Below are 97,724 nucleotides of genomic sequence, written 5' to 3'. Positions count from 1 at the left end.
CTCCAGCATCGACAGCGCCTCGTTCACAATCGTCCGGATCGCTCGCAGCGGATGATCGCGCCGGACCCGCGCCTCCAAGTCAACGTAGCTGAACAGCTCGCCCGTTCGAATGTCCCCGCCGCGCACGTCCCATCTCCGAATCTTCTCTTCGGAGCCAATGAATCACGGTCACCGGTCGGCGGCGAGCGCCTTTTTTCAACAGCCTGCTAGAGCATGATCCGGAAAAGTGTGAAGCGGTTTTCCGAAAAGATCATGCTCAAACAGAGAGCTAAAGCGCGATGACGGTTCAACCCAATCTCATCGCGCTTTAGCGATTCGATGATCCGCCGCTGCCGGTGCGCACCACCGGGCTCGAGCCGGGCTGTACGCTCGGCCGCGACTGGCCGGCCGCGGCGCGTGCGCGCTGGCGCTCGCTGTCGTGCAGTGACGGCTGATATTTTGCGCGCGTGACGGCGAGCGTCGAGCCGCGCCAGGCGGCCAGCATCACCAGCGCCGAGCGGTCGCTGATGCGGTCATAGAGCCGCGCCAGCCGGTAGACCTCGTTCACGGAATTGCCGATCGCGGGCTTGAAAAACAACAGAATGCGCTGGAAATTCGGGCTCGGCATGTCGAGCGCGCGCGCGGCAACCGCGAGTGCCTCGCCGCCGGTATCGTCGACGATCTGCGCCGCGACGCGCGAGGGCAGGATCAGGGTGTCGCCGAGCTCGTAGGCGAAGCTGTCGACGTCGCCGGCGATCGCCGCCATCTCCAGAACCTGGATCGCGCGCTTGGCATGTGCGGTCGGAATCCGCGGCGCGGCCTTCAGCGGCGTCTGCGCCAGATTTTGCAGGATCAGCGCGCGCTGGCTTGCATCGGCGCCGAAGAACATGTCGTGGATCTCGGCCGCTTCCTTCGGCTGCATCGCCATGTTGGCGGCCATGCGCGCTTCCGCGTCCGTCGGCGTGCGAACAGGCGAGGGGGCGGGCGTGGGCTGCGGGATTGTGCGCGCGAGCGGCACGCGGCGGCCTTCCTGCGCCGCGACCAGCCCGAGCTTCTGCAGAACGGGCACGGGCGTGTGCGGATAGATCGCAAGCTTCGCCTTGACGGACGCGCGCGTCGCATCGTCGACCTGATCGATCAGCCGCGTCGCAAGCTCGATGAATTGGCGCTGCTCATCCTCGGTGTGGGTGCTGGCCTGGACGTAGAGATCGGTCAACACGCGCAGCAGGGTCGGGCGTACATCGACGCCCTCGCGGCGGGAGAGTGTCATCAGCCCGTCGAATCCGGGAAACAGCGACTTGGTCATGGAGGCGTACGCAACTCGGAAAAGAACTGTTGTCTCAGCCTATCAAGAGTTCCTTTAAAGGCTCGTTAAGGAAAACGAGATGTGAAGCAAACCCACTCAATTCAAGCCATCTCGTCTCGCTGCGGGACGGCGAGACAACGGTCCGTGCGGTTACGGTCCAATGGCCATGTTTACACCCCGTTAACCATAAACTGATCCTAATGACCCCCATGTTGCCGGGGCGCGTTCGGGCGCGCGGTAGTTGAGAGAGCTGACATGGGGACCATCATCGAATTTCCGGCCGGTCGCCGGGTGGGCTCGTCGGGGGACGTCACACCGCGCGCGGACATGGGAACGATTTTGATCCTTCCCGTCATCCGCATCGAGCGCGAGAGCGACGAAACCAGCGGCGATCGCGGACCGGAGCAGGGCACCGCGCCGGGGCGCCGTCGTCGTCGCCGCTGAATTGCGGCTCTTGCAATGCCGGAATCAATTCGCCAGATCCGCACCGTTCTATCGGCCCTTCTGCTCACGGCTGTAGGCGCCTCGCTCGCTGGCTGCAGCGGCGGTGATTTTGGCCGCACCCGCGCCGACATGCGCAGCGACGACATGCACAGCTGGCTCGGCGTTGAAGCCACCGGCAGCCTCGGCCTGAAGTCCTCCCAATTCCAGTTGACCGACGAGGAGCGCCAGCTCCGCGACCTTGCCTATCCCATGATCGAGCCGCCGCTGTCCCGGCCGGCCTGGAAGAGCGTGTTCGGCGATTACAAGGCCCTGCCGGCACCGTGGCGCCAGAAGGTCGTGTTCGATCGCACCATGTACGGGCGCACGCTGATCGACGAGCCGCATCGCTCGCACTCCTCGCGCTATGCGCAGCTGATCGAGGACGTGCGCAACGACGTCACCCGCTTCGAGCCGTTCTTTGGATGCGCGATCCGCGTCATCGATCTCGACAGGAAGCGTGACGCCAGCATGGCGCGCGTCTCCGCACTGTCGCCACAGGAAAAGGCGGACGCCGTCGCGCGCATGCAGGAGAACTCGCTGATCGTCCAGTGGGTGCAGCAAAGCCTCGAGCAGCGCGTCTCGTCCTATCGTTGGGCGCTGGAGCGGCTGGTGATCCAGGCACCCGACGGCATGGCCGCCGACGCCGATCGCCTGATCGGCGAGCTCGCCGCACAAACCGCCAATCCGCCTGTTATCTCGCAGCCGCCTTACGGTCGCGCGGTGGTGTCCAAGGGCTGAGCGTGGCCGCTAGGGTCGTCTGGGCATCACCCGGTCCAGGAACTCGAACAGCCTGCGCCGGGAATCGTCGGTCACGTCCTGGCGAAAATGATAGGCGACGTGATCGCCGCGGACGTCAATCTTGTTAAGCCCGTCCAGCTGCTGACAATCCCAGCAATGCGTCGCGCCGGCATAGAGGTGCCATTCGACGGGGGCGCCGGCTTGCTTCAGGACGTCGAGCCGGTCGAGGCATTCCTGCGCGGGCGTCTCGGTGTCGGCATCGCCCATCAAGACCAGAAGTGGTCGCGACACATCTGGATTGACAAGATCGTATGGCGGCCGTTGTTGCGGCGTGATGCGGAAGCATCCGGGATAAAAACTTGCGACGGCCGCAAATCCCGGGCCCGACTTCAAGGCATCGACGTAGTGCGGGCTGGCTGCCAGCAAGCCCACCATCGCACCCCATGAGAAACCCACAAGCGCAATTCGTTGCGCATCGACATCAGGCATTCGTCGCAACTGTTCGGCCGCTTGCAGCGCATCGCGTGCGCCCCGAAAGAAGTTCACGCCGTTCTTTGGACCGAAGCAGACGCTCTTGACGCCACGCGGCTCCAGGCTGTCGACAAGCAGGACGACGTAGCCGCGCGAGGCGGCGGCGCGCGCCGATGCAGCAACGGCAACGTTCAGCCCGCTGCACTGGTGCATGAGAACGATGGCTGGAAACGGGCCTGAGCCGGGCGGCTTGATCAATGCCATCCGTGGTGACGTCAGCCGGTCGACCGTCTCGACGATTTCAGGGAGAACGAGGTCCGGGGCGATTGTTGCTCCGCGATAGATCGCCTCGGCATCCCAGACCGCCGCCTTCCATTCCGGCCCGTCCACCGCGCTTGCGGGGCTATACCCAGCGATCAGCCCGACAACCAGCACGATCAGCCGGCGCCGCCCCCTGTGGCCCGGCCGCCCGAGGAATCGGTGCCGACCGCTGCCGCTAACCCTCCCAGGCATTCCGCCACCCTACCGATTGGTGATTGTCCTCCCGGGTAATAGGGGTAGGATTGGCCCGTTTCTTCAAGTGATTTTCATCCAAAGGTCCTTCGCGATGCGCTTCAACGCCGCAAGTCCGGTTAAGAGCCGTCTGGATGTTACCCTGCCGCGAAAACTGCTGGCCCTCGCCGTTCTTCTGGGATCATCAGGCTCGGCTGCCGCGCTGACCAAGGAGGCGGCACTCGAGAACTGCCGGATGACGGTGGGCAAGCCGATCGTGCAAGCCTGCATGCAGGCGCAGGGTGGCCGCAAGGCCGGTGCCGATATCGAGGGGTGCCGCGCCAAGGCCTCGCCGCAGGTCAGGGCCTGCGTGATGGCAGCTCTGAACGCAGCCAATGGCCGCGCCAATGTCGCTGTCGAGCTTCCCAAGGAAGCTGCGCCCAAGCTCGACCCCGGCACGGCACTGCCGAAGGATTTCATCGCTCCGCCCCGCACCATCGCCGACATCACCGCGATCCTCGACAGCGAAAAGCCCGACGCAAAGCTCATCGCGGAGCTGAAATCGGACGCGGAGGCGACGCCCACGGGGAAGGAATCGCGCGGCGATCTCGCGCAATTCTATTTCGACCGCGCCAACGCGCGTTCGCAGCTCGGTCGGCTCGCCGAATCCACCGCCGACGCCAGCAAGGCCGTCGAGATCGGCCGCGGTGTGGTGGAGCCCAACATGATGGGCCGCCTGATGCAGCTCCTCTCGCTGCAATATGCCGCGGCCGGCGATCCAAAACGGTCGCTCGAAGTCATGCAGCGGCTGTTGCGCGACACCGCGAGCCTGCCTGGCGCCAAGGGATATCAACTCAGCGCCAATAGGTCCGTTGTCGGCATTCTCATCCAGATGGGCGACATCGCCCAGGCCGAGGCCTATCTGCGCCGGACCATGAGTGCCATCCAAGAAGCGCGAACCAGCGGTCTTCCGGGCTGGCGCACGTCCTATGCGCGCATGGGGCAGAGCTGGGAGGCGGATCTCGAAGGCACCAGGGCGCTGATCTTCGAGGCGCGCGGGCAGTTCGTCGAGGCCGAGGCCGCCTATCGCGTGGCAGAGCAACGCAAACGCGCCGCCATCAAGGCCCTGTTGGACTCGGACAATCCGCCGGCTGAAACCGTCGTGCTGCAGGCGATCGACAATTTCGTGCTCAGTCAGGCCCGCATGAAGGCACGGCAAGGCCGACTTGCCGAAGCGGAGGTCGACGCGCGCCGGGCGTTGTTGTCGCGCCTGAAGGACACCGGCAAGTACAATCCGGTGATGCCGCGTTATGTGATGGGATTGGCAGGCATCCTGGTCGACGAGGGTCGCTACGAGGAAGCCGAACAGCTCGGCCGCGTCGCGCTCGAGATCAACAAGACGGTCGGCGTGCCTGATGACTCGCAATCGACCGTGCAATTGCTCTCTCATCTCGCCGGCATTCTCAACCTGCGGCGCAAGAATGCCGAGGCCAACGAGATGTTTGCGCAAATCGACAAGGCCGTCGCCAATTGGGATCCGCAGCGCCGACAGGTCATCGAGCTCAACCCGGCGCGCATTCTCGCGCTCTATAATTCCGGCCAGCTCGACGCCGGCATCGCCGCCGCCGAGCAACTGGTCAAGAAGCAGATCGGGCGGGTCGGCGAGAACCATTTCGACGCTGCGTCGGCGCGTGGCACCCTGGCGATCGGCCTGATGCGGGCGCGGCGGGATGCCGATGCCATCAGGGAATTCAAGGCCGCCATTCCGATCATGATGGCGAATGCGAATGAGAACGCCGACGACGAGAACACGACCGTGGTGGCCGCGCGCAGCCAGCGGCTCCAGACCATCGTCGAGAGCTACCTCCTGCTGCTGGCGCGGGCCGAGGGCACCGGCGGCGCCGTCGGTGAGGAGACTTTCAGCCTGGCCGATGCCATCCGCGGCCACTCCGTGCAGCAGGCGCTCGCAGCCTCCAGCGCGCGTGCCGCGGCAAAGGATCCCGCGCTCGCCGAGCTCGTCCGCAAGGAGCAGGACCTGACAAAACAGGTCAACGCCCAGCTCGGCACGCTCAACAACGTCCTCGCCATTCCCTCGGCGGAGCGCGACGAGAAGGGGGTGCAGCAGATCCAGGCGTCGATCACGGCCTTGCGCGGTGAACGCGACAAGGCGCGCCAAGAGATCAAGCAGAAATTCCCTGTCTACGCCGATCTCGTTTCGCCGAAGCCGCCGAGCGTTGCCGAGATCCGCGCGACGTTGTCGGACAATGAAGCGATGCTGTCATTCTATTTCGGCCAGAACGGCAGCTTCGTCTGGGCCGTGCCGAAATCGGGTCCGGTGGCCTTCGCCGCCGTCAATGCCAGGAGCGGCGATATCGAGACGAAGATCCGCAAGCTGCGCGAGGCGCTTGAGCCGCAGGCCGCGATGATCTCGGACATTCCGCCGTTTGACCTGAAGCTCGGCTACGAACTCTACGAGCTGCTGCTCAAACCGGTCGAGAGCGGATGGAAGCCGGCCAAGAACCTGATCGTGGTGACCAACGGCGCACTCGGCCTGCTGCCGCTGTCGCTGCTGCCGACCGCACCGACAGAAGTGGCGGCGGACGAGGATCCGCTGTTCGTCGGCTATCGCAACGTGCCGTGGCTGGCGCGGACCCATGCCGTCTCGACGGTGCCTTCGGCCGCGGCCTTGCGCACGTTGCGGCAGTTGCCGCCCGGCAAGCCCGGCCGCGGCGATCTCGTGGCGTTCGGCGATCCCTATTTCAACAAGGATCAGCAGGCCGAGGCAGAAAGCGCCGACGGCAAAGTGCAGGTCGCCGATGTCGGCGGCAACGTCACCCGCGGCATGCCCCTGAAGCGTCGCAGCAGCCCGAAGCTCGAAGGCGTCGATAGCGCAGAGCTCGGCCTCTTGCCCCGTCTCCCCGATACCGCCGACGAGCTCAAATCGATCGCGCTGGCCTTGCAGGCAGATCCCTCGAAGGTGCTGTTCCTCGGCAAGAATGCGACCGAAAGCGCAGTGAAGACGATGAATCTCTCCGGCTTCAGGATTCTGGCGTTCGCTACGCACGGTCTTGTGCCGGGCGAGCTCAACGGCCTGACGCAGCCGGCCCTCGCCCTGTCGTCGCCGGCGGTGACTGGCGAAGGCGGAGATGGCCTCCTCACCATGGAGGAAATTCTGGGCCTGAAGCTTGACGCCGACTGGGTCATCCTGTCCGCCTGCAACACCGGCGCTGGCGCCGGCGCCGGCGCCGAGGCGGCCTCCGGTCTTGGCCGCGCGTTCTTCTATGCCGGAACGCGCGCCTTGCTGGTGACCAACTGGTCGGTGCATTCGCAATCGGCTCGCCAGCTCGTGACCGATCTGTTCAAGCGCCAGGCCGACGATCCAAAACTGTCGCGGAGCGAAGCGCTGCGGCAGGCGATGATGGCCCTGGTCGATGGTCCCGGTTACCTGAACGGCGAGGGCAAGACCGAGTTCGCCTACGCGCATCCGCTGTTCTGGGCGCCGTACACGATCATCGGTGATGGCGGCGTACGATGATTGATTTGGGAAGGTTGGAAGGCCAATGATGCGGAATATCTTGCTCGGGCTGGTTGCGGCTGGTCTCCTGTTTTCGGGAGCGTCGCGGGCAACACAATTGATCACGGAAGAGGAGGCCAAGCTGCCGCCACCGAAGGGCGCGGTCGCGGCTGACCGGCGCGGCATCCTGCGCGGTCCCAAGGTGGAGTTCATCTCGCCGGGCGATGCCGTGTCCTCGCCTATGCGGCTGCAATTGAAGTTCGAGTCGTTCGGGGGCGCCAAGATCGATCCCGAATCCGTCAAGATGGTGTTCCTCCGCTCGCCCAACGTCGATCTGACGTCGAGGATCAAGCCGTTCGTCCAGGCTGACGGCATCAACATGCAGGACGCGGAACTGCCGCCCGGCGAATACACCGTGCGCGTCGACATCAAGGACAGCGACGGGCGGCCGGGCACGGCCATCTTCACCCTCAAGGTCGCACCCAAGTGATGTGTCCCTACTGCCAGGCCGAGAATGCGGATCGCGCGCTGGTCTGCGCATCCTGTTCGCGAGACATCGCCGTTCCCGCAACGCTGATTGCGGAGCGCGACGATCTCCTGCGCAAGCGCGACCAGTTGCGCGATGAGCTGGCGCGGGCCAGAGACGAGGTCGAGACCATCATGCGGCGCAGGACGTCGCGCTGACGATGGAGTGTCCATTCTGCGCCGAGACGATCAAGGACGAAGCCATCGCGTGCAAGCACTGCTCGCGCGATCTGCGCGTGGTGCGGCCGACGTTGCTCGAGATCGACGACATCGTCGCCGAGCTGGACAAGCTGAGGCGCGATCTCGACCGCGTCAATGTCCGGCTCGAGCGGTACAAGAATCCGCTGCGCTATTACGGGACGCATGCCGTTCTCTACGTCGTCATTCCGTCGATCCTGCTGACGTTCGCGCATGTTCTGGTCACCATCACCTTCAATCTCTCGCCAATTCCGCTCCGCATCGCCTCGATCGTCATCCCGCTGCTGTTCGGGTTTGCAGCCTATCCCCTGCATCGGGTCTCGACATTGGGAGCGTTCGTGCTGGCGTTGCTGCTCGCCAGCGTCAGCATCCAGGCGATGCTGACGGTGACCGGATTCCACGATGATGTTCCTATCCTGCCCACCGTGTGGGTCGAATGGCGCGAAGTGTTCGAATACGGTGCGAGCATCCTGCTCGCCTTCGTGTCCGGAAACATATTGGGAGTCGTGATCTTCCAGGTCTTGCCGCGCGTTCTGGGCCAGGGCGGCAAGCCCAATGCTTTCGCCTTCAGGATGGCGCGCCTGCTCGGGCAGCATGTCGGCGAGGAACAGCTCCGCCGCCGTGCGCGCTTGATTCAGGACTTGATGCAGACCGTCGGCCCGCTGGCCGGCGTCGCCGCGACCGCCGTGGGCTCGATCTATGCCGGCCTGAAGGGCTTGCTCGGATAGCTTATCGTCAGTCGTGCCGGCGGCTGGAGTTGTTGCGAGGCTTTGCGCGCACGCGTTGCAGCTTCCCGACAAAATCCTTCAACGCGTCCGCCAGCGGCGCGGATGCGCGATAGGCGAGCCCGACCTCGCGCTTGATCTTCACCTCGATTGGCCTGATGGCGACATCGGAAACGCCCTTCGCTACGCCTTCCGGGACGACGGCGATGCCGACGCCGGCCGCGACCAGCGCCATGGCCCAATCCTCCGATTGCGCGATCGCCGCGGATTGGCGGCGCCGCGCCGCGCGGCCGAAGAACGCGCTCTGCTCGCAATGGCAGCGGTCGATCATCGGCACGTCGGCGAGATCGGCGGTGCTGAGCTTGTCCTTCAGCGTCAGCGGATGCGACGGCGGCAGCGCCGAGACGTAACGCTCGCTCCAGAGCGGCACGAAATGCTCGTCGTCGCGCAACATGCTTTTCGAGATGATCCGAGCATCGGCGCGTTCGTCGCTGCCAACGAGCCGCAGCGCGACGTCGCTTCGTGCGGTCAACGGCTTCAGCAGCGCGATCGTCCTGGTTGCGTCGAGCGTCCGCATCAGGCCGAGCGTGACCGTCGTCCTGGCGCTGGGCTTGCGGAACAGCTTTCGCGCGGCGTCGGCCTCGTCGATGATGCGGCGGGCGACGGTATGAAACTGCTCGGCCGAGGCCGTCGGCGCGACGCCCTTCTTGTGCCGGATGAACAGCGTGGTGCCGAGCTCGGCCTCCAGATTGGTGATCGCGGTCGAGATCGACGGCTGCGACACGAAGCAGGTGCGAGCCGCAGCGGTGAGGTTGCGTTCACGGTAGACGGCGGTGAAGTAGCGGAGCTCGCGGATGTCCATAGGATGTGCCTAGAGATATCATCAATATTCAATATTTTACCTATGGATTCGAGGATGACAAGAAGGCGCTGTCCACAACAGGCGAGCGTCATCCATGAAAATTCATCACCTCAACACCGGCACGATGTGCCCGATGGGCCGCCGGCTCGTGAACGGCACCGGCGGCCTGTTCCAGCGCGCCCGCATGGTCTGCCATTGCCTGCTGATCGAGACCAATAACGGCCTCGCGCTGGTCGACACCGGCATCGGGCTCGGCGATATCGCCGCGCCCGAAAGGCTCGGGCGGCGATGGCTGCGCCAGACCGCACCGAGGCTCGATCCGGCAGAGACGGCCGTGCAGCAGGTGAGGGCGCTCGGTTATTCGCCCAATGATGTGCGTCACGTGCTGCTGACGCATCTCGACCGCGACCATGCCGGCGGCGTGCCCGACTTTCCCCATGCCGCGATCCACGTCCATCGCGCCGAATACGACATGGCCGTGCTGCACAAGCCGGCGCCGCCCAAAGGGCGTTACGTCACAGGCCAATGGGGCCACGGACCGAGCTGGAGTTTCTACGGTGAGACCGGCGAAGACTGGTTCGGCTTCAAGGGCGTGCGCGCGCTCGGCGATCGCGAGGCCGATATCCTGATGATCCCGCTCGCCGGCCACACGCTTGGCCATTGTGGCATCGCGGTCCGCACCAGTGACACATGGCTGCTGCACGCCGGCGACAGCTACTTCCATCACGGCCAGCTCGACGCATCGCCGCGCGCGCCGCTGATGCTCCGCTATTTCCAGCGCAAGGTCGACATGGACCGCAACGCCCGCATCGCCAACCAGGCGCGCTTGCGGGAGCTGAAGCTGAACCATGGGAAGCGTGTGGCGATTTTCAACAGCCACGATCCCGTGGACTACGAGAACTGCCGGTGCGGCGCGCATTAGCGCAGCTTGCGAACAGGCGCCCCCGCGCGACGTCATCCGTCACGTTGCAATCGCGAGAAACGGAAATTGCAATGGCTCGCGCCGCCGGCCAGCGTTTGCGTCCGTTCCAGGCGGATGCCGCGGGTTGCATAGGCGTCGAAATCAAGGCCGCAAATGTTGGGCAGGATCTCCTTGTCGCCGTGGCGGCCAGCGAATTTGCAGAAGCCGCAGGCTTTGTAGTTGATGCCGAATTCAAAGCTATCATTCGGACCGGGCTCGACGAAATCGTAGGCGAAATCCTCCGGAAATTCGGCCTGATGGCTCTCTGTGACGCTTCTCGCCGCCTGTTCGCGCAGCAAAATCTGGTTCTCCGCCGACATGAATTGATCCCCTGCGGCGAGACGATCCGCCTCGGGCTCGGTGAGCAGCTGTGCCTTGTAGATCTGCCGCTCGATCTCGCCGATCACGGGCACCGGCACGCCATGCCGCCGCAGCACGCGGCTGATGGCCATGAAGCCGGTGAGGCGCATGAAGAAATCGCTCATGCGGCTCGCTGTGCCGCCGACATAGGGCATTTGGGTGAGCACGATGGCGAATTCGTCCATCACTTCCTGCCTGATGGCGTCGACGTCGGACAAATGCGTGCGCTCGCGCAGCATTGGCTCGGCCAGGTCGAGGCGCTGGCGCATGGCGGATTCCATGGCGTCGCGATGGGCCTCGTAGAAGGGATGGATGGTTTGAGGCATGGGGCACCTGAGGATTTGGAAAAATTCTGAAGCTGTTTTCACTCGGCGGCGATCGCCTCGATCTCCAGCAGCCATTTGCTGTCGACAGTCTCGGCGATCATGACCGTCAGCGCGGGTTGATGCTCCCCGAGCATCCTGCGGCGAACGGTGCGGTTGGTTACGACCTGATTGCGGTCGGTCAGGAAGGTAGTGACCTTGACCAGGTGCTCGACGCCAAGACCGGCAGCAGTGAGCACCTGCATGACGTTGCGCCAGGCCTGCTCGCATTGCGCCTCGAACCCTTCGGGCACGGAGCCGTCGGACTTTTCGGGGACCTGGCCGCTGATGAACAGCAGGCGGCGGTGCTGCGTCACTTCAAGCCCAAGGCTGTAGCCGCCGGCGGGAGGGTGGACCGCTCTGGGATTGTGACTGACGATGTGAGCTTGGGGCATGAGAACTTGGGGCATGACCTGTCTCCGGATTGCGAACCGACCCTATCCGGCGACATCACTGCCGCGCAAAGCATCATTCCTGCGGTTCAGCGCAAGAAAATCTATTGCAAGGCGATGGCCCATCAGTGTCAAACTGATGCGCGATGACCTACGCCCTTCCGCCACTCAACGCGCTCCGCGCTTTTGAGGCTGCTGCGCGCCATCTCAGCTTCAAGCTGGCCGCGCACGAACTTCACGTGACCCCCGCTGCCGTCGGGCAGCAGGTGAAAGCGCTGGAGGCGCGCCTCGGCGTGCAGCTGTTCGAGCGGTTGCACAAGCAGCTCATCCTGACCGCGGCAGGTCAGGCCTATCTGCCGGGGGTGTCCGAGGGTTTTCGCCACATCGCGGAGGCGACCTCGCAGTTGAAGCCTGAAGGTGTCGTGCTGCTGCAATTGGGCGTCCATGCCAGCTTCGATCTGCGCCGCCTTGATCTCGCGGCGTTTCGGAGTGCGCATGCGGAGATCGGCTTGCGCGTGCTCCAGCCTGCCGGCCTGCATGAGCTTGTCGAGGGCAAGGTTGATCTCTTGATCGCCCGCAGCCTCGGCCATCATCCCGGCTATCGTTGCGACAGGGTCACCGAGGGGGCAGGTCTCGGCGATTGGCTGATCGCGCCCGAGGGCACCGTGGATTGTCCGGAGATCGTCAGCCTTCGCGAATGGCTGCGTACCGTGATGGATGAGAGGGCGCGCGCGAGCCGCCGGCCGCGGCTGGTCGGCGGCGTCGGGAGTTGATTGTTATCGGCGCTGTCCCAGAAATGCATTGAGCGGGATTTGCGCCTCGTACTGGCGAGCCTTTTCCAGGAGGACGTCTCACAACTGTCCATCCGGTAGAAGCTGCGCCTGCGCGCGGGCTTCGCGCGCAGCTTCAGCGAGCCTTTCGCTCAACGTCTTTTCCTGCCGTACTCTTCGTCGGACCTGACTCATTTGGTCCGTAACGCAGGGCAGTTCCTTGCGTTCCTATGCCAGACGGACGTCCAGCCGGAACGTCAGGCTCGCCAGCGCATTACCTCCCATATCGAAGGAGGACGTCATGAGTGTTGAAGGTAAGATCAAGGAAGGCGCCGGCTACATCAAGGAAGAGATGAACGAGCACGGCAAGGATCCGAACAGCCAGCGCAAGGCCCAGGAGGGCCGTGATCTTCGCAACGAAGGTCGTATGGAAGACGGCAAGCCGCCGAAAACCACCAAGCCGGGCACCGGTCACTGATCCGGCCCGATCCGGAAACCGCCCTTGACTCGTGTCAGGGGCGGTTTTGTATGAGCGGAAAGCCGCGCACCTCCATCTCCTGGACGACCACGAAGCCAGTTCCCGTCGTTGCAACCGCTCGGCCCGCGATGATGCGCAAGCTCCTGAACTGGTTTTTCCGCAATCGTGAAACAGGCGCTATCACGATTGTTCAGGCGCCCAATCTCGTTCTGTGGATCGTGATCGCAGCGGCCCTTCTCCGGTGGCTCTGGCCGCCCTCAGGTCAAGCCAGCGTTGTGCTGACCGTTATCATCAAAGGTGGACTTCTCCTCTGGGCCGCCGACGAGATCGTCCGCGGCGTCAATCCCTGGCGGCGCTGTCTCGGAACGGCGGTGGCGATCTACGAGATCACGACCGTTCTGCCTCACGCGTGATGGCGTCCTTTCACGCGTGCACAATCAATTGTGAACCGAAGCATCGCGCGCGTGCTGGCGTCGCTGCCGCAGGCCATCACGCGGCTGCGGTGTTGAGGGGTCTTCGAGATCGGCTTCGCCATGGAATCGATGCCGCCACTTGTCCACACCCACGACACGCAGTAGCGACGAATAGATCTGACCCACTAGCAATCGATAATTTGCAAGCGCGCTCTCACGTTGCTTTGATCGCGGCATGAGCACCAAATCACGCGAGGTCATCTGGAGCGGCCGCATCATGGGGGCGGAGATTTCCGCCAAGCATGCCCGCGAGGAGGCGAAGAAGGCGGTGCGCGAGGCCGATCGTGCCGAGGCCGAGGCCTGGTCGGTGCGCATGGAAGGTTACGGCGGTCCCTCGCAGCCATCACCGACGATCGGGCAATGTCTCAACGGCGGCATGGGCTGGCTCGAGGTCGAGTGCATTAGGTGCAAGGCACGCGCGAGCCTGCCGCTCGATGCGATCCGCCGCCCGCGCGACACACCGATCTGGAAGCTGGAGGCATCGCTGAAGTGCCGGTCATGCCGGAAGGGACGGACCGCACCGCCCGTCCACATGATCAAGCTGACGGAAACGCGGAGCATCACGCCGTACAAATGGGTGCATCCGACCGAGGAGCGGTAGGACGACACGGCCCAGGCGGCCGGTCGCGCGGTCATCCATCCGCGAAGGCACGGCTCATCTGTACAGCAAGGACCCAAGGCAGATGATGAGCATCGCGGTGCCCAGTGCAACCGTCACGAGGGCCCGCTCTGCCTTGCCGGATAAATCGTCTTCTTGCATTGCGTGCCCCCTTGCGATGGCACGGGATTAACTTAACAAATATCAAGTTGTTCCTGGAACCCGTGCTGTCGGGTGATCCTGGATCGGCCCGACCGACAGGGGCAGAAGCTGGCATCAGCATGAGCACCAGCTTCCTGGATCGACAATTCTGAAATCGGGCGCCGCGCCAATATTTCGAACATTCTAGAAATACCGTTGACAAGCTGATCGGGACGGGCGCATGTTGCTCGTCATGAAGATCGACGATGTAGCAGCGCGCCTGGAAGCTTTGGGTAACCGGACCCGGCTCCAGATCTATCGCGCCCTGGTTCGGGCAGGACACTCCGGCATGCCGGTCGGCCGCTTGCAAGAGAAGCTGAAAATCCCGGCATCGACGCTGTCTCACCACATCAAGTCGCTGGTCGCGGTCGGGCTTGTCAGCCAGGTCCGCGAATCCACGACCCTCGTTTGTCACGCGAACTTCGACGCGATGCGTGGGCTAGTGGATTTCCTGGCGGCGGAGTGCTGCGCGGACGAAGTCGGATGCGGGGGCGCTCAATCGGCCGCCTGATTTTTTTGCGACCTTATTCGATGATTCTAGAATGATGGGAGTAACGACATGAGTGATGCAAAGACGGTAGCGATCATTGGGGCGGGGCCTGTCGGCCTTGCAGCAGCTGCACACGTGCTCGAACGCGGCATGTCACCCATCGTATTGGAGTCCGGGCCGGAGGCGGGACATGCGATCCGCCAGTGGCAGCACGTCCAGCTGTTTTCGCCGTGGGAATACAATGTCGACAAGGCCGCAGCGCGTCTGCTCGCGCCGACGGGCTGGAATTCGCCGGACCCTCAGGCCTATCCGACCGGTGGCGAGCTGCTTGAGGGATATCTCAAGCCGCTCGCGACGCGAACGCCATTGCGTGACGTGATCCGCACGTCCAGCCGGGTCTCGGCCATCAGCCGCGTCGGCTTCGACAAGGCGAAGACGAAGGGCAGAGAGCAGGCGCCTTTCGAAATCCGCTATCAGAACGGCAAGGGGCCGGAGGTTCTGCGCGCCGATGCCGTGATCGATACGTCAGGCACATGGTTCTCTCCCAATCCCGCCGGCAGCAACGGCCTGCCGGCGATCGGCGAGGCTGAGTGCGCCAACCGCGTCGCTTATGGCATGCCCGACGTGTGGGGCGCCCAACGTTCCAGATATGCCGGCAAGAAAGTTGCTGTGCTTGGCGCCGGCCATTCCGCGGTCGGCACGCTGATCGATCTTGCACGTCTCGCCGACGAGGTGCCGGGGACGCAGCCCGTCTGGCTTGTGCGCGGCGCCGATCCGGCAAAAGCTTTCGGCGGCGGCCGCAACGACAAGCTTGCGGCGCGCGGCGCGCTCGGCAGTGCCTTTGCCGCGCTCGTGACCTCCGGAAAAATCGGCGTCGAGACCGAATTCGGCGTCACGCATCTCACGGAGTTCGAAGGTCGCCTGAAGATCTCGGCCGGCGCCTGCTGCGATGCGCGAAGCGTGGTCGTGGACGAACTGATCGTGTCGACGGGCTTCCGTCCCGACTTTTCGTTTCTGTCCGAGCTGCGCTTGCGGCTCGATCCGGCGATCGAGGCGCCGGTCGCGCTGGCGCCGCTCATCGATCCCAACGAGCACAGCTGCGGCACCGTGCGCCCGCACGGCGCACGCGAGCTCGCGCATGACGAGCCGGGCTTCTATTCGGCCGGCATGAAGTCGTACGGCCGCGCGCCGACCTTCCTGATGATGACCGGCTATGAGCAGGTCCGCTCGATCGCAGCCGACATCGCCGGCGACAAGAAGGCCGCGGCGAGAGTCGAACTTGTGCTGCCGGAAACCGGCGTCTGCACGCGCGGCGGCGTCGAGACAGCCTCAGCGGGATGCTGCGGCGGGCCGGCGAAGGAAGAGGCGTCGGCGTGCTGTAGCACCGACGAAACGGCCAAGAAGGCCGGCGCATCCGGCTGTGGTTGCGCCTAAGCCGTGGCGGCTCGGGCGCCGTCGTTTTGGTCGTAAGAGGGGGGAAGCTATTCGTAGTCTGAGCGGTCGGTCTCTCATCGCGGTGATGTGCATTGGACAGGTCGGCAATCTGTTGCCGCATGTCACGCTGTCGGCAAATCTCGCGCAGCATCTGATGCCCGCATGGGACCTCTCCGCAGCGGAGGGCGGGTTGATGGCGAGCGGTTACGCGTTCGGCTACATGCTCGCGGTGCCCTTGCTGACGACGCTGACCGATCGCATCGATGCGCGGCTTGTGCTGCTCTGGGGCTCGGTCGTCAGCGGACTTGCGACCGTGGCCTTTGGTATCTTCGCGCAAGGGTTCTGGTCGGCGACTGCGATCTGGTGCATTGCGGGCCTCGGATTTGCCGGCGCCTACATGCCGGGATTGAAGGCGTTGACGGACCGGCTGCCAGCCGGCGACAGCTCGCGGGCCGTCACATTGTACACGTCGAGCTTTTCGGTTGGCGTCGGCCTGTCGTTCCTGGTGGCGCAAGTCGCCGCCGATCGTTGGGGATGGCGGACTGCTTTCGTCGTGACCGGCTTCGGTCCCATCGCGATGGTTGTGGCGTGCCTTCTGATGCGGGAGCAGCGCCCTGTCCCGAAGGCAGGACGATTGCTCAACTTCGTCCCCGTCTTCGCCAACCGCGAGGCGCTCGGATACATCTTCGGCTATGGCGCGCATTGCTTCGAGCTCTACGGCATCCGCACCTGGCTGGTCGGCTTCTGGACCTTCGTCGTTGCGCATCAAAGCGCGCCCTCGTGGTTGACGCCCGTGCTGATGAGCTTCTGCTTCGCGGTGATCTCGATGCCCGCCAGCATCCTCGGCAACGAGGCCGCATTGAAATTCGGACGACATCGCGCCATCACGGTGGTGATGCTCGCGTCGGCCTGTGTCGCGATCGTCATCGGTTTCAACGCGACCGCGCCCGCATGGGTGCTTGCGTTGCTGCTGATGATCTATGGCCTGACGGTGCCGGCCGACTCCGGCGCGCTAACGGCCGGCATGTCCGCTGCGGCCATTTCCGAGCATCGTGGCGCCACGCTGGCCCTGCATTCCACCGTCGGCTTCGGACTCTCTGCCCTCGGCGCCTGGGGGACAGGCGCGGCGCTCGACGCAGCAGGCGGACCGCAGAGTGCGCGGGGCTGGCTGCTGGTCTTCATCGTGCTTGCAGCCGGGATTGCGGTGGGACCGCTCGCGCTGGCCTGGGCGCGAACGGCTCCGCCGAAGCGCCAGATATCGTGAGCGCGAGTACGCGCTCGTTCACGGCTTCGTCAGGCATTCAGGCGGACACTTCGACTAAAGTCGTTCTATCGACGCAAAAGCCCGAAGTTTGCTCATGGCGCAAGACCAGAAGAGTGAAGTCCCGACGGAAGCGTCCGACGAAGCCAACCCGCACATTTTGGCGTTTGCGGGCAGCAGCGTTGGAATCGTTCAAGTCAAGGGCGCGCGAGAACGATGGCTGGCGCCGGCGCTTCTGCACAATTGCTCCACCGGCATCGAGGAATCGACCTGGACGACCACCCCCGAGACGGTGATCGGGCTGCGTCTCCACGGCGCGGCCGTCGAAGATCACAATCGCAGGGTCGTCCGGACCAGTGGGCCCGGCCGCGATTTCACCCTTCAGCCCAAAGGCGCCCGGACGCGCTATCTGGCTCACGGAAGCATCAAGTTCGGACAAGTGTTCTTGCCGGATGCTCTGCTTGGCAGGGCTTCCGAAGCAGAAAATGTTCCGGCGCTCGTCGCACGCCTTCGCGACGACCTGTCGTTCGTGCCGGAGAAGAAACTGCATGCTTTGACCTTCGAGTATCTCCGGCGGGCATTCGACTCGCGCATTCCCGCCACATCGCTCGAGATGGAAGGCCGCGCGCTCCTGTTGGTCGACTGGCTGATACGGTTACATCATTGGCCGCATGGACGCGCTACGTCTCGGATGGGCGGATTGTCTCCGCGCCAATTGCAGGAGACCCGCGACTTCATTGCCGAACATCTCGCGAACGACATTTGCTTGGACGATCTGGCCGAGTTGACTGGACTCACGGCCAAGCATTTTGCCCGCGCCTTCAAACAGTCGACCGGCTTGCCGCCGCATCAATACCTGATCTTGCAGCGCGTTGAAGCGGCCAAGCGCCATCTGATCGACGGGAAAATGAGCCTCGCCAGCATCGCGCTCGCATGTGGCTTTGCCGACCAAAGCCATTTTACCGCGACCTTCAGAAGAGCCGTTGGCGCCTCGCCCGGCGCCTGGCGGCTCGAATACGCGAAATGACTGCCTGCCGTTTTCGGCTCTAGCCCTTTGCCGAGCGCGATGATGGCGAGCGCCAGGGCGCGCATCCGCAATTGCGGGCATTAGCTGGGCCGACCGGCGTCTCTCGATTTCATTCGTCTTTGCCTGGCCTCTTCCCGAGTTGGCGCTTGCAGGCAGTGCACGCCTGCAGCGCAGGACCGCGCAAAAGGTGCGCCTTTTTCAATAAGACGGACGAAATGCAAAAGCCTCCGCGCGCGCTACTCGAATAGTTTGGGGCGACCACCTCTCCGAACGTTCGAGCGGAAACCGATGCGCATAACGACGCTACTATCAACTTTGCTACTGGGAGCAACAGCCATGACCGCGCGTGCCGCGACCGATGTCGCAACAGATCCTGCCATCGATCCGCAGGTCAGGGCGTTCCTCGTGCAGATCAACAAGGACGCTACACCCTTCTGGGAACTGCCCCAGCCCAAGCCGCAGGACATCCTGAGCGGGCTGCAGGACCAGACGCCGGTCGACATGTCCGGGGTCGCCACGACCGAGCGAACCATCACCGAGGCTGGTCGACATGTGAAGCTCTATGTCATGAAGCCCGAGCATATCACCGGCAAGCCAGGCGTGCTGCTCTTTATCCATGGGGGCGTCTGGATCGCCGGCAATTTCGACAATCACAAGCGGCTGTTGCGCGACCTCGTGGTCGGATCGGGGCAGGTGGGCGTGTTCGTCGAATACACGTCGTTGCCGGCCGCGGTTTACCCGACCCAGCTAGACGAGATCTATGCCGCCCTGCAATGGGTAGCCGGGCACGCCGGGGAGTTCGGCGCCGATGGCGACAGGATCGCAGTCGCCGGCAATTCAGTCGGCGGCAACATGACCGCGGCGCTGACCCTGATGGCCAAGGACCGCAAGGGGCCGAAGATCAGCTATCAGGTGCTGCTCATTCCGGCGACCGACGCCAGCGTCGATAGCCAATCGTATCTCGCCTATGACAGGGATCGCTTCCTTGCTCGCGACTTCATGAAATATGGCTGGGATCGCTACGCGGGGGACGCCAAGACCCGCGACAATCCCTACGTCTCGCCGCTGCGCGCCAGCCTCGATCATCTGAAAGATCTACCTCCGGCACTCGTCATCACCGCCGAGAACGACCCGCTTCGCGACGAAGGTGAGGCTTATGCGCGTAAGCTCAAGGAGGCGGGAGTGAGCGTCGATGCCGTACGCTACAACGGCACAATTCACGACTTCGTCCTGCTCAACGCGCTGCGCAAACTTCCCTCGACGGAAGCCGCGATCCGCCAGACGGTCGACGGTATCCGTAGCCATCTCGCACGCTGACCGGCCACCGTCGCTGTAAGCGGTCGCGATCATCTGAACTCCGACATGAAAACACCCGCGACGGATTTCTCCGCGCGGGTGCGACGATCTTTCGACGATGCCATTCTGCCAGTGTTTTGCCCGACGTGTCAAAGCGGAAAAATGCGGCGGGCGGGCCGATGCGGCGACCCTGCAAGCGCCTGCTTCGGCGCGACGTCGAAATTGCCAGTGGCTTCAATGCCCCCGCTACTGTGCATGGGGTTGTTTTCGCGCGCTTTGCTTTGAGGCGCCTCAACGCCCGCGCTTTAGCGTCGGCCGCGCGGCGTCTCGGCCTTGGCGGGCGCTTCGGTCTGCGGCGCGCAGGTCGCGGCGGCAAGCGAGCCTTGCGCCTGCGGCATCAGGCCGGGCTCGGCGGCGAGCGCCTTCATCACGATCAGGCCCGTCGTGCTGGGGGAGTCGATGATCAGGCGGTCGGCCGCGGTGATCTCTTCGTCCTCGGGCAGCGCGTTGTGCTGCGCTTCCGTCATCAGGTCGAGCTCGATCACCTTCTTGCCGGCCGAGCGGTCGTTGATGGCGTAATAGGCGATCTCGTTACGGGTGTAGAACGACACCGACGTATAGGCCTGGCTCACCGGCACGGTGAGCTTGATCGGCCCGCCCGAAAGATCATAGCGGCAGATCGCGAGCGCGAAGGCCGGGTCCATGAACGGCATCGGCGAGGTGTTGGGATCGGCCAGCGGCAGCTGCGTCACGCCGTTGAGCTTGGTCATCGGCGTCAGCCGCGAATAGGCATCTTGCGTTGCAATGCGCGGCAAGGCCAGCACGCTGACGAGGTGGACCACGAGGCCCAGCACCACACCGGCAACAATCGTGAACACCAGGCGGATCATGAGCAGCCCACCGTGGAGATGCTGGGCATCGGCGCGTCGCGCTTTGTGCGCGTCGCCACGCCCACGGGCGTGTCATAGAGGCGGAACATTAGCGCATAGCGCTCGATGCCGCCGGTCGGCAGCCAGTTGCCGGCGCGCGAGCGCGCGGCGATGTGGATCTCGAACGAGCCGTCGGACTGGCGCAGGATCTCCTGGCTGGTGAAGCCGTAGCGCTGCAACGAATTGGCGACGAGGTGGCCCTTGCGGTCGTACAACGTCAGCGTCCAGAACCGCGCCGGCGGGGTCACGCCTGACACGACGACGTCGCAGCGGCCGTCGAGCGCCTTCTTCTTGTCGTCGGTCGTTGCGGTGAAGGCGACGCCGTCGCCGGTGCCGATCGGCAGCTCGCCGTTGCGCACGATGGTGGCGCGCGAATAGGGATCGACGTCGGCGGTGCCGGTGCGCGGGCGCGCGGTCCAGGCGCCGATGGTCAGCGCGCCGATCTCGGTGCCGCGCGTCGTCGTCATCCAGGTGGCGCCGACGCCGACCACGGTCGCGAGCAGCAGGGCCGTCAATGTGATCAGGAGCAGCCGCACGGGATCAGATCAGTTCTTGCGCGGGGTGGATGCGTTCGCGTTCTCCTCCGCCGCATAATTCTGCGGGAAGGCGAGCGCGCTCGTCGACGACGCCGGCTTGGCCGGCTGGCTGTTGTTATCAGTCGATTTGGTCGCGGTCTTGGCCGCGTCGTCGAGCAGCTTCTCGACGCGCACCAGGATGTCGGCGCCGCGCTTGGTCAGCACCGGCGGCGGACCGGGCTTGGTCTCGAGCACCTTCGGTCCTGCATTCGCCTGCGCGTTCGCGAGCGGCTCGCGCGGCAGCTTCTGGCCCATGCCGACGCCGGGGATCTCCCGGACCTCGACGCCCTGATGCGCCGCGACCATGATGTCGTGCCAGGTCTGCGCCGGCAGCGAGCCGCCGGTCATGCGGTTGGTTGGCGAGTAGTCGTCATTGCCGTACCAGACTGCGCAGGTGAAATTGCCGGTGTAGCCGACGAACCAGGCGTCGCGATACGCGTTCGTCGTGCCGGTCTTGCCCGCGGTCGGAATGCCGTCGAGGGCGGCGCGGCGCGCGGTGCCTTCGCTGACGACGTGGCTCATCATGCCGGCCATGTCGGCGGCGATATTCGCAGGAATGGCCTGGCGCGGCTTCGGGCCGTCGCGGTCCCAGCGCCAGACCAGATCGCCAGCACCGGTGCGCACTTCCAGTACCGAATGCGGCGTCACGGCCTTGCCGCGGTTCGGGAAGGTCGCATAGGCGACGGCGTGCTCGAGCACGGTGACTTCGTCCGAACCGATTGGCAGCGACGGCGTGTCGGGCAAGGGAGCCTTGATGCCGAAGCGGCGCGCGACCTCGACGATCTTGGCGCGGCCGAGCTTGGCGGGGTTCGGCGCCTTCGGCTGCTCCTTCTGGCCGATCGCGATCGAGAGCTTCACCGGCACGACGTTGATCGAGCGCGTGATCGCCTGGGTCAGCGTCACCGCGCCGGAATAGGAATGGCCATAGTTCTGCGGACACCAATTGCCGATGCAGACCGGCCCGTCGACCACGATCGAGTTCGGCGTGAAGCCGTTCAACAGCGCAGTGGTGTAGACGTAAGGCTTGAACGAGGAGCCGGGCTGGCGATAGGCGTCGGTGGCGCGGTTGAACTGGCTCGCGCCGTAATCGCGGCCGCCGACCATGGCGCGGATGCCGCCGTCGAGATCGGAGACGACGGTCGCGGCCTGCGTCGCGTGATAGTCGCGGCCGAACTGGCGCAGCTGGTTCTCTATCGCGTCTTCGGCAGCCTTCTGCACGTTGGTATCGATCGCGAGGCGAACGACGAAGACGCGCTCGGTGTAGGATTTCGGGAAGGTGTCGACCAGCTTGCGCATCTCGTCGAAGGCGTAGTCGAGATAATAGTTCGGCGAAGCCTCGTCGCGGCGATCGACGGCGAAGGCCGGGTTGCGGCGGGCGCCGAACACCTGGCCCTCGGTCATGAAGCCGGCATCGACGAGATTGTCGAGCACGACGTTGGCGCGGGCACGCGCGGCAGGCAGGTTGATGTGGGGTGCGTATTTCGTCGGCGCCTTGAACAGGCCCGCGAGCATCGCCGCCTCGGCAAGCGTCACGTCGCGCGCCGACTTGTTGAAGTAGAAATGCGCCGCGCCGTCGACGCCGAACGTGCCGCCGCCCATATAGGCGCGGTCGAGATAGAGCTTGAGGATCTCGTTCTTGGTCAGGCGCCATTCCAGCCAGACCGCGAGGAATGCCTCGTTGATCTTGCGCTCGATGGTGCGCTCGTTGCTCAGGAACAGGTTCTTGGCGAGCTGCTGCGTGATCGAGGAGCCGCCCTGGCGAACGCCGCCGGCTTGCGCGTTGGTGACGAGCGCGCGGGCGGTGCCGGCGATGTCGATGCCGAAATGCTCGTAGAAGCGGCGGTCTTCGGTCGCCAGCGTCGCCTTGATCAGCACGTCAGGAAAATCTTCCAGCGGGATCGAGTCGTTGTGCTTGATGCCGCGGCTGCCGATCGGGTTGCCGTAGCGGTCAAGGAACGTCACCGCGAGGTCGGACTTCTTCAGCCAGTCCTCGTCCGCGGTTTCGCGGAAGGCGGGGATGGCGAGGATCAGCATCAGCACCATGCCGCCGAGGCCGATGGTCGCGGCTTCCGACAGCGGCTCGATGAACACCCAGCGCTTCCAACGCCCGACATAGAAGCGGTCCATGAAGGTCGAGTAGCGCTCGTAGAGCTCGCGGATGCCCTTCGCCGAGGAGAACAGCGAGGAGTCGATGCGTGCATCGAGGTCGAGGAAGAAGTTCCTGATACGACTCTTCCAGTTGGATGGTGTGTTCTGGACCACCTAGAACCCTTGAGGCTCGGTTCGAAAGCGTTCAAGCACCCGGCCGGGGCGGCATCGAGACGTCTTGCGGGATTGTTGCGGCAAACCCAAGGCGCCCGTTCCGCGCACCAGAGGGGACTTGCTGTTCTTCTAGCCGAGCGGGGCCTATAAACCAATGGCCAGGCTCGCAATTTTGAACAACAGGCCTAATTGAACCCCGGTTCAATACGGGCCTCGCAGGGGTGTTCCTTGCAGTCTGACGGCCGCGCGCCCTAGATGGCGCTGGCCCTAGCTCTTTGGATCAGTATCAGCCGCATGACCGCAGCACGCAAACCACCTTCGGACCAGGATGGATTCTTTTGGAAAACCAAGAAGATGGAGGACATGTCGACGGCCGAATGGGAGAGCCTGTGCGACGGTTGCGGCCGCTGCTGCCTGAACAAGCTCGAAGACGAGGATACCGGCGAGATCTACTTCACCGATGTCAGCTGCAAGATGCTCGATTCCTGCACGGCCGGCTGCAAGGACTACGCGAATCGCTTCGACTTCGTGCCGGACTGTGTTGTCATGACGCCAGAAAAGGTCCGCACCCTGTCCTGGCTGCCGCCGAGCTGCGGCTACAGGCTGGTCGCGCAAGGCCGCGATCTCTACTGGTGGCACCCGCTGATATCGGGCGATCCCAATACGGTGCACGAGGCTGGCGTCTCCGTGCGTGGCCGGGTCGCCGGCACCGAGGACGAGATCCCGGACACCGAGCTCGAGCACTATTTGGTGCAATGGCCGGGGCAGGTGCCGAAGCGGGCACGCCTGAAGCGACGTCCCAAGGACTGATCGGCCGGCCCTCTTCTCATCACATCATCGGGATGACCATGGTGCGGGATGCACCCATGCGCCGTGGTGCCTGCCTGAGAAGAAGGTTGCTGTTTAGATTGGTAGGATAGAACGAATCCTTCGCGGCTTTGCGCCGCAACACGCCCGATCTGACAGTCCGAGATGAACCAGTTCACACGGCAGAGCAAGCAAGCTGCCGATATTCAGACATTGCCCGACGATATCGCCGAGGAACTGACCCGTCTTCCGGGCGAGGTCATCAGCGTCGGCGACGCGCCCCCGATCTCGCCGCCGGCAGCGCTGACCTCGGATGAGGTCCGCACCATCGTCATCAGCCTGATGCTGACGATGTTCCTGGCCGCTCTCGACCAGACCATCGTCGCCACCGCGCTGCCGACCATCGGCCGCCAGTTCCAGGACGTCTCTAACCTGTCTTGGGTGATCACCGCCTATCTGCTCGCCTCGACTGCGGTCGCCCCGGTTTTCGGCACGCTGAGTGACATCTACGGCCGCAAGGCCATGATCATCGTCTCGCTGAGCCTGTTCATCGCCGGTTCGATCCTGTGCGCGATCGCGCCGAGCATGCCGATGCTGATTCTCGCGCGCGGCCTGCAGGGGCTTGGTGGCGGCGGCATCATGCCCGTCGTGCAGACCGTGATCTCCGACGTCGTCTCTCCGCGCGAGCGCGGGCAATATCAAGCCTATTTCTCCAGTGTCTGGATGGTCGGCGGCATCCTCGGCCCTGTCATCGGCGGTGTGTTCGCCGAGCATCTGCACTGGTCGATGATCTTCTGGATCAACCTGCCGCTCGCAGCCGCAGCGCTGGCGCTGCTGCTGCCGAAGATGAAGAAGATCCCGGTGTTCCACCGCAAGCGCAAGGTCGACTGGCTCGGCGGCGTGCTGTTGATGGCCTCCGCCGTCGTCTTCATGCTGGTGCTGACCTGGGGCGGCACGCGCTATCCCTGGCTTTCGCCAACGGTGCTGGCGATGGTGGGCGGCGCCGTCGCGCTCGCGTTCACATTCGTCTGGCACGCGCGCCGCGCCGACGAGCCGTTCCTGCCGTTGCCGTTGCTTGGCGGATCGGTCGCGCCCTTTGCGCTGACCGCGGGCGGCTGCGGCCTCGGCGCCATCACCGGCCTCACCGTGCAGCTGCCGCTCTATTACGAGTCGGTCTATCACCTCAGCGCCAGCGAGGCGGGCCTTGCGCTGATCCCGCTCGCAGCGGTCTCGACCATAGGAGCGGCTGTCGCCGGTCGCACCATGGCGCGCGCCAAGCACTACAAGCGGGTCGCCATCATCGGCACGTCCTGGGCCGCGCTGTGCGCGCTGGGTCTCACGGTCACCACGCTGCCGCTGTGGGGCCTCCTGACGCTGATGGCCGCGTTCGCGCTCGGCCTCGGCACGACGTTTCCGGTCTGCGTGGTCTCACTGCAGAACTCCGTCGCCCGTCCGCTGGTCGGCACCATCACCGGCGCGATGAATTTCTTCCGCTCGCTGATGTCCTCGTTCACGGTCGCAGCATTCGCCGCCATCCTGCTGATCGCGCTCGGCGCAGACATTCCGCTGGCCGGCGAGCATCACGCCGCAGGCAGCATTCCGGCGATCCCGGCCGAGGACATGCGTCACGCGTTCCGCTATGTCTTCGCGGCGGCGACCGCGCTGATGACGACAGCCTCGCTCTGCCTGATCATGATGGAGGAGCGGCCGCTGGCAGGTCCCTCCAAGGCGCAACCGGTCGAGATGGCGGAGTAGGCGCTCTATCCGCCGCGATCGGGATCGTCGCCGGGTGCCTGTCGTGCTCTGGCAGCAAGATAGCTCTTGAGCTTCGCCAGCGCTTCAGCCGACCAATCGTTGACATCGGTGACCGCGACCCAGGCATCCACATAATGCTCGGGCGCGTAGACATGGCCAAAGCCCATCGGCGTGTGGGTTGCGACCGCCATGTCGAGCGCGAGTTGCAGCATGGTGACGATTGGATACCATCGCAGCTCCGGTGACACGTCGGGCCCGCGCGGCGGGTTCATCCAGGCTGGGGCCCGATAGGCATCGCGGTAGGCGAAGAACGTGATCGCGTCGCTGGCATATTGCAGATAGACGACCCGCATCGGTCCCCAGGGCGTATCCGGCGGCACCGTCGGCCCATTCTGGTTCATGAAGCGCACGAAGCGACTGTCGCGGAATTGCGGCAGCCAGGCCGGCGAGCCCGGATTTCGGTTGTCGGTGATCGAGCGCCAGATGCGGCTCTCGAACGGCGCACCGCTCCACATCGCGCCCGCAATGGGATCGCCGATCGTCTCGAACAGCTCTGCTGACTTCTCCGAGTTCATGGCGCCGAGGCTAAGCCCATGCAGATACAGCTTCGGCCGCCGCTCCTTCGGCAGCGTCGTCCAGTAGCCGTAGATTTCGGCGAACAGGGCACGCGCAGCTTCTGCGCCGTATTCGGGCTGAAACAACAGCGACAGCGGACTGTTGAGATAGGAGTACTGCATCGCGACGCTGGCGACATCGCCATGGTGGAGATATTCGACCGTATCCATCGCGGCCGGATCGATCCAGCCCGTGCCAGTCGGCGTGATGACGATCAGGACCTTGCGTTCAAAACCGTGCTGGCGCTTGAGCTCGTCGAGCGCAAGCCTGGCGCGAGCCTGCGCCGTGTCGCGGGCCGCAAGGCCCACATAGACGCGCACGGGCTCCAGCGCGGGGCGTTCCGTGACAGCGCTGATCTCGGCAGCGGTCGGGCCTGAGGCAACGAACCGGCGTCCCATGCGCCCGAGCTCCGTCCACTTCACCAGGGATGCCGGACCGCCTGTCTTGTCGGCCGCGGTCGGCTGCGGGCGCTCGGGTTCGAACAGAACGTCGAGCTCGCGGAAGGAAGAATCGAGTGCGTTGAAGGCGGTGCGGATCAGGACGTTGCTCGCGATCGACCAGAACAGCAGACCTGCGACGATGACGCCGATGACGTTGGCGAGCTTGCGCGGAATGGCGCGCCGTGTGCCGACAGCGAGGATGTGGGCCAGAAGTGCGAACAATCGCCCAAGCACCAGCAGCACCACGAACGTGACCAGGGCGATGATGGAGACCTTGAGCGGATGGGCCGTCTCGACCGGCGCCATCTTCATCACGTCACGGATTGCATTCTGCCATGCGGTCGTGCGCCAGAGCGCCGCGAGGACGACGAGCAGGCAGCTGGCGGCGACAAGCGCATTCGCGAGGGATCTTGCACGCGCCGACGGCCCGGGCAGCTCGAGATAGTGCCACAGCCGCCGCCACAGCACGCCGGCGAAATAGCCGATTGCAAAGCAGCCGCCAGCCAGCGCTCCTTGCGTCAGATAGCTGCGCGGGATCAACGTCGGCGTCAGCGCTGCCGCGAAGAACAGCGCACCCAGCATGAGGCCGACGCCGGACAGCGAAAGCAATTGCCGCCGAATGAAGCGCGCGAGAGTCATCAAAGTCTCTGTCAGGCTCACGTCCCCGGCCGCGACACCTCGGTTTCCTTGCTGGTGATGAACTCCAGCAGCACGGGCACGCCTTCCCTGGTCTTCTGGATGCCGCGCTTGATCGCGGGGATGATATCATCAGGCCTCGTCACGCGCTCGCCATAGCCGCCGAAGGCGCGCGCCATCGCGGCGTAGTCGCCGGAAATGTCGGTCGAGCGGTATTTCTCGGTCGAGATCGGCATCACCTTCAACTCGATCGCCATCGAGAAATTGTTGAGCAGGATCGACATGATCGGGATGCGTTCGCGCACCGCCGTCTCGAAATCCATGCCGGTGAAACCAATGGCCGCATCGCCCCAGACATTGATGCAGAGCTTGTCGGGCTTTGCCAGCTTAGCGCCCATCGCAAGGCCAAGGCCGTAGCCGAGCTGAGTCGTCTTGCCCCAGCCGAGATAGGAGAGCGGCGTCACCGCCTTCCAGAACGGCGAGAGCTGGTCGCGCGGGCTGCCGGCATCATGGGTGATGATGGTGTTGTCGATGTCGACGGTGTGCTGCAAGTCCCATAGCACGCGATAGGGACTGAGCGGCGCGTCATTGCTGGTGAGTTTCGGCATCCATTTCGCCAGCCACTCCTTATGCGAGGCCGCGATCTCGGCTGCGACCGCAGAGGCATCGCGGTCGGCAGTGACGGTCTTGCCGATCTCCTCCAGCAATGCATCGAGCACGAGGCCGGCATCGCCGACGAGGCCGATCCTGGCTTCGACATCCTTGTTGAGGTGGTTCGGGTCGAGCGTGGAGTGGATGATGGTCTTGCCCTTCGGAATGGCGATGCCGAAGCTCGTCTCGGTGAAGGAGCAGCCGACGCCGAAAATGACGTCGGCCTCGGCGAGGAATTTGGGCACCGCGCGCGGCACGGCGAGGCCACCGGAGCCAAGCGAGAGCGGATGCGTCTCGGGGAATGACGATTTGCCCCCTAAGCTGGTGGTGACAGGAATCGCCAGCCGTTCCGCCAGCCGCTTTAATTGCGGCCACGCCTGCGCGTAGTGCACGCCCTGGCCGGCATAGATCACCGGACGCTTGGCATTGACGAGCAGGGCGGCCGCTTCCCTCACATGCACGGGGTCCGCGCCATAGCGGGTGCGCAGCACCGGCGTGTAGTTCAGCGGCTCCGGCACCTCCTCGTTCCACATGTCGGAGGGGATCTCGACGATCACGGGACCGCCGCGGCCGTTCTTCAATTTGGTGAAGGCGCGGCGAAAGATGTTGGTCACTTCCGCGGCGAGGATGATCGGCTCGGACGATTTCGCAAACGGCTTCATCGCCTCGCTGGAGTTGAAGTTCGGCTCGATATGCGCAAGCCGGCGCGGATAGCCCATCGGCAGCACCAGCACGGGAACGGATTCGCCAAAGCACTGGGCGACGCCGCCCATCGCGTTCTCCGCGCCGGGCCCGTGCTGCATGCAGAACGCGCCGATCGTACGCCCCGACGTGACGCGCGAGATCGCATCCGCCATGTGCACGCCGACGCGTTCCTGCCGCACCATCACGGGGCGGATCTCGGCCTTTGCCGCGTGCTCGATCAGATGGTTGACGGGATAACCGCAGAGGACCTCGATCCCCTCGCGCCGCATGATTTCCGCAATCGCGGTGCCGAGCCTCATGGCGTCTCTCTCCTCAGGCTGGCCGGTTGCTCCGGCTGTTGGGCAGAGAGGATCAGGAAATTGCGGGAGGGTAAAGCGCGGGCGGGGGACGTTCGCGGTAGGTCAGCCATGCAGTGCCCTCCATCCGGGCTACCAAGCTTGGCGACCGTCCTATTTGCAGTTCTTGCAAATCGTCAGCTTGCGCTTCAACGCCTCGTCTTCCTGATCGACCAATGACTGCGCGTCGAGGCCGTTTGCGGCGCGTGACCTCGCAGGCGGCGTCACCTGGCTTGGTGCGTCGTGGTCGTCAGTGCCGACGCTGAAGCCGTCGTAGTCGGCGGCGGCTGCAGGGCTCGGCAATTGTGGAAGCCCGCTGGTCGCCGGAGTCGACGGCACGCTGGCGGACGTTCTCGGCGAATTCTTCGTCCCGGCATGCGGCGACGAGGCACTGGGCGGAGTCAACGAAACCGGCGGCGTGGCCGAGTTCTGTCCTCTGGCGCTATCTTGTGACCAGGCGCCGATCAAGGTGAGGCTGAAAGCCAGGAGCAACGCGCGTCTCGTGTGCATCTTTCAAATGGCCTTGGTTCAACGAGCGACGGGCAGGGGTCATCGAGCCGCGCCGGGAACAATATCAGCAGTGACATGCTCGTCAAACTTGACGGAAATGGGAGCAAGCCGAGCGGGATGTCGCCTTGTCGCCGGCAACGTTTGACCCACGTCAAGCCGGCAGCTGCTTGTAACATGGCATGATGATGGTGGTGACGAGATGATGCGTCCTCATCGTACAGGGACTCCCAGGAACCTCCATGAGATCGTCGGCGATGCTCGGGCTGACCGCGTCCGAAGCACAGGCCCGGCTGAAGGCCGAAGGCTTCAACGAGCTGCCACGCACGGGCCGGCGGACGATCCTGCGCCTCGTCATCGAGGTGCTGCGCGAGCCCATGCTGCTGTTGCTGCTGGCGGGCGGCCTGATCTATTTCGTTCTGGGTGATCTCGGTGAGGCGTTGCTGCTTCTTGTATTCGCATCGATCTCGATCGTCATCACGATCGTGCAGGAGGCGCGCACCGAGCGTGTGCTCGACTCGTTGCGCGATCTGACCAGCCCGCGCGCGCTGGTGATCCGTGGCGGCGAACGCATCCGGATTCCCGGTCGCGAGGTCGCTCGCGGCGACCTGATTGTGCTCTCCGAGGGGGATCGCGTGGCAGCTGACGCCACCGTCCTTCGATCCATCGATCTCCTGCTGGATGAATCGCTGCTGACGGGGGAATCGGTTCCGGTCAGAAAACAGGCCTTGCCGTCACCCGAAGGATTGATAGCGCCGCATGCCGGTGGCGACGACCAGCCATTCGTGTTCTCCGGCACGCTGGTGGTTCGCGGCAGCGGGATGGCCGAAGTGACTTCGACAGGCGTCCTGAGCGAGATCGGCAAGATCGGACAATCGCTGCATTCACTGGCGGCGGAAGCGCCCCGCCTGCAACAGCAGACGACGCGGTTGGTGGCGACATTCGCCATCGCCAGCGCCTTCGTGATCGGGTTGACCGTGCTTCTGTATGGGCTTTATCGCGGCGGCTGGCTGGAGGGCGTGCTAGCCGGCATCGCGCTCGGCATGTCGATGCTCCCGGAGGAAATCCCTGTCGTCCTGACGGTGTTCCTCGCCATGGGTGCATGGCGCATCTCCCAGGCGCGCGTGTTGACGCGGCGCGCCTCGGCCATTGAATCGCTGGGCGCCGCGACCGTGCTCTGCACGGACAAGACCGGCACGCTTACGGAAAACCGCATGACCGTTGCACGCCTGGTACTGCCCGACGGTGCGCAATACACGCCTGATACCGCGGTGCGCGCGGCGCCCGCGTTCGATCCGTTGATCGAGACCGGCGTGCTGGCCTGCGTCCGGGAGCCGTTCGATCCCATGGAGAAGGCGTTGCATTTGCTGGCCTCTGACGCCGGCGCGGGCCGGCGGCTCGTACAGAGCTATGGCTTGCGTCCCGACCTGCTCGCCATGTCGAATGTGTGGTGCGGCAGCGGCAACGAATGCGTCGTTGCGGCGAAGGGCGCGCCCGAGACGATCGGCATGCTTTGCGGAATGAGCGCGGAAGAGCTGGCTGAATTGCGGGCGCGCGTCGACGCGCTTGCGCAGGAAGGGCTCCGTGTGCTCGGTGTGGCGCGGGCGAGTTGGGCGGGCGGCGATCTTCCAGAGACGCAACGCGGCTTTTCCTCTGGCTTTTGCGGCCTGATCGGCTTTGCCGATCCGCTGCGACTGCAAGTCAAGGACGCCATTGCCGAATGCCGCTCCGCAGGCATCCACGTGGTCATGATAACAGGCGATTATCCCGCGACCGCGTCGGCGATTGCGATGCGGGCGGGCCTCGATCCGGAACGTGTCGTGACAGGAGCGGATGTCGAAGCCATGGCCGATGCCGAACTCGCCCGCGCGGCGCGCGGACGGGCCGTCTTCGCGCGAATAGCGCCGGCCCAGAAACTGCGCATCGTCAATGCGCTCAAGGACACCGGCGAGATCGTCGCCATGACGGGCGACGGCGTCAATGATGCTCCCTCGCTGAAGGCTGCCCATATCGGCATCGCCATGGGCGGTCGCGGCACCGATGTGGCGCGCGAAGCATCCTCGATCGTTCTGCTCGACGACGATTTCGGCTCGATCGTGAAGGCGATCCGGCTCGGCCGCCGGATCTACGACAATCTGCGCAAGGCGATGAGCTTCATCCTCGCGGTCCACATTCCGATCGCAGGACTTGCGCTGTTGCCGCTGCTCACAGGGATGCCTCTGCTGTTCGGCCCCGTTCACATCGCGTTTCTCGAGATGATCATCGATCCCGTCTGCTCACTGGTCTTCGAAGCCGAGACCGAGGAGTGGGACGTCATGCAGCGGCCGCCGCGTTCGCCTGACGAGCCGTTATTGCCAAGGTCGCTGCTGGTCTGGTCGCTGCTGCAGGGAGGCCTGGCTCTGGTTCTCACCGGCGGCGTGATGGTGACGGCAAACCGCTACGGCATGCCGGCGAACGAGGTGCGTGCGCTGACCTTCTTCTCGCTAGTGCTGGTGATCGTAAGCCTGATCTTCGTCAACCGCTCGTTCTCGACCTCGCTCGTCGAAGCGTTCACCCGGCCGAACCGCACGCTCGTCGTCATCGTCATGTTTGTGATGTCGGTGCTTGGCCTGAGCCTGGTGTGGCCGCGTGCGGCGGACCTGTTCCGCTTTGGTCCCCTGCATGTGGATGATCTCGCCGTCACGGCCGTGGTCGCGTTCGTCTGCCTCGTGTTGCTGGAGCTGTCGAAATACCCGTTGCGTCGCCGCGCGCCGACTTCAGGGGCGGCTTGAGCAGCGTGGCCCGGATGCGCAGGGCACGCTATGCCTTCTCGTCCAGGGCGCGGCGGAGGCGTCGGATGATGACGCCGCGGGCGCGGTCGTCGGCGGCCGCTGCAAGCCTGTCGTTGATGTCGAGCGTGAGCTCCGACATCTCGTTGTGCCAGTCGAGCCGGGTCACGGCCTCGGGCGCGAGCCGCCGGCGATGATCGACGTCGATCACGCGCGGTTCGGGGGCGGCCAGTTCATAGATGTCGTCCAGGATCGGCTGGTAGACCTTCGCCGCCGGAATGATGCGTTCGCCGACGCGCTCGGCCAGGCCCGCGATGGCGCTTTCCTCGCCGTGGACCAGGAACAGCCCGCGGGAAATGGGGCGGCGTGCCGCGATCCAGCCAGCCATGCCCGCGCCGTCGGCATGTCCCGAATATTCATCGATCATGCGGATCCGTGCCGCGACCCGGATTTCCTCGCCCTGGATGCGCACGGCCTTCGCGCCGTTCTGCAGAAAGCGGCCGAGCGTGCCACTGGCCTGGAAACCGGCGAGCAGCACGGTCGCGCGCTCGTTCCAGAGCCAGCGCTTCAGATGATGGCGGATGCGTCCGGCATCGCACATGCCGCTGGCCGCGATGATGATGTGAAATCCGCTGAGCCGCATGATCGCCTTGCTCTCGTCGGCGGTCTCGGTGAATTTGAGATGCGGCGAGTTGAGCAGGCGGTCGGCGTCGACGCTCGGGTCGAGGCTCGCGGCGTTCCGGCGGAAGACTTCGGTGGCCCGGATCGCCAGCGGCGAGTCGAGGAAGATCGGCGCGGTCGGAATCTCGCCGTGCTCCATCAGGTCGACCAGGTCGACGATCAGCTCCTGGGTGCGCTCGACCGCGAAGGCCGGGATCAGCAGTGCGCCTCCACCCGCGGCGGCCTCGCGCACCTCGGCGGCAAGATGCTGGCGGCGGAGCGCAGGTGTCGTGGCGGCTCGCAAGCGGTCGCCATAGGTGGATTCGGCGATGACATAGTCGAGGTCTGCAGGCGCTTCGGGATCGGGCTGCAGCAGCTTGGCCTCCGGCCCGACATCGCCGGAAAGCAACACGCGAAGCGGGCGCGGCGAACCTTGCTCGGCGATTTCGAGCTCGATCGAGGCGGAGCCGAGCAAATGGCCGGCATTCCAGTAGCGCGCACGGACGCCCGGGATCACGTCGATCCAGTGTTCATAATCGACCGCGCGAAACGATTGTAGCGATGCGACCGCGTCGGCCTGTGTGTAGATCGGCTCGACTTCCTTGCGACCGCGGGCCTTGTTGCGCCGGTTCAGCTGCGCGACTTCCGACTCCTGGATGCTGCCGGCGTCCGGCAGCATGTAGGAGCAGAGGTCGATCGTGCCACGCGTCGCCAGGATCGGCCCCGCAAATCCTTCGCGCACGAGCTTCGGCAGCAGGCCGCTGTGGTCGATATGGGCGTGCGTGAGCAGGACCGTCCGGATATCGGCAGGACGGAACGGGAATGCGCCGTAATTGAGCTCCTTGAGTGTCTTCTGTCCCTGGAACAGGCCGCAATCGACCAGGAAGCGGCCCGCGGCGGTCTGGAACAGATAGCTGGAGCCGGTCACGGTGCGGGCAGCCCCGCAGAAGCGAACGGTGATGCTCATCTCGTCGTCTCCCGCGAACGTGTCGTGCCGAGTTCGGACCGCAAGGCGGCGGCGAGAACCTCGTCGAGCGCGATCGCATTGGTTGGATGCGGCACGCTGTCGGTCGAACGGATCGACCGGATGCCGGCGTCGTTGAATGCGGTGACCATTGCGGCCGGAAACAGCGCGTGCGTCACGACCGCATCGATGGCCGTTGCGCCCATCGCCCGCAGCGCCCGCGCTGCAACCGCTAAGGTCGCTCCCGAGGACACGATGTCGTCGACCATCAGCGCCGGCCGCCCCGCGAGCAGCATCGGATCGGCGAAATCGATGTCGACGGAGCGATCGCCATGCCGTGTCTTGCGGGCCACCGTGTGCTGCAGCCGCAGCCGGCCCGCGAGATCGTTCACCCAGGGCTCGGACTCGGCGTCGGGACCGATCAGGACCGTCGCGGGATCGATGCCATCAGCGGCGAGGGCATCCGCGATCGCCGGCATGGCGGACAGGTTCTCCGCCTCGATATCGGGAAATACGGACCTGATGTCGGGCGTACGATGCAAATGCGCGTCCACGGTGACGACGCGGTCCACAAGCGTTGCGAGCAGGCGGCCCATGGCGCGCTGGCTGATGGCTTCGCCGGGATGAAACGCGATGTCCTGCCGCATGTAGCAGAGGTAGGGCGCGACCAGTACCAGCCGCCTGGCGCCATCGCGCCGCAGCGCCTCCGCGGCGAACAGCAGGGCGATCAGCTTGTCATTGGGTTGATCGAGCGAGGCAAAAAGGATGGTGGTGTCTGCTGCCGGCGCGACCGTGACGCGCAGCTCGCTGTCCGGAAAGCGGTGCAGGGCGATTTCGTCGCAGGCGAGCCCAAGCCCAACGCCAAGCCGCGCCGCAAGCCGCTTTGCCGCGCTGGCGCCGGAGGGCAGGGCTTGAAGGGCGATCGTGCTCACGACTGCGCCCTGCCTTGGAGCGCCTCATGACCGTTGAGGATGTAGCCGCTCTCCTGCCGGGCGGCCGATGCGGCCAGATCATGCTCGGGCCCGTCGAACGTGTAGACGCGATAGAGCGGCTCACCCTGCTCGACGCGGTCGCCGATCTTCTTGAACAGGCGGATGCCGGCCCCTTTGTCGAGCGGCGCACCCGCGGTGCGGGCGAGGCGGTTCAGTCGCAGGCAGTCGATCGCGGACACCACGCCGTCATGCGCCGCCTTGACGTCGAAGCTGATGGGTCCGAGGTCGGTGCTGCATTTCGAGGGGCCCTGGGCGTCGATGATCTTCTGCATCTGCTTCAGCGCGGCGCCGCTCTCCAGCAGTTCGCGCGCACGTGCATAGCCGGCGCCGCCACGCAGCTTCGGATCGTATTCCAGCAGATGGGCGGCGAGGCGGAGCGATTTCTCGCGCAGATCGCGCGGTGCATCGGCTTCGTTGCCGAGCACTGCCATCACGTCGTTGGCTTCGAGCACCGGCCCGATGCCGTTGCCGATCGGCTGGCGGCCGTCGGTTGTGATCACCTCGACCGAGCGGCCGAACCGGTCGCCGACGAATTCGAACAGCTTTCGCAGCCGCATCGCGTCGATCGCGGTGGTGACTTTCGCGGTTGGCCCGACCGGAATGTCGATCAACAGATGTGTCGATCCCGCCGCGATCTTCTTGGACATGATGGAGGCGACCATCTGTTCGCGGGTGTCCAGGCTGAGCGGGCGCTCGACCGAGATCAGCACGTCGTCGGCCGGCGACAGGTTCACGTGCCCGCCCCAGATCAGGCATCCGTTGCAGGAGGAGACGATCGACTTCATCTCCTCGACGCCGACATTCACCCGCGCCAGCACCTCCATCGTGTCGGCCGTTCCCGCCGGCGAGGTGATGGCGCGCGAGGAGGTCTTCGGGATCGGCAGGCCGTGGGCCGCGACGATCGGCACCACGACCATCGAGGTGCGGTTGCCGGGAATGCCGCCGATGCAATGCTTGTCGACCACGATCGGGTCCGGCCACACCAGCTGCGTGCCGACTTGGGCCATGGCGCCGGTGAGGGCCAGCAGTTCGTCACTGGTGATGAAGCTCGCCGAGCCGATCAGGAAGGCGGCGATCTCCATGTCGGAATAGCGAAAATGGGCGAGGTCGTTGATGATCGCGCTGATCTCCGCCTTGTCCAGTGTTCGACCGCGGATCTTCGCGCGCACCGCCTCGAGGCTTTCTGGTGGCGATGCCGGCGCGACCGTGACCAGGGCGCCGACCGGCTTGCCGAAGCGGTGGAACGCTGGCTCGGAAAGGCCGATTTCGTCCTGGGCCGCCAATGCGTCGTCATCGGTGATCAGCAGCGTTGCGAGCAGCGCCTTGTCGTCCAGCCGAAGCTCGACGCGGCTGAAGCCGCGAAAGATATCGGCACGCAACGCCTTAGATCGCCTGGAAATGACGACGACGTTCTCGCGGCCCGTATCGAGATGGACACGGCGTATTTTGAGCGGGGAGGGTGACAGATCGGGATTCATGAACGGACCGCAAGCTGGGTCCGTCATGCTTAGCTGCCGCCGTCTCGACGGGCTTGACTCAGATCATGGTCCGCGAGATCGGCTGCCCGTTGCGAGCCAACGGGGCCGCGCCTTGCGCGACCGGTGGCTAACAATGGCGAGACGTGATGACGAGACGTGGCCTTACTTCGTGGCCGCGCTGATCGAGTCGAATTTGTTGCTCAGGAGAACGCTGCCGGTGTTGGTCACGACGGTGATGATGGCGAGTGCGATACCGGCGGCAATCAGGCCATACTCGATCGCAGTGGTACCCTTCTCATCGGCAAGAAAAGACCTGAGCACAATCATCGCCAACTCCTGTTCATCCGGTCCAATGTAGGCGCGCGTCGTTATCAAACTGGTAAAGCGATCGATGAGGCGCTTGTCGCGCGTCAAACTGCAGGGCCGGCCGAGCCAGCCTGCAATGTCTTAACGTAACAGCCGTTAAACGAAGGTTTCATTATCCGCTTCAAATGAGCGGAAGCAGCCCGGCCTCAGCTGCTTGTGGTGTGTCCCGGCGCACCTTTGCGCGGACGTCCCAGCGCTGCCGCGAGGCGTCCGAACAGATCGCGCACGACATGCGGCCGCGTCCGCAGCACCGTATCGGCGATGCGCTCTTCCTCGGCCGTGTCACTCACGATGCCGATGTAGTTCTTCCTTGCGTCCTGCTGCGGCACGGAGGTGCGAACCCTGGCTCAATCGATGGCGAACCATGGTGCCCGCAAAGGCAATCAGCGGTTAATTTCGTATCCCGTAGGAATACCCGGTGCGGCAAGATGGCATCGTCGTGCCAAACATGACCCCGCCGCTTAAGGGTTTGTTGAGGCTGTTCGTCAACCGGTCGGCAAGCATGCCGATCACGGCTCAATCGCGCCTTCGGTCCGGATTCAACGCGCGCAACATGCCGATGCGGGCGAACAGCAGCCAGCCGCCGCCGGTCTCCGCTGCGTTGATCAGCATCTCGATTGCGGTCTGCCAGCGCGGCTCCTGCTGCTCGTCCTCGGGCAGCCGCATAATGAAGTCAGCGGCCTCCTGCAGCGTGCGCAGGCTGCGTCCGCCGCGCAAGCCGATCGGGTCGGCGAACGGCGTCGACCAGGGCATGTCAGGCCGCTCGATCAGAAAGGGAAGACGTCACGGCGCGGCCGGCGATGTGATGCGGTCAGCCGGCCTTCTTGGTTCGTGCCGTCGTCGCGCGCACCGGCTTGTCGACCTTCTTCGGCTGGGCTTCCTTCGCCGCTGCGTCTTTGCCGCCCTTGCCGGAGATCGGCAGCAACATCTCGCGCTGGCCCTCGGCGCGCTTCTTCGGCTTCTTGGCCTTTGCGGTTTCCTTGACGGTCTCCTTGGCGACCTTCGCCGCGGGCGCTGCGTCCTTCTCGTTTGCGAGGCTCTTCTTCAGCGCGTCCATCAGATTGATGACGTTGCCGCCGCTCTTCGGCGCGGCCTTGGCCGCGATCGGCGTGCCGGCCCGCTTCTTGTTGATGAGATCGATCAGCGCGGTCTCGTAATGGTCTTCGAACAGCTCGGGCTCGAACGCGCCGGACTTCTTCTCGACGATATGCTTGGCGAGGTCGAGCATGTCCTTCGTCAGCTTCACGTCCTGGATGTCGTCAAAATATTCGGTCTCGCTGCGCACCTCGTAGGGGTAACGCAGCAGCGTGCCCATCAGCCCGCTCTCAAGCGGCTCGAGCGCAATGATGTGCTCGCGGTTGGTCAGCACCACGCGGCCGATCGCGACCTTGTCCATGCTGCGGATGGTCTCGCGGATCACAGCATAGGCGTCGTGGCCGACCTTGCCGTCGGGCACGAGATAGTAGGGGCGGATCAGATAGCGGTTGTCGATGTCGGCCTTCGGCACGAACTCGTCGATCTCGATCGTGTGGGTCGAATCCAGCGCGATGTCGTCGAGCTCGTCCTTGGTGACCTCGATATAGGTGTCTGTGTCGACCTTGTAGCCCTTGACGATGTCCTCGGAGGTCACCTCGTCACCGGTCTCGGCATCGACCTTCAGATACTTGATCCGGTGGCCGGTCTTGCGATTGATCTGGTTGAACGAGACCTTCTCGGTATCCGACGTGGCCGGATACAGCGCGACCGGGCAGGTCACGAGCGAGAGACGCAGAAAACCCTTCCAATTGGCGCGGGGGGCCATGGGCTACTCCAAACGCAACAGGGACAGACCTATGAGAATACCATCGGGGAACACCGAATCATACAGAGGTTCGGTCGGAATCTTGCAACTGCGTTAACCAGCCGCTCATCCCAGCTGATCGGGCCGATCCAGTCCTAAAAGCCGGAACATCAAATCGGATGGGGCGTTGGCTCGGGACATAGGGCCGTGAGGAGGTCGCGGCCATCGGAGGCGACATCCAGGATTGAGGTCACCATGGCAACCACGCGCGAGGACCGTCAGATCGTCGAAACAGCGACCGAGGCACGTCAGGCCGAACCTGGGCCGTCGGTGGCCGCGCTGCTCGCCATTTCGACCGGGCTTGCGATCCTGATCCTTGCCGTCATCTGGTTCGTGTTCTTCCGGACCTGACGGCTATGTCGATGGCAAATTGACAGGAAGGGCGGACCTTCCGAATAGCCGCGATACGCGGCAGATTGCGCCCGTCACGCCGCCGGTTGGTCCGGTGGCCTGACGGGCGCAGTCGCATTGACTGAGACCATCGGTATATGACCAAAAAGTAACGCGGGCGGTTCCCCGCGTTCATATTCAGTTCACGCCGGAATTGCTCATCTGGTGCGATGTTGATGCGGCCTATTTCTGGAGAGAAGCGTGCGCCTGCTTGTTGTTGAGGACGACCCTGATCTCAATCGCCAGCTCACCAAAGCGCTGACGGACGCCGGCTACGTCGTCGATCGCGCCTTCGACGGTGAAGAGGGGCATTATCTCGGCGACAACGAACCGTACGACGCCGTGGTGCTCGATATCGGTCTGCCGAAGAAGGACGGCATCTCGGTGCTGGAGGCCTGGCGCCGCAACGGCCGCACCATGCCGGTTTTGATCCTCACCGCGCGCGACCGCTGGAGCGACAAGGTGCAGGGCTTCGATGCCGGCGCCGACGATTATGTACCAAAGCCGTTCCATCTGGAGGAGGTGCTGGCACGCATCCGCGCGCTGCTGCGCCGCTCGACCGGCCACGCCCAGAGCGAGCTCTCTTGCGGACCCGTCACGCTGGACACGCGCACCGGCCGGGTCAGCGTGTCGGGCAATCCCGTGAAAATGACCTCGCACGAATATCGGCTTCTGGCCTACCTCATGCACCATTCGGGGCGCGTGGTGTCGCGCACCGAGCTGGTCGAGCATCTCTACGACCAAGATTTTGACCGCGACTCCAACACGATTGAGGTCTTTGTCGGCCGCATCCGCAAGAAGCTCGACGTCGACATCATCCAGACCGTCCGCGGCCTCGGCTATCTCCTGACCCCGCCGCCGGCCCCTGGCGCCTGAGGCGTGTGGGCTTGACGGGCGGCCCGACACGGGCCTTGGTCCTGACATGACCGCCGACGCCATGCCACCACCTCGCGCTTCCGGGATCATTCCGATGCCCGCCAGCTCGCTTGCGAACCGCCTGTTCCTGTCGGCGACCGCCTGGCTCGTGGTGATCCTGGCCATCACAGGCGTGGTGCTGTCGTCGGTCTACAAGAACGCGACTGAGCGCGCCTTCGACCGCCGGCTCAACCTCTATCTGCGCACCCTGATCGCCGAGGTCGCCACTCCCGACGAGCCGCCGGATCGCCAGTTCCAGTCGCTCGGCGAGCCTCTGTTCGAGCTGCCGCTGTCGGGCTGGTACTGGCAGATCACCCGCACTGACACTGAGAAGCCGGAGGTGCGCTCCTCGCGCTCGCTGTGGGACAAGAAGCTGCCGAAGCTGGAAGATCAGGGCACCGAGCTCACGGCCGCCGGCATTCGCCTCGCTTATGTCGACGGGCCGGAGGGCCAAAATCTGCGTATGGTCGAGCGTCCGGTCGATCTCGGCGCCGACGGCAAATATCTCGTCAGCGTCGCCGGCGATTCCACCGAGATCTTCGACGAAACGCGTAGTTTCGACTATTACCTCGGCGGCACCTTCACCGCGCTCGGCATCGTGCTGCTGCTGACCACCGTGTTCCAGGTCCGCTTCGGTCTTGCACCGCTCAAGCGCATCTCGGAAGCCATCGCCGACATTCGCTCCGGGCGAGCGGAGCGGCTCGAGGGCGAATTCCCGGTCGAGATTGCGCCGCTCGCGCGTGAGACCAACGCGCTGATCGATGCCAACAGGGAGATCGTCGAGCGCGCCCGCACCCATGTCGGCAATCTCGCCCATGCGATCAAGACGCCGCTGTCCGTGATCGTCAACGAGGCCGGCACGCACGCGGCGGATCCGTTCGCGGCCAAGGTGATGGAGCAGGCGGACGTGATGCGCAGCCAGCTCGCGCATCATCTGGAGCGGGCCCGCATCGCGGCGAGGGTCTCGATCGTCGGCACCGTGACGGAGGTTGCCCCCGCCATCGAGGCGCTGCGGCGGACCATGGAGAAGATCTATCGCGGCCGCGGCATCGCGGTCGAGGCCAAGGCCGATCCGTCGGCGAAATTCCGGGGCGAGCGCCAGGATCTGGAGGAGATGGTCGGAAATCTCGTCGACAATGCCTGCAAATGGGCCGCCTCGCGGGTCTTCATCGAGGTTTTGGTCGAGCCGCCTGATCAGGCGGGCGCCGGCCCCAGGCTGCGGCTGATCGTCGATGACGACGGGCGCGGCCTCTCGGAGGCCGAACGCGCCCAGGTCTCCCGGCGCGGCCAGCGGCTCGACGAATCGAAGCCGGGTTCTGGGCTCGGGCTCTCGATCGTGACCGACCTTGCCGCGCTGTACGGCGGCAGCCTCTCACTTGGCAGCGCGCCGATCGGGGGCCTGCGGGCCGAGCTGGTGCTGCCCGGAATTTAATCCTCTGATTTGCCACGATTATTTGGGTTTCCGGCAGGAACCCAAGGGTTTCGAAGCGACTTCCTCAACGGCTTCTTAAGGCGCTCCCACCTATGATCGGGGAGGACGCATCTCACGTCTGCCATTTTACCGTGCATCACCCGGGCGCATGAGCCAGACATCGATCGAGCGGCTGAGGGAATATCTCGCGCAGCTCCCGCCGCAGGCGCAGGCGCTGCTGATGCGGGAGTTCGAACGCGCGCTTGAGCGCGGCCAGGACACGGCTGTCGCGACCCTCGTGCTCGATCAGTTGCGCAGGATCGTGCGCAAGAGCGAAGCCGACGAAGCCCCGCCGCCACGAACCGATGATCTGTCACGGTTGCTGTTCCAGGTGCTGGAACCGTTCCTGGTGGAGGCTGGCGTTCCGATCCGGGTCGGCCAAATTCGCCGCTCCTCGCTGCATCCGATCTGGCAATGGCTTGGCCGCGATGGCGTCCCCGACAAGATCAGCGAATTCGAGGCGGCGCTGGCGCGCATGCCGGCGACGGACAGTTCAGGGCAGGTCGAAGCCCTGGCACTCAAGCTCCAGGCCGTGGCCGCGGACGCCATCTTCGAGCTAACGGGCCCGGGCGGCGGCGACAAGTCACGTGCGCTCGCCCGCGTCGGTCCGCCCAACGTGATCGAGGACCTCTATTCGATCGGCGCAGTGCTCGCCGTTCGCGAGGCCCTGGGCACGCTCAATGAAAAGCTGCCGCGCTTCCTGCGTGCGTTCGGCGATCCCCAGATCGCCTCGGTGACCGCTGCGCTCAACATTCCAGTGCTGCAGACGCCTCAAATGCTGCCCTTTGCGCTGACCGTGGTGGTCCAGCGCATGACCGCGCCGTGGCAGATCATTCGCCTCGCCATCAAGATCGCTGCGTCCGACGACGAGATCCGCGTCGCGGCGACCCCGTATGGCGTCGCGGTCACGATGGCGTTGCACGATCTGTCCCGCGTTGCCGCCAATTTGCGCATGGACATCAAGCGCGGCCATTTCGAGACCGTCGCCGACAATCTGAAGACGCTGCACGACGGCGTCCGCGGCCTGCGCACCGAGCTCGACCTGCGCAACGACTCCCCCTGGGGCAAGCAGCTGACCTCGATCCGGGCCGACATCTCCAATGCCCTGCAATCGGAGATCGACAGCGTTCCCGGCCGGGTTCGCCGTATCCTGCGCCAGCGCCCCGAAAAGGACATCCCGCCCGGAGCACGGATCGACACCACCGAAGTCGAGGAAACCGTGGCGCTGATCGATTTCGTCGCGACCTGCCGCAACTATGCCAGCGAACTTGCGATCAACGAGGTGACGCTGCGCACCTATTCCGACCTCCAGCAATATGTCGAACGCTCGACCGAGCAGGCGGTGCAGTCGCTGCGCGGTGCAGATCACAAGGTCCGCGCCTATCGGCAGCAGCAGGTGCAGGCCGCGATCCGCTTCTGCCAGGTGCTGTTCGGCGATGATTACGCCTCGCTGATGAGCCGCGCCGCGGAGAACGCCGCGACTGGCGAGCGCAAATCGACGCGCGCAAGCTGATTCAAGCGCATCCTTTCGTGATCACAATTTGTAGTTGACGGTGCGCGTTGTGAGCCCTACGCTCACCGTGCAAGTTTTTGGAATTCTATTTGTGGGCGCATGAAACCCATTATCAGCTCCATCGAAATTGAGAACCGCGTCATTGTTGCCAAGTATCAGAGGCTGATGGTCGGCGCGAAGGTCGTGCTGGTCGAAAAGGCGAGCGGTCGGCAACTGTCTGAGACGGTCACCCGGGTTGCGTCGCCTGTTCCCGTCGGGGCCTTGCGGATCAGATTGCCTGACGCCATCGAGCCGGGAACATACTTCCTGAGGGCCTTCAACGGGCACGGCGAGGACGCGGCTCAGAGCACCGACTTCGAGATCGGCTAAGCCGTTGGATTTTCACCAGTTCGGGACGGTGTGCGCTCGCGCTGAATTGACAATTGTCAATTGCCGCATCGTCCGGCCGTGGTGTAAAGCCACGTACAGGCGCGGTTCGCGCGCTGCCGGAAGCTTGCCTGATGACGCTATGGTTCGTGTTCGCGCTGATGACGGTCGCGGCGATGTTCGCCGTGCTCTGGCCGCTCGGCCGTGGCGGGCGTCCCGACAATCAGGGCAGCGAGGTCGCGGTCTACAAGGACCAGCTGGCAGAGATCGAGCGTGACCTTGCCGCGGGACTGATCGCCGCGCCGGAAGCCGAGGCCGCGCGAATCGAGATCAGCCGCAGGCTGCTTGCCGCTGACAGCAGCGAGACCTCGCTCGCGCCGAATTCGAGCCTGAAATGGCGCCGTGCGGCATCCGTTCTCGCGCTCGTCGGCCTGCCTTTGGTGGCGGTCGCGATCTACGTCCCGCTTGGCTCGCCCGCGCTTCGTGATTTCCCGCTGGCGCAACGACAGCGCGGCACGGGGCCCGGCATGGCGCAGTCGCTCGAGAATCTCGTCGTGCAGGTTCAGCAGCATCTGGAGAAGAATCCGACCGACGGCCGCGGCTGGAACGTGCTTGCACCTGTGCTGGAGCGGCTCGGCCGCTTCGACGAGGCGGTGCGCGCCTATCGCAATTCGATCACCTACAATGGCGAGAGCCCGGAGCGCCGCTCCGATCTCGGTGAGGCGATCACGGCCGCTGCCAACGGCGTGGTGACGGCGGAAGCCAAGGCCGAGTTCGAGCGCGCGCATGCGCTGAGCGCTGATGATCCCAAGGCGAACTATTTCCTCGGCCTCGCTGCCGAGCAGGACGGCCGTAAGGATGACGCAGCCAATATCTGGCGCGTGTTGCTGGCGAAAGCGCCTGCGGATGCGCCGTGGCGGCCGCTGGTGCAGGCCTCGCTGGCGCGGGTTGGCGGTGGCGGCGTGACGATGCCGGCACTATCCGACGAGACCGTCGCGGCATCAAAGGAGATGAACGACGGCGATCGCAACGCGATGATCCGCGGCATGGTCGAACGTCTTGCCACGCGTCTCAAGCAGAACGGCGACGACGTCGAGGGTTGGCTGCGCCTTGTGCGCGCTTATCTTGTAATGGGCGATCGCGACAAGGCGCTTGGTGCCACCACCGACGCCCGCCAGGCGGTCGCCAAGGATGCCGAGCGGCTGCGCCAGCTCAACGAAGGCCTCAAGAATCTCGGGCTCGACGGATGATTGTCGCAGCGCGAGCCGAGCGGAGAACGGATACGCCATGACGCGCAAGCAGCGACGTATGACCATCATCGGCGGCTCGCTCACCGTGCTCGCGCTCGCCGCCGCGCTGGTGCTCAATGCCTTGCGCGACTCCATCGTGTTCTTCTCGACCCCGACCATGGTGGCCGAAAAGCATGTCGCTCCCGGCAAGCGCTTTCGCCTTGGCGGCCTGGTGCAGCCGGGTTCGCTCCAGCGCGGCGACAATCTCGCGGTGACGTTCGAGGTTGCCGATGGCGGCGCCAAGCTGCCCGTCGCCTACAAGGGCATCCTGCCTGATCTGTTCCGCGAAGGGCAGGGCGTCGTCGCCGAGGGCGCGCTCGATGCCCACGGCGTGTTCAAGGCCGACACCGTTCTGGCCAAGCACGACGAGACCTACATGCCCAAGGATGTCGCGGATGCCCTGAAGAAGCAGGGGCATTGGAAAGACGATTACGCTGGAAAGCCTGCGGCGACGACGGCGCAGGGCAATTCGCAAGGAGCAGTGCGGTGATCGCGGAAGCCGGACATTACGCGCTGGTGCTGGCGCTCGCGCTGGCGCTGATCCAGTCATTCGTGCCTGTCATCGGCGCGCGCTTGCGCGATCCCGCGCTGATGAACGTGGCGCGGTCGACCGCTCTGGCGCAGCTGCTGTTCGTCGGCGCCTCGTTCATTGCGCTTGTGACGTTGCACGTGAACTCGGATTTCTCCGTCGCGAACGTCTACGAGAATTCGCACTCCATGAAGCCGCTGATCTACAAGATCACCGGCGTGTGGGGAAACCATGAAGGCTCGATGCTGCTCTGGGTGTCGATCCTCGCCCTGTTTGGCGGGCTGGTCGCGGCCTTCGGCAACAACCTGCCGCTGTCGCTGCGTGCACATGTGCTGGCCGTCCAGGCCTGGATCGCGAGCGCCTTCTATCTCTTCATCCTGATCACCTCGAATCCGTTTCTGCGCATCGCCAATCCGCCGATCGAGGGACGCGATCTCAATCCGGTGCTTCAGGACATCGGTCTCGCCGTGCATCCGCCGATGCTCTATCTGGGCTATGTCGGCTTCTCGATCTCGTTTTCCTTCGCGATCGCGGCGCTGCTCGAGGGGCGGATCGACGCGGCCTGGGCGCGTTGGGTGCGGCCGTGGACGCTGGTCGCCTGGATATTCCTGACGCTCGGCATCGCGATGGGCTCCTACTGGGCCTATTACGAGCTCGGCTGGGGCGGCTGGTGGTTCTGGGATCCGGTCGAGAATGCCTCGCTGATGCCATGGCTCGCCGGCACCGCGCTGCTTCATTCGGCGCTGGTGATGGAGAAGCGCAACGCGCTGAAGGTCTGGACCATCCTTCTGTCGATCCTGACCTTCTCGCTCTCGCTGCTCGGCACCTTCCTGGTGCGGTCGGGCGTCATCACCTCCGTGCACGCCTTCGCCAACGATCCGACCCGCGGAGTCTTCATTCTGCTGATCCTCTGCCTGTTCATCGGCGGCAGCCTGTCGCTGTTCGCCGGACGCGCGACCTCGTTGAAGCAGGGCGGCCTGTTCGCGCCGATCTCGCGCGAGGGTGCGCTGGTGCTGAACAATCTGCTGCTGACGGTGGCCTGCGCCGTCGTGCTGTTCGGCACGCTCTATCCGCTGGCGATGGAAGTGCTCGCCGACTTCAAGATGTCCGTCGGTGCGCCCTTCTACAATCTCAGCTTCGCGCCGTTGTTCGTCCTGCTGCTGCTCGCGGTGCCGTTCGGGCCGATGCTGGCGTGGAAGCGCGGCGATCTGCTCGGCGTCACCCAGCGGCTGCTGGCGGCCGGCGTCGCCGGCCTTGTCGTGATCGCCATCGTCTGGGCCTGGACGCGCGGCGGCAGCGCGCTGGCGCCGCTCGCGATCGGGCTTGGGGTCTTCGTCATCGCCGGCGCCGTGACCGATATGGCTGAGCGAACCGGCCTGTTTCGCCTGCCGTTTGCCACGACGCTGCACCGTACGCGCGGCCTGCCGCGCTCGGCCTGGGGCACCGCCTTTGCGCATGCCGGTCTCGGCGTCGCGCTGATCGGGATCGTCTGCGAGACCACCTGGAACAGCGAATATATCGCGACGATGAAACCGAACGACGTGGCGCAGGTCGCTGGCTATGATCTGAAGCTCGACGGCCTGCTCGAGCGTCAGGGGCCGAACTACCGCGAGATGGTCGCGCAGTTCAACGTCAGCCGCGGTGGCGAAGCGCTCAGCGTCATGACGCCGTCGAAGCGTAGTTTTACCACGCGCGGTTCCTCGACCACTGAGGCTGCGCTTTTGACTCGTGGCGCGAGCCAGCTCTACATCTCGCTCGGTGACGTCACCGCTGACGGCGCGATCGCGGTCCGCATCTATCACAAGCCGTTCGTGCTCCTGATCTGGTGGGGGCCGGTGCTGATGGCGTTCGGCGGCATGCTGTCGCTGTCCGATCGGCGCTTGCGTGTCGGCGCGCCGAAGCCGGCGCGGGCCAAGCAGCGCCTGCAACCGGCGGAGTGATCGATGCGCCGGATGGTGGCCGCAATTGTCGCACTGATGCTGCTGGCAGTTCCTGCGGTGCATGCCGTGCAGCCCGACGAGATCATGTCGGATCCCGTCAAGGAAGCCCGCGCGCGAGAATTGTCGCGCGAGCTGCGCTGCATGGTCTGTCAGAACCAGTCGATCGACGATTCCGATGCGCCGCTCGCGCGCGACCTGCGGCTGCTTGTACGGGAGCGGATCGCAGCCGGCGACAGCAATTCGCAGGTGCTCGATTTCCTGGTCGCGCGTTACGGCGAGTTCGTGCTGCTGAAGCCGCGTTTCGAACGGCAGACCATGCTGCTCTGGCTGCTTGCGCCGCTGCTGCTCGCCGGTGGTGGCTTTGCGCTGTGGCGGCAAAACCGCCGTCGCGCGCGGGACGGTGCGGATGTACCGACGCCGCCGTTGACACCGGACGAAGAGGCGAAGCTCGCCGCGTTGATGTCCGAAGACGCGAAGTCCTCTTGAGTCTACGTAGTGATACGTAGGGTCTCGGGCGGAGCGCGTTTCATGCTCTGTTGACCTTTGTCTGGAAGCTTGTCGCAAGATTCGATTCCAGATCTTGAGTCCTCAAGCCATGTTCACGAACAGCAATCTGACGATCCGCTTTCTGGTTGGCGCCGTCGTCGCTGCATTATTGTTCCTGCTGGGCATCGGCGGCGGCACCGGCTTCGTCGCCGTGCTCTATCTCAACAACGAGATCACCAGCCTGTCATCTGACTTTGCCGCGCTGAGCGGCCCTGTGCGCGACCACGCGATGCAGATCTACCAGCAGGCGCAGACCGCGTTCTCCTGGTTCCTGGTTGCCTGCGGCATGATCGCAATTATCGCCGTCGCGATCTGCTTCACCACATGGTTCGCCGTGCGAAACGGTATCCTCAATCCGCTGGCGGCGATCGTGCATGCCATGCGCGAGGTCGCCGACCAGAAGTTTGAGACACCGGTTCCGGGCCTCGGCGGCACCAACGAGATCGGGTTGCTCGCCGGAGCGCTCGAGGTGTTCAAGACCAACGGGCTCGAGCGGCGGCGTCTGACCGAGCAGCAATTGCACGAAGCGCAGCACCAGGCCGAACGGTCGAAATTCCTGGACGCGCGGATCAAGCGCTTCAACGAACTCGTCGCCAGCGTGGTCGACAGCGTGGCATCGTCGGCTGTGCACCTGAAGCGCAATGCCGAGACGCTGTCGCAGACTGTCAACGACACCAGCACAAAGGCCAATGCGGTCGCGAGCGGTGCGAGCCAGGCCAGCGCCAGCGTGCAGACGGTCGCGGGCTCGGCCGAGGAGATGACGACCTCGATCGGCACGATCAGCCGGCGCGTCACGGATGCGACCCAGCGCGCCGAGGGCGCCGCAACCCAGGCCGGAAAGAGCCGCGATACCATCCACGCGCTCTCGGATGCCGCCGACAAGATCGGCGAGGTCGTTCAGCTCGTGCAGGCGATCGCATCGCAGACCAATCTGCTCGCGCTCAACGCCACGATCGAGGCGGCGCGTGCAGGCGAGGCCGGCAAGGGCTTTGCCGTGGTGGCTTCCGAAGTGAAGAGCCTCGCGGACCAAACCAGCAAGGCGACCGAGGAGATCACCTCGCACGTCGCCAGCATCCAGGGCATCACCGCGGAGACGCGCGGCGCGATCGACGCCATCTCGAAGACGCTGTCGGAGATCTCGTCGATCATGTCCGGGATCGAGGTCGACACAGCCCAGCAGCGCAACGCCACGCAGGACATCAGCCGCAGCGTCCAGGACGCCGCGCGCGGCACGCTCGACGTCTCCAACCACATCGTCCAGATCACCTCGACGTCGGCGGAGACCGGCCGCATGGCTGCCGAGGCCCGGGATTCCGCCGTCGATCTGTCGCAGCAGGCCGAAACCCTGAAGCGTGAAGTTGATGAATTCATCGCCAGCGTTCGGGCGAGCTGAGAGCGCTTCGGCGCCGATCTCCGGAACCGTGTTAAGTTCCTGTCAGATCACGATTTTCGGTCTGCGCTAAACTGCCGCATGCCGGCACGGTGTTTATTACAAAAGTTTAACCCGCCCGTCAGCGCGCGGTAAGGCGCAAGTCCCCATGTTCAGGTCCGTAAAGGTGCCGCCATCAGGCACCACATGGATTTCTAGGCCCTGGAGACCTGCATGACCGACCGTTCCGACCTCACGAACCTTCCGTCCTACCGGCAGCCCCGCCGCTCGGTGTTGTCAGCCCGCAGGATCGCGCTGATGGCCTCGGTCGTCGCCGGTCTCGGCATCGCCGTCCACGGCTTCAGCCCGTCGACGTCGCCTGCGGACCTGTTCTCGAGCCCGGCGCACGCGCAGGTCAACAACGAGGTCAAGAAGGTCGAGCGTCCGATCGGTTTCGCCGACATCGTCGAGCGCGTGAAGCCCTCGGTGATCTCGGTCAAGGTCAACATCAAGGAGAAGGCCGCGAGCAACGATGACGGCGACGACGCGCAGTCGCCGTTCCAGCCGGGCTCGCCGATGGAGCGCTTCTTCCGCCGCTTCGGCGGTCCGGATGGCATTCCCGGCCTGAAGGGCGGTGGTCGTGGCCGCGTTGTGCAAGGCCAGGGCTCAGGCTTCTTCATCTCGGCTGACGGCTTTGCGGTGACCAACAACCACGTGGTCGACGGCGCCGACAAGGTCGAGGTCACCACCGATGACGGCAAGACCTACAGCGCCAAGGTGATCGGCACCGACCAGCGGACCGATCTCGCGCTGATCAAGGTCGAGGGCGGCTCGAACTTCCCGTTCGCCAAGCTCGCGGACAGCAAGCCGCGGATCGGCGACTGGGTGCTCGCGGTCGGCAATCCCTTCGGTCTCGGCGGCACCGTTACCGCGGGTATCGTCTCGGCCAGCGGTCGCGACATCGGCAACGGCCCCTATGACGATTTCATCCAGATCGACGCTCCCGTGAACAAGGGCAATTCCGGTGGTCCGGCGTTCGACACCAACGGCGAGGTGATGGGCGTCAACACCGCGATCTACTCGCCCTCCGGCGGCAGCGTCGGCATCGCCTTCTCGATCCCCGCCGCCACGGTGAAGAGCGTCGTCGCTCAGCTCAAGGACAAGGGCTCGGTCAGCCGCGGCTGGATCGGCGTGCAGATCCAGCCCGTCACCTCTGATATCGCGGACAGCCTCGGCATGAAGAAGGCCGAAGGCGCGCTGGTTGCGGAGCCTCAGAAGGATGGTCCGGCCGCGAAGGCGGGCATCGAATCCGGCGACGTGATCACGTCGGTCAACGGCGACTCCGTCAAGGATGCGCGCGAGCTCGCCCGCACCATCGGCGGCATGGCGCCCGGCGCGTCCGTGAAGCTCAACGTGCTGCACAAGGGCCAGGACAAGGTCGTGAACCTCACCCTGGGCCAGCTGCCGAACACGGTCGAGGCCAAGGCCGACACCGATAACGATAACGGCAAGGGCGCCAGCAAGGGCACCGACGTGCCGAAGCTCGGCATGACCGTTGCGCCCGCCAACTCCGTGGCCGGCGCCGGCAAGGACGGCGTCGTGGTCACCGAAGTCGATCCGAAGAGCGCCGCGGCCGAACGCGGCTTCAAGGAAGGCGACGTGATTCTCGAAGTCGGCGGCAAGAGCGTGAGCACCGCCGGCGACGTCCGCGACGCCATCAACACGGCGCGGACCGACAACAAGAACAGCGTCCTCATGCGCGTGAAGAGTGGCGGCCAGTCGCGCTTCGTCGCGGTGCCCATCGCCAAGGGGTAACAAGGGTTAACAAGGGCTGAGCCTCAGGAGGCTTACGACGTGAAGGGTGTCGCCGGCATCAGTCGCCCCCGCCGCCGGCACTCTTCCGGGGAGCAGCGCAACGCTTGCTCCCCCTACCTACCTTCCGGTGGAAATACGCCCCCCTCCGTCGGAAGGCCTAGGGCGGTGAGGTCCCCCCAGCTTCACCGCCCGCCTTTTTGACTACCCGGGTCTCGTTCACTCGGCTTGCATGCGATTGCCGCTCGCGCCATGTTTAGAGAAGGTTGACCTCCTTGACCGCCGCCGAACGCACGATGCGCCTCCTCATCATCGAAGACGACCGCGAATCCGCCGACTATCTCGTGAAGGCGTTTCGCGAGGTCGGGCACATTGCCGACCACGCCGCTGACGGCGAGGAAGGCCTCGCCATGGCCGAGAGCGGCGATTACGACGTGCTGGTGGTCGATCGCATGCTGCCCAAGCGCGACGGGCTGTCGCTGATCGGCGCGCTGCGCGACAAGGGCGACACGACGCCGGTTTTGATTCTCTCCGCGCTCGGTCAGGTCGACGACCGCATCAAGGGTCTGCGCGCCGGCGGCGACGACTATCTGCCAAAGCCCTATTCCTTCGCCGAGCTGCTCGCCCGCGTCGAGGTGCTGTCGCGCCGTCGCGGCGGACCCGCCGAGGACACGCTCTATCGCGTCGGCGACCTCGAGCTGGACCGGCTCTCCCACCGCGTCGCCCGCGGCAAGGACGAGCTGACGCTGCAGCCGCGCGAATTCCGCCTGCTCGAATATCTGATGAAGCATGCCGGCCAGGTGGTGACGCGCACCATGCTGCTGGAGAACGTCTGGGACTATCATTTCGATCCGCAGACCAACGTGATCGACGTGCACATTTCGCGGCTGCGCTCCAAGATCGACAAGGGCTTCGAGCGGCCGCTGCTGCACACGATCCGCGGCGCCGGGTACATGATAAGAGATGGCATTCGATAGAAGCCTTGAGCGCCGCTGCGGCGCACTGCATTCCTGCGCCCATGTGCTCGTCGGTGGGCTGCTGCGTCTCGGTGGTTGAGCATGGTCTGAAACCGCAATTGCCATTGCGGTCAGGGGCGGTCTACTTGAGAAAAGTAAAACATACCCCTTGAAGTTGTATGACGCTCGCTGCTATTGTTGGGCGATTTTAGATTTGATCTACGTCCCCGTTTTGTTTGAAGGGCAGCTCCCGTTAGATCAGTTCACCGGCTGATTTTGCAGCCGATGTAACCCGAAGAACAATTGTGGGCGCGGCTCGAAATAGCCAGTCGTTTATTTGCTTCTCCGATCAGGAGTATGCGCATGTTGGATTCAATAACTGTTGAGGAAAAGAATTCGCTCCAGCGAGCTTGGTCTGGCGCTGCAATCACCGAAAGTACGCCAGCCGGTCCAGAGAAGGCGGCATTTCGCGGGGTCAACTTACGGCTTGACCTTTTGAAAGCTCTCCAAGCCACGTGGGAGACGATAAAGATCGCTGCCAAAGTCAAACTTGCCCTCTATACGGCGCCCGATTTGGCGACAATGCTAGAGATTGGAGTGGAATCGATCAGCGCGGCGCACACGATTCTTGAGTCGCTTGTTCAGACGATGCGTCCAATCGACTACGTCACCTACATAGTTCTCTCGCAAAAACCTGCTGGCATGACCCAAGCCGAGCTAGAGTCGGCTGTGAACGATTTGCTGGATCATGGAGAAAATCGCGATGAACTCTCCTGGTATCTCCGCATATCCGCTGATCGCTTCGCTCGAGCTAGCCAAGCCAGGCAAGGAAAATGGATGGACAAGGTCCTGGAAAAATTGTCCGACGTCGATATGATTGAGCGAGAGGGAGATCTCATAAGATTTAAATCGCGAAATTTCAAATTTGGTTGGCAGCCAGACTGAGGGACGGAACGGCGATGTTCAGTCCCAGTCTCATCTCTATGATGATTCACAGTCTTGGGCCGGGATCAAGCGAGCAATCTCTGTTCCCTCTGCCATTTCCAATTTCTCCAAAGCCGAAGTGTTTGGTTCGGTGTTCGTTGGAAGAAATAGCTAAAGAGCTGCTGTCCGTTATTCGCCACAGACCGGGTCCATGGCCCGCGCTTCCGGTCAATGGTCGTACGACTCGCTCCGTGGAAGAGTTGCTTGGAAGCGCTACAAAAGGTGCTATCGAGTATCGGAGATTTGAGACAGGACAGTTCTTTTGGGGACGGGTGCCGCTCGATCGGCTCAGCGATCTTTTTGCATCGTCGTACGCGGTTCCTTCTGATACCGAATATCTCGACCTGGGCACGCCGGTTCGTGCGTTAGGTAGCGGCTCAACATATGATCAGCGCTGTCGCGCCTTACTGGGAAAAGCTGCTGATTCGCCAAGCAATCTTGGCGGACGTCCTGCGAAAGTTGGCGCTGCCATAGTTGATATGGGGGTTACGTCGCTCGTCGCGCCCGATGACTATGGCGGAAAACTGCGGCATGCGGTGACTTCAGGAGTTGAGCTCTCGGACCACGCGGAAAAAGTGCTTTCCGTCCTGCTGGATCGCCTGGATCACAAAGGAGATTTGAAGGATACAACGATAAGCTGCGCCCTGGTCAAACCTCCTTCGCATCAGATCGGACTTGGGCGTCCATGCTTCGATCAAGCCTGCACGCCAGAAGTACTTAGCGCCTTGCAGGCTCTCGAGCCTCAACTGACCGCGGACGGGATTCCCGTTGCCGTCAATATGTCGCTAGGCACTCACGTAGGGCCGCACAATGGCTCTTCACCGCTTGAAGATTACATAGCCACGACATTCGTCACATCCGATCGTTACGTTGTCGCTGCTGCCGGTAATGAGGGGGGCAAGGGATGCTCCGGCAAGCGGACAATATTAGCAAATGAGCCTGAGTATCTCCCGCTACGCATCGCAGCGAATTGCAAGGAAGTCCTTGTCGAATTTTGGTGGGATGAATCTTCGGCCAAGGGGGTTTCGATCGACGCCGATATCTATGAAATCGTCGGAGGTGGTTCGCCCATCAACCATGGCACGCTGACGATCGATGGGTCGATCGCAGGCTCGCTTCTCACCACTGCTTCGATTGGCCTTCCAGGAACGCTCGCGACGCACTCCCTCTTCACGGCGAAATGCCAAAACAATTTCAGTTGCATTGCTTTCGCCCTGAGCGCGATAGGACTAGCGTCAGCATTGCCCCAGATGTTGGTGCGCTTCAAGTTGGAAGCGACACAGGATGTTGCGGTCAATAGCTGGATCGTGATTGCGGAGGATGCTTCTGGCGTTACAGCATTTGTGGAGGGGGGACCGGAGGGAAGCATCTCGGTGCCTGCTACAGAGGAAAAGGTTCTTAGCGTTGCTGGCCTGCGGGCTTCCGGTCAAATGTGGGAAGGTTCATCCCGAGGGCCGTCGGCCGAGTATGATAGAACGCGAAATCCTACCGGGTCTCCTTACATGGCGCACCTGGCCGATCTTGCCGGAGGAGAATATGGAACCAGCTTTGCGAGTCCTCGTGCATGCGCTGATGCTGTCGTGACGCTTAATTCGGCCAAGCGTTCAAAGTGCACGGATGTTGCTACGTTACTGGTCGAGACCTACGGACTTAAGGCATTGCCGAATTGGAATCCTCGGTTTGGATACCATAAGCAGAAGAGCTAAATTGCGGTACTCCGTAACCCGCACCGTTGCGTTCCTTCAATTCCGATCAGCTTTGCCGATTTTGGCTTACGAACGCCAGAGCCGCGGCCGAGGACAAGGCGGCATCTGCGGTAAGCATTCTTCAAGTGTGGCGGTCCCCCGCACCCGCCACTTTTCCGGACTGCTGGTTAGAAGGGCGGCGCGACCAGAGTAGGGCGCCAGCTTTCTTCGATTTAATTTGGTTAGAGCCCAGCAACACTGTATGGCATAATTAGCGAGACTAAATCATTGAAACAAAGTCGGAAATTGGGGCGCCGGCTTTCCTGTCGTCGCATCGGGTTCTGGACGGATGTATAATCGTGACGGCATTCGGTAAACTCGTCCGCACCACGGCATTCCGGCTGACGCTGGTCTACCTGTTCCTGTTCGCGATTTTCGCGGCCTCGCTGCTCGGCTATTTCGCCTGGAATACGCGGCGGCTGATTACCGAAGAGATCACGCAGACGGTGAATGCCGAGACCTCGGAGATCAACGAGATCTACGGCCGTCGCGGCCTGTTCTTCGTCGCGCGTGCAATCGAGTACCGGTCGTTGCGGCCGGGCGCCAATCTCTACCTCCTGACCTCGCCCACCGGCCAGGCGATCGCCGGCAATGTCGGCTCGCTGGCACCGGGCGTGATGGCGACCATTGGCTGGTCCGAGACCGCCTATCGGCGGATCGAGGATACGGATGACCGCGACCATCGCGCGCTCGTTCGGGTCACCGAATTGGAAAATGGCTTTCGCCTTTTGATCGGCCGCGACCTCGCCGAGCGGCGGCGGCTGTTCGGCATCGTCGCCAAGGCCGCGCAATGGTCGATCTTGATCGTCGTCGTGCTCGGCCTCGGCGGCGGCGTCTTCGTCGCGCGCAGGGTGTTGACGCGCATCGACGCGATGTCCGGCACGGCGCACCGCATCATGATCGGCGATCTCAGCGAGCGCCTGCCGGTCGGGCGCAGCGGCGACGAGCTCGACCGCCTCGCCGAGAACCTCAACGCCATGCTCGAGCGGATCGAGGCGCTGATGTCGGGGCTCAAGGAGGTCTCCGACAACATCGCCCATGACCTCAAGACGCCGCTGACACGGTTGCGCAACCGCGCCGAGGAGGCGCTGGCGAAATCCGGTTGCGAGGCCGACTATCGCGCCGCGCTGGAGCGGACCATCGAGGAGTCCGACGGGCTGATCCGCACCTTCAACGCGCTTCTGATGATCGCACGCGCGGAGTCCGGTCAGGCGCGCGGCAACATGGACGATTTCGATGCCGCCGACGTCGCAGGCGGCATTCACGAGCTCTACGAGCCGCTCGCCGAGGACGACGGCATGACCTTGAAGGTCAAGACGGAAGCAGCGCCCATCCACGGCAATCGCGAATTGATCAGCCAGGCGCTCGCCAATCTGGTCGAGAATGCGATCAAGTACGGCAAGCCGGCCGCGCAGCCGGCGGGGTCAGTGGTTAGCATGGACTCGAGGCAGATCACGATCGAGGCGAGGCGCGAAGGCGATCAGGTGCTACTCAGCGTCACCGATCGGGGCCCCGGAATTCCGGAAGGCGATCGCAAGCACGTCGTCGAGCGCTTCGTGCGGCTGGAAGCGAGCCGCACCATGCCCGGCTCCGGCCTCGGCCTCAGCCTCGCGTCTGCCGTGGCCACATTGCACGGTGGCGAATTGCGGCTGAGCGATGCCCAGCCCGGTCTTGTCGCCACGCTGGTGCTGCCGGCACGCGCGGGGGCCGGCGACAGGGTTGCTCCTCCAGTAGCGGATGTGCCACAGAAGGTGGCATGAACCACTCCGCGCCGGGAAACGCGGACAAGCATGGTGAGAGCCTGGCCGCGCGCTTCGCGGAGGCTCCCCATATTGCCGCTTCCGCATCAGACGAACGACGCTTTGAAGGCTGGCTGGCCGGGCTCGAGCCGGCACCATCAGCCCGTCTGGACGCGCTGCTGGTCCATCCGCTTGTCCGGACTATTCTCGCCGCCATCGCGGAATTCTCGCCTTATTTGTTCGATCTGGTGCGCGCCGATCCGATCCGCCTGATCCGATTGCTCGAATGCGATCCGGATGCGCATCTCGCCGCGCTGATCGCGGAGGCGAGGGGTGCCGTGATTGCCGCACCTGACGAGGCCGAGGTGATGCGGCTGCTTCGCCGCATGAAGGCGGAGGCCGCGCTGCTGATCGCGCTGTGCGATATCGGCGGGGTCTGGCCGGTGATGCGGGTGACGGCGGCATTGACCGATCTCGCGGTTTCCTCGGTGCAGGCGGCGCTCCAGTACCTGCTGCGTCAGGAAGCCGCACGCGGGAAAATTCTGCCGCCCGATCTGGAAGCGCCGGAGGTCGGCTGCGGCCTGATCGTTCTCGCCATGGGCAAGATGGGCGCCGGCGAGCTGAACTATTCCAGCGACATCGATCTTATTGTGTTCTTCGACCCCGATGCCACGACGCTTGTGCCCGATATCGAGCCGCAGCCGTTCTTCGTCCGGGTGACGCAAGGCATGGCGCGCATCCTCCAGCAGCGCACCTATGACGGTTACGTGTTCCGCGTCGATCTGCGGCTGCGGCCCGATCCATCCTCGACGCAAGTCGCGATCTCGCGCGACGCCGCGCTGAACTATTACGAGCGGGAAGGGCGCACCTGGGAGCGCGCCGCGATGATCAAGGCGCGGGCGTGTGCCGGCGACCCCAGAGCGGGCGAGGCGCTGCTCGCCGAAATCGCACCCTTCGTCTGGCGCAAGCATCTCGACTTCGCTGCGCTTGCCGACGTGCACGACATGAAGCGCCAGATGCAGACCTATCGCGGCCAGAGCGAGATCGCGGTCGAGGGTCACAACGTCAAGGTCGGCCGCGGGGGCATCCGCGAGATCGAGTTCTTCGCCCAGACCCAGCAGCTGATCGCGGGCGGCCGCCATCCGGAGCTGCGGGTACGGCCGACGCTGGCCGCGCTCAATATCCTCGCCGCTCGCAACTGGATCACCTCTGCGGCCCGCGACGAGCTGACCACGGCCTATGAATTCCTGCGCCGGGTCGAACATCGTCTCCAGATGATCGCCGACGAGCAGACCCATGCGCTGCCGGAGGACAAGGAGGCGGTCGAGCGCTTCGCCTGGTTCTTCGGTTATGCCAGCCGCGAGGCCTTCGCGCGCGACCTGTTGCGCCAGCTCGAGATCGTCCAGGGGCATTACGAAAAGCTGTTCGAGGGCGATGATCCCACCGGCACGGCAAGCCTGCCGGCGATCGACTATCGCGCCGGTCCCGATGATCCGCGCCTGCTTCAGCACTTGACGACGCTCGGCTTCAAGAAGCCCGCTGCCGTGGCCCAGACCGTCTGCGACTGGCTCACCGGCGACTATCGCGTATTCCGCAACAAGCAGACGCGCAGCGCTTTCGTCGAGTTCGTGCCGGCTTTGATAGAGGGCCTGGCGCATGCGGAGGAGCCGGACCGCGCGGTGACGGCATTCGATCACTTCCTGAGGGCGCTCCAGCGCGGCGGCAGGCTGATCACGCTGCTGAGCCAGAACCGCGATCTCGTCGCGCTGGTGGCGCTGGTGCTTGGCGCGGCGCCCCGGCTTGGCGAGATGCTGGCGCGGCAACCGCAGTTGATGGACGGTCTGATCGATCCGCGCTTCTTCGGCGCTATGCCGGATCGTCAGGAATTGTCGGCACGGCTTGCGACCACGGTGCAGGACGCGGGCTCCTATGAGGAGTTTCTGGATCGGCTGCGCCTGTTCGGACAAGAGAGCCTGTTCCTGATCGGCACGCGCATCTTGTCCGGCACCGTCTCGGCGCAGCAGGCGAGCACGGCTTTTGCCGACGTCGCCGAGGGCATCGTTCACACCGTGCACGGTCTCGTCGCCGATCGCTTTGCTGCCCAGCACGGCCGGATCAAGGGGCAGGAGACGGCGATCATCGCCATGGGCCGGCTCGGCAGCCGCGAGATGACCGCGTCATCGGATCTCGATCTGATCCTGCTGTACGATTTCGACAGCGATAATCCGGACTCGGACGGCGAGAGGTCACTGCAGGGCGCGCACTATTTCGCTCGCCTCACCCAGCGCCTGATCAGCGCCTTCACGACCCGCACCAATTACGGCGTGCTCTACGAGATCGACATGCGGCTGCGGCCCTCGGGGCGCGCAGGTCCCGTGGCATCGAGCCTTGTCTCCTTCGCGGACTACCAGGCCAATGAGGCCTGGACCTGGGAGCACATGGCATTGACGCGCGCGCGCGTGGTGTCGGCGTCGGGAGAATTCACGGCGCGCATCGAGAGCATCATCCGCGACGTCCTGACCCGCCGTCGCGATCCGGTCACCACCGCCAACGACGTCGCCGACATGCGCCGCGCGATCGCGCAGGAGAAGGGCGAGACCGATTATTGGGACTTGAAGTACGCGTCGGGCGGCATGGTCGATATCGATTTCATCGCCCAATATCTCCAGCTCGTCCATGCCCACGACAAGCCTGACATTCTCGATGTCTCGACGGTGCAGGTGCTGGAGAATGCAGCCAGACTCGGCGTTCTGCCGCAGTCGGAAGCGGAGATCCTGCGGGCGGCCGCGCGGCTCTACCACGATTTGACGCAGATCCTGCGGCTCTGCGTCAGCGACCGCTTCAAGCCGGAAACGGCGGGCACCGATCTTCAGCGCGTGATGGCGCGCGCCGGCGATGCGCCGGATTTTTCCTCGCTGGAGGCGCGCGTGAAGGAGACGCAAAGCGAGGTGCGGAGCGTGTTCAGTGCGCTTCTGGAAGGGAAGCCGTCTGCTTGAGCGAGGTGAGGGCTTCGAGCACGTTCGGCTCCAGGCCCGCGCCGCCGGCATCGAGATGTGCGAAGATCGCGCGCTTCATCCGGGGATCCCAGAATTTCTTGATGTGGTCGGCGATGCCTGGCACGGCCTTGTCGTGGCCCTGGCTGCGGAAGAAGGTGCCGATCTGGTTGGCCATGTAGACGAGGCGGTCAGGCGACGACATCGATGATCTCCTGAGCACAATGAGCCGCGACGCGGCCCTGGTGCGTGAACACTTCAAACCCGTCGCTGCGGGCAATTGCAATCAGCGTGATGCCGGCAGCCTCCGCGGTGCGGACCGCAAGCGCGGTCGGTGCGGAGACCGCGACCATCACAGGCGCACCGATCGCAGCCGTCTTCTGCACCATCTCGACCGAGACGCGGCTCGTCAGCAACACCATGCCGGCGCTTGCATCCGTGCGGCTGCGGGCCAGCGAGCCCGCGAGTTTGTCGAGTGCGTTGTGGCGGCCGACATCTTCGCGCAGCGCCACGATGCCGTTCGGCGGCGACCAGAACGCGGCGGCGTGAACCGCGCGGGTCTGCATGTTGATCGATTGAAGGGGAGCGATCGCCTGCATCGCAATCATGATCTGTTGCGGCGTGAATATCTGACCCTCTCGCACGATCGCCGCGGGCCGTATGGCCTCGGCGATGGACTCGACGCCGCAGATGCCGCAGCCGGTGGGACCTGCGATGTGGCGGCGGCGCTCGCTGATGCGCGCGGCGTTCTCTGACTCCAACCACATGCGCAGCTCGATGCCGTCATCGAGACGGACTACATCGAGCGACTTGATGTCGTCGACCGATTTGATGATGCCTTCGTCCAGGCTGAAGCCGACGGCGAAATCTTCGAGGTTCTGCGGCGTCCCCATCATGACGGCATAGGTGCCGCCATTATAGGTCAGCGCCAGCGGCGTCTCCTCCGGGACCAGCCGTGTCCCTTCCGACGTGACACCGTCGCGCCAGTTTTCGCGGTCGATAGCCTGGACCGGCACGTGCATGCGGTTACTCCGCGGCCTCAGCGGGCGCGATGCGGCGGGAGTGCCGGGCCTGCTCGTCGTAGCTCTTCTGCCAATCGGACGGCCCGTTCGAGGGCGAGATCTGCACCGCCGTGACCTTGTATTCCGGGCAGTTGGTGGCCCAGTCCGAATAGTCTGTGGTGATGACGTTGGCCTGCGTGTCCGGGTGGTGGAAGGTGGTGTAGACGACGCCAGGCGAGACGCGGTCGGTGATTTCAGCGCGCAGCGTGGTCTCGCCGGCCCGGCTCGTCAGACGCACCCAGTCGCCGTCGCGCACGCCGCGGAGCTCGGCGTCGTGCGGATGGATCTCGAGCCGGTCCTCGCCATGCCAGACCACGTTCTCGGTGCGCCTTGTCTGCGCGCCGACATTGTACTGGCTGAGGATGCGGCCCGTGGTGAGCAGCAGCGGGAAGCGGGGGCCGGTGCGCTCGTCGGTTGCGACATATTCGGTGACGATGAACTTGCCCTTGCCGCGGACGAAGCCGTCGATATGCATCACTGGCGTGCCTTCCGGCGCCTTCTCGTTGCAGGGCCACTGCACCGAGCCGAGTTCGTCGAGCTTGGCGTAGGAGACACCGGTGAAGGTCGGCGTCAGCGCCGCGATCTCGTCCATGATCTCGGAGGGATGGCTGTAGTTCATCTCGAAGCCCATCGCCTTGGCGAGGCCGATGGTAACCTCCCAGTCGGCCATGCCGTTCTTCGGCGTCATCACCTTGCGCACGCGCTGGATGCGGCGCTCGGCGTTTGTGAAGGTGCCGTCCTTCTCGAGGAAGCTCGAGCCGGGCAGGAAGACGTGAGCGTAGTTCGCGGTCTCGTTCAGGAAGAGGTCGTGGACGATGACGCACTGCATCGCCGACAGCGCCGCCACGACGTGCTTGGTGTTGGGATCGGACTGGAGAATGTCCTCGCCTTGCACATAGAGGCCCATGAACGTGCCTTCGATAGCAGCATCGAACATGTTGGGAATGCGCAGGCCCGGCTCCGGGTTGAGCTTGACGTTCCAGAGCGCCTCGAACTGGTCGCGCACGGCATCGCCCGAGATATGACGATAGCCGGGCAGCTCGTGCGGGAACGAGCCCATGTCGCAGGAGCCCTGCACGTTGTTCTGGCCGCGCAGCGGGTTCACGCCGACGCCGGGACGGCCGATATTGCCGGTCGCCATCGCGAGGTTCGCAATCGCGATCACGGTGGTCGAGCCCTGGCTGTGCTCGGTGACGCCGAGGCCGTAATAGATCGCACCGTTGCCGCCGGTGGCGTAGATGCGGGCGGCTTCGCGCAGCACGTTCGGATCGACGCCGGTCAGGATCGCGGTCGCTTCCGGGCTGTGCCTGGGCTGGGCCACGAAGGCGGCCCATTCCTCGAATTCGCTCCAGTCGCAGCGCTCCCGCACGAAGGCTTCGTTGACCAGCCCCTCGGTGACGATGACATGTGCCAGCGCCGTCACGACGGCGACGTTGGTGCCGGGCATCAGCGGCAGATGCAGCGCCTTCACATGCGGCGATTCCACCATCTCGGTGCGGCGAGGATCGATCACGATCAGCTTTGCGCCTTGGCGCAGCCGCTTCTTCAGGCGGGAGGCGAACACGGGGTGAGCCGAGGCCGGATTGGCGCCGATGATGACGGCAACGTCGGTGTCCTCGACCGAGTCGAAGTCCTGTGTGCCGGCCGAGGTGCCGAAGGTCTGGGACAGGCCATAGCCGGTCGGCGAGTGGCAGACGCGGGCGCAGGTGTCGACGTTGTTGTTGCCGAAGCCGGCGCGGATCAGCTTCTGCACCAGATAGGTTTCTTCATTGGTGCAGCGGGAGGAGGTGATGCCGCCGATGGCATCGCGCCCGTACTTCGTCTGGATGCCGCGCATCTTGGCGGCGGCAAACGAGAACGCCTCGTCCCAGGACACCTCCTTCCAGGGATCCTCGATCCGCTCGCGGATCATCGGCTTGAGAATGCGTTCCTTGTGGTTGGTATAGCCCCAGGCGAAGCGGCCCTTGACGCAGGAATGGCCGCGATTGGCCTTGCCGTCCTTGTACGGCACCATGCGCACCACTTCCTCGCCGCGCATCTCCGCCTTGAAGGCGCAGCCGACGCCGCAATAGGCGCAGGTGGTGACGACGGAGTGCTCGGGCTGGCCGATCTCGATCACGGATTTTTCCGTCAGCGTTGCGGTCGGGCAGGCTTGCACGCAGGCGCCGCAGGACACGCATTCGGAACCAAGAAAGCTCTCGCTCATGCCGGGCGAGACGCGGCTGTCGAAGCCGCGGCCAGAAATGGTCAGTGCGAAGGTGCCCTGCACCTCTTCGCAGGCGCGGACGCAGCGCGAGCAGACGATGCACTTCGAGGGATCGTAGGTGAAGTAGGGGTTGGACTCGTCCTTCGGCATCCAGGCGGGATTGACCTCGCCATGGGTCTTGGCGAAGACGTGGTTCTCGCCCTCATAGCCGTAGCGTACTTCGCGCAAGCCCACCGCGCCGGCCATGTCCTGCAATTCGCAATCGCCATTGGCGCCGCAGGTGAGGCAGTCGAGCGGATGGTCGGAGATGTAGAGCTCCATCACGCCCTTGCGCAGCCTCTTCAGCCGTTCGCTCTGGGTGTGGACGACGAGGCCGTTCAGCACGGGCGTGGTGCAGGAGGCCGGCGTGCCGGCGCGGCCCTCGATCTCGACGACGCAAAGCCGGCAGGAGCCGAACGCGTCGACCATGTCGGTCGCGCAGAGTTTCGGGATCTGGTGGCCAGCATCCATCGCGGCGCGCATGATCGAGGTGCCCTCGGGCACCGTGACCTCGTTGCCGTCGATGGTCAGCGTGACCATCGTGGTCGATTTGGAACGCGGCGTGCCGAAGTCGATTTCTTCGATCAGAGACATTGTCGTTCTCCTATTCCGCGGCCTGAAGCGTGGTCGGGGCCGGGATAAAATCTTCCCGGAAGTGCTTCAATGCGCTGAGCACGGGGTAGGGCGTGAAGCCGCCGAGTGCGCAGAGCGAGCCGAATTTCATGGTGTTGCAGAGGTCTCCGACCAGCGCGAGGTTTTCAGCCACGCGTTCGCCGTTGATGATCTTCTCGATGGTCTCGACGCCGCGGGTCGAGCCGATCCGGCAGGGCGTGCACTTGCCGCAGGATTCGACGGCGCAGAATTCCATGGCGAAACGTGCCTGCTTGCGCATGTCGACGCTGTCGTCGAACACGACGATGCCGCCATGGCCGATCAGGCCGTCGCGCGCCGCGAAGGCCTCGTAGTCGAACGGCGTGTCGAACAGGGCGCGGGGGAAATAGGCACCGAGCGGGCCACCGACCTGCACCGCGCGCACCGGGCGTCCCGTGAACGTGCCGCCGCCGATGTCGTCGACGAGCTCGCCCAGCGTCACGCCGAACGCCGTCTCGAACAAGCCGCCGTGGCGGATGTTGCCCGCGAGCTGGATCGGCATCGTGCCCCGCGAGCGCCCCATGCCGAAATCGGCATAGGCCTTGGCGCCTTCGGCGAGGATGAAGGGGATGGCCGCAAACGACAGCACGTTGTTGATGACGGTCGGTTTGCCGAACAGGCCGTAATGCGCCGGCAGCGGCGGTTTTGCGCGCACCAGGCCACGACGGCCTTCGAGGCTCTCCAGCAGCGAGGTCTCCTCGCCGCAAACGTAAGCGCCGGCGCCGACGCGCACTTCCATGTCAAAGCTATAGGTCGAACCGCCGATCTTGTCGCCGAGATAGCCGCCACGCCGCGCTGCCTTGATCGCGGCATTCATCGCCTCGACCGCATGCGGATATTCGCTGCGGATGTAGATGTAGCCTTTGGTGGCGCCGACGGTGATGCCGGCGGTGGTCATGCCCTCGATGACCAGGAAGGGATCGCCTTCCATGATCATGCGATCGGCAAAGGTCCCGCTATCGCCTTCGTCGGCATTGCAGACGATGAATTTGCGGTCGGCCTTGGCCTGCGCCACCGTCTTCCATTTGATGCCGGTCGGGAAGCCTGCGCCGCCGCGGCCGCGCAGGCCCGACGCCGTCACTTCGTTGAGGATCGCGTCCGGGCCGAGCGACAGCGCGCGCTCAAAACCTTTGTAGCCGCCATGGGCGCGGTAGTCGTCGAGCGAGCGCGGATCGATCACGCCGCAGCGGGCGAAGGTGAGGCGGGTCTGGCGCTTCAGCCAGGGGATTTTGTCGGCGATGCCGAGCCGCAGGGCGTGCGGACCATTGTTCGCCATGGATTCAAGCACGGAGGCGACGTCCTCGGTGCCGACGGGGCCGTAGGCAACGCGGCCCCCAGGCGTCGCCACCTCGATCATCGGCTCCAGCCAATGCAATCCGCGCGAGCCGGTCCTGATGATCTCGATCGACAAGCCACGCTGCTGCGCGATCTGTTCGAGCGCTGTGACGACTTCATCGGCACCGACTGCAACGGCCGTCGCATCCCGGGGAACGAAAATCTTCATGTTCATCGCTGCGCCTCCGCAACCAGCGCATCGAGGCGCTTCTCGTCGAGCCGGCCGACGAGGCGACCGTCGAGCATCGCCGACGGCGCGGTCGAGCACAGGCCGAGGCAGTAGATCGGCTCCAGCGTGACCCGATCATCCGCTGTGGTGTTGCCAAGCGAAACGCCGAGCTTCGATTCAGCGCGCGCGGCCAGCGCATCGCCGCCGGCGGCCTGGCAGGCCTCGGCGCGGCACAGCTTCAGCACGTGGCGGCCGGCCGGCTTGTGGCGGAAGTCATGATAGAACGTAAAGACGCCATGGACCTCGGCGCGCGACAGGTTCAGCGCCTGCGCCACCATGGGAATCGCGGCCTCCGGCACGAAGCCGAATGCTTCCTGGAGAGCGTGCAGAATCACCAGCGTCGCGCCTTCCTGGCTGGCATGTTCGGCGATGATCTCCGCGCCGCGCGTCTCGTCCCAAGGTTCAAAAACCGCTGTCATTCTTCGTTCTCAGATTGAGCGTCCCTTTCGCGCAAACTATTTGGAATCATTCGAAGATCAATAAAGCTGTCTCATGCTGCGATTGCGAATTCAGATCGATTGGAAAGTGCAATCGATCGATACGATCGCGTAATGAAACTTGTATCGAGTGCCGGTTTTTGCGTGTTGGCGCAGGCCCGGCGTGATAGCTTGCATGCCACGATGGAATTCGAGAGGACGGACGGTTGATCGACAAGCTTGAACTGCTGCTGGCGCTGGCCAAAGAGCGGCATTTTGGACGGGCGGCAGAAGCCTGCGGCGTCACCCAGCCGACCATGTCGACCGGGCTGAAGCAGCTCGAGGAGATCCTCGGCGTGATGCTGGTCCAGCGCGGCTCCCGTTTCCAGGGTTTCACCCCCGAGGGCGAGCGGGCGCTCGACTGGGCGCGGCGCATCGTCGGCGATGCCCGCGCCATGCGCGACGAGATCAACGGACTGAAGCATAAGCTCTCCGGCGAGATCCGCATCGCGGCGATCCCGACGGCGCTCGGCATGGTTGCGTCGCTGACGACGCCGTTCCGTGCGCGGCATCCCGAGGTGCGTTTCAGCATCCGCTCGACGACCTCATCGGAGGTGCTGGGACTTCTCGAAAATCTCGAGGTCGATGCGGGGCTGACCTATATCGAGAACGAGCCGATCGGCAAGGTGCGCACCATTCCGCTCTACAACGAGAGCTATCGCCTGCTCACCGCGCCCGACGGGATGTTCGGGGACCGCGAGACGGTGACCTGGACCGAGGTCGGGCAGGTGCCGCTGTGCCTGCTGACGCCTGATATGCAGAACCGCCGCATCATCGACCGTGCGCTGCGCTCGGTCGGCGCCGAGGCGACGCCGACGCTGACCTCGAACTCGCTGCTGGTGCTGTTCACCCACGTCAAGACCGGGCGGTGGGCGAGCGTGATGCCGGCCAAGCTCGCCGAGACGCTCGGCCTGTCCGACAAGGTCCGCACCATCCCGATCGTCGACCCCGAGGTCAATTACAGCATTGGCCTGGTGATCCCGCAGCGTGATCCGATGACGCCGCTGATTGCAGCACTGGTCAATATCGCCCGCGAAGTGGCGCCGACGTTGCAATCGTAAGATTCAGGCCGCCGCCGATATCCCGGACGCCGCCTTGATGGCGTCGCGCGGTAGCGTCACGCGGACGACGGTGCCGACTTCCAGCCTGGAGCGCAGCTTCATCGAGCCGCCATGGAGCTGTGCCAGCGAGCGGGCGATTGCGAGCCCGAGGCCGGAGCCGTGATAGGTCTTGGTGAGCTGGCTCTCGACCTGCTCGAACGGACGGCCGAGCCGCGCCAGCGAGTGCGGCGCGATGCCGATGCCGGTGTCGGCGATCATTAGCACGATCCTGTCCTCGAGCTGCCGGCTGCGCACCACGATGCGGCCGCCGTCGGGCGTGAACTTCACGGCGTTGGAGAGCAGGTTGACGACGATCTGCTTGGTGGCCCGGCGGTCGGCGACGACGGCGATCGATTTCTCGATGTCCGCATCCAGCGTGAGGTTCTTGTCCTGGGCCCGGCCGGCGACGACGCGTAAGGATTCGGCCAGCGTCCGCGACAGGTCGAGCTCTTCCATGTCGAGCTTCATGCGGCCGGCCTCGATCTTGGACATGTCGAGGATGTCGTTGATGACCTCGAGCAGGTAGTGACCGCTGGTCAGGATGTCGTGGCAGTATTCCTGATACTTCTCGCTGCCGAGCTCGCCGAACATGCCCGAGCCCATGATCTCGGAGAAGCCGATGATGGCATTGAGCGGCGTGCGCAGCTCGTGGCTCATATTGGCGAGGAACTTCGACTTGGTCTGGTTGGCTTCCTCGGCGCGGGTCTTTTCGCGCTGGTACTTCTCGGCGAGGTCGGCAAGCTCGATGGTCTGGCGCTCCAGCGCCGCCTGCGAGCGCTTGAGGTCGATGACGGTGGCGCGCAGGCGCAGATCGTTGTCGACGAGCTTCTGCTCGTGCTCCTTGATGCGGGTGATGTCGGTGCCGACAGAGACGTAGCCGCCGTCCTTGGTGCGGCGCTCGCTGATATGCAGCCAGCTGCCGTCGTCGAGCTGGGCCTCGAAGGTGCGGGCGCCCGGACCCTGGCTCGAGTTCTCGTTGTGGCGGGTGCGGACCTCGGGCATGCGGCCGACTTCCAGCACGGTCTCGTAGGAGGTGCCGGGGATCACCGCGGTGTCAGGCAGCTTGTGCAGGCGCTGGAAGTGCGAATTGCAGAGCACGAGGCGGTCGCTGGCGTCCCACAGCACGAAGGCTTCCGGAATGGTCTCGATCGCATCGCGCAGCCGAAGGTCGGCTTCCACGGTGCGCTCGGCGAGGCTCTTCTGCTCGGTGATGTCGACTGCGATGCCGATCAGGTGCATGCCGGCATCGCTGGCGCCGCGGGTCCGCTCGCAGCGGACGCGGAGCCAGATCCAGTGGCCGTCGACATGCTGCATGCGGAAGGTCTGGTCGATGTGGTCGATCTTCCCGGAGATCAGCTGGTCGGCGATCGCGAACAGGTCGATGTCGTCGGACTTCACCAGCGCGTTGACCTCGCCGAAGGTGAGCAGCTCGTTGCGGCCGTCGAGGCCGAGCATCGAGAACATCGATTGCGACCAGAAGATCCGGCCGCGCGACAGGTCCCAGTCCCACAGGCCGCAGCGGCCGCGGTTGAGCGCGGTGTCGATGCGGCCGCGCACCGCGTCGTTGATCAGGTCGCCTTCCCTGGCGCGGGTCGACTGCCAGTGGAATGCGAAGCCGAGGATCAGGACGACGAAGCCTGTCGTCGCCGACAGCGTCACCGACAGCGCCGCGTCCGAACCCCAGATCGGCTCGTTGCGCTCCTGGATCACCGTGACGAGACCCGGCAGCGACTTGATCGGCCGCGAGGTCGCCAGCGCCGCATTGCCATCGGGCAGTGTCATGTCCACGACGTTGTTGTCGCGCGGCGGCGCCGCGAGCAGCTGTGCGGTGGTGATCGCATCGAGCAGGCGGTCGTTGCCGGCTGGATCGCTGTCGATCGGAATGCGGGCGAGGATGCGGCCGTTGACGCCGGCCGAGGTGACGACGACATGGCGGCCCGAGAGCCTGGACTTCGTCGGGATCATGTCGGGCAGCAGCGTCGGCAGGTTCTCGATGGTCTTCAGCCGCTCTGCGCGGACAGAGGCGGCGCGGTCGATCCGCTCGGCGAGCAGTTCGGCGAGCATCGAGATGTCGTTCTGGATCACCAAGCGCTTCTGGCGCGTCTGGTCGACGACCTGAACGAACGCGCCGAGGCAGATCGTGATGAGGAAAGCGATGATGAGCGTCGGCACGGCGCGACGTAGCGCCGGCTCCGCGATCAGGAGCCGATGATAGGCAGGTTTCGCGATCGATTGCGCCAATCCCTTGATCGAATCGGATTGGACGCACGCGTTCGCGGCGTCTGCACGCGCCATGCCTTCGGCCCCCTGAAAACCTGTCTGCAACTAAGTTCGAAAGCAGCCCCACAACGCTTTCGAATCACAGCGATTTGAATCCAGTTTGCGCAGGCTGTCGAGAGTCAACGAAAGGTTAACGCGAAATAATTCTTATCCAATGCAGAGTTTGCGCGCGTTCTACTCCGCAAACTCACGTGCATCGGGAGTCCGAAACGAGAACGTGTGACTCCTCGCGTTCCGCCTCACGCGCGCGGCGGCTCGGCGTGGCTGATGACGCGCTTCACGCTCGGGAACGCACGGCGCAAGCGGCGCTCGATCGCATCGACATGCTCGTGCACCTTGATCACGCTCATCGACGGCGTGGCGCGGCAGTGGAAGTTGACGATCTCGCCGGCGTCGGTGTTGCGGACACGCACATTATGGATGTCGTGGATCTCGCCGCCGGCGGCATATTCGGTCAGCGCGGCGGCGATGGTCTGCACCCGCTCCGTCACGGCATCGACGCCGAACGGCAGTTCCGGTTCCAGCGGCTCGATATGGACGTCGACTTCGACGTCAGCGCCGAACTCCTCCTGGATGCTGCGTTCCAGCGTGTTGGCGATGTCGTGGGCGGCCTCGAGCTGCATGCCGGCGTCAACCTCGAGGTCGATGCTGACGATCAGCTTGGCTCCGAGATCGTGCACCGTGACGTGGTGGATGGCGAGGCCTGAATTATGTGCGATCACCATGATGCGATCGCGCACGGTCTCGTTGTCGCGCGCGACCGGCACCGCAGTGAAGGTGAGGTCGGCATCGTCGAACGCCTTGCTGACGGCGGCCTCTGCGTTGCGCTTGATCTCCTCGACGCGGTCGATCGGGTAGGTCCTGGGTACCTTGACGATGCTGTCGATGAAGGTGGTCGCCCCGACCATGCGCACGCGCAACCGGTCGACGTCGATCACGCCGGGCACGCTGCGAATCGCGGCGGTGGCCTTTTCCTGTGCCCCTTCCGGGGCGCGGTCGACCAGCGTGTGCACCGTTGAGCTTGCCATCCGCAGGCCGAGCAGGGCGATCATCACCGCCACGGCCGCGGCGGCGGCCGCGTCACCCCACCAGAAGCCGAAGGCCGCGAGAACGAGGCCGACGATGACGGCGCACGAGCCCATCACGTCGGACGCAAAGTGCAGCGCATCCGCAGCCAGGGCCTCGCTCCTCGTCTCTCGCGCGGCGCGGTGCAGGGCGCGGGCGCGCCAGAGGTTGACGAGGATGTCGATCACCAGCACCACGAACGGCACGGCCGAGATCGTCGGCGGCGGAGTTCCCTCGCGCAGCCGGCTGTAAGATTCGACCAGGATGCCGCCGGCCAGCACATAGAGCAGCGCGGTCACGCCAAGCGCGGAGATGCTCTCGAGCTTGCCGTGGCCGTAATGATGCTCGTCGTCGGCCGGCTTGTCCGACACCCGCACCACCGCCCAGGTGATGATGGTCGCGACCAGGTCGATCGAGGAGTGCAGTGCCTCGGAAATCAGCGCCAGCGATCCGATCGCAATGCCGACCACGAACTTGGCCGCCGCCATGCCGCCGCTGGCGAGGATCGAGATGGCCGCGACCGATGTCTTGTCATGTTGTCCGCTCATGGCGCAGGATTTAGCAGGGCATTCGCGAACATCAAGCGACGATCCACAGACGTAGTCGCGAGTGAGTTGCAGGAGCGAATGCGCCCTGAAGTCCCGTCATTCCGGGACGCCGCAGGCAAACCCGGAATTTCGAGATTCCGGGTTCGATGCTTCGCATCGCCCGGGAATGACATGATCCTACACGGTCACCACGATCTTCCCCAGATGCTTGTTGGCCTCCATGTGCTCGAACGCCTTGTCGATGTCGTCGAAGGCGTACACCTTGTCGATCGGCAGCTGGAGCTTTCGCGATTCCACTGCGCCCCAGATGTCCTTCCTGACCTCCTCGAAGATCGTGCGGACCTCCTCGATGCTGCGGGTGCGGAAGGTGACGCCGATATAGGAGATACGGCGGGCGGCATGGAGGTCGAAGTTGAAGTCGGCATGGGTGCCGCCGAGCCGGCCGACATTGACGATGCGGCCCAGGATCTTCGTTGCAGCTAAGTTCTGGTTGGCGACCTTGCCCGAGACCTGGTCGACGATGAGATCGACGCCTTCGCCGCCAGTCGCCTTCAGCACCTCCTCGACCCAGTTGGCATCGGAGGAATCGACCGAGAGGTCGGCGCCGTAGTCCTTCAGCCGGCCGCGGCGATAGGGATCGGTCGAGGAGCCGATCACGAGCTTTGCGCCCTTGAGCTTTGCAATTTGCATCGCCATCAGCCCGACGCCGGAGCTGGCGCCCTGGATCAGCACGGCCTGCCCCGGCTGCACCCCGCCCACGGTAACGACGGCATTGTGCATCGTGGCGAGCGCGACGGGCAGCGTGGCGGCTTCCTCGAAATTCATGTTCGAGGGCGCGCGGAACAGCCGGCCGTGGTCGGCGAGCGTGTACTCCGCGAATGCCGCGCCGCCCGAACCCATGATGCGGTCGCCGACCTGTAAGCCCTTCGCATCAGGTCCAAGCTCGGCCACTTCGCCAGCCCATTCCATGCCGAGCACGGTGCCGGCGCCGCCGGCCGCGCCGTGGGCGTGACCCTTGCGCATGCCGGTGTCGGCGCGGTTGAGACCACAGGCACGGACCCTGACGAGGACCTGCGTGCCCTTAGGCGTTGGTTGAGCGACGTCGGAAATCCGAGCGCCTTCAGCACCGTAGACATAAGCCTTCATGAATTGCTCTCGCTTCTTGCAGTGACTATTCCGCCGCTTCGCGCTGCGGCTGAACGATCATCCCTTCGAGCCGGCCGCGAATGATCGCCTCTGCTTCGCGCACGATGCGGGAGATCAGCTCGCCGCAGCTCGGGATGTCCTGGATCAGGCCTTGCACCTGGCCGGCCGACCAGATGCCTTCGTCTGAATTGCCTGTCGCATAGACCATCTTGCCGCGGGCTCCCGCAACGAGCTCGCGGATATCCTCGAACTTGGCGCCTTCCTTTTCCATCGCGACGACCTTGGTCGAGATCTCGTTCTTGGCGACGCGCGAGGTGTTGCGCATGGTGCGGAAGATCAGCTCGGTCTCGCGCTCGTCATTGGCGACGATCTTTTCCTTGATGAGCTGGTGGATCGGGCTCTCCTTGGTCGCCATGAAGCGGGTGCCCATGTTGATGCCCTCGGCGCCCAGCGCGAGCGCGGCGACGAGGCCGCGGGCATCGGCAAAGCCGCCGGAGGCGATCATCGGGATCTTGACCTTGTTGGCGGCGGCCGGGATCAGGATCAGGCCGGGGGTGTCGTCCTCGCCGGGATGGCCGGCGCATTCGAAGCCGTCGATCGAGATGGCATCGGCGCCCATGCGCTCGGCCGAGAGGGCGTGGCGCACGCTGGTGCATTTGTGCACGACCTTGACGCTGTGCTTCTTGAATTCGTCGACATGCTCCTGCGGCTTATTCCCGGCGGTTTCGACCACCTTGATGCCGGCCTCAATGATGGCGGCGCGGTATTCGGCATAGGGCGGCGGCTTGATCGCCGGCAGGATGGTGAGGTTGACGCCAAACGGCTTGTCGGTGAGGTCGCGGCAGCGCGCGATCTCCTTGGTCAGATCCTCCGGCGTCGGCTGGGTCAGCGCGGTGATGAAGCCGAGCGCGCCGGCATTCGCGACGGCGGCGACCAGCTCGGCGCGGCCAACCCATTGCATGCCGCCCTGGACGATCGGGTGCTCGACGCCGACGAGTTTTGTGAACCGTGTTTGCAGCATGACGTTTCCCCCTGGGTGGCCCGCAGGCTCTGTTATCGGTTGATGACAGAGGATGCCGCCGGGGTGGGGAAATGTCTATTGCGGGGCGTGCGGTGAGGGCGGGGCGGCATGCAGGCGATGAGGGTGATTCCGCAGGGCAGACAATTGGAGATCCGGTGCCTTTTGGTGCGAGCTCTTTCCTCGCACACGGTCGTCATACCCCGCGAAAGCGGGGTATCCAGTACGCTGCGGCTTCTCGCTTCTAGCCTCGCGGCCTCTGGATACTGGATTGCCCGCTTTCGCGGGCAATGACACCGAGTATGGAGGTATGGAGCGAACAGCTACTCCGCTGACAGCCGCACCAGCTGGCGACCGCCGTTCATTTCCTTGAGGGCGTTAACGAAGTTTTCCGGGCGCTGCCAGCGGTTGGGGACCTTGAGGCCCATGTACTCCGCGATGTCGCCGATGAAGCCGGTGCAATTGGTGGTCTCGGCATTCCAGACCGGCGAGCTTGCCTTCAGCTTCTCGATGTGGGCGAACACGCGCTTGGCGTCGGCTTCGTTCAGGTAGACGCGATAGCTCGCGGTCAGATAGTCAGGGTCGAGATCGCCGTAACTCGCGCCGGTCTCTGATGGCACCCAGGTGAAATAGCCGAGCACGTAGGACCAGGTGTCACCGGCCGGCGTCAGGCCTGCGACCTCGACGGCGCGCTCGCTGGTCTTGCCGTACCACACGAAGGCATGGCCCCAGCTCGCCGCCGTCCGCGCGCGGAAGTCGACGTAATAGGGGCCTTTCTCCGCCCGCGTGACCGAGCGCCGCGTCGCTTGCGCTGTGGAGCGCGATGCGGTGTCGGTCGAGACAAGCGCACTGGCATCGGCCATGCGCTTGTTCGATTCGTGTTTCGCTTCTTGGGCCGAAGCCTGCGGCATCATGCATGCGATCATGGTCGCAAGCGCGAGGCCCGCAAGGATGCAGGATCCCGATCGATCACGTTTGTTGGTCACGCAACGCCCCTTCGACTGTCGGCCGCTTACGCAAATCTTGCGCGTGGTTCGCTGGGCGCCTCAGTAGCGCGCAGCAACCGGGCCCGGCGCCTTGCCGATCGGGGCCTTGCCAACAGGGCCCTTGCCGATGGGCATCTTGCCGATCGGGGCCTGCTCGGCCGGATAGACCGGCACGGGCTGGCGGCGCGGCAGGTCCGCAGCGCTTGCAGCCGTCACCAGAGCAAGCGTCGCACCCAGAACAAATACAATCTTCTTCACAGTCATACCCCTAGCAGGTTTGGTCCAAACACGGCCGAGCCGTGCCCCCAGACACGCCTTCCACATGGGCGGCCGAATGCGACCAAGTTGCGGCACATCAGCGACATGTTGGCGGCATCTCCTGGGCGCGCGCAGATGTGATGTGGGTCGGAATGTTTCGCAATCGTCAGCGATCGGCGCTCAGCCGAAAATGCATCTCGATCTTTGCCGGCGATGGCTCGCTTCCAGTGCGCCACGGCGAGAAGCCGGGCGTGGGATCCGGATCGGACGGAAGATCGATCGACCAGCGTTGCGTGGGCACATCAGGCAGTGTCAGGCTGACGGCGCGGTGGCGCGTCTTGTACATCAGCGTAACAGTGGAAATGATCGCTTTGCGGTCACCGTCATGCGCGCGCCAGTTCGGCGGCAACATGGCGTTGGCATAGCCTGACGCTTCCTCGACCTCGATGTGCACGTCCTCTTCCTTGTCCGGCAGGGTCATGCCCGGGGGAAGCCGAAACTCGACCTGGAGCGTCATGAAGCCGTGGCTGAGATTGGGCGAGCGGATCAACTCGTACCATCCCCAATAGCCCAGCCCAGCCACGACGAGCAGCACAGTGATGGCGAACGGGAAGGAGAGCCGGGTGGCGCCGGGAGGCGCCGCATCTGGGATCTCTCCAGCAGGTGCCGGCGCCGCGTTGCGGACCAGGCCGAAGCGCACGAACAGCCAGACGCCGGCGATCAGGCCGACCACGCCTCCGATCGGACCGATGTCGAAGAAGGCCCCCATGGCGATGCCGCCGTCGCGGTCCGGTCCCGCCAGCATGACCACCAGGGCAGCCAGGCCGGACCAGCCGGCGAGAGCGCCGAGCAGGCCGGAGAGGATGCCGAGAATGATGCGCATGTGCACTTGGTCGCGCGCAGATTTATCGCGGTTCGAACCTGACAGTCATTTCAGCCTTCACCCGATCCGGTTCAGGCTGTTGCGGATGGTCGAGAAGATGCCGCCGATGTCCTTGCGCAAGGCGTCGAGGGCGTTGAAATTGTCGAAGATGCGGGCGAGGCGGTCTTCGACCTCGCGCTTGCTCTTGGTCAGCGCATCGACGCGCGAGGTGAGGGTGACATCGCCGCTCGCCTCGATCTCGCCGACGGTCTTGGCGAGCAGATCGCGGGTGGCGCTGACCTCGGCGATCATGGCCTCGATGCCGAACACCGGCGCCTTCAGCGGCACGAGATCGGCCTGCGATTTCGACATTTCCGCCTTGAAGGCGTTCAGCGTCGCCAGCGTCTCCTGCAAGGCGCCGAGACGCTGGCGCGACTGGAGTACGAAATCGTTCAGCGCGTTCTGGCGGTCGACGAGGGTCCTGCCGTCAGGGTCGGTCTCGACCTCCGCGAGCGAGCGTTCGAGCTGGGCCTGGCGCTGGGCGAGCTCCTCGAAATCGAGCCGGATGCTTTTCAGGATGTTGGCGCTGTCGTCGATGCGGGCGAGGCGCTGCTCGATCTCGTTCTTGTTTTTCGAGAGCGTTTCGACGCGTGCGTTGAGCGGCGCCTCGCCGCCGGTCTCGATCTCGTCGACGGTCTTGGCGAGACGATCGTGGCTGAGGCCGAGCTCGCCGATTAACGCGTTGATGCCGGCGTCGGACGAGCGCAACGGCACCAGCTCGGCATGGGATTTCGCCAGATCTTCCTTGTACTGGTTGAGTGTCGCGAACGTACCCTGCACTGCGTTCACCCGGCCGAGCAGCGTCGATACGTCGCGCGCAATATCTTTCAGCCGGTCGGCGAGGTTGTTCTTGCGGTCGTCGGTTTCGAGGTCGAGCAGCGCGCGTTCGAGCTGGTTCTGGCGGTCGCGGATCTCGGTGAAGACGGGCTCGACTGCGCGGCGCTGATCGGCGACCTTGCCGACCATCTCGCGCACCGTCTGCTGGCGGCGGCGGATCTCGGCCAGCTGATCTTGCATGTCGGTGGACTGGTTGCGGCCCTGCTGAAGCAGCGCTCGTTGCTCGGTCTCGCCAAGCTTGTCGTGCAGTGCGGAGACAGCCTCCCTGGGATCGCTCTCGATCAGGTGCTGAACGGTGGCGTCGAGGTGATTTTGCAGGGCGTGCGCGACGACGACGTCTTCCCGGGTCTTCTTGAGGCGGTCGCGCAAGCTGTCGAGGCGGCGGTCCTGGCGTGAGAGCCGAAAGACAGAGGCGCCGATCAGCGCCAGTCCGACCACGACGATCGCGCCGGCCGCGATGCGCTGCGGCACCGGCAGCGCGATGAAGGCGGCGGGCAAATGGGTGACGTCGTAACCAAACGCCTGCGGGGCGAGGAACGCGATGGCGGCGAGCAGGACAAACCAGGCAACCAGGAAAAACAGCCACATGCCGACGCCCTCACGCCCGCGCACATTTTCGCCATAATTGCTATTGGAGAGCGCAACCGAGATCAAGGGGCGCGCGGGCTGCCGGACGCGTCAGAAGGCGCCATCCACAGCTGGGCGCGTCGATATCCTCCATCGTCCTTCCGGGGCGGCGCGTAAGCGCCGAGCTACGGTGCGCAATTGCGCACCGTAGTTCGCGACTTTGTCGCGCCCCGGAATGGCGGGGAGCTACAGCCGAAACTCGTTCGTCAGCTCGCCGATGCCGTCGATCGCCACCGTCACAATATTCACCGGCTCCTTCATCACGCCGACGCCGACCGAGGTGCCGACCGCGATGAGGTCGCCGGGGAGCAGGGTCATGTCGTGGGAGATCTTGCTCACCAGGGCTTGCGCGGAAAAGATCATGTCGGAGATCGGATAGTTCTGTCGCTCCGCGCCGTTGAGAATGGTGCGCACCGTGAGCTTGGCCGGATCGAGGCCGGTCGCGATGACGGGGCCGAACGGGCCGTAATCGTCGATGCCCTTGGCGCGGGCCCATTGCGGAAAGGTGGGGTCGCTGGTCAGGATGTCGTTGGCGGTGATGTCGTTGACGCAGGTGTAGCCGAAGATGAAGCGGTCGGCCTCATCAGGCGAGACGCGGGCGCAGGTCTTGCCGATGACGATGCCGAGCTCACCCTCATAGGTGGTCTTGCCGTCGTAGTAGGAGGGACGGCGGATCACCGCGCCTGGTGTCGTGATGGTGGTGGTGGCCTTGAGCAGATAGAGCGGCGCCAGTGGCTCGGGCTGATTGAGCTTTGCCGCGAGCGCGTGAAAATTATTCCAGAGCGCGACGATCTTGCTGGGCGCGCAGGGTGCCAGCAGCTCGACCTCCGACAGCGCAAGCGTCCTGCCGGTCGCCGCGTTGCGGCCAAACATCTCGCCTTCATGCACGCTGATGCCTGACGATTCCAGCGTGCCGAAGCCGGTGGTGCCAGCGTGGCGGAAGCGCAGCCATTTTGTCGTCTCGGTACTCATCACGCCACCGCCAGCGCGCGAGGATCCCTGGGCGCGGAGATGCCGTCATAGAGGCCGGCGATGCGCGCGCGCTGGGTCACCATCGCCAGCACCGAGTCGAGGGCAGGCGTCGGAATCTTGGTCAGGCGGCCCATCTCCTGCACGACAGTGACGAGCGGGTCGATCTCCATCGGGCGGCCACGCTCGAGATCCTGCAGCATCGAGGTCTTGTGCGCGCCGACCTTGCGGGCGCCCTCGATGCGGCGCTCGACATCGACGCGGAACTTGACGCCGAAGGTTTCGGCGATGGCTTGCGTCTCCACCATGATCGCGCGCGATAGCGCCCGCGTGGCGGGATCGGTGCAGATCACGTCGAGCGTTGCGTGGGTCAGCGCACTGATCGGGTTGAAGCAGACATTGCCCCAGAGCTTCAGCCAGATCTCGTCGCGGATGCGGTCGAGCACCGGCGCCTTCAGGCCGGCCGCGACGAAGAGGTCGGCGAGGCGCTTCACGTCGGCGGTGATTTCACCGGAAGGTTCGCCGAGCGGAAAATTGTTGCCATAGACGTGGCGGATCACGCCGGGCGCCTCGATCTCGGTCGCGGGATAGACGATGCAGCCGATCGCGCGCTCGGCCCCGATCTCGCGCCACTGCCGCCCGCCGGGATCGATGCTCTCCAAGGTCGCGTTCTCATACGCGCCGCCGTGCTTGTAGAAGTACCAATAGGGGATGCCGTTGACCGCGGTGACGATGCGGGTGTGCGGCCCGAGCAGTGGCTGCATCTTCTCGATCACGCCGGTGATCGAATGCGCCTTCAGCGTGACGATGACATAGTCCTGCACGCCGAGCTCGGCCGCGTTGTCGGTGCAGCGGGGATGGACGGTGTGTGTCTCCTCGCCGGCGAGCAAGGTCAGGCCGCGTTCGCGCATCGCAGCGAGGTGCGCGCCGCGCGCGACCAGGCTGACATCGGCGCCTGCGCGTGCCAGCTGCACGCCGAGATATCCGCCGATCGCGCCGGCGCCGTAGATGCAGATCTTCATGAAATCCTCCCGGGGGTACCGGAATTTTGGGACGAAGGATCCGGTCCGGCTCGGATGCGTCCGAGCCGGGGCCGGTAGTCGCAGGGGAAGTGAGACGTTTAGGCTGCCGCTTGCGGCGCGCCGTTGAGGGCCTCGTCAACGGCAGCGGCGATGTCGCGCATGCTGATGACGGAGACGAGGCTGTAGTCGTCGATCACGGGCAGGTGCCGGATGTGATTCCGGTTCATCAGATGCCGGACATGCTCGATCGTGTCTGAGGAGGTGCAGGAGACCAGCTGCTGCACCGAGACGAGCTGCGAGACCTTGACGTTGACGGCGTTCGCGCCGTGCTCGGCGACCGCCCGCACCACGTCTCGCTCGGTGAACATGCCGACCGCAGTGTTTCCTTCCGAGCGGACCACGTCCTTCACCACCAGCGCGCTGATGTTGTTGGCCCGCATCAGCTTGGCGGCAATACCCACCGTTTCGTTCATTCGCACCGTGACAACGCGCGGCGTCTTCTTGCGCAGAATGTCTCCGACCAGCATGGCAACCTCCCTGGGGTGAACGATGGGAGAAGTGTGGTATACATAATGCCAATCGTCAAGCGCTGGATTTGGTTGATCCGAAAAATCTTGCGGCAGCAATGCTGACGTTTGTCGCTGCCAGCAGAAGAACGCGGCAAAGAAAAAGGGGCGCATCGCTGCGCCCCTGTTTAACCGTTGTACCAACGCGTGGCGGCTTACGCCGTCCCGGTCTTGGCACGCGTCTCGGCGTTCGTTGCGGGACTGGTGCTCTCGGCCTCGTTGCCGAGGATGAACGAGCGGCGCAGCGGCTTGATCACGAACAGCGCCATCAGCGCGGCCGTCGCGTTCAGTGCCACGGCCACCACGAACACGGCCTTCCAGCCATAGGCGGTCGAGATCACGCTGGCGAGCGGGACCAGCAAGGAGGCGGTGCCCTTCGCGGTGTAGAGCATGCCGTTGTTGGTGGTCGCGAACTTCGAGCCGAAGGTGTCGCCGCAGGTGGCGGGGAACAGCGAGTAGATTTCGCCGAACACGCCGAAATAGACCGCGGTCGCGAGCACGAACACGAGCGGGACGTGACCGTAGGCCGATAGCGTCAGCAGCATCAAGGCGGCGGTGCCGAAGGCGATGAACATGGTGTTCTCGCGACCGATCGTGTCGGACACGAAGCCGAAGAACGGGCGGCCGAAGCCGTCGAAGATGCGGTCGAGCGAGATCGCGAAGGTCAGTGCCGCCATCTGGAAACCGGCAAGCGAGACTGGCGTGTCGGCGATCTTGAAGTCGTGCGCGATCGGCGCGATCTGGGCCGCGGTCATCAGGCCGCCGGAGGCGACCATGACGAAGACGAGATACATGATCCAGAAAATAGGGGCGCGCAGTACTTGCGGTGGCGTGAAGTCGATCTTGGTCTGCGGCAGATTAAGCTGCTTCTTCTTCGGCGGGATCGAGAGTCGCGGCGGTTGGATGAAGAAGGCGAGCACGAACACGATCACGCCCTGGCCGATGCCGAAGGTGAGGAACGCGTGTTGATAGCCTGAAGATGCGATCATGGCCGCGATCGGCACCACGGTGAGAGCTGCACCCGCACCAAAGCCGGCCGCTGTCGCGCCGGCGGCGAGGCCGCGGCGATCAGGAAACCATTTCAGCGCGTTGCCGACGCAGGTGCCGTACACCGCGCCTGCACCCATGCCGCCGACCACAGCCGCGGTATAGAGCAGGGGAAGGCTATCGGCGTAGGAATTGAGCAACCAGGACAACGCGATCATCACGCCGCCGAACATGATGACGATGCGCGGGCCGTATTTGTCGACGAACCAGGCCTCGACCGGCACCAGCCAGGTTTCGGTGACGACGAAGATGGTGAAGGCGAGCTGGATCGCCGCGCGACCCCAATGGTACTTCGCGTCGATCGGATCGACGAACAGCGTCCAGCCATATTGCAGGTTGGCGATCATCGCCATGCAGACGATGCCCATGCCGAGCTGGAGCCAACGGAAACCTGTGCGAAGAGGCGCGGCCGTGACGGCGCCATCCGTGCCTGAAATCATCAACAACCTCCCAAGCGCTTGTCTGGTGGCGACGTCTGCCGCCTATATGACGGAGTGTCGCAAATCTTGTGGCTTATGGTCGCAAGCGCGGCGGGCAGCTTGGTATACCATATTCCAGAATGCAAGCCCTATCTTCGGATCAAGCTCAAGAAAAGTGCAGGGTTCCTTCGGGTTTGCGGTATTAAGGTATATTCGGGAAAACGAAAACGCCCGGCGGTGAGGCCGGGCGTGAGGCGCGATGTCAATGTTGCGGGTGCGAGGTCAGATGGTCGATTGCGCGACCACGACCTTGCGCCAGGGTTTCAGCACCAAGAGCGCCAGCAGCGAGGCCAGGATGTTGGCGCCGGCAGCTAGGATGAACACGTTGTCCCAATGGCCGGAGCTTTGCTGCACATAGTTCGCCAGCGGCACCAGCAACGCGGCCGTGCCCTTGGCGGTGTAGAGCAGGCCGGCATTGGTGGTCGCGAACTTCGCGCCGAACGTGTCGGTGCAGGTCGAGGGAAACAGCGAGTAGATCTCGCCCCAGGCAAAGAACACGAAGCCTGAGAGGATCACGAACCAGATCGGATCGTGGCCCCAGAGGTAGAGCATCCAGATGCCGAAGCCCTCCATGCCGAAGGCGATGAACATCGTGTTCTCGCGGCCGATCATGTCGGAGATCCAGCCGAAGAACGGACGCGTCAATCCGTTGAGCACGCGGTCGATGGTCGCTGCGAAGGTCACCGCGGTCATGGTCATGCCGATCAGCGTCACGGGCACGGCGTCGACCTTCCAGTCGACCGCGATCGGCTTCAGATTCGCCGTCACCATCAGCCCGCCGGCGCCGACGATCACGAACATGAAGTACATCAGCCAGAAGATCGGCTGACGCAAAACTTCCGTCGGCTGGTAGTTGCGCCGGGTCTGCGCAAGAGCCGCATTCGCCACCACCGCCGGCACCTGGCCTGGCTTCGGCGCCAGCAGGAAGAAGGCGAGAATGCAGATGATGATGCCTTGTCCGAGGCCGAAATAGAGGAAGGTGGTCTGGAAGCCGCTATCCTTGATCATGGCCTGGATCGGCGCGACGGTGAGCGCAGAGCCGGCGCCGAAACCGGCGGCGGTAATGCCCGCGGCAAGACCGCGCTTGTCGGGAAACCATTTCAGCGCATTGCCGACGCAGGTGCCGTAGACGCCGCCGGCGCCGATGCCCGCGATGATCATGCCGAGATAGTAGCCGTTGAGCGTAGTGGCTTGCGCGTTGACCGCCCAGCCGATCGCGCAGAGCACGCCGCCGACCAGCACGACGATGCGCGGACCGTATTTATCGACAAACCATCCTTCGACCGGCACCAGCCAGGTCTCGAACAAAACAAACAACGTAAAGGCCCATTGGATCGAGGCGCGATCCCAACCGAATGTCTTCTGGATGTCGGGGACGAAGAACGTCCAGCCATATTGGTAGTTGGCGATCATCACCATCGCCGCCACGCCGATTGCCAATTGTGCCCAGCGATACGTATCGCTGACGCGTGCGGCTGAAGGGGCTGTTGTGGCCTGCACCATGTCCGTCATGAATCCTCCAATGAGCGCTTCTGTTTTTTAAGCGAGCGTTGGCGGCATTCTTGTATTCATTATGCCAAGCATCAAGCGCGCGAGGCCCATTGTGCGCTTATGACGCAACCTCGTTGGCGAGGCTGCACGAATGTGCCTGATCCCAAATAGAAATGGCTCCGCAGCGCGGAGCCATTCTTCAAAAGTAGGAATTCGCAGAAATTACAACCGGCGCGACAATTCGACGCGCGGCGACCTCAGATGGCGCTTACAGCCCGAAGCGGGGCAGGTCGCCGTTCTGGTTGGAGATCTCCGCGCTGGCCATCAGGAAGCGGTCGACGGCGGCCATGAAGCGGGCGAACAGCGAGGCGGAGGGCGCCAGCGCGACGGAAGCGGTCTTGGACATCGGAATTCCCTTTCTCGAGACAGTCAGTATTGCTGTCTCATTTCGAAGGTTGTTCTATGTATACCAGATGCCAATGTCCATGCATGCCATCGCATAGCAGCATGGATGATACCGCATTGCAGCATAATGATGCGTGCGGCCGTTCTGGGCCTAAGACCTAAGGCTCGGCCATTATTCGTCTGGTTCCGTCTCAAGCCGGCGTCGGGTCGGGAACAGCGTCAGATCATATCGCCGGGAAAGAAGGCCCCAGAGCCCGCGAGGAGCGAGCAGCATGACGAGGATCCCGAGGGTGCCCAGAAGAATGAGGTACCACGCACCAAAATCGGCGAGGTAGCGCTGCATCAGGTAGAAGACGACGGCGCCGATGATCGGGCCCTCGATCGTCCCGATGCCCCCGATCACCGTGATGAAGATGACATAGGCGGTCCAATCGAGCACCGAGAAGGCGGCGTCCGGAGAGATGCGCGCCTTCTGAAGGTAGATCAGGGCACCGATCATGCCGGTCATGGCGGCGGTCGCAACATAGACGGCGAGCTTGATGCTGGTGATGTCGACGCCGAGGCTCGCGGCCGCAGCCTCGCGGTCGCGGATCGCACCCAGCGCCAGGCCCTGGCGCGAACGCAGCAGGAAATAGACGAAGGCGAGTGTGCCGACCACCAAAGCCAGCGCCAGCCAGTACGATGCAATGTCACGCGCGGCCGGCGTGCGCACGTCGAGCAATGTCTTGATCCACTCAATCCCAGGCACGGACGCGGTGACGGATGGAGTAAGCGAGGTCCCGGTGCCGCCGCCAAGCGCCTTCACTTGCGCGAAACCAAGACGATAGACCTCGGCCACGACCCATGTGCCGATCGCGAAATAGGCGCCACGCAAGCGGAAGACGATCAGCGCCGTCGGCAAGGCGAGTGCCGCCGACACGATGCCCGCGACCGGAATCGCGAGCAGTGGATTAAGGCCGGCGACAAGCGTCAGCGCGAACAGGACGTAGCCGCCCAATCCGACGAACGCCTGCTGGCCGACCGAGATCAGGCCGGCATAACCCGCGAGCAGATTCCAGCATTGCGCCAACGCCAGCATGTAGAACAGGAAGATCAGATCCTGAATGAGATTGCGGCCGGCGAAGGTCGGCAGCAGGACGAGCCCGAGAAGGACAATGCAGGCGATGGCCGCGGCCGGGTGCGACACGCCGTGCGCGGTCGCGATACGAAAGATCTGCTTCGGCTTGGCCGTGCCTGGATCCATCATTCCGCGCCTCAATCGATCGCGCGCGGAAACAGTCCGCGCGGCCTGATCACCAGCACCAGGAGAAACGCGAGGTGGCCCGACAGGATCTGCCATTCCGGATCGATGCGCGCGCCGATGGTCTGGGCGAGGCCAAGAATGATGCCGCCGGCAAGCGTGCCCCAGAAGCTGCCGAGCCCGCCGATGATCACGGCCTCGAAGGCATACAGCAGTCGCGCCGGGCCGATGGTGGGATCGAAATTCGCCCGCAGGCCCAGATAGAGTGCCGCGATCGCGATGACGACGAACGCGATGCCCATTGCCATCGCGAATGTGCGGTTGACGTCGATCCCCATGAGCTGCGCGACGTCGAGATCGTCAGAGGTTGCCCGAAAGGCCCGGCCGATCGACGTCCGATAGAAGATGAAGTTGAGAGCCACGATCACGGCGATCGCGGACACCAGCGTCAGCAGTGGAACGACGCCCACCGCGATGTCTCCGCCCAGCGACACAGACGCGGTTTCGATCGCACCGGACCGCAGGCGGCGGCTGTCAGCGGAGAACGTCTGCAGCAGCCCGTTCTGGATGATGATCGAGAGTCCAAAAGTGACGAGCAGCGGCGGCAGAAGGTCGCGTCCCAGCGTCCGATTCAAAAGCACGTGCTGGAGGCCGAAGCCGATCGCAAACAGGATCGGGGCTGCAAGGAGCACTGCGGCAAATGGATCGACGCCGAGTTTTTCCGTCACCGCCAGAATGACAAAGGCTGCGAGCACGATGAGGTCGCCGTGGGCAAGATTGACCAGCCGCATCACGCCGAACATCAGTGAGAGCCCGGTTGCGAACAACGCATAGAGGCCGCCGAGCAGGATTCCCTGGATGATCGCGTCGAGAAGGCCGATCATTGCATCATCCGAAATAAGCGCGGTGAATCTGATCGCGCGAGAGTTCGCCGGGGCGGCCTTCGAGCGAGACCCGCCCCTCCTGGAAGCAGTAGACGCGATCGGCGGCCTTCATCGCCTGGACGATGTCCTGCTCGACCAGCACGACGCTGGTGCCCTCGGCCTTGATCTGCGGAAGCGCGGCGTAGATGTCGGCGATGACGATCGGCGCGAGCCCGAGGCTGATCTCGTCGCACAGCAGGACGCGGGGATTGGACATCAGGGCGCGGCCGATCGCGGCCATCTGCTGCTGGCCGCCCGAAAGAATCGGTGCGGCCGACGCCCGCCGCTCCTTCAGGATCGGGAACAGGCCATAGACCCGATCGAGCGTCCAGGGTCCAGGAAGCTTGCGGCCGTGCCCGCCGATCAGAAGGTTCTCTTCCACGGTCAGCGAGGGAAATAGGCGTCGCCCCTCCGGCACCAGCGCAATTCCGAGCTTGACGATCTCGGCAGCACGCTTCGCCCCGATCGGATGGCCGTCGAGCAGCACGCTGTCCGGGCGAGACGGGATAAGGCCTGCGATCGCCTTCAGGAAGGTCGACTTGCCCGCGCCGTTCGCTCCGATGATGGCGATGGTCTCGCCCGCATCGAAGCTGAGATCGATGCCGTAAAGTGCCTGGAAGTCGCCGTAGAAGGCCGTGAGATCGTGTGTGCTGAGCAACGGCATGCGTCACGCCTCGATGCCGATATAGATCTGGTGCACGTCGGGTCGCTGCATGACCTCCTTTGGCGGTCCTTCCGCGATCTTGCGTCCAAAGTTGAGTACGACGAGGCGATCGATGACGGCAAACAAGGCATGCACAACGTGCTCGATCCACAGGATCGCGACACCGGATTTCCGGATCTCGCCGATCGTCGCGACGAGCTCGGCGCATTCGCCCTCGGTCAGTCCGCCGGCGATCTCATCGAGCAGCAGCAGCCTTGGGGTGCTGGCGAGCGCGCGAGCCATTTCCAGCCGCTTGCGCTCGAGCAGTGTCAGGGAGCCCGCGAGCACGTTCGCACGCTTGAGCAGGCCAAGCTGGTCGAGAATCTCGCCGCAGGCCTGTGCGGCCTCGCGCTCGCTCTTGCGCCGGCCGTGAACGGCGCCGACCAGGAGATTTTCGAACACGGTGAGATTCTCGAACGGCTGCGGAATCTGGTGTGTGCGACCAATACCGGCGCGGCAGCGTCCCTGCGGCGGCAGGCCCGCAAGGTCGCGTCCGTCGAAGCGCATGCGGCCGGCGCTCGGCGACAAGCCGCCGGCGATCAGGTTGAACAGCGTGGTCTTGCCTGCGCCGTTGGGCCCGATGATGCCGACGGCCTCGGAATGCGCGATGGTCAGGTCCAGATCGTCGGCCACGACGATCGCCCCGAAGCTCTTTCTGAGGCCGGCGATTTCCAGCAGCATGGGTCTTCAGCGCGCCGCGCGATCAGGCAATCGGCTCCATCTTGCCGCCAGCGGGAATTGCCGGCGCCGTCCTGTTGTCGGTGATGACGATGTCGTACTTGCCGTCCTTGAACCGCCACTGACCGCCGACGAGCGGCGTCTTGGCGACGTTCTTGGCGGCAAAGGGCGGCAGGCTCGAAGAGCCCCATTGCAGCTTGCCGACGACGGTGTCGAGATTGGTAGCGGCGATCGTTGCGGCGATCGCTTTTCCGTCGCGATCAGGAGCGCGCTTCAGGACGTCGACGGCGACTTCGAACAATGCATGGACGAAGCCGATCGGCTGCGTCCATTGCTTCTTGGTGGCGCTTTCATAGGCGCCCGCGAGATCCTTCGCGCTCATGCCGGTCAGCGACGACTTGAAGGGATGGTTCGGTGTCCACCAGACTTCGGAGGACAAATTGTGACCGTCCTTGCCCAGTGCCTCGACGGCGACCGGAAACAGGATCGCCTTGCCGATCGATGCAACCTTGGGCCTGAAGCCCTGCTGCAACGATTGCTTCCAGAACGTGGTGAAGTCCGGCGGCAGCACGACGCCGGTGATGATCTCGCAATTGGCCGACTTGAACGCGCCGATCTGCGCGGAGAAATTGTCGGTGAGATTCTGGTAGCGGCCTGGATCGGTGAGCTTGTAGCCGCCTTTGTCGAGCGCCGGCGGGAATCCAACCACCTTGTCGCCCCAGGCGTTGCCGTCGCCATCGTTGGGAAACAGTCCGCCGACGGATTTATTGGTCGCGACCTGGCTCCACATGTTGGTGAAGACGGCGATGACGTCCTCGAGACCCCAGAAGAAGTGATAGGTGTAGTTGAAGCCCTTCCACGCCGGCGGCCCGCCACCGGGATTCTCCTGGCGACCGATGAACCAGGGTTGCCAGGGCGCGACCGTCGAGATGCACGGCACCTCTTCGATCTCGCATTGGGTCGAGACCGGATTGGTGGTCTCCGGTGTGGATGCCACCAGCATGAGATCGATCTTGTCCTGAACGATCAGATCCTTGGCGACCTCTGCGGCGCGGTTCGGATTGGACTGGCTGTCCTTGACGATCACCTCGACCGGGACCGTGGCGTTGCCGACCTTGATGCCCGCCTTGGTCGCCTCCTTGAAATTGGCGAGGATGAAATTGTCGGCCTCGGCAAAGGCGGCGAGGGGACCGGTCAGCGGTGAGACGTAGCCGAGCTTGATCGCGCGCGTCTGGGCGATCGCCGGCGACTTCAATCCGACCGAGAGCGCGGCCCCGGTCGCGGCCGAATATTTCAGGAGCGTGCGGCGATTGATGGAATGACGATCAGCCAAGCTGATCCTGCTGCGAGTCATCTGCGCGTCCTCCCCTATGGATGCACCGGATTCTCAGCGTGATTTGACACACCGGCCGGCGTTCGATATTCGAACATACGTTCGTAATTCGACCAGTGTCTTCTAGCGCCCAAACGGAGTCAACAGGCCGCCGCATGACGCAGGCATCAGAACGCCACAAGGCGGATCCCGGGCATCGCAAAAGCGAGCCCGGGCATCGCAAAAGCGAGCCCGACGATAAGGAGTTCATGACCACGCTGGCCAAGGGGCTGGCCGTGCTCGGAGCCTTCGGTCGCCAGCGCCCGACCATGACTTTGTCGGAGGCCGCCAGCGTCGCAGATCTGTCGCGTGCCACCGCACGCAGGGTCCTGCGCACGCTGAACCTGCTCGGTTACGTCGTACAGGACGGCCGCACCTTTGCGTTGTCGCCGCAGATCCTGGACCTCGGCTTTGCCTATCTGTCGACGCAGAGCTGGATCGACCGCGCCCTGCCTCTGATGCGCGAGCTCAGCGAGCGGCTCGGCGAATCCTGCTCGGCGGCCATCCTCCAGGACGCGGACATTGTCTATGTCGCGCGCGTGCCGGCGCGCCGCATCATGTCCGCCGCATTGTCGGTCGGAAGCCGGCTGCCCGCGCTACACACCGCATTGGGGCGCGTCCTGTTCGGCTATCTCGACGAGGAGGAGATCTGGCGGCGGCTCAAGTCGCGGCGGATCGAGGCCTACACGCCGCAGACCATCACCGACCTGCAAGCCCTGTTCGACCGTATCCGCGCCGACCGCGCCCAACGATTCTCGATCGTCGACGAGGAGCTCGAGCGCGGTCTTCGCGCGCTTGCCGTGCCGGTGCTCGATCGCAGCGGCCAGATCGTCGGCGCCATCAATCTCTCGACGCATTCGACGCGAACGACCCGCAACGAAATGCGCGAGCATTTCCTGCCCGAGCTCAACCGCATCAGCGAGCAGATCTCGTCGATGACCATCTGAGGCGCACACCCCGGCTTCCGACCCTTGCCATTCAGCAGGAGCGGCCGTATCGTCGCATCAAGTTCGAAATACGGACATGAGTTCGATAATCGAACAAATTGAGGGGAGATTGCACGATGGCAGGCAAGGCGCAGGGCGTCGGGGCCGTTCCGCCGGAGCACACCGGCAACGTCAAAGTCACGCGTCCGCAAAACGGCGCGGAATACCTGGACTCGCTGCGCGACGATCGCGAGGTCTACATTTACGGGGAGCGGGTGAAAGACGTCACCACGCACCCCGCCTTTCGCAACACTGCGCGCATGGTGGCCCGCCTCTACGACGCGCTGCACGACGACAAGCACAAGGACAAGCTGCTGCTGCCGACCGACACCGGCAATGGCAGCATGACGCACGCCTTCTTCAAGGCGCCGAAGTCGATGCAGGATCTGATCGCCGGGCGCGATGCGATCGCGGAATGGGCCAAGATCACCTATGGCTGGATGGGCCGCGCGCCCGACTACAAGGCCGCATTCCTCGCGACGCTGGGCGCGAACGCCGATTTCTACGATCCGTATCAAGAGAACGCCAAGCGCTGGTACAAATTCAGCCAGGAGCGCGTGCCCTTCATCAATCACGCGATCATCCATCCGCCTGTCGATCGCGACCGTCCGCCGAACGAGGTCGCCGACGTCTGCTGTCATATCGAGAAAGAGACTGACGCCGGGCTGATCGTGTCGGGTGCCAAGGTGGTGGCAACGGGATCCGTGCTGACGAACTACACCTTTGTCGCGCATCACGGCCTGATCCCGCTGCAGGACAAGAAGTTCGCAGCCGTGTTCATGGTGCCGACCAACGCGCCCGGCGTGAAGTTCATCTGCCGCACGTCCTATGAGATGAGCGCGAGCGTGATGGGAAGTCCGTTCGACTATCCGATCTCGAGCCGGCTCGACGAGAACGATGCCGTGTTCATCATGGACAAGGTACTGGTGCCCTGGGAGAACGTCTTCGTTTACGGCGACATCGAGAAGGCGAACAATTTCTTCCCGCGCACCGGCTTCCTTCCTCGCTTCGTCGTGCATGGCTGCACGCGCCTCGCGGTCAAGCTCGACTTCATCAGCGGGCTGCTGCTCAAGGCAACTGAGGCCGCCGGCACCAAGGACTATCGCGGCGTGCAGGCCAATGTCGGCGAAGTGATCGCCTGGCGAAACCTGTTCTGGAGCCTGTCGGACGCGATGGTGCGCGATCCCAAGCCATGGATCGGCGACTACGTGCTGCCGAACATGGATCCCGGCAACGCCTACCAGATCATCGCCACCATGGCCTACACCAAGGTGAAGTACCTGATCGAACAGACGGTCGCCTCCGGCCTGATCTATCTCAACAGCCATTCCAGCGACTTCAAGAATCCCGAGATCCGCCCCTATCTCGATCGATACTTGCGCGGCTCCAACGGCTACAAGGCCGAGGAGCGGGTCAAGCTGCTCAAACTGTTGTGGGACTGCATCGGCAGCGAGTTCGGCGGTCGCCACGAGCTCTACGAAATCAACTATGGCGGTTCGACCGAGGAGATACGCCGCTATTGCCTGTTCGGCGCCCAAGCCTCCGGCAATGCCGATCGGTTCAAGGGGTTTGCCGAGGACTGCATGGCCGAATACGACCTCGACGGCTGGAAGGTGCCTGACCTCACCGATCCCGGCGAGCTCAGCTATCACATGCTGCGAAAGTGAGATCGATGCTGAGCGGCGCCGTCGATTCCAAGCGCTTCCGGTCGATGATGGGAACATTTCCGACCGGCGTCGCAATCATCGCGACCGAATGGAACGGCGAACTGTTCGGCGCGACGATCAATTCGCTGACATCGGTCTCGCTCGCCCCCTGCATGCTGCTGTTCTGCACGAATGAGGGGAGTGCGACGGGAGCCGCCATCCGGCGGCGCGGCCTGTTCTCGGTGAATATTCTGGGTCAGCATCAATCCGAACTGTCCCATCGCTTTACCGGGCAGTTGAAGAGCCGCTTCGATGATTTGGCCCCGGCGTTCAGCGCCGACGGCCTGCCGCTCTTGCAGGGTGCAGCGGCCCGGCTGTGCTGTCGCGTTGCCACCGTTCACAAGGCTGGCGATCACGACATCATTCTGGGCGAGGTGATCTCGGGCGAGGAGTCCATGTGCAGTCCGCTCGTGTTCCACAAGGGGGCGTACGGGAGCTTTCAACGCGCTTGAGGCGATGAGGAGGGGGACCAGCGCGGCGGATCAAGGCCTTGCCAGCGCTATGCAAAGCCGTTAGTGGTGCGCCCCCTTTCACCCAACTGTCAGCGTGGTTCATGTCGAGCGCCTCGCCCGCCGTCTCGATCGGCATCGATTTTGGAACCAGCAATACCGTCGTCGCCCTCGCGGCCGACGATCGCCGGGTCGAGGCCATCCGCTTCGAGCACGGTGGACAGCGCCACAGCACCTACGTCTCGGCGCTGTGCTTCTGGGAGGACCGGCCGGGCGCCGGCGCCCAGGCCGAGGGCGGGTCGTGGGCGATCGAGCAGTTTCTCGAAGGGCGCCACGTCTATCGCTTCCTGCAGTCCTTCAAGACCTTCGCGGCCAGCTCGAGCTTCAACACCACGCAAGTGTTCCGGCAGCGCTTCAAGTTCGAGGATATCCTGGCGGCGTTCCTGCGCACGCTGGCGCGGCATGGCGGCGACAAATTCGGCTTCGAGGCGGCGAACATCACCGTCGGCCGTCCCGTGCGTTTTGCCGGCGGCAATCCCGACGATGATCTCGCCATGCAGCGTTACCGCGCCGCCTTTGAGCGTCTCGGTGCCGGTCATGCCCGCTATGTCTACGAGCCCGTCGGTGCGGCCTTCTCCTTCGCCCGAAGGCTCGAGCGCGATGCCACCGTGCTGGTTGCGGATTTCGGCGGCGGCACCAGCGATTTCTCGGTGATGCGCTTTTCCCGCGCCGGAGGCCATCTGCGCGCCGAGCCGCTCGGCCACGCCGGCATCGGCATTGCAGGCGACACGTTCGACTACCGCATCGTCGATCACGTCGTCTCGCCGCGGCTCGGCAAGGGCTCGAGCTTCCGCTCGTTCGACAAGGTGCTGCCGATCCCGAACAGCCACTACACCAACCTCGCGCGCTGGCATCAGCTCGCACTGATGAAGAGCAATGGCGACCTGCGCGAGTTGCGCGAGCTTGCGCGCACCGCGCTCAAGCCGGATCAGCTCGAGGATTTCATCACCATCGTCGACCTCGACCTCGGCTTTTCGCTGTATCGCGCAGTCTCCGACGCCAAGGTCGCGCTGTCGGCCAAGGACGAAGTGGATTTCCGCTTCAAGGGCGGCGGCGTCGACATCGGTTCGGCCATCACGCGCAAGAAGTTCGATTCCTGGATCGCCGACGACATCGCGCGGCTCGGCGCCACCGTCGACAAGGTGCTGGGCGAAGCCCGCATCACCGCGCGCGAGGTGGAGAAGGTGTTCTTGACCGGCGGCACCTCGTTCGTGCCGGCGGTGCGAAAACTGTTCGCCGACAGGTTCGGCAACGAGCGGCTGATGTCGGGCGACCAGTTCGAGTCGATCGCCTACGGCCTCGCGCTGATCGGGCACAGTCCCGAGCCGGATCGCTGGACCGCCGATGGCGGGCTGAAGGCGCGCGCATAACCTTTTGTCGGCGTTGCGAACCGTTGACGCAGATCAATGGTGATCGATCGGATCCGACTTTGACTTTCCCTGTCGCTACGGAAGGTCAGCCATGCATCGGTTCTTCGTCCTGATCGTGATTGCGTTCGGTGTAGTCGCCGATCCGGCGCGCGCGGCCGATTGTCGAGTCACGGGAGATCCATCCGCTTTTGGCGTGGACATGGTCGCTTTCTTTGCCGTCAGATCCGGTGAAACCTGCAAGTTTCCGATCAGAATTCCCGGCATGATGACGGCTTCAGGCATCGCGCAAAAGCCCGCGCAGGGAACGCTGAGGCAGGTCAACATCACGACCTTTACCTATACGGCTCCGCGCGGCTACAAGGGCAGCGATACGTTTTCCATCTACGGATCAGGAAAAGGTCCGTATGGCTCGGGACGGTCGGTCATCACGGTGAACGCAACGATCGAATAAGCGATTATGCGTTGCTCGCACTGGCGGGTCGACTTGAGATTCAGGATAGGCCAAAAGATGCGTCTGCTGCGCTGGATGATCCTGGTGGGTGCGACAACGCTCTTCGGCGCTGGCCCGGCCACGGCTCAACGTTACGATCCGCGCTTTCCGGTGTGCCTGCAGAGATGGCACGAGCGGGGCCTCATCACCTTCGACTGCAGCTATCATTCGATCGATGAATGTCGAGTGACGGCTTCGGGACTCTCGGCCATGTGCCAGGAGAATCCATATTGGCAGGGACCGTCTGGCCGCAACTCCAGGCGACGACAAGGCGGTCCCAGCTAGAGCGTGATCCCAAAAGGTGCGAAGAGGCGGCTCGCTCCACTGATGCGTCGAGCCGCCCATCGCGAGGCCGGAGCAGGGAGTTACGGCTTGATCTCGGGCTCGACGAGGCGCGCAAGGTTGCGCAGCGATTCCTGCCAGCCGAGATAGCAGGCCTCCGGCGGGATCGCGTCGGGAAGTCCGGCCTGTGTGATGTCGACCTCGGTGCCGACAAGGACTTTCTTCAGGATCACGGTCACCTCGATCAGGCCCGGCAGGTTCGGATCGTCGAACCTGTCGGTATAGCGAAGACGTTCGCCAGGGACGAGCTCGAGGTATTCGCCGCCGAACGAATGGCCGTTGCCCGTCGTGAAATTCCGGAACGACATCTTGAACGTGCCGCCGACCTTGGCTTCCAGATGGTGGACGGTGCAGGTGAAGCCGTTGGGCGGAAGCCATTTCGCCAACGCATCAGCCTCAACGAAGGCCCGATAGACCTTCTCGGGGCTGGTGGCGAGAACGCGGTGCAGGCGGACAGTGTTGGGCATGGTTGTTATCCTCATGAACTGACGGGCCGTCGAGGTCTAGGGGCCGATCATGGCCCGAGGACGAACGAGGCGTCGAAGACCCGACATGCCGTCCCGGATTTTCTGGCGAGCCTCTGCGGCGCGTCTCTACGTCTGGTCGATGGAAGCCACAATTCCGCTATCGTTGCCCGCTCAACTCCTGCGCGAAATCGGGGGGACTTCCTTTGCACAGGACGATTTGGGCTTCCGCCATCGCGCTGCTGTGTCTTGGCGTACCGGGTCTTGGCGTACCGGGTCTTGGCGTGCCGGCCAGGGCCGCAGGCATTCAGCTTCTCGATTCCGATCCGGCGCTGTCAGGCGCGATCTGGTATCCTTGCGCGACCGAGCCGACGCATGTGGCGCTGGGCAAGCTTTCAGTGGGCGCCGAGTTCGACCTGAAGGGCGCGAAGGATTGTCCGGTGACGGGCGCCAAGCTGCCGCTGGTGATCTTCTCGCACGGCCGGGGCGGGTGGTTCGGTGCAAACCATGACACGGAGGAGGCGCTGGCCGAGGCCGGCTTCATCGTCGCCGCCATCAATCATCCCGGTGACACCACCAACGATTCGTCGCGGCGCGATACGCTGCCGGTGTGGGGATCGCGCCCGGCGGACATGGTTCGCCTGCTCGATTTCATGCTGAAGGACTGGAAGGACAGGGCGGTGATCGATCCGGCCAAGGTCGGCTTCTTCGGCTTCTCGCTTGGTGGCTATACCGGTCTGGCGCTGATGGGCCTCAAGCCGGATTTCACCTGGCTCGCCGAACACTGCAAGGAGACATCAGGAACATGTGCCCAGCTCCACAACGGAGAAACGCTGCCTGACCCGTCGCAGGACGCTCGAATCCGCACGGCGGTGATCGTCGATCCCGCACCGGCGGTTCTGACCCGCAAGAATCTTGCCGCGGTCAAAATCCCTTTCCAGTTTTGGCGGTCGCAGTTCGGCGGTCCCGGCGTGGGCGACGGCACGCCCGTGGCGCGCGTCGCGGGTTGGCTGGAGGGCAAGCCCGAGATGCACGTCGTTCCGGCCGGCCACTTCGCCTACCTCGCCCCGTGCACGCCGGAGCAGGCCGCGGCCGTCCCGCGCATCTGCACCGATACGCCGACGGAGTTCGACCGGGCAGGTTTTCACCGCGAGTTCAATGCGGCGGTGGTGAAGTTCTTTCATGAGCAGCTCGCCGGCGGAGATCAGTGAGCTTCACGTTCGCGAGGAGGCGGGGATGAGGCAACTTGGCTGCGTGATCGGCTTGCTTGCACTTCTGCTGTCTCCGGCCGCGGCCGATCCCGCGCTGCCGGGCCTCGTTCGGCAGGATCTGATGGTGCCGATCACGCTTGCTGATGGCAGTCAAGTCAGGCTCGAGACCATGATCCTACGGCCGGATCGACCGGGGCGGTTTCCGCTGGTGCTGCTGGTTCACGGGACAATTCCCGGCACTGGCGATGCCTTTCGCGCAGCGCTGGCGCGGGAAACGCCGACCAGTCTCCTTAATCCGGCCGTGGCGTTTGCCCAACGTGGCTATGCCGTTGCATCGATCATGCGCCGGGGGTTTGGACATTCAAGCGGACCGTTTGCGGAGACGCTGTCCGGATCCTGCGACGATCGCGACTATCTCGCCGTCGCGCGGATCGCGGCCGAGGACGTCACCGGCGCTCTCGCCGCGCTCCGCGGCGAGGCCTGGGTCGAGCCTGATCAGATCGTGCTGATGGGGCATTCCACCGGGGGCTTTGCCGTGACCGCGACGGCGGCGGACAATCCAGCGGGCGTCATCGGTGTTCTCAATTTCGAGGCGGCTCACGGTTCCATCCCGGGTCGCACATGCAGTCCGGATCATCTCGTCGCGGACGCCGGCTTCTTTGGCCGCACTGCGCGAATTCCGGCGCTCTGGCTTTATGCGGAAAACGATCGCAGTGCGCCGCCGGCGCTGGGCCGTCGCATGTTCGATGCTTACGTCGCGTCAGGTGCGCCAGCGCAGTTTCAGATCTTGCCGCCGTTCGGTGTCGACGGGCACGCCATGGTGCCGATGGGCCCTGCTGATCTTTGGTGGCCCGCGGTGGAGAGTTTCCTCAAGCAGTTGCATCTGCCGACATCAGTGCTGGTCGATCTGCCGTCGCCCGCAGCAATTCCGCCGCCGACACCGCTCAACGCGGCGTGCGCCGGCTATTTCGATGCCTATGTGAAGGCATGGACCGACGCCAAGGCCTATGCCTGGAATCGCGATGGTCATTGTACGTCGGTTACCGCTGCGCAGCGAACCGTCGATGATGCGAAGAACGAGGCGTTGCGGCAATGCGTGGCTGCCTGGAAGGAATGCTCGCTCTATGCGGTCGGGCAGGTTGTGGCCCCGGGGTAGATCGGAACGAAATGAATGGCATTTGGTGGTCCGTTCGGCCGGACAACATTCGCCGCTTGGCAAAATCCGTTCCTCGGCTGGTGCTGACGGATCCGCCGTTCGCCGTCGAGGTCGTCGCGAGGCCTTGACCTATGTCAAGCGCTTGATGGTGCGAGCTCCCCAAAAGGGAGGGCTTCTTCATGAACGGAAGGCGGCGTGCAATGAAATTACTCCTGACTTTCCGCAGGCTCATGAACATGCGCGGTGTGCCGCTGCCTATGTCGCAGGAGCGATGCATGTCCGACGTCATGCGCGCCTGCCGCTCTTTCGCCCGTCACTGAAGCGTCCGTTGTGAGGACCGAATACCTCGCACATCTCTCGCCACGTGGCCGCTTGAGCCTCGCGATCGTCGTCCTGGCATCGATCGCTGCGACGATCTGGGCGGTGGTGCATGTTTGGCAGACCGCTCCGTCGCGCCACATCGTCCTGGCGTCCGGTCTGGAAGACGGCCTTCTGCACCAATATGCCAAACGCTACATCGAAATTCTGGCACGTTCCGGCGTCACGGTTGAAGAGCGGATCACCAGCGGTGCAGAAGACAATCTGGCACTGTTGCGAGATCCGAAGTCCGGCGTGGACATAGGCTTCACTCAAGGCGGCCTGTCGCAGGCGTCCGACGCCAGGGGCGTGGTCATGATTGCGAGTCTCTATTATGTGCCGTTGTGGATTTTCTACCGCAAATCAGAGCCGCTGAACTACGTCGATGAATTGCGCAATCGCAAGGTCGCCGTCGGTGTTCCCGGCAGCGGGGCACGTTCGTTCAGTGAGTCCGTTTTCGCGCTCAACGGTCTGACGCCCGACAATGTCACGATGGAGCCCTTGAGCAATCTGCCGGCGCTGATTGCGCTGCGCGCGGGCGAGCTGGACGCCGTCGTCTTTGTCGACGGTGCGGACAATCCTGCCGTCTGGAACGCGCTGCGCGATCCGACCCTGAGCGTGCTGAGCTTCGCGAGAGCCGAGGCCTATCGACGACGGCTCAACTTCATCAGCACGCTCAAATTGCCATCGGGTGTGATCGACCTGGCGGACCACCTTCCGGAAAAGGATATTGACCTGATCGGGACCAAGGTGATGCTTGCAACGCGCGAGGATCTCCATCCGGCCATCACACATTTATTGGTCGACGCCGCAAGGGAGATCCACGGTCGGCAAGGTCTTTTCGAGGAGGCAGGCGAATTTCCAAGCACCGCCCAGGTGGATCTGCCTGTTTCGACCGATGCCGATCAGCATCGACGCTTCGGCCGCACGATCCTCTACCAATATCTGCCGTTCTGGATCGCGGCGTGGGGCGAGCGTGCAATCATCATATTGTTGCCTCTGGCGGCAATCCTGTTGCCGCTTTTCCACTATTTGCCTCAATTGGTCCGCTGGCATGTCCGCTCGCGCATCTACCGGTGGTACGGCGAGCTGGCTCTGCTCGAGCGGGATGTCGCCGCGCGCACAGGCGATTTGCCGAGAGACAAGTGGGAGGCTGACCTCGCCCGCATCGAAGAGGCCGTTGCCAGAATACGCACGCCGGCCGGCTTCGCGAGCGAGGCCTATACGCTCCGTGAGCACATCCGCCTGGTTCGTCGCGCCATCATCGCGCGGGGCCACTCATCGCCCGCCGTGCAGCCGGAGGTTATCAGGGTATCATAGCCTGGGTGGATCTGAACCTGTTCGCGGGCGCGCCGTCGACGGCTTTTCGTCATGTCCCCGCAGCAGTCAACCCGAGTTGCGGTACGGCCTCTTGCCACCCGGCTCAACCTGGCGCCTGCTGCGCGGCAGCAACGATGCCCATTGCCGTGCCGGGATTCATGGCATCGATCATCGCCGTGGGAATGAGGATCGTGGCGCCACGCTCCTTGGTCGTCTCATAGATGATGTTCATGGCGCGCAGCTGAAGTGCTGCCGGACTACGCGCGTAGATGTCGGCGGCCTCCACGAATTTCTGGGCTATCTCCTGTTCGGCCTGGCCGAGCAGCACGCGCGCCAGTCTCTCTCGCTCGGCCTGCGCCTGTCGGCTCATCGCGTCCTGCAATCCAGGCGGCACGCCGATGTCCTTGATCTCGACCGAGATCACGGCTACGCCCCAATCAGCGGTCTTGCGCCCGATATCATCGCGCAGCAACTGATCGCCCTGCTTGCGCTCGGCCAGCAGCGTCGACAGCAGCGACGATCCCACCATTTCGCGCAATGAGGTTTGTGCGACCTGGGTGATGGCCTGACGGTAGTTCGCAATCTCGAGCGCGGCACGCTCGGGATCATGGATCTGCCAGAATACGATCGCGTCGATATTCACCGGCACGGTGTCCTTGCTCAGCGCCTTCTCGGCATTGATTTCCGTGGTCTGAATGCGCTGATCGAGCCATGAGGCCACCTCGTCGATGAACGGTACGATCACGAACAGGCCGGGGCCGCGAATTGCCGACAGCTTGCCGAGGCGAAGCACGACCGCGCGCTCCCACTGGCCTGCAACCAGGACGGCCTGTGGAATCAGGAATGCGACGATCACGAGGCCAGCCGCGACGGCATAGAGGCCGCGAGAACCTCCG

General features: G+C 64.2%; 88 protein-coding genes and 2 pseudogenes (1 of these 90 only partly in view). 45 read left to right on the top strand and 45 right to left on the bottom strand.

The window, feature by feature from the left end; genetic code table 11:
- Positions 1 to 126: pseudogene (locus tag L6639_RS43230) on the bottom strand (IS5/IS1182 family transposase); the annotation flags it as partial.
- 181 nt (positions 127 to 307) lie between these two features.
- The gene (locus L6639_RS05200) at positions 308 to 1,285 is read right to left on the bottom strand and encodes a DUF2336 domain-containing protein (protein WP_237859360.1); all 978 of its coding nucleotides are present in this window, start codon (positions 1,283 to 1,285) and stop codon (positions 308 to 310) included.
- A gap of 255 nt (positions 1,286 to 1,540) precedes the next feature.
- On the opposite strand from L6639_RS05200, the gene L6639_RS05195 reads away from it, so the two are divergent.
- Together L6639_RS05195 and L6639_RS05190 are read left to right on the top strand one after the other, a co-directional pair.
- Positions 1,541 to 1,729 (top strand): hypothetical protein, encoded by a 189-nt coding sequence (locus L6639_RS05195; RefSeq protein WP_100177693.1) that lies wholly within the window; start codon positions 1,541 to 1,543, stop codon positions 1,727 to 1,729.
- A 15-nt stretch (positions 1,730 to 1,744) separates the two neighbouring features.
- On the top strand, positions 1,745 to 2,506 hold the full coding sequence (locus L6639_RS05190) for a hypothetical protein (RefSeq protein WP_237859359.1): 762 nt from the start codon (positions 1,745 to 1,747) through the stop codon (positions 2,504 to 2,506).
- 9 nt (positions 2,507 to 2,515) lie between these two features.
- On the opposite strand, the gene L6639_RS05185 is transcribed toward L6639_RS05190, so the two are convergent.
- Positions 2,516 to 3,490: a dienelactone hydrolase family protein gene (locus L6639_RS05185; protein ID WP_237859358.1), complete on the bottom strand. Its 975-nt coding sequence runs from the start codon at positions 3,488 to 3,490 to the stop codon at positions 2,516 to 2,518.
- A 94-nt stretch (positions 3,491 to 3,584) separates the two neighbouring features.
- Here L6639_RS05185 and L6639_RS05180 point away from each other — a divergent pair, with 94 nt between their 5' ends.
- Genes L6639_RS05180 through L6639_RS05165 form a run of 4 tightly spaced genes read left to right on the top strand, consistent with a single transcriptional unit; the run spans position 3,585 to position 8,434 of the window.
- Positions 3,585 to 7,004 (top strand): CHAT domain-containing protein, encoded by a 3,420-nt coding sequence (locus L6639_RS05180; protein ID WP_237859357.1) that lies wholly within the window; start codon positions 3,585 to 3,587, stop codon positions 7,002 to 7,004.
- 25 nt (positions 7,005 to 7,029) lie between these two features.
- The gene (locus L6639_RS05175; protein WP_237859356.1) at positions 7,030 to 7,473 is read left to right on the top strand and encodes an Ig domain-containing protein; all 444 of its coding nucleotides are present in this window, start codon (positions 7,030 to 7,032) and stop codon (positions 7,471 to 7,473) included.
- Positions 7,473 to 7,667 (top strand): hypothetical protein, encoded by a 195-nt coding sequence (locus L6639_RS05170; RefSeq protein WP_237859476.1) that lies wholly within the window; start codon positions 7,473 to 7,475, stop codon positions 7,665 to 7,667. The genes L6639_RS05175 and L6639_RS05170 overlap by 1 nt, the downstream gene beginning before the upstream one ends.
- Positions 7,668 to 7,669: 2 nt before the next feature.
- Positions 7,670 to 8,434 (top strand): hypothetical protein, encoded by a 765-nt coding sequence (locus L6639_RS05165; RefSeq protein ID WP_237859354.1) that lies wholly within the window; start codon positions 7,670 to 7,672, stop codon positions 8,432 to 8,434.
- A gap of 7 nt (positions 8,435 to 8,441) precedes the next feature.
- On the opposite strand, the gene L6639_RS05160 is transcribed toward L6639_RS05165, so the two are convergent.
- A complete protein-coding gene (locus L6639_RS05160; RefSeq protein WP_237859351.1) occupies positions 8,442 to 9,293 on the bottom strand; it encodes a LysR family transcriptional regulator in 852 nt (283 codons plus the stop codon).
- 94 nt (positions 9,294 to 9,387) lie between these two features.
- On the opposite strand from L6639_RS05160, the gene L6639_RS05155 reads away from it, so the two are divergent.
- The gene (locus tag L6639_RS05155) at positions 9,388 to 10,215 is read left to right on the top strand and encodes an MBL fold metallo-hydrolase (RefSeq protein ID WP_237859349.1); all 828 of its coding nucleotides are present in this window, start codon (positions 9,388 to 9,390) and stop codon (positions 10,213 to 10,215) included.
- Between the two features lie 32 nt (positions 10,216 to 10,247).
- On the opposite strand, the gene L6639_RS05150 is transcribed toward L6639_RS05155, so the two are convergent.
- Both L6639_RS05150 and L6639_RS05145 read right to left on the bottom strand, forming a co-directional pair.
- Complete coding sequence (locus L6639_RS05150) at positions 10,248 to 10,940, bottom strand: L-2-amino-thiazoline-4-carboxylic acid hydrolase (RefSeq protein ID WP_237859346.1); 693 nt, start codon at positions 10,938 to 10,940, stop codon at positions 10,248 to 10,250.
- 38 nt (positions 10,941 to 10,978) lie between these two features.
- The gene (locus L6639_RS05145) at positions 10,979 to 11,371 is read right to left on the bottom strand and encodes a RidA family protein (protein ID WP_237859474.1); all 393 of its coding nucleotides are present in this window, start codon (positions 11,369 to 11,371) and stop codon (positions 10,979 to 10,981) included.
- A gap of 143 nt (positions 11,372 to 11,514) precedes the next feature.
- On the opposite strand from L6639_RS05145, the gene L6639_RS05140 reads away from it, so the two are divergent.
- From L6639_RS05140 to L6639_RS05100, 9 genes are all read left to right on the top strand, one after another.
- Complete coding sequence (locus tag L6639_RS05140) at positions 11,515 to 12,141, top strand: LysR family transcriptional regulator (RefSeq protein ID WP_237859344.1); 627 nt, start codon at positions 11,515 to 11,517, stop codon at positions 12,139 to 12,141.
- A gap of 298 nt (positions 12,142 to 12,439) precedes the next feature.
- Positions 12,440 to 12,616: a hypothetical protein gene (locus L6639_RS05135; protein WP_237859342.1), complete on the top strand. Its 177-nt coding sequence runs from the start codon at positions 12,440 to 12,442 to the stop codon at positions 12,614 to 12,616.
- 131 nt (positions 12,617 to 12,747) lie between these two features.
- Positions 12,748 to 13,029, top strand: coding sequence for a hypothetical protein (locus L6639_RS05130; RefSeq protein WP_237859340.1), 282 nt, complete (start codon positions 12,748 to 12,750; stop codon positions 13,027 to 13,029).
- A gap of 235 nt (positions 13,030 to 13,264) precedes the next feature.
- Entirely contained in the window at positions 13,265 to 13,690 is a 426-nt protein-coding gene (locus tag L6639_RS05125) for a hypothetical protein (protein WP_237859338.1), read from the top strand.
- 391 nt (positions 13,691 to 14,081) lie between these two features.
- The gene (locus tag L6639_RS05120; RefSeq protein ID WP_237859472.1) at positions 14,082 to 14,399 is read left to right on the top strand and encodes an ArsR/SmtB family transcription factor; all 318 of its coding nucleotides are present in this window, start codon (positions 14,082 to 14,084) and stop codon (positions 14,397 to 14,399) included.
- A gap of 48 nt (positions 14,400 to 14,447) precedes the next feature.
- Positions 14,448 to 15,812, top strand: coding sequence for an NAD(P)-binding domain-containing protein (locus tag L6639_RS05115; RefSeq protein ID WP_237859336.1), 1,365 nt, complete (start codon positions 14,448 to 14,450; stop codon positions 15,810 to 15,812).
- Between the two features lie 85 nt (positions 15,813 to 15,897).
- Positions 15,898 to 17,076, top strand: coding sequence for an MFS transporter (locus L6639_RS05110; RefSeq protein ID WP_237859334.1), 1,179 nt, complete (start codon positions 15,898 to 15,900; stop codon positions 17,074 to 17,076).
- 157 nt (positions 17,077 to 17,233) lie between these two features.
- Entirely contained in the window at positions 17,234 to 18,100 is an 867-nt protein-coding gene (locus L6639_RS05105) for a helix-turn-helix domain-containing protein (protein ID WP_237859333.1), read from the top strand.
- A 336-nt stretch (positions 18,101 to 18,436) separates the two neighbouring features.
- Positions 18,437 to 19,417 (top strand): alpha/beta hydrolase, encoded by a 981-nt coding sequence (locus tag L6639_RS05100; RefSeq protein ID WP_237859331.1) that lies wholly within the window; start codon positions 18,437 to 18,439, stop codon positions 19,415 to 19,417.
- Positions 19,418 to 19,701: 284 nt separating this feature from the next.
- Here the strand turns inward: L6639_RS05100 and L6639_RS05095 are convergent, their stop codons facing one another.
- From L6639_RS05095 to L6639_RS05085, 3 genes are read right to left on the bottom strand one after another with little or no spacing between them, the layout of a single operon-like run.
- Positions 19,702 to 20,286, bottom strand: coding sequence for a DUF1254 domain-containing protein (locus L6639_RS05095; RefSeq protein WP_237859329.1), 585 nt, complete (start codon positions 20,284 to 20,286; stop codon positions 19,702 to 19,704).
- The gene (locus L6639_RS05090) at positions 20,283 to 20,861 is read right to left on the bottom strand and encodes a DUF1214 domain-containing protein (RefSeq protein WP_237859327.1); all 579 of its coding nucleotides are present in this window, start codon (positions 20,859 to 20,861) and stop codon (positions 20,283 to 20,285) included. Before L6639_RS05090 ends, L6639_RS05095 begins: the two co-directional genes overlap by 4 nt.
- Positions 20,862 to 20,870: 9 nt before the next feature.
- A complete protein-coding gene (locus tag L6639_RS05085) occupies positions 20,871 to 23,162 on the bottom strand; it encodes a transglycosylase domain-containing protein (RefSeq protein ID WP_237859326.1) in 2,292 nt (763 codons plus the stop codon).
- Positions 23,163 to 23,456: 294 nt separating this feature from the next.
- Between L6639_RS05085 and L6639_RS05080 the strand changes: the two genes are divergently transcribed.
- Both L6639_RS05080 and L6639_RS05075 read left to right on the top strand, forming a co-directional pair.
- Positions 23,457 to 23,972, top strand: a complete 516-nt coding sequence (locus L6639_RS05080; protein WP_237859324.1) for a YcgN family cysteine cluster protein — start codon at positions 23,457 to 23,459, stop codon at positions 23,970 to 23,972.
- 162 nt (positions 23,973 to 24,134) lie between these two features.
- Positions 24,135 to 25,724, top strand: a complete 1,590-nt coding sequence (locus tag L6639_RS05075; protein ID WP_237859321.1) for an MDR family MFS transporter — start codon at positions 24,135 to 24,137, stop codon at positions 25,722 to 25,724.
- Between the two features lie 5 nt (positions 25,725 to 25,729).
- Here the strand turns inward: L6639_RS05075 and L6639_RS05070 are convergent, their stop codons facing one another.
- The 3 genes and pseudogenes from L6639_RS05070 to L6639_RS43225 form a co-directional block, all read right to left on the bottom strand.
- Positions 25,730 to 27,418 carry an alpha/beta hydrolase gene (locus L6639_RS05070; RefSeq protein ID WP_237859319.1) on the bottom strand — a complete coding sequence of 563 codons (1,689 nt, stop codon included), beginning with the start codon at positions 27,416 to 27,418 and terminating at the stop codon, positions 25,730 to 25,732.
- A gap of 17 nt (positions 27,419 to 27,435) precedes the next feature.
- Positions 27,436 to 29,079, bottom strand: a pseudogene (locus tag L6639_RS05065) (thiamine pyrophosphate-requiring protein); the annotation flags it as partial.
- A gap of 141 nt (positions 29,080 to 29,220) precedes the next feature.
- Positions 29,221 to 29,409 carry a hypothetical protein gene (locus L6639_RS43225; RefSeq protein WP_333909316.1) on the bottom strand — a complete coding sequence of 63 codons (189 nt, stop codon included), beginning with the start codon at positions 29,407 to 29,409 and terminating at the stop codon, positions 29,221 to 29,223.
- 446 nt (positions 29,410 to 29,855) lie between these two features.
- On the opposite strand from L6639_RS43225, the gene L6639_RS05055 reads away from it, so the two are divergent.
- Positions 29,856 to 32,384: a cation-translocating P-type ATPase gene (locus L6639_RS05055; protein ID WP_237859314.1), complete on the top strand. Its 2,529-nt coding sequence runs from the start codon at positions 29,856 to 29,858 to the stop codon at positions 32,382 to 32,384.
- 28 nt (positions 32,385 to 32,412) lie between these two features.
- Here L6639_RS05055 and L6639_RS05050 read toward each other — a convergent pair whose 3' ends face one another.
- The 7 genes from L6639_RS05050 to ku form a co-directional block, all read right to left on the bottom strand.
- Positions 32,413 to 34,008: an MBL fold metallo-hydrolase gene (locus tag L6639_RS05050; RefSeq protein ID WP_237859312.1), complete on the bottom strand. Its 1,596-nt coding sequence runs from the start codon at positions 34,006 to 34,008 to the stop codon at positions 32,413 to 32,415.
- Positions 34,005 to 34,937: a ribose-phosphate pyrophosphokinase gene (locus L6639_RS05045; RefSeq protein ID WP_237859310.1), complete on the bottom strand. Its 933-nt coding sequence runs from the start codon at positions 34,935 to 34,937 to the stop codon at positions 34,005 to 34,007. Before L6639_RS05045 ends, L6639_RS05050 begins: the two co-directional genes overlap by 4 nt.
- Positions 34,934 to 36,475 carry a thymidine phosphorylase family protein gene (locus tag L6639_RS05040; protein WP_237859470.1) on the bottom strand — a complete coding sequence of 514 codons (1,542 nt, stop codon included), beginning with the start codon at positions 36,473 to 36,475 and terminating at the stop codon, positions 34,934 to 34,936. The genes L6639_RS05045 and L6639_RS05040 overlap by 4 nt, the downstream gene beginning before the upstream one ends.
- 162 nt (positions 36,476 to 36,637) lie before the next feature.
- The gene (locus L6639_RS05035; RefSeq protein WP_237859468.1) at positions 36,638 to 36,802 is read right to left on the bottom strand and encodes a Flp family type IVb pilin; all 165 of its coding nucleotides are present in this window, start codon (positions 36,800 to 36,802) and stop codon (positions 36,638 to 36,640) included.
- A gap of 185 nt (positions 36,803 to 36,987) precedes the next feature.
- Entirely contained in the window at positions 36,988 to 37,170 is a 183-nt protein-coding gene (locus L6639_RS05030; RefSeq protein ID WP_237859309.1) for a hypothetical protein, read from the bottom strand.
- 187 nt (positions 37,171 to 37,357) lie between these two features.
- The gene (locus L6639_RS05025) at positions 37,358 to 37,594 is read right to left on the bottom strand and encodes a hypothetical protein (protein ID WP_237859307.1); all 237 of its coding nucleotides are present in this window, start codon (positions 37,592 to 37,594) and stop codon (positions 37,358 to 37,360) included.
- Between the two features lie 58 nt (positions 37,595 to 37,652).
- Positions 37,653 to 38,642 (bottom strand): non-homologous end joining protein Ku, encoded by a 990-nt coding sequence (ku, locus tag L6639_RS05020; RefSeq protein WP_237859305.1) that lies wholly within the window; start codon positions 38,640 to 38,642, stop codon positions 37,653 to 37,655.
- Between the two features lie 234 nt (positions 38,643 to 38,876).
- On the opposite strand from ku, the gene L6639_RS05015 reads away from it, so the two are divergent.
- From L6639_RS05015 to L6639_RS04940, 16 genes are all read left to right on the top strand, one after another.
- Complete coding sequence (locus L6639_RS05015) at positions 38,877 to 39,032, top strand: hypothetical protein (RefSeq protein WP_200299342.1); 156 nt, start codon at positions 38,877 to 38,879, stop codon at positions 39,030 to 39,032.
- A gap of 240 nt (positions 39,033 to 39,272) precedes the next feature.
- Positions 39,273 to 39,947 carry a response regulator transcription factor gene (locus L6639_RS05010; protein ID WP_014496705.1) on the top strand — a complete coding sequence of 225 codons (675 nt, stop codon included), beginning with the start codon at positions 39,273 to 39,275 and terminating at the stop codon, positions 39,945 to 39,947.
- Between the two features lie 94 nt (positions 39,948 to 40,041).
- The gene (locus L6639_RS05005) at positions 40,042 to 41,418 is read left to right on the top strand and encodes a sensor histidine kinase (protein WP_237859302.1); all 1,377 of its coding nucleotides are present in this window, start codon (positions 40,042 to 40,044) and stop codon (positions 41,416 to 41,418) included.
- 148 nt (positions 41,419 to 41,566) lie between these two features.
- Positions 41,567 to 42,970 carry a hypothetical protein gene (locus L6639_RS05000; RefSeq protein ID WP_237859300.1) on the top strand — a complete coding sequence of 468 codons (1,404 nt, stop codon included), beginning with the start codon at positions 41,567 to 41,569 and terminating at the stop codon, positions 42,968 to 42,970.
- Between the two features lie 99 nt (positions 42,971 to 43,069).
- Positions 43,070 to 43,339 carry a hypothetical protein gene (locus tag L6639_RS04995; protein WP_237859298.1) on the top strand — a complete coding sequence of 90 codons (270 nt, stop codon included), beginning with the start codon at positions 43,070 to 43,072 and terminating at the stop codon, positions 43,337 to 43,339.
- 131 nt (positions 43,340 to 43,470) lie between these two features.
- Entirely contained in the window at positions 43,471 to 44,586 is a 1,116-nt protein-coding gene (ccmI, locus tag L6639_RS04990; RefSeq protein WP_237859295.1) for a c-type cytochrome biogenesis protein CcmI, read from the top strand.
- A 37-nt stretch (positions 44,587 to 44,623) separates the two neighbouring features.
- Complete coding sequence (ccmE, locus tag L6639_RS04985) at positions 44,624 to 45,115, top strand: cytochrome c maturation protein CcmE (RefSeq protein WP_237859293.1); 492 nt, start codon at positions 44,624 to 44,626, stop codon at positions 45,113 to 45,115.
- Positions 45,112 to 47,094: a heme lyase CcmF/NrfE family subunit gene (locus L6639_RS04980; RefSeq protein ID WP_237859292.1), complete on the top strand. Its 1,983-nt coding sequence runs from the start codon at positions 45,112 to 45,114 to the stop codon at positions 47,092 to 47,094. The genes ccmE and L6639_RS04980 overlap by 4 nt, the downstream gene beginning before the upstream one ends.
- Before the next feature lie 3 nt (positions 47,095 to 47,097).
- The gene (locus L6639_RS04975; protein WP_237859290.1) at positions 47,098 to 47,580 is read left to right on the top strand and encodes a cytochrome c-type biogenesis protein; all 483 of its coding nucleotides are present in this window, start codon (positions 47,098 to 47,100) and stop codon (positions 47,578 to 47,580) included.
- Between the two features lie 109 nt (positions 47,581 to 47,689).
- Entirely contained in the window at positions 47,690 to 49,033 is a 1,344-nt protein-coding gene (locus tag L6639_RS04970) for a methyl-accepting chemotaxis protein (protein WP_237859289.1), read from the top strand.
- 210 nt (positions 49,034 to 49,243) lie between these two features.
- Entirely contained in the window at positions 49,244 to 50,824 is a 1,581-nt protein-coding gene (locus L6639_RS04965; protein ID WP_237859288.1) for a Do family serine endopeptidase, read from the top strand.
- Between the two features lie 293 nt (positions 50,825 to 51,117).
- On the top strand, positions 51,118 to 51,798 hold the full coding sequence (locus L6639_RS04960; RefSeq protein ID WP_188099318.1) for a response regulator transcription factor: 681 nt from the start codon (positions 51,118 to 51,120) through the stop codon (positions 51,796 to 51,798).
- 342 nt (positions 51,799 to 52,140) lie between these two features.
- On the top strand, positions 52,141 to 52,722 hold the full coding sequence (locus L6639_RS04955) for a hypothetical protein (protein ID WP_237859287.1): 582 nt from the start codon (positions 52,141 to 52,143) through the stop codon (positions 52,720 to 52,722).
- Positions 52,723 to 52,952: 230 nt separating this feature from the next.
- A complete protein-coding gene (locus L6639_RS04950; RefSeq protein ID WP_237859286.1) occupies positions 52,953 to 54,467 on the top strand; it encodes a S8 family serine peptidase in 1,515 nt (504 codons plus the stop codon).
- Positions 54,468 to 54,805: 338 nt separating this feature from the next.
- Positions 54,806 to 56,266 (top strand): sensor histidine kinase, encoded by a 1,461-nt coding sequence (locus tag L6639_RS04945; RefSeq protein WP_237859285.1) that lies wholly within the window; start codon positions 54,806 to 54,808, stop codon positions 56,264 to 56,266.
- A complete protein-coding gene (locus L6639_RS04940) occupies positions 56,263 to 59,241 on the top strand; it encodes a bifunctional [glutamine synthetase] adenylyltransferase/[glutamine synthetase]-adenylyl-L-tyrosine phosphorylase (protein ID WP_237859284.1) in 2,979 nt (992 codons plus the stop codon). Before L6639_RS04945 ends, L6639_RS04940 begins: the two co-directional genes overlap by 4 nt.
- Here the strand turns inward: L6639_RS04940 and L6639_RS04935 are convergent.
- Genes L6639_RS04935 through L6639_RS04915 form a run of 5 tightly spaced genes read right to left on the bottom strand, consistent with a single transcriptional unit; the run spans position 59,207 to position 65,178 of the window.
- Positions 59,207 to 59,443 carry a formate dehydrogenase subunit delta gene (locus tag L6639_RS04935; protein WP_237859283.1) on the bottom strand — a complete coding sequence of 79 codons (237 nt, stop codon included), beginning with the start codon at positions 59,441 to 59,443 and terminating at the stop codon, positions 59,207 to 59,209. The genes L6639_RS04940 and L6639_RS04935 overlap by 35 nt on opposite strands.
- On the bottom strand, positions 59,430 to 60,260 hold the full coding sequence (gene fdhD / locus L6639_RS04930; RefSeq protein WP_237859282.1) for a formate dehydrogenase accessory sulfurtransferase FdhD: 831 nt from the start codon (positions 60,258 to 60,260) through the stop codon (positions 59,430 to 59,432). Before fdhD ends, L6639_RS04935 begins: the two co-directional genes overlap by 14 nt.
- Positions 60,261 to 60,264: 4 nt before the next feature.
- On the bottom strand, positions 60,265 to 63,138 hold the full coding sequence (gene fdhF / locus L6639_RS04925) for a formate dehydrogenase subunit alpha (protein ID WP_237859281.1): 2,874 nt from the start codon (positions 63,136 to 63,138) through the stop codon (positions 60,265 to 60,267).
- Between the two features lie 10 nt (positions 63,139 to 63,148).
- Entirely contained in the window at positions 63,149 to 64,705 is a 1,557-nt protein-coding gene (locus tag L6639_RS04920; RefSeq protein ID WP_237859280.1) for a formate dehydrogenase beta subunit, read from the bottom strand.
- Entirely contained in the window at positions 64,702 to 65,178 is a 477-nt protein-coding gene (locus tag L6639_RS04915; RefSeq protein ID WP_237859279.1) for a formate dehydrogenase subunit gamma, read from the bottom strand. The genes L6639_RS04920 and L6639_RS04915 overlap by 4 nt, the downstream gene beginning before the upstream one ends.
- 224 nt (positions 65,179 to 65,402) lie before the next feature.
- Between L6639_RS04915 and L6639_RS04910 the strand changes: the two genes are divergently transcribed.
- A complete protein-coding gene (locus L6639_RS04910) occupies positions 65,403 to 66,296 on the top strand; it encodes a LysR family transcriptional regulator (RefSeq protein WP_237859278.1) in 894 nt (297 codons plus the stop codon).
- Between the two features lie 3 nt (positions 66,297 to 66,299).
- Here L6639_RS04910 and L6639_RS04905 read toward each other — a convergent pair whose 3' ends face one another.
- The 19 genes from L6639_RS04905 to L6639_RS04815 all read right to left on the bottom strand — a co-directional run bounded on the left by L6639_RS04905 (position 66,300) and on the right by L6639_RS04815 (position 86,899).
- On the bottom strand, positions 66,300 to 68,630 hold the full coding sequence (locus L6639_RS04905; protein WP_237859277.1) for a PAS domain-containing sensor histidine kinase: 2,331 nt from the start codon (positions 68,628 to 68,630) through the stop codon (positions 66,300 to 66,302).
- Positions 68,631 to 68,854: 224 nt separating this feature from the next.
- Positions 68,855 to 70,228 (bottom strand): cation-efflux pump, encoded by a 1,374-nt coding sequence (locus L6639_RS04900; protein WP_237859276.1) that lies wholly within the window; start codon positions 70,226 to 70,228, stop codon positions 68,855 to 68,857.
- 177 nt (positions 70,229 to 70,405) lie between these two features.
- Positions 70,406 to 71,374 carry a quinone oxidoreductase family protein gene (locus L6639_RS04895; RefSeq protein WP_237859275.1) on the bottom strand — a complete coding sequence of 323 codons (969 nt, stop codon included), beginning with the start codon at positions 71,372 to 71,374 and terminating at the stop codon, positions 70,406 to 70,408.
- A 25-nt stretch (positions 71,375 to 71,399) separates the two neighbouring features.
- The gene (locus L6639_RS04890) at positions 71,400 to 72,395 is read right to left on the bottom strand and encodes an NAD(P)H-dependent flavin oxidoreductase (RefSeq protein WP_237859273.1); all 996 of its coding nucleotides are present in this window, start codon (positions 72,393 to 72,395) and stop codon (positions 71,400 to 71,402) included.
- A 320-nt stretch (positions 72,396 to 72,715) separates the two neighbouring features.
- The gene (locus tag L6639_RS04885; protein ID WP_237859272.1) at positions 72,716 to 73,378 is read right to left on the bottom strand and encodes a hypothetical protein; all 663 of its coding nucleotides are present in this window, start codon (positions 73,376 to 73,378) and stop codon (positions 72,716 to 72,718) included.
- A 60-nt stretch (positions 73,379 to 73,438) separates the two neighbouring features.
- Positions 73,439 to 73,642 (bottom strand): hypothetical protein, encoded by a 204-nt coding sequence (locus tag L6639_RS04880; RefSeq protein ID WP_237859271.1) that lies wholly within the window; start codon positions 73,640 to 73,642, stop codon positions 73,439 to 73,441.
- Positions 73,643 to 73,802: 160 nt separating this feature from the next.
- Positions 73,803 to 74,519: a hypothetical protein gene (locus tag L6639_RS04875; RefSeq protein ID WP_237859270.1), complete on the bottom strand. Its 717-nt coding sequence runs from the start codon at positions 74,517 to 74,519 to the stop codon at positions 73,803 to 73,805.
- Positions 74,520 to 74,576: 57 nt separating this feature from the next.
- Positions 74,577 to 75,983 carry a coiled-coil domain-containing protein gene (locus L6639_RS04870; RefSeq protein WP_237859269.1) on the bottom strand — a complete coding sequence of 469 codons (1,407 nt, stop codon included), beginning with the start codon at positions 75,981 to 75,983 and terminating at the stop codon, positions 74,577 to 74,579.
- A 225-nt stretch (positions 75,984 to 76,208) separates the two neighbouring features.
- A complete protein-coding gene (locus tag L6639_RS04865) occupies positions 76,209 to 76,994 on the bottom strand; it encodes a fumarylacetoacetate hydrolase family protein (RefSeq protein ID WP_237859268.1) in 786 nt (261 codons plus the stop codon).
- Complete coding sequence (locus L6639_RS04860) at positions 76,994 to 78,013, bottom strand: 2-dehydropantoate 2-reductase (RefSeq protein ID WP_237859267.1); 1,020 nt, start codon at positions 78,011 to 78,013, stop codon at positions 76,994 to 76,996. Before L6639_RS04860 ends, L6639_RS04865 begins: the two co-directional genes overlap by 1 nt.
- Positions 78,014 to 78,111: 98 nt before the next feature.
- Positions 78,112 to 78,540 (bottom strand): CBS domain-containing protein, encoded by a 429-nt coding sequence (locus L6639_RS04855; RefSeq protein WP_237859266.1) that lies wholly within the window; start codon positions 78,538 to 78,540, stop codon positions 78,112 to 78,114.
- A 194-nt stretch (positions 78,541 to 78,734) separates the two neighbouring features.
- Positions 78,735 to 80,066: an oxalate/formate MFS antiporter gene (oxlT, locus tag L6639_RS04850; RefSeq protein WP_237859265.1), complete on the bottom strand. Its 1,332-nt coding sequence runs from the start codon at positions 80,064 to 80,066 to the stop codon at positions 78,735 to 78,737.
- 261 nt (positions 80,067 to 80,327) lie between these two features.
- Positions 80,328 to 81,617: an oxalate/formate MFS antiporter gene (oxlT, locus tag L6639_RS04845; RefSeq protein ID WP_237859264.1), complete on the bottom strand. Its 1,290-nt coding sequence runs from the start codon at positions 81,615 to 81,617 to the stop codon at positions 80,328 to 80,330.
- A 247-nt stretch (positions 81,618 to 81,864) separates the two neighbouring features.
- The gene (locus L6639_RS04840) at positions 81,865 to 82,002 is read right to left on the bottom strand and encodes a hypothetical protein (RefSeq protein ID WP_237859263.1); all 138 of its coding nucleotides are present in this window, start codon (positions 82,000 to 82,002) and stop codon (positions 81,865 to 81,867) included.
- Positions 82,003 to 82,173: 171 nt separating this feature from the next.
- Positions 82,174 to 83,247 (bottom strand): branched-chain amino acid ABC transporter permease, encoded by a 1,074-nt coding sequence (locus L6639_RS04835; protein ID WP_237859262.1) that lies wholly within the window; start codon positions 83,245 to 83,247, stop codon positions 82,174 to 82,176.
- Between the two features lie 8 nt (positions 83,248 to 83,255).
- Entirely contained in the window at positions 83,256 to 84,122 is an 867-nt protein-coding gene (locus L6639_RS04830) for a branched-chain amino acid ABC transporter permease (RefSeq protein WP_237859466.1), read from the bottom strand.
- A 7-nt stretch (positions 84,123 to 84,129) separates the two neighbouring features.
- Positions 84,130 to 84,828: an ABC transporter ATP-binding protein gene (locus tag L6639_RS04825; RefSeq protein ID WP_237859261.1), complete on the bottom strand. Its 699-nt coding sequence runs from the start codon at positions 84,826 to 84,828 to the stop codon at positions 84,130 to 84,132.
- A gap of 3 nt (positions 84,829 to 84,831) precedes the next feature.
- On the bottom strand, positions 84,832 to 85,548 hold the full coding sequence (locus L6639_RS04820; protein WP_237859260.1) for an ABC transporter ATP-binding protein: 717 nt from the start codon (positions 85,546 to 85,548) through the stop codon (positions 84,832 to 84,834).
- A gap of 22 nt (positions 85,549 to 85,570) precedes the next feature.
- Positions 85,571 to 86,899 (bottom strand): ABC transporter substrate-binding protein, encoded by a 1,329-nt coding sequence (locus tag L6639_RS04815; RefSeq protein ID WP_237859258.1) that lies wholly within the window; start codon positions 86,897 to 86,899, stop codon positions 85,571 to 85,573.
- Between the two features lie 134 nt (positions 86,900 to 87,033).
- Here L6639_RS04815 and L6639_RS04810 point away from each other — a divergent pair, with 134 nt between their 5' ends.
- The 6 genes from L6639_RS04810 to L6639_RS04785 all read left to right on the top strand — a co-directional run bounded on the left by L6639_RS04810 (position 87,034) and on the right by L6639_RS04785 (position 92,263).
- Complete coding sequence (locus L6639_RS04810; RefSeq protein WP_237859257.1) at positions 87,034 to 87,864, top strand: IclR family transcriptional regulator domain-containing protein; 831 nt, start codon at positions 87,034 to 87,036, stop codon at positions 87,862 to 87,864.
- 116 nt (positions 87,865 to 87,980) lie between these two features.
- Positions 87,981 to 89,570 (top strand): 4-hydroxyphenylacetate 3-hydroxylase N-terminal domain-containing protein, encoded by a 1,590-nt coding sequence (locus L6639_RS04805; protein WP_237859256.1) that lies wholly within the window; start codon positions 87,981 to 87,983, stop codon positions 89,568 to 89,570.
- 5 nt (positions 89,571 to 89,575) lie between these two features.
- Positions 89,576 to 90,061 (top strand): flavin reductase family protein, encoded by a 486-nt coding sequence (locus tag L6639_RS04800; RefSeq protein WP_237859255.1) that lies wholly within the window; start codon positions 89,576 to 89,578, stop codon positions 90,059 to 90,061.
- 101 nt (positions 90,062 to 90,162) lie between these two features.
- On the top strand, positions 90,163 to 91,488 hold the full coding sequence (locus L6639_RS04795) for an Hsp70 family protein (protein WP_237859254.1): 1,326 nt from the start codon (positions 90,163 to 90,165) through the stop codon (positions 91,486 to 91,488).
- A 91-nt stretch (positions 91,489 to 91,579) separates the two neighbouring features.
- A complete protein-coding gene (locus L6639_RS04790; protein ID WP_237859253.1) occupies positions 91,580 to 91,939 on the top strand; it encodes a hypothetical protein in 360 nt (119 codons plus the stop codon).
- Between the two features lie 6 nt (positions 91,940 to 91,945).
- Complete coding sequence (locus tag L6639_RS04785; protein ID WP_338076518.1) at positions 91,946 to 92,263, top strand: DUF3551 domain-containing protein; 318 nt, start codon at positions 91,946 to 91,948, stop codon at positions 92,261 to 92,263.
- An 80-nt stretch (positions 92,264 to 92,343) separates the two neighbouring features.
- Here the strand turns inward: L6639_RS04785 and L6639_RS04780 are convergent, their stop codons facing one another.
- Positions 92,344 to 92,787, bottom strand: coding sequence for an SRPBCC family protein (locus L6639_RS04780; RefSeq protein ID WP_237859252.1), 444 nt, complete (start codon positions 92,785 to 92,787; stop codon positions 92,344 to 92,346).
- 374 nt (positions 92,788 to 93,161) lie between these two features.
- Here L6639_RS04780 and L6639_RS04775 point away from each other — a divergent pair, with 374 nt between their 5' ends.
- From L6639_RS04775 to L6639_RS04765, 3 genes are all read left to right on the top strand, one after another.
- The gene (locus L6639_RS04775; RefSeq protein ID WP_237859251.1) at positions 93,162 to 93,995 is read left to right on the top strand and encodes an alpha/beta hydrolase family protein; all 834 of its coding nucleotides are present in this window, start codon (positions 93,162 to 93,164) and stop codon (positions 93,993 to 93,995) included.
- Between the two features lie 25 nt (positions 93,996 to 94,020).
- Entirely contained in the window at positions 94,021 to 95,151 is a 1,131-nt protein-coding gene (locus tag L6639_RS04770; protein WP_237859250.1) for an alpha/beta hydrolase family protein, read from the top strand.
- 372 nt (positions 95,152 to 95,523) lie between these two features.
- A complete protein-coding gene (locus L6639_RS04765; protein WP_237859249.1) occupies positions 95,524 to 96,828 on the top strand; it encodes a TAXI family TRAP transporter solute-binding subunit in 1,305 nt (434 codons plus the stop codon).
- 103 nt (positions 96,829 to 96,931) lie between these two features.
- On the opposite strand, the gene L6639_RS04760 is transcribed toward L6639_RS04765, so the two are convergent.
- Positions 96,932 to 97,724, bottom strand: partial view of a slipin family protein gene (locus L6639_RS04760; protein ID WP_237859247.1) — the 3' portion only. It continues 101 nt past the right edge of the window; the window shows 793 of its 894 coding nt (coding positions 102-894); the start codon falls outside the window, past its right edge — the gene reads right to left on this strand; its stop codon occupies positions 96,932 to 96,934.

Source organism: Bradyrhizobium zhengyangense (assembly GCF_022012555.1).
Lineage (GTDB): Bacteria > Pseudomonadota > Alphaproteobacteria > Rhizobiales > Xanthobacteraceae > Bradyrhizobium > Bradyrhizobium zhengyangense.
Note: the sequence above shows the minus strand (reverse complement) of the source record. Positions and strands in the feature narration are given on the sequence as shown.

Coding starts and splice junctions, on each gene's coding strand:
- L6639_RS05200 (WP_237859360.1), bottom strand. CDS start 1,285: ATGACCAAGTCGCTGTTTCCCGGATTCGACGGGCTGATGACACTCTCC.
- L6639_RS05195 (WP_100177693.1), top strand. CDS start 1,541: ATGGGGACCATCATCGAATTTCCGGCCGGTCGCCGGGTGGGCTCGTCG.
- L6639_RS05190 (WP_237859359.1), top strand. CDS start 1,745: ATGCCGGAATCAATTCGCCAGATCCGCACCGTTCTATCGGCCCTTCTG.
- L6639_RS05185 (WP_237859358.1), bottom strand. CDS start 3,490: ATGCCTGGGAGGGTTAGCGGCAGCGGTCGGCACCGATTCCTCGGGCGG.
- L6639_RS05180 (WP_237859357.1), top strand. CDS start 3,585: ATGCGCTTCAACGCCGCAAGTCCGGTTAAGAGCCGTCTGGATGTTACC.
- L6639_RS05175 (WP_237859356.1), top strand. CDS start 7,030: ATGATGCGGAATATCTTGCTCGGGCTGGTTGCGGCTGGTCTCCTGTTT.
- L6639_RS05170 (WP_237859476.1), top strand. CDS start 7,473: ATGTGTCCCTACTGCCAGGCCGAGAATGCGGATCGCGCGCTGGTCTGC.
- L6639_RS05165 (WP_237859354.1), top strand. CDS start 7,670: ATGGAGTGTCCATTCTGCGCCGAGACGATCAAGGACGAAGCCATCGCG.
- L6639_RS05160 (WP_237859351.1), bottom strand. CDS start 9,293: ATGGACATCCGCGAGCTCCGCTACTTCACCGCCGTCTACCGTGAACGC.
- L6639_RS05155 (WP_237859349.1), top strand. CDS start 9,388: ATGAAAATTCATCACCTCAACACCGGCACGATGTGCCCGATGGGCCGC.
- L6639_RS05150 (WP_237859346.1), bottom strand. CDS start 10,940: ATGCCTCAAACCATCCATCCCTTCTACGAGGCCCATCGCGACGCCATG.
- L6639_RS05145 (WP_237859474.1), bottom strand. CDS start 11,371: ATGCCCCAAGCTCACATCGTCAGTCACAATCCCAGAGCGGTCCACCCT.
- L6639_RS05140 (WP_237859344.1), top strand. CDS start 11,515: ATGACCTACGCCCTTCCGCCACTCAACGCGCTCCGCGCTTTTGAGGCT.
- L6639_RS05135 (WP_237859342.1), top strand. CDS start 12,440: ATGAGTGTTGAAGGTAAGATCAAGGAAGGCGCCGGCTACATCAAGGAA.
- L6639_RS05130 (WP_237859340.1), top strand. CDS start 12,748: ATGCGCAAGCTCCTGAACTGGTTTTTCCGCAATCGTGAAACAGGCGCT.
- L6639_RS05125 (WP_237859338.1), top strand. CDS start 13,265: ATGAGCACCAAATCACGCGAGGTCATCTGGAGCGGCCGCATCATGGGG.
- L6639_RS05120 (WP_237859472.1), top strand. CDS start 14,082: ATGAAGATCGACGATGTAGCAGCGCGCCTGGAAGCTTTGGGTAACCGG.
- L6639_RS05115 (WP_237859336.1), top strand. CDS start 14,448: ATGAGTGATGCAAAGACGGTAGCGATCATTGGGGCGGGGCCTGTCGGC.
- L6639_RS05110 (WP_237859334.1), top strand. CDS start 15,898: ATGTGCATTGGACAGGTCGGCAATCTGTTGCCGCATGTCACGCTGTCG.
- L6639_RS05100 (WP_237859331.1), top strand. CDS start 18,437: ATGACCGCGCGTGCCGCGACCGATGTCGCAACAGATCCTGCCATCGAT.
- L6639_RS05095 (WP_237859329.1), bottom strand. CDS start 20,286: ATGATCCGCCTGGTGTTCACGATTGTTGCCGGTGTGGTGCTGGGCCTC.
- L6639_RS05080 (WP_237859324.1), top strand. CDS start 23,457: ATGACCGCAGCACGCAAACCACCTTCGGACCAGGATGGATTCTTTTGG.
- L6639_RS05075 (WP_237859321.1), top strand. CDS start 24,135: ATGAACCAGTTCACACGGCAGAGCAAGCAAGCTGCCGATATTCAGACA.
- L6639_RS05070 (WP_237859319.1), bottom strand. CDS start 27,418: ATGACTCTCGCGCGCTTCATTCGGCGGCAATTGCTTTCGCTGTCCGGC.
- L6639_RS05055 (WP_237859314.1), top strand. CDS start 29,856: ATGAGATCGTCGGCGATGCTCGGGCTGACCGCGTCCGAAGCACAGGCC.
- L6639_RS05050 (WP_237859312.1), bottom strand. CDS start 34,008: ATGAGCATCACCGTTCGCTTCTGCGGGGCTGCCCGCACCGTGACCGGC.
- L6639_RS05040 (WP_237859470.1), bottom strand. CDS start 36,475: ATGAATCCCGATCTGTCACCCTCCCCGCTCAAAATACGCCGTGTCCAT.
- L6639_RS05035 (WP_237859468.1), bottom strand. CDS start 36,802: ATGATTGTGCTCAGGTCTTTTCTTGCCGATGAGAAGGGTACCACTGCG.
- L6639_RS05025 (WP_237859307.1), bottom strand. CDS start 37,594: ATGCCCTGGTCGACGCCGTTCGCCGACCCGATCGGCTTGCGCGGCGGA.
- ku (WP_237859305.1), bottom strand. CDS start 38,642: ATGGCCCCCCGCGCCAATTGGAAGGGTTTTCTGCGTCTCTCGCTCGTG.
- L6639_RS05015 (WP_200299342.1), top strand. CDS start 38,877: ATGGCAACCACGCGCGAGGACCGTCAGATCGTCGAAACAGCGACCGAG.
- L6639_RS05005 (WP_237859302.1), top strand. CDS start 40,042: ATGCCCGCCAGCTCGCTTGCGAACCGCCTGTTCCTGTCGGCGACCGCC.
- L6639_RS05000 (WP_237859300.1), top strand. CDS start 41,567: ATGAGCCAGACATCGATCGAGCGGCTGAGGGAATATCTCGCGCAGCTC.
- L6639_RS04995 (WP_237859298.1), top strand. CDS start 43,070: ATGAAACCCATTATCAGCTCCATCGAAATTGAGAACCGCGTCATTGTT.
- ccmI (WP_237859295.1), top strand. CDS start 43,471: ATGACGCTATGGTTCGTGTTCGCGCTGATGACGGTCGCGGCGATGTTC.
- ccmE (WP_237859293.1), top strand. CDS start 44,624: ATGACGCGCAAGCAGCGACGTATGACCATCATCGGCGGCTCGCTCACC.
- L6639_RS04975 (WP_237859290.1), top strand. CDS start 47,098: ATGCGCCGGATGGTGGCCGCAATTGTCGCACTGATGCTGCTGGCAGTT.
- L6639_RS04970 (WP_237859289.1), top strand. CDS start 47,690: ATGTTCACGAACAGCAATCTGACGATCCGCTTTCTGGTTGGCGCCGTC.
- L6639_RS04965 (WP_237859288.1), top strand. CDS start 49,244: ATGACCGACCGTTCCGACCTCACGAACCTTCCGTCCTACCGGCAGCCC.
- L6639_RS04960 (WP_188099318.1), top strand. CDS start 51,118: ATGCGCCTCCTCATCATCGAAGACGACCGCGAATCCGCCGACTATCTC.
- L6639_RS04955 (WP_237859287.1), top strand. CDS start 52,141: ATGTTGGATTCAATAACTGTTGAGGAAAAGAATTCGCTCCAGCGAGCT.
- L6639_RS04940 (WP_237859284.1), top strand. CDS start 56,263: ATGAACCACTCCGCGCCGGGAAACGCGGACAAGCATGGTGAGAGCCTG.
- L6639_RS04935 (WP_237859283.1), bottom strand. CDS start 59,443: ATGTCGTCGCCTGACCGCCTCGTCTACATGGCCAACCAGATCGGCACC.
- fdhD (WP_237859282.1), bottom strand. CDS start 60,260: ATGCACGTGCCGGTCCAGGCTATCGACCGCGAAAACTGGCGCGACGGT.
- fdhF (WP_237859281.1), bottom strand. CDS start 63,138: ATGTCTCTGATCGAAGAAATCGACTTCGGCACGCCGCGTTCCAAATCG.
- L6639_RS04920 (WP_237859280.1), bottom strand. CDS start 64,705: ATGAACATGAAGATTTTCGTTCCCCGGGATGCGACGGCCGTTGCAGTC.
- L6639_RS04915 (WP_237859279.1), bottom strand. CDS start 65,178: ATGACAGCGGTTTTTGAACCTTGGGACGAGACGCGCGGCGCGGAGATC.
- L6639_RS04905 (WP_237859277.1), bottom strand. CDS start 68,630: ATGGCGCGTGCAGACGCCGCGAACGCGTGCGTCCAATCCGATTCGATC.
- L6639_RS04900 (WP_237859276.1), bottom strand. CDS start 70,228: ATGAGCGGACAACATGACAAGACATCGGTCGCGGCCATCTCGATCCTC.
- L6639_RS04895 (WP_237859275.1), bottom strand. CDS start 71,374: ATGAAGGCTTATGTCTACGGTGCTGAAGGCGCTCGGATTTCCGACGTC.
- L6639_RS04890 (WP_237859273.1), bottom strand. CDS start 72,395: ATGCTGCAAACACGGTTCACAAAACTCGTCGGCGTCGAGCACCCGATC.
- L6639_RS04880 (WP_237859271.1), bottom strand. CDS start 73,642: ATGACTGTGAAGAAGATTGTATTTGTTCTGGGTGCGACGCTTGCTCTG.
- L6639_RS04875 (WP_237859270.1), bottom strand. CDS start 74,519: ATGCGCATCATTCTCGGCATCCTCTCCGGCCTGCTCGGCGCTCTCGCC.
- L6639_RS04870 (WP_237859269.1), bottom strand. CDS start 75,983: ATGTGGCTGTTTTTCCTGGTTGCCTGGTTTGTCCTGCTCGCCGCCATC.
- L6639_RS04865 (WP_237859268.1), bottom strand. CDS start 76,994: ATGAGTACCGAGACGACAAAATGGCTGCGCTTCCGCCACGCTGGCACC.
- L6639_RS04860 (WP_237859267.1), bottom strand. CDS start 78,013: ATGAAGATCTGCATCTACGGCGCCGGCGCGATCGGCGGATATCTCGGC.
- L6639_RS04855 (WP_237859266.1), bottom strand. CDS start 78,540: ATGCTGGTCGGAGACATTCTGCGCAAGAAGACGCCGCGCGTTGTCACG.
- oxlT (WP_237859265.1), bottom strand. CDS start 80,066: ATGATTTCAGGCACGGATGGCGCCGTCACGGCCGCGCCTCTTCGCACA.
- oxlT (WP_237859264.1), bottom strand. CDS start 81,617: ATGACGGACATGGTGCAGGCCACAACAGCCCCTTCAGCCGCACGCGTC.
- L6639_RS04840 (WP_237859263.1), bottom strand. CDS start 82,002: ATGTCCAAGACCGCTTCCGTCGCGCTGGCGCCCTCCGCCTCGCTGTTC.
- L6639_RS04835 (WP_237859262.1), bottom strand. CDS start 83,247: ATGATGGATCCAGGCACGGCCAAGCCGAAGCAGATCTTTCGTATCGCG.
- L6639_RS04825 (WP_237859261.1), bottom strand. CDS start 84,828: ATGCCGTTGCTCAGCACACACGATCTCACGGCCTTCTACGGCGACTTC.
- L6639_RS04820 (WP_237859260.1), bottom strand. CDS start 85,548: ATGCTGCTGGAAATCGCCGGCCTCAGAAAGAGCTTCGGGGCGATCGTC.
- L6639_RS04815 (WP_237859258.1), bottom strand. CDS start 86,899: ATGACTCGCAGCAGGATCAGCTTGGCTGATCGTCATTCCATCAATCGC.
- L6639_RS04810 (WP_237859257.1), top strand. CDS start 87,034: ATGACGCAGGCATCAGAACGCCACAAGGCGGATCCCGGGCATCGCAAA.
- L6639_RS04805 (WP_237859256.1), top strand. CDS start 87,981: ATGGCAGGCAAGGCGCAGGGCGTCGGGGCCGTTCCGCCGGAGCACACC.
- L6639_RS04800 (WP_237859255.1), top strand. CDS start 89,576: ATGCTGAGCGGCGCCGTCGATTCCAAGCGCTTCCGGTCGATGATGGGA.
- L6639_RS04795 (WP_237859254.1), top strand. CDS start 90,163: ATGTCGAGCGCCTCGCCCGCCGTCTCGATCGGCATCGATTTTGGAACC.
- L6639_RS04790 (WP_237859253.1), top strand. CDS start 91,580: ATGCATCGGTTCTTCGTCCTGATCGTGATTGCGTTCGGTGTAGTCGCC.
- L6639_RS04785 (WP_338076518.1), top strand. CDS start 91,946: ATGCGTTGCTCGCACTGGCGGGTCGACTTGAGATTCAGGATAGGCCAA.
- L6639_RS04780 (WP_237859252.1), bottom strand. CDS start 92,787: ATGCCCAACACTGTCCGCCTGCACCGCGTTCTCGCCACCAGCCCCGAG.
- L6639_RS04770 (WP_237859250.1), top strand. CDS start 94,021: ATGAGGCAACTTGGCTGCGTGATCGGCTTGCTTGCACTTCTGCTGTCT.